This is a genomic window from Lentzea sp. NPDC058436 (assembly GCF_042721515.1).
In the GTDB taxonomy this organism is placed as follows: domain Bacteria; phylum Actinomycetota; class Actinomycetes; order Mycobacteriales; family Pseudonocardiaceae; genus Lentzea.
Window position 1 is genome coordinate 846,419 of the sequence record NZ_JBHXLF010000003.1, and the last position, 110,988, is coordinate 957,406.

Consider the following 110,988-nt stretch of genomic DNA (forward strand, 5'->3'; position numbering starts at 1 on the left):
CGTAGCAGGGATGCTGCAGGAACCCACTCGGACTATTGGCGGCGTAATAGTCCCGAGATCTGAACCTGCCGAGTTCGCAAGCCGGACAAAACCGCCGATCGGCTGTACCGCGTTCCCTTTGCTGCCGATAGCCTTCCGATCTTGACTCCGTGAAACGGAGGAGCGATGCTCACGATTTACCCACCTCGCGAGGAGCTCGCCGACCTTCTGGTGACGGGTCCGTTCGCGGACGCGCTGCGGGTCGCGATCCAGGTGCGGGGACTGAGCCTGGAACGGCTGCAGCACCGCCTGAAGGTGCGGGGCGCGCCGATCAGCGTGACGGCGCTGAGCTACTGGCAGTCGGGCCGGCGCAGACCCGAGCGGCCGGAGTCGCTGATGGCCCTCGCGCACCTGGAGAACGTGCTCGGGCTGCCGGAGACCGCACTGAGCCGCCTGCTGGGGCCACCCAGACCCAGAGGCCGTTCACGCAGGCGGGAGCAGCCGGCGCGGTCGGCCTGGGACGGTTCGGGACTCGTGGTGACGGCCCAGCACGACAGGGTCGACGTCGCGCCCTGCGGCGGTGTGCGCGGCGTCCGGTCCCGTCAGGTCATGCAGGCGAGCACCGCCGACGTGGACCGCTGGATCCTCTGCCAGGAAACGGGTTCCGCGCAGCCCGCGGTCACGGCCGTGCGTTCCTGCCGGGTCGGCCGGATCGCCAGGGAACGCACGAACGGCGTGCTCGTCGCGGAGATGTTGTTCGACGAGCCGCTCTCCGCGGGAGAGTCGATCGCGATCGAGTACGAATTGATCTATCCACATCCGACTGCGGAGCACACGCATTTCCGGCGGTTCGGAGAGCGCGTCCACGACTACGTGCTGGAGATCAAATTCCAGGACTCCCCCGCGTCCTGCGAGCAATTCGCGTCGGGCCCGGCGGGAACGGAGACGTCCGGCGGCGCCCGCCCGGCCCCGGTGGACGAAGGGGGCTACGCGCACGCCGCCGCGCTCGACTTCGGTCCCGGCCTCTACGGCATGCGCTGGACCGTCGCCGCGAACGCCCCGGGGTCGTCCACCCAGGGGAAGTGACCGGCGCCGGGCTGCACGACCAGCGTCGCGCGGGGGAACAACGCCGCGTACTCCCGCGCACGGCTCGGCGGCAACGACACGTCGTGCTCACCGGCGACGAGAAGCGTTGGCACGTCGAGCTTCTGGAGCCTCTCGCGCACCCGCGCCGGGTCGAACGCGCCGTCGGCGTAGAACTCCATGGCGGCGTGCTGGTTGCGCGGGTGGTCGTCGAGCGCACGCGCCGCGTCGTCCCACCGGCCGTGGAAGAACGGGCTGATCTTCGCGAACGCCTCCGGCGTCATCCTGCCCGCCCAGATCTCCTCGAACCCCTTGATCGCCTCGGCGTACCAGGGTTCACCGCCGCGCCGCAGCGCGACCTCCCGGCGGTCGTCGTCGGTGACGTCGATGCCGACCACGCGCGGGCTCGGCGCGACGAGCACGAGTTCCTTGACGCGCTCCGGAAACCGGACGGCGTAGAGGATCGCGAGCGTGCCGCCGGCGGAGTGGCCGAGCAACCGCATCCGCTGCAGGCCCAGGTGCCGCCGCAGCGCCTCCACGTCGTGGATCTGGCGGTCCACGCGGTAGTAGCCGGCCTTCTCCGACTCGCCCGTGCCGCGCAGGTCGAGCCGGATCACGTCGCGCAACGGCAGGCCGCCCAGGTACGACGACGCCTGCATCGGCCCGCCGGGCAGGCAGATCACCGGGTCCGCGGCCTCGCCGTGGTAGGCGAGGCCGAGGCCGTCCGAGTTCGTGAAAGTCCCCATGCTCCGGAGTGTGTCAGTACGAACGCGGCAGCTTGAGCGAGTTTTGAGCGACGAAGTTGAGCACCATCTCCCGCGACACGGGCGCGATGCGCGACAGGCGGGACGACGCGAGCATCGACGCGAGGCCGTACTCGCGGCTCAGCCCGTTGCCGCCGTGGATCTGGATCGCCTGGTCGACGGCGGCCGCGATCGCCTCGCCCGCCGCGTACTTGGCCATGTTCGCGGCCTCGCCCGCCTCCTTGTCACGACCGGAGTCGTAGAGCGCGGCGGCCTTCTGCGTCATCAGCCGGGCGAGCTCGACCTCGACGTGGACCTTCGCCAGCGGGTGCGCGAGCCCCTGGTGGGCGCCGATCGGGGTGTCCCACACCGTGCGCTGCTGGGCGTAGGAGACGGCCTTGGCGATCGCGAGGCGCGCCGACCCGGTCCCCATGCTCGCGCCCATGATCCGTTCGGGGTTGAGCCCGGCGAAGATCTGCATCAGCCCCTGGTCCGGCGAGCCGACAACGGCGTCGGACGGCAGCCTGACGTCGTCGAAGAACAGCGTGAACTGCTTCTCCGGCATGAAGAGATCCATGTCGATCTCCTGCCAGGTGAAGCCCTCGGCGTCCGTCGGCACGACCACCAGCACCGGCCCGGTCTTCTGGATCGCGACCACCAGCACAGCGTCGACCTCGTCGACACCGGAGATGTAGGTCTTGCCGCCCTTCAGCACCCAGTCGTCACCGTCGCGGCGGACGTTCGTCCTGAGCTTGTGCGAGTTCGACCCCGCGTCGGGCTCAGTGATCGCGAACGCCATCTTCAGCGTGCCGTCCGCGAAACCGGGCAGCCACTTGGACTTCTGCTCGTCCGTGCCGAACCGCGCGATCACCGTGGCGCAGATCGCCGGCGACACCACCATGAGCAGCAACGGGCATCCCGCCGCCGCCAGTTCCTCGCACACCGCCGCGAGGTCGCCGATGCCGCCGCCACCGCCGCCGTACTCCTCCGGCACCGCGACGCCGAGGTAGCCGAGCTTGCCGGCCTCCTCCCACAGCTCGGTCGTCTTCTCCCCCGCACGGGCCTTGGCCGTGAAGTACTCGTGGCCGTACTTGGCACCGAACTCGGCGACCGCCCTGCGCAGCGCGATCCGCTCTTCGGACTCGACGAAGCTCACGATTCCTCCACTACGGCCAGTACATCTCCGGCGTTGACCTGCTGCGCCTGCTCGACGAGAAGTTCGGTGACCGTGCCCGCGTTGGTCGCGAGCACGCGGTGTTCCATCTTCATCGCTTCCAGCACCAGGAGCTCGGCACCGGCCTCGACGACATCACCCTGCTGAACGCTGACCCTCACGACCGTGCCCGGCATCGGGGCGATGGTGGCACCCGGCGCGAGCTTCGTCTCCGGCTCGGGGAAGCGCGGCACGACCTTCAACGACAGCGACCCGCGCGGCGAGTCCACCTCGACCACGTCGCCGTACCTGCTGACGTGGAACGGAACCCGCACGCCGTCCAGGTCCAGCACCACGGTGTCCGCGGTGGCCTGCGCCGGGTCGTACTCGACCTCGACCAGCTCCTCACCGTGCAGGAACCTCGCCTTCGGCCGCTGCGACCGCACGTTGCGCCAGCCCAGCGGCAGCGTGCCGATCCGGCGGGTCGCGGCCTGGGCGAGCGCCGCCGCGAGCGCAAACGGTTGCGGGTCAACGGTCCGGGTGAGGTCGTGCTCGGTGAGGAACCCGGTGTGCGTGTCCCCGTTGAGGAACGCCTCGTTCCCGAGGATGTCCACGAGCAGCTGGCGGTTCGTGACCAGACCGTGGATCTTCGCGCTCTCCAACGCCGTCGCGAGCTTGCGGGCGGCCGCACGGCGGGTCGGCGCATACGCGATCACCTTGGCCAGCATGGGGTCGTAGTGCACCGAGACCACGGAGCCGTCCTCGACACCGCTGTCCAGCCGGACGTCACCGGGCACCTCGAACCGGTGCAGCACACCGCTCGCCGGCCGCCAGTCGTTCGCCGGGTCCTCGGCGTAGAGCCGCACCTCGATCGCGTGCCCGCGCGGTTGCGGCACCTCCAGGGGAAGCCGCGCGCCCTCGGCGATCCGCAGCTGCCACTCGACCAGGTCCACGCCGTGCACGAGCTCCGTGACCGGGTGCTCGACCTGCAGGCGCGTGTTGACCTCCAGGAAGTGGAAGTCCTCGCCCTTCAGCATGAACTCCACGGTGCCCGCGCCGACGTACCCGATCGACTCGGCCGCCACCGTGGCCGCCGTGAACAGGCGCTTGCGCACCTCGTCGCCCACCGCAGGGCTCGGTGACTCCTCGACGATCTTCTGGTGCCGCCGCTGGATCGAGCACTCGCGTTCCCCGAGCGCCCACACCGTGCCGTGCGCGTCGGCGAGGATCTGCACCTCGACGTGCCGCGCCTGCTCCAGCAACGGCTCGCAGAACACCGTCGGGTCACCGAACGCCGACTCGGCCTCGCGCCGCGCACTCGCCAGCGCGTCCGCGAACTCACCCTTCTCCCGCACGATCCGCATGCCGCGCCCGCCACCACCGGCGGACGCCTTGATCAGCACCGGGAACTCGGTGACGGTCTCCGGGTCCAGTTCCGGCAACGTCGGCACACCCGCTGCGGCCATCCGCTTCTTCGCGGCGACCTTGGAGCCCATCGCCTCGATCGAGTCGGGCTCCGGCCCGACCCACGTCAGCCCCGCGTCCTGCACCTTCCGCGCGAAGTCGGCGTTCTCACTCAGAAATCCGTAGCCCGGGTGCACGGCGTCCGCTCCCGCTCGCACGGCCGCCTCGACGAGCAGGTCGGCGCGCAGGTAGGTCTCGGACGGCGACGCGCCCGGCAACCGGACCGCGAAGTCCGCCTCGCGGACGTGCGGCGACTCGGCGTCCGGGTCGGAGAACACCGCGACCGTCCGGATCCCGTCGTCCCGGCAGGTGCGGATGATCCGGCGGGCGATCTCCCCGCGGTTGGCGATCAGCAGAGTCTTGATCACTGTGGTCATCACATCCGGAAGACGCCGAAGCCGTCGGCGCCCTTGATCGGTCCGCTGTGGACAGCGGAGAGGCAGAGGGCGAGCACGGTCCTGGTGTCGCGCGGGTCGATCACGCCGTCGTCGTAGAGCTTCCCCGACAGGAACGGCGCGAGCGACTGCTCCTCGATCTGCGCCTCCACCATCTTGCGCATGGCGGCGTCGTGCTCCTCGTTGTACTCCTGCCCCTTGGCCATCGCCGCCTGCCGTCCGACGATCGACAGCACACCGGCGAGCTGCGCGGGCCCCATCACGGCCGACTTGGCGTTGGGCCAGGTGAACAGGAAGCGGGGGTCGTAGGCCCTGCCGCACATGCCGTAGTTGCCGGCGCCGTACGACGCGCCCATCGTGATCGTCAGGTGCGGCACGCGGCTGTTCGACACGGCGTTGATCATCATCGAGCCGTGCTTGACGATGCCGCCCTGCTCGTACTGCGCGCCGACCATGTACCCGGTGGTGTTCTGCAGGAACACCAGTGGCGTGTCGCTCTGGTTCGCCAGCTGGATGAACTGCGTGGCCTTCTGCGACTCCTCGCTGAACAGCACACCGCGCGCGTTCGCGAGGATGCCGACCGGGTAGCCGTGGATCCGCGCCCACCCGGTGACGAGGCTGTTGCCGTACAACGGCTTGAACTCGTCGAACCGCGACCCGTCGACCAGCCGCGCGATGACGTCGCGCGGGTCGAACGGCACGCGCTGGTCCTCGGAGACGACGTCGAGGATGCTCTCGGCGTCGAACGCCGGCTCCTCGACGACCGCCGGTTCCGGCCCGAGCTTGCGCCAGTTCAGCCGGGCGACGACCCGGCGTGCCAGCCTGATCGCGTCGGTCTCGTCCTCCGCCACGAAGTCCGCGAGCCCGGACGTGGCGCCGTGCATGGTCGCGCCGCCCAGCGACTCGTCGTCCGCGTCCTCACCGGTCGCCATCTTGACCAGCGGCGGACCGCCCAGGAACACCTTCGAGCGGTCCTTGATCATGATCACGTAGTCGGACATGCCCGGCACGTACGCGCCACCGGCCGTCGCGTTGCCGAACACGGCGGTGACCGTGGGGATCCCCGCCGCGCTCAACCGCGTCAGGTCGCGGAACGCCCGCCCGCCGGGGATGAAGATCTCGCTCTGCGTCGGCAGGTCGGCACCACCCGACTCGACCAGGCTGACCAGCGGCAGCCGGTTCTGCAGCGCGATGTCGTTGGCCCGCAACGACTTGCGCAGCGTGTACGGGTTCGACGAGCCACCGCGCACCGTCGGGTCGTTCGCGACGATCACGCACTCGACGCCCTCGATCCGCCCGATGCCCGTGACGCACGAAGCCCCGACCGGGAAGTCGGTGCCCCAGGCCGCGAGCGGGGACAGCTCCAGGAACGGGCTGTCCTCGTCGATCAGCAGCTCGACCCGTTCGCGGGCGAGGAGCTTGCCGCGTTTGTGGTGCCGTTCGACGTACTTCGGCCCACCCCCGGCGAGCGCTTTGGCGTGCTCGGCGTCCAGTCCCGCGATCTTCGCGAGCAGCGCCTCCCTGTTGCCCATCAGGCGAACCCCAATCGTCGTGCCGCGAGCTCGGTCATCACTTCACTCGCCCCGCCCCCGATGCCGAGGATGCGGGCATCCCGGTAATGACGCTCCACTTCGGACTCCCGCATGTACCCCATGCCTCCGTGCAGCTGCACGGCCTCGTCGACCACCTCGGAGCAGGCGTCGACCGCCGCGTTCTTCGCGAAGCAGACCTCGGTGACGCAGTCGTCGCCGCGGTTGATCCGCGCGGCGACCTCCCGCGTGTACGTCCGTGCCAGGTCGATCCTCTGCGCCATCGCGGCGAGCTTGTGGCTGACCACCTGACGTTTGATCAGCGGCTTGCCGAACGTCTCCCGGTTCCGCACCCACTCGACCGTCAGGTCCAGCGCACGCTGCGCCGTCGCGTAGGCCTCGACCGCCATGGTGATCCGCTCGACCTGGAACTGCCGCATGATCTGCACGAAGCCCTGGTTCTCCTCGCCCACCAGGTTCGCGGCCGGCACGCGCACGTCGTCGAAGTGCAGTTCGGCGGTGTCGCTGCAGTGCCAGCCCATCTTGTCGAGCTTGCGCCGCGTGAACCCGTCCTCGACCACCAGCAGCGAGATGCCCTGGTAGCCCTTCTCCCCGGTCCGCACCGCGGTCGTGACGAAGTCCGCGCGGCACCCCGAGGTGATGAACGTCTTCTCGCCGTTGACGACGTAGTGGTCGCCGTCCCGAACAGCGGTCGTCCTGATCGCGGCCACGTCGGACCCGGCACCGGGCTCGGTGACGGCGAGGCTGCCGATCTTCTCGCCCCGGATCGCGGGCTTCGCGAACCGCTCGACCAGGTCGGCGTTCCCGCTCTGCCAGATGTGCGGGATCGCGATGCCGTGCGTGAACAGCGCCGCGACCAGCCCCGACGACCCGCCGTTCTGGATGATCTCCTCGGTCAGCGCGACCGAGTCCAGCAGGTCACCGTGTTCGAACCCGATGCCGAGCAGGTCGAGCGCCGCGGCCTTCTCGTGCAGCTCACGCGGAACCTCGCCGTCGCGTTCCCACTGGCCCAGGTGCGGCGCGATCTCCTTGCGCGTGAAGTCGCGGACGAGCTCCCTGAGCTCCTTGCGCTCGTACAGGTCCTTCGTGATCACAGGAGCTCCTCGGGGATCTCTACTTCCCTGCCGCGCAACCACTCGCCCAAGGCCTTGGCCTGCGGGTCGAACCGCGTGCTGCTCGCCACCCCGTCGCCGAGCAGGCCGTGCAGCACGAAGTTGAGCGCCCGGAGGTTCGGCAGCTCGTACCTGCTCACCTCCTGAGCCTCCGGCAGCAGCTCCTTGAGCTTCTCGGTGGTGAGAAACTCGTTGAGCCACGCGAAAGCCTCGTCCGACCGCACCCACACACCGAGGTTCGCGTCCCCGCCCTTGTCGCCACTGCGCGCGCCGGCGATCGTTCCCAGCGGCCTCTTCACAGCATCACCGCCTTGGCGCTGACCTCGTCGCGGTTCACGTACGCCGCCCGGTAGACCCCGAACGGCGTCCCGTCACCGGGCGGCGCCGTCACGTGGAACCCGGGATAGCTCGCCAGGGCCAGCTCGATCGCCGCACGGCTGAACCCCTTGGCCCGCTTCGGATCCGCCGTCTTGATCGTGACGTGCAGCAACGCGCTCGCCTGTTCCTCGGTGGCCGCGTCCACCTGATCGGTCCGCGCGAGCGTCCACGTCAGCCCGTCGTCTCCGATGGCGTCCCGCAGCTGCCGCTTCACCAGCTCCGCCTTGGCCTCGACGGCGAGCCCGGTGAGGACGAACGTCGTGGAGTTCCTGAACCCGCCCAACGTGTTCAGGCACACCTTGAGCGTGTCCGGCGGCGGAGAGCCCTTCACCCCGCTGATCCTGACTCCGCGCTCGTGGTCCTGAAGCCGGATCGTGTCGAAGTGCGTCGTGACGTCGGGCCCCAGGTACTCCGGCGCCCCGATCTCGTACAGCAGTTGTGCCGTCACGGTGTCGACGGTGACCGCGCCACCCGTGCCGTCGTGCTTGGTGATCAACGACGACCCGTCCTCGTTGATCTCGGCGATCGGGAACCCGGGCCGGGTCACGTCGATCTCGGTGAAGAACGAGTAGTTGCCGCCCGTGGCCTGCGTGCCGCACTCCAGCACGTGCCCCGCGACCGTGGCACCGGCCAACCGGTCCCAGTCGTCGCGCGCCCACCCGAAGTGCGCCGCCGCGGGCCCGACCACCAGGCTGGCGTCCGTGACGCGCCCGGTGACCACGACCTGCGCGCCCTGGTTCAGGCAGTCCGCGATCTCCCACGCGCCGAGATAGGCGTTGGCGGTCAAGGCTTCCGGGAACCGCGCCTTCAGGTCGTCGCCGGTGACGTAGCCGACCTTGGCATCGAGCTTGCGCGCGAGCCCCTCGGGGTTCAGCCCACCGGCGTTCACGACGATCTTGACGCCCTTGTCCAGCGCGAGCGCCAGGCAGTCCTCCATCTGCCGCAGGAACGTCTTCGCGTACCCCAGCGACAAGTCCTTCATCCGGTCGCGCCCGAGGATCAGCATGGTCAGCTCGGCGAGGTAGTCCCCGGTCAGGACGTCGAGGTGCCCGCCCTCCAGCTGCTCGCGCATCGCGGACAGTCGATCGCCGTAGAAGCCCGACGCGTTGCCGATCCTGATCACCGGCCACCTCCGGGCGGCCCCGCGAACGCCTGCGCGATCGGCACCCACTCCTGCGCCACCGGCCCGGACGCCTCGATCGCGAGCTCCTTGCGGTTGCGCCGCTGCGTCACCAGCCACGCGAAGTCCAGCGCGGGCCCCGAAACGCGGTTCTCCGCGTCCTCCGGCCCCCACGTCCACGCCTCGCCGCCAGGCCCGGTCAACTCGACCCGCACCTCGGCCTCCGGCGCCGCCAGCCCGTTGAGCAGGAACGCGAACCCCATGGTCCGCACCCCGATGTGGCACACGTGCCTGATCCGCGCGGTCGGCTCGCGCACGACACCCAGGGCGTCCGCCACGTCCTGCCCGTGCGCCCAGGTCTCCATGATCCGCGCGGTCGCCATGGACGCCGGGCTCATCGGCGGCCCGAACCACACGATCTTGCCGGAGGCTGCGGCGAGGTGCTCCCGCAACGCCTTCCTGCTGTCCCGCCACAGTTCCAGCAGGTCCGGCAGAGCGGCCGCCTCCGCCGCGGTCCTGTCCACGATGTCGGCGGTCAGCGGTTGCGCCTGGAACGCGGCGGGGTCGGTGATCGCGAGGATCGCCGCCTTGTCCGTCCACATCAGATGGCCGACCTGGTGCCCGACCGTCCAGCCCTCGGCGGGCGTCGGCACGGTCCAGTCGGCCCCGGCGACGATCCGGTCGAGGTCCCGCGACTCCGCGTCGAGGTCGGCCAGCAGTTCCGTGATCACAGCTGCTCCTCCAGCATCCGCGCCCAGTAGCGCACCACGTGCGCCCGGCGCTTGGTGTCGTCGGCGAGCTGGTTGGCGAGCGCCAGCCCGCGCACGAGATCAAGGGTTGCCTGCACCGCGTCCTTCACACCGGGTTTCGCGTCGTCGACGTCGAGCAGCTCCAACGCCAGCCCGTACACCTCACGCCCCAGCCGCGCCTGCAGCTCCAGCACCTGCTCGCGCAGCTCCGGATCGGTGCGCGCGGCCACCCACAGCTCCAGCGCCGCCGTGAACAGGTCGCTGGCGTGGAAGTCCGCGATCAGCTCCACCACGGCGTGCGTGCTCTTCTCGGCGATCTCCGCGCGCCGCTTGAGCACCTCGACGCTCTCCGCGCCCACGTGCTCCACGGCCGCCGCGACCAGCTCACCGCGCGTGCGGAAGTGGTGCAGCTGAGCACCGCGCGACACCCCGGCGCGTTCCGCCACCTCGGTCGTCGTAGTGCCTGACCAGCCACGTTCCACCAGGCACTCGACGGTCGCCTCCATCAGCTTCCGCTTCGTCTCCCGCGAGCGGTCGGCCTGGCGCTGCCTCGTCTCCACGCCGCCGAGTCTTCCGCCGAACAAACAAACAGTCAAGCCTGCTTGTAAACGCCGCGCGTACCGTCCCCCCTCGATGACCATCGTGGAAAGACTCAGGGCCGCCGGCTGCGTGTTCGCCGAAGAAGAGGCCGCACTGCTCGAAGAGGCCGCCACCAGCCCCGAGCACCTCGAAGACCTGGTGGCACAACGGGTCGGCGGCCTGCCGCTGGAGCACGCCGTCGGCTGGGCGATGTTCTGCGGCCACCGGATCGTGGTCACCAGGGGCGTCTTCGTCCCCCGCCACCGCACCGAACTGCTCGTCGACCTCGCCACGGACCTCAAGCCCGCGACCGCCGTGGACCTCTGCTGCGGATCAGGCGCGGTGGGCGCGGTCCTGCGGCACAGGCTCCCGGACGCCGCGGTCTACGCCGCCGACATCGACCCGGCAGCCGTCGAGTGCGCCCGCCAGAACCTCACCAACGTGTTCGAAGGCGACCTCTTCGACGCCCTGCCGCCGCACCTGCGAGGCACCATCGACGTCGTGGTCGCCAACGTCCCGTACGTGCCGACCGCCGACATCCGGTTCATGCCGCCCGAGGCACGCGACCACGAGGCACGCGTGGCGCTCGACGGCGGCGAGGACGGACTCGACGTCCTGCGCCGCGTGGCCGCCCAGGCCGCGACCTGGCTGAGCCCCGGCGGCACCCTGCTGAGCGAGACCAGCGAGCGCCAGGCACCGGCCGCACTGGCCGCCTTCACCGCCGCCGGCTTGACCGCCAAGCTCGTGACCAGCGAAGACACCAATGCGGTGGTCGGCACCCGCTAGCTTCCGTACAATGTACGGTATGTCGTACGACGAGGTCATGCAGTGGTTCGAGAAGTGGGACGCGCTCGCGATGAAGGGCGACGTCGAGGCGATGGCCGACATGGCCCTGTTCCCGGTCAACACGGTCACCGACGGGTCGGCCACGTCGTGGGACCGCGAGACGTTCATCGAGCAGATGGGGGCCCAGCTGGGCGGTGAGGTGCAGATGGAGTCGAAGAGGACTCCGCACTTCATCAACGACAACCTGGTCTTCGTGATCACGGACGGCACGATCAACGGGATCACGGTGCGCTACGGCGACCTGCTCACGAAGGTCGGCGGCGACTGGAAGTTCCAGACGATGGCCCAGGGCGGGTGGGCCGAGTAGAGCGAGAAGGCGACCCTGGGGAAGAGGGCGCCGACTCGAAGGTTCACAGCAGGGTGAGTTGTTCCTGATCAACGCGCGGCGCCGGCACACCCACCGGCAGGCTGCCGTCGGGCCACACGCCTTCGTCGTCACCGGGCACACCGGTGACGGCGTCGGTGGACCGTCCACGCGGCGCCAGTCCGTGCTTCTCGATCAACGGGATCACGCGCGCAGCGAGCCGGGCGCGGTACCGCTTGTCCACATAGGACCGAGGCCCGTACAGGTACCGGTACGTCTCCACGAGGTCCGGGTGCTCGCGGCGCAGCCAGGCGGCGAACCACTCCTTCGCGCCCGGACGCAGGTGCAGCGGCAGCACGGTCACACCCGTCGCGCCGGCCGCCGCGATCTGCTCCAGCAGGAAGTCCAGCTGCTCCACGGAGTCCGTGAGCTCGGGCAGCACCGGCGCCACGAACACCCCGCACGGCAACCCCGTCTCCCGCACCTTCCGCACCAGCTCCAGCCGTGCGGCGGGCGTCGGCGTGCCGGGCTCCAGCGACTTGTGCAGGTCCCGGTCCATCAGCGCCAGCGACACCGCGATCCCGACCGGCACGACCTCCGAGGCCGCTGTCAGCAGCGGCAGGTCCCGTGCCAGCAGCGTGCCCTTCGTGAGGATCGAGAAGGGCGTGCGGGAGGCGGTCAACGCCTCGATGATCCCTGGCATCAAGGCGTACCGCCCCTCCGCCCGCTGGTACGGATCGGTGTTCGTGCCGAGCGCCACGTGCTCCTGCTTCCAGCGCGCGGACCGCAGCTGGCGCGACAGCACCTCCCCGGCGTTGACCTTGACGATCAGCTGGTTGTCGAAGTCCTTGCCGGTGTCGAGGTCCAGGTAGGAGTGGGTCTTGCGGGCGAAGCAGTTGTGCGACACCACGCCGTTGGCGATGAAGTCCGCCGTCCCGGTCGAGATGTCGTAGAGGGCCGTCTCGCCCAGCGGTTCCACCGACACGACGCCGAGCGGCCGCTGCGACTTGATCGCCACGCCGTCGATGTCGCGCTTGCGGGTGATCGCCGGGTCGACGGTGTGGAAGAACCGCAGGTTCTCCCGCAGCCCGCCGCGCAGCCGCACGACCCGCACGCCACGACGGCGGCGCAGCTCCTCGATCGCGAAGTCGAAGTCGAAGTGCTTGAGCGCCAGGCAGATCGCTTCCAGAACGGTGGCGTTGCGCGTCGAGAGCCGCAGGATGCTGCGCGAGCAGGTCCCGAGGTAGTCGAACGCGCCGGCCAGGAATCCCTTGAGCCAGTCGGGGTTCGGGGCTATCTGCCAGTGCGCGAGTACGCGCACCTGGTGCAGAAATCCCTCGCCTTCTCGCACTCCGAAGTAGTCGAGGTACTCCTGAGTGCGGTCCATGGCCTCGATGTCGGCCAGGGGGATGTGGAACTCGGTCTCGTCGTCCACCATGCCGCGCAGGTAGCCGCGGCGGTAGTCGTCGGTCACGGCGGGCTGCTCGACGAAAGCCCCCGTGCCCATGAGTTTGTTGCCGGTCGTGAGGTGCGGCCTGCGTCCGACGCCCGCCGTCTCGCCCGTCACGTGCTTCCAGCCGCGGTCGGTCAGGAACCGGTGGTCACCGGACGCGACCACGGTCGTGCCGTCCTCCAGCGTCAGCCGGTACGCCTCCTTGCGCGTCTCCCAGTGCGCGAAAACGGTCGTGAGCTTGTACCGCCGGTAGTTGCCGACGAGCTCGGTGCCGTAGATCTCGTCACCTTCGCGCACCTCGGACAGCGGCTTCGTGCGACCGTTGCCCATGAGGATCGGTGTGTCGCCCGCCATGCAGTACGTGCAGGCGTGTGAACAGCCGCGATACGGGTTCACCGTCCACGCGAACGGCAGCGACGAACCCGGTACCCCGTTGAGCACGGATTTGGCGCGGACCTCGTGGAACACCACGTCCGCGAACTCAGGAGTTCGTACGCTGCGCACCAGTCCCGGTAGCCCCGGTAGTGCCTGTTGCGGCTCTGCCTCGGATTTCTGCCCGTCCCATCGCACATCATCGATTCGAACACATGTTCGAACAGCGGTCAAGGAGTGCCCTTGTCACCCGTTGAGGTAGCAGGCTTCGTCACCGGCGCACTGTGCGTGTGGCTGGTCGCCCGGCAGAACCCCTGGAACTGGCCCATCGGCATCGCGAACAACATCGCGTTCCTCGTGCTGTTCTGGAGCAGCGGCCTGTACGCCGACTCCGGCCTGCAGATCGTCTACATGGCACTCGCGGTCTACGGCTGGTGGGCGTGGGTGCGCGGCGGCGAGCAGCACAGCACGCTGCACGTCAGCCGGACCACGACACCGCAGTGGGTGTGGCTCGCGGTGGCCGGCGTGCTCGGAACCGGTCTGCTGCACTGGGTCCTGGTCACCTTCACCGAGTCCACGGTGCCGTTCTGGGACGCGGTCACGACCGTGTTGTCACTGCTCGCCACCTGGGGCCAGGCGCGCAAGAAGGTCGAGTGCTGGTGGCTGTGGATCGCCGCGGACGTGATCTACGTGCCGCTCTACGCGTACAAGGAGCTGTACCTGACAGCGGTGTTGTACGTGGGGTTCATGGTGCTGTGCGTGATCGGCCTGCGGAACTGGACGAAGGACCTCAGGAGCGACGAGGTGCCCGCGTGAAGGAGTTCGCCCACGCCCTCGTGCTCGGCAAGTTCTACCCGCCGCACAACGGCCACCACCACCTCATCGAGACGGCGGCCTCCCGCAGCGAGCGCACGACCGTCACGGTGCTGGCGGCGTCGTCCGAGACCATCCCGCTCGAACACCGCGTGCGCTGGCTGACCGAGACCCACACCGATCCGGGCATCCGGATCGTCGGCGACCTCGACGACCACCCGATGGACTTCGACTCCGACGAGATCTGGAACCTGCACGTCGCGCTGACCCGCGCCGTCCTCGCCAGGCGCGCCATCGCGGACGGCGACCCGTCGCAGGCCCCGGTCGACGTGGTGTTCTCCAGCGAGAAGTACGGCGACGAACTGGCCCGCAGGCTCGGCGCCCGGCACGTGCTCGTCGACCTCGACCGCTTCACCCACCAGGTCTCCGGCACGGCGGTGCGCACCGATCCCGTCGCGAACTGGCACCACCTGGCGCCCGCGACCCAGCGCGGCCTGGGCCGGAAGGTGGTGGTCCTCGGCGCGGAGAGCACCGGCACCACCACGCTCTCGAAGCAACTCGCCGGCCACTTCGGAGCGCCCTGGATCGCCGAGTACGGCCGCGAGCACACCGAGCACAAGCTCACCGCCGCACAGGCGTTCGACCCGGACGCCACCGTGGACGGTCTGGTGTGGACCCTCGGCGACTTCGAGGACGTTGCGCGCGAACAGGAACGCCGCATCCAGGCCGAGACCGCCCCGCTGGTCGTCGCGGACAACGACGCGTTCGCCGCGACCGTCTGGGGAGAGCGCTATCTCGGTTTCCGGCCGGAGATCTTCCCCGGCACCGAACCGGACCTCTACCTGCTCACCGACCACGTGGGCGTCCCGTTCGAACAGGACGGCTGGCGTGACGGCGAACACCTGCGCGAGTGGATGACCGGTCTGTTCGAACGCGAGCTCACGCGGCGGGGCGTGCCGTGGCTGAAGCTCACGCAGGACAGGTTCCACGCGGGCGTGACCGCCATCGAACATCTCATGCGGCAGGATGTCGCGCGTGGGTCACGGTCACGGGCATAGCCATGCGCTGAACGAGGAACCGGCATCACAGCGCGTGCGCACGTTGCTGCTGTGGCTGCTGGTGCCGTTCGCGCTGGCCACCCTCGTCGGCGCGGCGCTGCTCTACCCGTTCGGGTACGAGCAGAAGACCGGCGCGGAGATCGGGCTGCACCAGACGCCGGTCGAGGCCGTCGTCACCGGCGTGGCCGAGAACTGCGGCGAGAAGTGCGTCGCGGTGACCGTGAAGATGACCGACGGCGCGGCGAGCGGCCAGAGCGTCACGATCCCGAGCGTGAAGGGCGCCGGAGCGCCGAGTTTCCAGCTCGGCGACGAGGTGGTGCTGTCCTACGCGGGCAGCCAGCCGCAGGCCGCCGAGTCGTACCAGATCGTCGACTACCAGCGCGGGTGGTCGCTGGGGATCCTCGCGCTGCTGTTCGCGGCCGCCGTGCTGCTGCTCGGGAGGTGGCAGGGGCTCGCGGCGCTCGGCGCGTTGCTGCTGAGCTTCGTGGTGCTGGTGCTGTTCGTCATGCCGTCGATCCTGGCGGGCCAGAACCCGCTGCTGGTGGCGGTCGTCGGCGCCGGAATGATCATGTTCGCGGTGCTCTACCTGACCCACGGCGTGTCCGCGCGCACGTCAACAGCCGTGCTCGGGACGTTGGTGAGCCTCGCGCTGATCGGCGCGCTGGGCGCGATCTTCTCGGCGGCCGCGCAGCTGACCGGCCTCGACGAGGACACGACGAACCTCGTCACGTTGCTCGGCACGAACATCGACACGCGCGGCCTGCTGCTCGCGGGCACGCTGATCGGCGCTCTGGGCGTGCTCGACGACGTGACGGTCACGCAGACCAGCGCGGTCTGGGAGCTGCGCCGGGCCAACGACAAGCTGACGTGGCGCGAGCTGTTCGCGGCGGGCTCGCGGATCGGACGCGACCACATGTCGTCCGTCGTGAACACGCTGATGATGGCCTACGCGGGCGCGGCACTGCCCCTGCTGCTGGCGATCTCGCTGGCCGGGCGGTCGATGGGCGAGATCCTGACCGCCCAGCAGATCGCGCAGGAGATCGTCCGCACCCTGGTCGGCAGCATCGGCCTGGTGGCGGCGATCCCGGTGACCACCGCCCTGGCCGCCCTCGTCGCGGTGCGCCAGGAGGTCGCCCCCCTCAGGACCCCGGAACCCGAGCCGGAGCCCGAACCCGAACCGAAGACCGTCAAACGCGCCGCGAAGCCCGCGCCGAAACCGCGGCCCGCGCGCATCGAGGGCGACCTCTACACCGGCTACGACCCCGACAAGGGGCCGTGGGAACGGCCTAGTGAGCCAGGAGCACGAAGAGCAGCGCCAGCACGCCCGGCACCACCTGCACGAAGAAGATCTTCCGGCTCGCCGTGAACGTGCCGTAGATGCCGGCGACGATCACGAACACCGTGAAGAGCACCGAAGCGCCGAAGTCCTGGCGGACGATCGCGTAGATCAGGCCGGCGGCGAGGAAGCCGTTGTACAGGCCCTGGTTCGCGGCGAGAGCCTTGGTCTCCTGCGCGAACTCGGGCGTGAGACCGAACGCCTTGTACCCGCGCGGCGTTGTCCAGAGGACCATCTCCAGCACGACGATGTAGATGTGGATCAACGCCACGAGGGCGAGCAGAACGTTGGCGATGACCTGCACTTGGGTTCCTCCTCAGACCTGACACACGCGGTGAGACAATAGAGCAGTGGGAAGACAACGGCCCGACACAGAGGCGATCACCGAGTCGATCGACTCCGGCGTCGCCGAGCTGGTCCCCGACCTCGGTGGACGGAACTCCTGGACGTTGCGGGTCAACGGAACCCCACAGTCGCATGTGGACCTGGACGACCCGACCTACCTGGAGTTCGAGTACGTCCGCCGGCTGGGTCACATCGTTGATCTCACCGCGCCTTCGCGTGTGCTCCACCTGGGTGGTGGCGCTCTCACGCTAGCGCGCTACGTGGCCGATCTACTCCCCCGCGCGTCTCAGCAGGTGGCCGAGATCGACGCGGGCCTGATCGCGTTCATCCGCCGCGAGCTGCCGCCGCCCTCCCGCGTGCGGATCACGACCGGCGACGCGCGTGCGGTGCTCGTCAAGGCACGCCCCGGCTCGTTCGACCTGATCGTGTCCGACTGCTTCGCCGGAGCCCGCACGCCCGCCCACCTGACGTCGGTGGAGTTCGTGCGCCAGGCGTCCGCGGCGCTGGCCGAGGACGGCATCTACACGGCGAACATCGGCGACGGCAACGGCCTGCAGTTCGCCCGCTCCCAGTGCGCGACCGTGCGCGCGGTGTTCGAACACGTCTGCGTGCTCGCCGAACCGGGCGTCTTCCGCGGCCGCCGCTTCGGCAACTTCGTGATCATGGCCTCGCACCACGGCCTGCCGATGCAGCAGCTGACCCGCGCGACGGCCGGCGACCCGTTCCAGGGCCGCGTCGAGCACGGCACGGGCCTCACGAAGTTCATCGGCGGCGCACCCGTCACCACGGACGCGACCGCAACGCTGTCCCCCGCACCGCCCTCGGGCCTCTGGGGAACGTGAAGAACGCCGCCCCCGAAGGGACGGCGTCCGGTTCTCAGTCCAGTGAGGTCACGAACTTCGAGACCGCGTCCGGATGAAGCTTCTGCGCCATCCGACCGGCCGGTGCCAGCGACCCCAGCCGGTACAGCGGCCGTTCCGCCGCCGCCAGCCCGCGCGCCTCGGCCCGCAGCTGCGCGACGAGCAGCTCCGAGAACACCAGGCCCGGCGTGTCCCCGCGCGCCGCCACCGCGTCGGCGAGGCGGCGCAGCTGGTAGACGCCCAGCTCACGACCGCCCGTTCCCGCGTACATCGACAGGGCGACGTTGATCGCCTTCTTGTTCCCCCGCACGAACAGCCCGACCGTCCGGGCGCCGCGCAGGTCGGTGACCAGCAGGTCGAGGCCGTCGGCCGTGGCGAGGTTCACCTTGCGCGTGCCGAACGCCCGCACGTGGACCGTCGTGCCCTCCAGCCACACCGTGCGACGCGCCTCGGACAGCGCCAGCAGGATCACCGGCACCGCCACGATCGCCCCGGCGATGACACCGGGCCACCGGCCGCCGATCAGGCCCACGATCGCGCCGAAGGCGAGGGCGACCATGACGCCGCCGATCGCCACCATGCGCGCCCGCTTGCGGACCGTCGCCTTGTCGAGCAGGTCGAGAACGAGCTTGTCGTCGCTCACAGCGCCTTCCGCACCTCTTCGACCACGTCGGCCAGCGCCACCGTCACCTGCTCGCCGGTCGCCAGCGTCTTGACACCGATGTTGCCGGCCTCCAGGTCGCGCTCACCGAGCACGAGCGCCAGCTTCGCGCCGGACTTGTCGGCGGCCTTGAAGCCCGCCTTCATCGACCGCCCGCCGTAGACCAGGTCCGTGCGCACCCCGGCCGCCCGCAGCTCACCGGCGATCGCCACCAGGCGCGCCCGCGCGGCCTCGCCCAGCGGCACGCCGATCACGTCGACGCGGGAGAACTCCGGCAGCACGCCCTCGGCCTGCGCCGCGAGCAGCGCGCGGTCGACGCCGAGACCGAAACCGACGCCGGACAGCTCCTGGCCGCCCAGCTGCGCCATCAGGCCGTCGTAACGGCCACCGCCGCCGATGCCGGACTGCGCGCCGAGACCGTCGTGGACGAACTCGAACGTCGTCTTCGTGTAGTAGTCGAGGCCGCGGACCATGCGCGGGTTCTCGACGAACTTCACGCCCAGCTCGGTCAGGTAGCCCTTGACCAGCTCGTAGTGCTCGCGGCACGCGTCGCACAGGTTGTCGACCATCAGCGGCGCGTCGGCGACCAGCTCGCGCACCTCGGGGCGCTTGTCGTCGAGCACGCGCAGCGGGTTCAGCTCGGCGCGCTGGCGGGTCGCCTCGTCCAGCGGCAGCGTCGCGAGGAACGCCTGCAGCTTCTCGCGGTAGGCGGGGCGGCAGTTCGCGTCGCCCAGCGAGGTGAGCTCCAGGCGGTACCCGGTGAGACCGATCGCGCGGAACCCGGCGTCACCGACCGCGATGACCTCGGCGTCGAGCGCCGGGTCGTCGATGCCGATCGCCTCGATGCCGACCTGGTGGAACTGCCGGTACCGACCCGCCTGCGGCGCCTCGGCGCGGAAGAACTGGCCCGCGTAGTAGAGCTTCGCCGGCAGCGAGCCGCGGTCGAGGCTGTGCTCGATCACGGCCCGCATCACGCCCGCGGTGCCCTCGGGGCGCAGGGTGATCGAGCGCTCGCCGCGGTCGAGGAAGGTGTACATCTCCTTCGTCACGACGTCGGTCGACTCGCCGACACCGCGCGAGAACAGCGCCGTGTCCTCGAAGACCGGCAGCTCGACGTAGCCGTAGCCCGCGAGCTCGGCGGCACGCGTCAGAGTCGACCGAACGTGCACAAAAGCGGCAGACGTCGGCGGGATGTAGTCGGGAACGCCCTTGGGTGCGGAAAACACGTCTCTCAGAGTCCTCGGTGAGGGGCGGCCGCGCCCTTGGTACGAACAGCGTCCTGCAACTGGAGCAGGTAGGGATTCGTCGCGCGCTCGCGGCCTATGGTCGTCGTCGGGCCGTGGCCGGGCAGCACCACCGTGTCGTCGGGCAAGGTCATGACCTTGCTCTGCAGGGACGACAGCATCGCGGAGTGGTCGCCGCCGGGCAGGTCGGTGCGTCCGATCGAACCGGCGAAGAGCGTGTCACCCGAGATCACCAGGCGACCCCCTTCCTGCGCGCCGGAGCGGAACATCACCGACCCGCCGGTATGGCCCGGCGTGTGGTCGACGGTGATCTGCAACCCGGCGAGGTCGAGCGCGAGACCGTCGGTCAGCTCGCAGACCTCCGAGGGCTCGCGCATCTCGAGCTTGCCGCCGAAGAACGCGGCCGTCTCGGCGCTGATGCCCTTCAACGGGTCGGAGAGCATCGCTACGTCATCCGGGTGGATGTACGCGGGAACGTCGTTGCCGTCGCAGACCGGGGTGACGGAGAAGGTGTGGTCGAAGTGCCCGTGCGTGAGCAGCACGGCGACAGGCGCGAGACGGTGCTTGCGCAAGGCCTGCTCGATCGGTTCGACCGCGTCCTGACCGGGGTCGACGATCACGCAGGGCTCGCCCTCACCGGCCGCCAGGACGAAGCAGTTCGCCTGGAGCGCCCCGGTGGGGAACCCGATCACGAGCACGAAAATGACCTCCCTGTTCAAGGACAGCCTAACCACCACACAAAGCTCATATGCCCAGGCCCTAGACTGCCGAGCCGACCGCCCTATTCGCATGAGTCCCTGGGGAGGGAGCACGTGCCCACCAACGAGCAGCGACGCGCGAACGCCAAGCGCAAGCTTGAGCGTCAGATGGTCTACCGCCAGGAGCGGGCCAAGAAGCGTCGCATCATCGCCGTCGTGTCGACGGTCGTCGTTGTTGCGCTCGTTGGAGGTGGTGTGTGGTTCCTCGCGACCAGCAACGTCTTCGGCAACGGTGACGCCGCCGCGTCGGAGACTCCTACCCAGGAGTCGGTGGACAAGGCGGAGAACATCCCCACCGCGCTGCACCAGATCCCGAAGCGCCCGCAGGCGCTGCCGGAAAAGGTGAACTGTGAATACACGAAGGGCCAGGAGCCGGCGGCCAAGGAGACCACGCCGCCCGCGAACGGCGAGCAGTCCGCCACCGGCACGGTCGGCGTCACGCTCGGCACCTCGATCGGTGACCTGAAGTTCAACCTGGACCGCGCGCTCGCGCCGTGCACGGTGAACAACTTCGTCGAGCTCGCGAAGCAGAAGTACTTCGACAACACGACGTGCCACCGCCTCGTGGTGACCGGCATCCAGGTCCTGCAGTGCGGCGACCCCGGCGGCAACGGCATGGGCGGCCCCGGCTACTCGTTCAAGGACGAGGTCTACCCCGAGCTCACCTACGGCCGCGGCGTGCTCGCCATGGCGAACTCGGGCCCCGACACGAACGGCTCGCAGTTCTTCATCGTCTACGGCGACGGCGCGAACCTGCAGGCGAAGTACACGATCTTCGGCACGGTCGACGAGGACTCGCTGAAGAAGATCGACGAGGTCGCGAAGACCGGCACGATCTCCCAGCAGCCCGGCCAGGGCGACGGCAAGCCGAAGACCCCGGTCGACATCAAGTCGGCGCTGGTCGCGAACTAAGCGCCTCCCGGCAGCTCGAACACGACGGAGCCCCCGCCCTCTTCAGGACGGGGGCTCCTCTCGTCTCACGCCCCAGTTGCTGTGCTCTCGTTACGACGCCGACGTCACGCGGTACACGTCGTAGACGCCCTCAATGCCGCGCACGGCCTTCAGAACGTGGCCGAGGTGCTTCGGGTCGCCCATCTCGAACGAGAACCGGCTGACGGCCACCCTGTCGCGTGACGTCGTCACCGACGCCGACAGGATGTTCACGCGCTCGTCGGCCAGCACCTTCGTGACGTCCGAGAGCAGCCGGTGCCGGTCGAGCGCCTCCACCTGGATCGCGACCAGGAACACGCTGGAGGCCGACGGCGCCCACTCGACGTCGAGCAGCCGCTCCGGCGACTTCAGCAGTTCCTCCGCGTTCGTGCAGTCGGTGCGGTGCACGGACACGCCGCCACCACGCGTCACGAAGCCGAGGATGTCGTCGCCCGGCACCGGGGTGCAGCAGCGGGCGAGCTTCACCCACACGTCGCCCGCGTCCTTGACGATCACGCCCGCGTCGCCGGTGGGGCGGCGCCGGGTGACGGTGGACGGGGTGGCGCGGTCGGCCAGTTCCTCCTCGGCGTGGTCGACACCGCCGAGCTGCGCGACGAGCCGTTGCACGACGTGGCGGGCGCTCGTGTGCCCCTCGCCGACCGCGGCGTACAGCGCGCTCATGTCCGGGTAGTGCAGTTCCTTGGCGAGGGCCTGCATGGAGTCGACCGAGACCAGGCGCTGGATCGGAAGCCCGACGCGCCGGACCTCCTTGGTGATCGCGTCCTTGCCCTGCTCGATCGCCTCTTCCTTGCGCTCCTTGGCGAACCACTGCTTGATCTTCGCCTTGGCGCGCGGGGACGCCACGAAGCTCAGCCAGTCGCGGGACGGACCCGCGCCCTCCGCCTTGGAGGTGAAGATCTCAACGACCTCGCCGTTCTCGAGCTTGCGCTCCAGAGCGACCAGGCGACCGTTCACGCGGGCACCGATGCAGCGGTGACCCACCTCGGTGTGCACGGAGTAGGCGAAGTCGACCGGCGTGGAGCCCGTCGGCAACGTCTCCACGTCCCCCTTGGGCGTGAACACGAAGATCTCGCGCGCGGCGAGGTCCCAGCGCAGGCCCTCCAGGAACTCACCGGGGTCCGCGGCTTCCCGCTGCCAGTCGAGGAGCTGGCGCATCCACGCCATCTCGTCGATCTCGACGGACTTGCCGTTGTGCGTGCCCTTGGTCTCCTTGTAGCGCCAGTGCGCGGCGATGCCGTACTCGGCCCGCTGGTGCATCTCGGACGTGCGGATCTGCACTTCCAGAGGCTTGCCGTCGGGACCGATCACGGTCGTGTGCAGCGACTGGTACACGCCGAACCGCGGCTGCGCGATGTAGTCCTTGAACCGGCCCGGCATGGGCTGCCAGGCGGCGTGGACGACACCCATGGCGGCGTAGCAGTCCCGCACCTCGTCCACGAGGATCCGGACGCCCACGAGGTCGTGGATGTCGTCGAAGTCCCGGCCGCGGACGATCATCTTCTGGTTGATCGAGTAGTAGTGCTTCGGCCGGCCCTCGACCTTCGCGACGATCCGCGCGCTTTCGAGCTGGCTGTTCAGCTCGCTGACCACGGACCTCAGGTACGTGTCGCGACTCGGCGCGCGCTTCGCGACCAGGCGGACGATCTCGTCGTACTTCTTCGGCTGCAGGATGGCGAACGCCAGATCCTCCAGCTCCCACTTGACCGTCGCCATGCCCAGCCGGTGGGCCAGCGGCGCGAGGACCTCAAGCGTCTCGCGCGCCTTGCGGGCCTGCTTCTCCGGCGGCAGGAACCGCATGGTGCGCATGTTGTGCAGCCGGTCGGCGAGCTTGATGACCAGGACCCGCGGGTCCTTCGCCATCGCGATGACCATCTTGCGAATGGTCTCCGCCTCGGCGGCCGCCCCCAGCTTGACCTTGTCGAGCTTCGTGACGCCGTCGACCAGCCGGGCGACTTCCTCACCGAAGTCTTCCTTGAGCTGGTTGAGCGAGTAGTCGGTGTCTTCCACGGTGTCGTGCAGCAGCGCGGCCACCAGCGTCGTGGTGTCCATGCCCAGCTCGGCGAGGATCGTCGCCACGGCGAGCGGGTGGGTGATGTACGGGTCGCCGGACTTGCGGCGCTGCGGGCGGTGCTTCTCCTCGGCAACGTCGTACGCGTGCTGCAGAAGCGCCAGATCGGCCTTGGGATGGAGGTCACGGTGCACGGCGGCGAGAGGTTCGAGGACCTGCTTCACCGGGGCCGCACGTTGGGCGGTGATGCGCCGCGCAAGGCGGGCGCGCACACGCCGGGTAGCCGACGGTTGAACAACCGTCGCAGCGGGTTCGGTGTCTTGACTCAACCCCACGCTCCTCGGGTCTCGCGAGTACCGAGGATAACGCGTTTACCGTGATGAAACTTCCGATGGCGCGGTGAGCGGCACAGCTCACACGGTGAACGCCGCACAAACTTCCCCTGCGCCGATCACTGGGCCGATCAGGCGACGGCCTTCACGAACGCCCGCCAGGCGGAGGCGGAGAACGCCAGAACCTCACCGCGAGTGGCCTTCGAATCACGCACGAGAGCGTCCTGGGCGAGCGACACCTCAACACATGTGCCGCTGTCAGTGCTGCCGCTGTAGGTGCTCTTACGCCAGCTCCGGTCGAGCGTCATGAAGGTCCTCTCGGAGTCCGCTGACGTAGTCCGCCAGCATGCTCCGCGATTGTCCCTCATCCAGCGCGAGGGAATCCAACCACTTGAAGAACTCCCGGCTGCTCGCGATGGCTTTGCCGTCATGCGCGAACACCTGCGCCACGTCGGTTTCGCTGTAGGCGACCGGCACGAGCTTCTCGAAGCTGAACAACCTCCGGGCAGACCTCATCGCGATGGCGATGCCAGCCGAAATGGGGATGATGCGCAGGCTGTGAGTCTCGAACAACAGGCGCAGGTACTGCTCCTCCATCACCTGAGCGCTGCCCACACGCATCCTGAGCGCGAGCTCGTGCACGTAAAAGGTGCATTCCGGCCTATTCGGGCGACGCATGATCGCCTGACGGTCGACGCGCAGTTGAACGAACTTCTCGATGTTCTCCGGCGCCTCGTTGCCGCCTTCGGTGAGCAGCGCCCGCGCGTACTCCGGCGTCTGGGCGAGGCCGGGCATGGTCAAGCCGTCGAAACTGGTGATCTTTTCCGCTTGCGCCTCCGCCAGGGCGAGCGTGCGCAGGTTGTCGGGGACCGTCACCACATACGGGTCGAAGGCGTGGCGGTAGCGGTCGCGGAACGCCTCGAAGTAGCCCGTGTCGCGGCCGCACGTGAGCAGGTACTGCACGAGGTCGATCTCGCTCGCGCGCGCCTTGCCCTTCTCGATGTTGGAGACCTTGCTCGGGTCCCAGCCGAGTTGTTCCGCGAAGGCGTGGCCGGTGAGCCCCGTGAACTTCTCGCGGAGGCGGCGCAACTCGTCGCCCAGGTCGCGGCTGTAGGCGGTGGAGGTGATCGCGGTCATTGATCCGACGGTAGGCATTGACCCTCCTCCATGAACCAGCTCCTTCGGGTGAAAACGGGCGCGCCACTAGGCGGCGTGGCGGCCGGCGCGGTGGGTCTCGTTGGTTCTGGGTGTCCGGTCGGGGTCGAGCCAGGCAGGTGGGACGAACGTCGGGATTCCATTGTGGAGCTTCACCTCCCAATCGCTTCGGTGGATCAACGTGTGGTGGTGGCGGCACAGCAGGGCCGCGTTGGTGACGGAGGTTTCGCCGCCCTCCGACCAGAACTTCACGTGGTGGGCGTCGCAGTGCTTCGGTGGGCGGTCGCACCCCGGGAAGGTGCAGCCCTGATCTCTCGCCACCAGCAGGCGGCGGATGGAGGCGGGGAACGTTCTGGCCTTGCGGCCTATGTCCATCGCCTCGGACCGGCCGCCCAGCACCACCGGGATCACCCCGGCATTGCAGGCGAGGCGGCGGACCAGCGCGGCCGGGACGCGGACGTGGTTGTCGAGCGTCGCGAAGCCCGTCCGGGACGTCAGCGCCTCGTACGGCATCGTCAGGGTGAGGGTGACCGGCTCGCCGCCGTGCTCGGGCAGGCGGTCGGCGCGCAACATCAGGTCGATCAGGTCGGCGAACGCGTCGCCCTCGCGCTCGGCACGCGAGCGGGGGTCCACGCCTTCCTCCGGAGTGGTCGGGCGGGGCTTGGCCAGCGGGTCGATCATCGCCTCGAACTTGGCGCCGGTGACCTTGTCCAGCTTCGCCGACACCTCCAGTTGGTCGCCCTTCCACTCCATGCGCAGCCGGTTGACCGGCGGCGCCGGCTCCACTGGCTCGCTCGGCTCCGCGTCCTCCTGGTAGAGCCGGTACGCCAGCTCCTTGCCGAAGGAGCGCACCGCGCTGGGTTCGTGCGCCTGGGCGAACTCGACCACCGGCTGTTCCGCTGCGGGCGGCAGGTCCTTCATCACCTCGGCCACCGCCGAGATGTGCTCGCCGGACAACGAACCCTCGGCCACCGCGACGGCGGTGGCGGGAAGCTCGGGCTCCAGCAGCGCGCCGGTCGGTGTGAGCGCGCGAGCCAGCACCTCGGCCCGGTCGACCCACTGCCGCGCGGTCCTCAGATCCCACCGCACGGCGTGCCGCAGAACCTGAGCCACATTCCGATAACCCAGCTCGGCCGCCGCTCCGCGCTGTGAGAGTTCGGCGATCTTCTGCATCATCGCATTCTCACGAACGCGAATTTCCACCACGTCTCCGACGACTGCGGCAAGCAGTTCGTCGGTGGCCAGGAGGCGGAAGTCCGGTTCGCTCATGCGTTCGACAGTACCGCAGGATTTGAGCGAAAACCCACGTCAGAGCAGCCACGTTCGGGTGAACTGACTGGACAAACGCTATAGGCGCCGTTAGTGCGCATCTCTCTAGAAGCAACGTGACCACGCACGCGAATAAAACGCTATGCACGCGCACGGAACGCACGGCGTGGCCACGCATGAAATGGAGAACAGGAATTCGGCCCAGCGCACGCCTGGCGAAGGTGAGCACGTGCCGGGGAGGCGCGACCGGAGCACCTGACAGACTCGGCCCGTGAGGACTCTGCTCTGGTGCGCCGCGATGACGTTCGTGTGGCTGGGCACGATGGCGTACCTGGCCCTCGACGACCCGAGCTACGTCGATCCGCGGTCGATCATCGGCTCGTCGGTCGGCTGGGCAGTCGCGACCACCCTGAGCTGGCTGGTGCTGCGCCGCGCGAAGTCCCCGAAGCTGTGGGAGATCGCGGTCGTGACGGCCCCGGCCTCACTCGTGACACTGGTCTTCGTCAGCGTCGGCGCCGCCTTCGTGGCCCCGCCGCCGGTGGCGTGAGGAAGGCACCATGCACTCGCACAGGCCGATCTCGCACTGCCTGGCGTTCGCCGGCGTCTGGTACGCGGCGATCGTCCTGCTCAACCTGGTCACGAACGGCGCCGGCGAGGCGCTTCGGGTGGTCGCCCTCGGGGTGGTGCCGTGGCTCGGCGCGGCGGCCGCGTTGATGCGGGTCGGGCACGGCGACATGAAGGCCTGGCGGCTGGTCCTGCTGGGGTTGCCGATCTTCTACTTCCTGTGGGCCATCACCGTGGTGGTCGCCTACCGGTTCGTCGCGATGCCGGTCACGGGCTGACATGCGAAAGGGCCGGCGAAGCGTCGCCGGCCCCTTCCAAGCCACAACCGCTAGACGGTCATCAGCGCCTGGACGTCACGGCCCGCGAGCCGTGAGCGGCCCTCCAGCGCCGCGATCTCCAGCACCACCGACACACCCGTCACGACACCTCCCGCGCGCTCCACGAGCGCGCAGGCGGCCTCCGCGGTGCCTCCGGTGGCCAGCACGTCGTCGATCACGACCACGCGCTGTCCCGGCTGGATGGCGTCGGCGGGGAGCTCCAGGGACGCGGAACCGTACTCCAGCGCGTACGACTGCGAGTCGGCGACGACCGGGAGCTTGCCCGGCTTGCGCAGCGGCACGACGCCGTAGCGCCAGCCGTAACCCAGAGCAGCACCCAGGAGGAAGCCGCGCGACTCGATGGCGGCGATCACCTGGGTGCTGTCGTCGATCTTGTCCTGGAGGGCGTCGACCACGGCGCGCAGGGCGTCGGGGTCGGTGAGAACCGGCGTGAAGTCCCGGAAGACGACCCCCGGCTGGGGGAAGTCCGGGACCTCACGCATCAGTCCCAGTGCACGATCCAGTTTCAACGCTGGCGCTTTCCGGTCGGGCGGCGGCGGGCGTCGCCTGCCTTGGCGGTGCGGTGGGGCACCGACGCGGCGGCGGCGTACGCCTCCTCCTTGCGCAGGTCGGCGGCGAGCGCGTCGTCGTCGACCGACTCGATGCCCTCGGCGACCTGCGGGCCCGTCGCCTTGGAGCGGCGGGCGGCCACGCGCTTGGCCTGCGCGATGTACTTCGGGTCGCGCATCTTCAGGTCCACCAGCACCGGGGTGGCGATGAAGATCGAGGACAGCGCGCCGATGAACATGCCGACGAGCTGCACGAGCGCCAGGTCCTGCAGGGTGCCGACGCCCAGGATGCCGACGCCGACGACCAGCAGGCCGATGACCGGGAGGAGCGCGATCAGCGAGGTGTTGATCGAGCGCATCAGGGTCTGGTTCAGCGCCAGGTTCGACGCCTCGGCGTACGTGCGGCGGGTCAGGCCCAGCAGGCCTCGGGTGTTCTCCTTGACCTTGTCGAACACGACGACCGTGTCGTACAGGGAGAAGCCGAGGATCGTGAGCAGACCGATCACCGTCGCCGGCGTCACCTCGAAGCCGACGAGCGAGTACACGCCCGCGGTGATGATGACGTCGTGGAACACGGCGACGAGCGCGCCGACGGCCATCTGCCACTCGAAGTAGAACACCAGGAAGATCGTCACCGCGATGAAGAACCAGAACAGGGCCCACAGGGCCTTGCCGCTGATCTCACCGCCCCAGGACGCGGAGACGGCGCTGTCGGAGATCGCCGACTGGCCGCCCTGCGGCTGGAGGTCCTGCGCGAGGCCCGTCTTGAGCGCCGCGACCTCCGCGACGTTCAGCGCGGGCGACTTGAGCTGGATCGACGCGCTGGCACCGGAACCGACGGCCTGCACGGCGGTCGGCCTCTTGCCGGGCACGGCCTTGGCGTAGGCGTCCTCGACCGCGGTCGTCGAGATCGTCTGGCCGCTGGTCGCGACCGACGGCATCGAGATCTTGGTGCCGCCCTTGAAGTCGATGCCGAGGTTGAAGCCGCTGAACACCATCGAACCGATGCAGACCAGCAGGATGATGCCGGACACGATGTACCAGCGGGTGCGCTTGCCGACGATGTCGAAGGCGCCGTTGCCCACGTAGAGGCGTGAGAACACGCTCATGTCAGGCCTCCTTCACGGCGGTCGTCTTGCCGGTCGTGGCGGCGCGATGTGCGGCACCCTCGCGGGCGGCACCGCCCAGGCCGGACAGGCTCGGGTTGGACAGGAACTTGGACTTGGACGCCATCGCGACGAGCGGGTGCGTCACGAGGAACACGACGACGAGGTCGAGGACCGTCGACATGCCCAGGGTGAACGCGAAGCCCTTCACCTGGCCGACCGCGATCACGTACAGCACGGCGGCGGCGATGAAGCTGACCGCGTCGGCCGAGAGGATCGTGCGGCGCGAACGGACCCATGCGCGTGGCACGGCCGAGCGGAACGAACGGCCTTCACGCACTTCGTCTTTCAGACGTTCGAAGAAGACGATGAACGAGTCCGCGGTGATACCGATGGCGACGATGAAGCCCGCGATGCCCGCCAGGTCCAGCGTGAAGCCGATGACGCGGCCCAGCAGCACCAGGAACGCGTAGATGATCACGGCGGAGAGCACCAGCGACAGGATCGTCAGGATGCCCAGGAGCCGGTAGTAGAACATGCAGTAGACGAAGACCAGCGCGAGGCCGATGCCGCCCGCGATGAGGCCGGCCTTGAGCGACTGCAGGCCGAGCGTCGGGGAGACCGTCTGCGCCTCGGACGCGTCGAAGGACAGCGGCAGCGCGCCGTACTTCAGCGTGTTCGCGAGGTTCGTGGCCTCGTTCAGCGTGAACTTGCCGCTGATCTCGGTGGAACCACCGGAGATCGCCGCCTGGATGGTCGGCGCGGACATGACCTCGCCGTCGAGCACGACCGCGACGGCCTGCTGGACGTTGGCCGCGGTGAACGAGCCCCACTTCGTGCCGCCCTCGGACTTGAAGTCCAGGTTGACGACGTAGCCGGTGCCGTTCGGGTTGGCGTTCGCGGCGGCGTTGCTGATGTCCTCACCGGTCAGGCGGGAGTAGTTCGAGTAGTCGTCCGCCTTGGTCTCGGTGTCCTCCTTGGGAGGGTTGACCGGGGCCAGCGTGTACTTGAACTCGCCCTTCTCGTCACAGGTGACGAGGGGCTTGTCGAGGTCGTCGTTGCCGCGCAACGGGTCGGCCTTCGCGCAGTCGAGCATGAGCGCGGCCTGCTGCAGGACCTGCGGGTCCGTGGACTGGCGCAGCGCCTTCGCCTCCTGGATCTCCTTCGCGACCTTCGGGTCGACGTTGGAGGGAGCGGACGGCGTGCTGGGCGCGGTGCTGGACGGCGCGGTGCTGCTCGACGGCGGCGTGCTGGAGGGCTGCGCGGCCAGGTTCGGCGCGGGGCGGCCCTGGGGCGCTCCGCTCGACGGCGGCGGGCTGCCGGCGCTCTGGCTCGGCGGCGCCGACGGCGGCGTGCTCGCGTCGCCGGACGGCGGAGTGCTCGTCTGCGGCACGGCGCCGGCGGGGACCGGCTGGCCGATGACCTTGCGGAACGCGAGGCGGGCGGTCTGGCCGAGGCCCTTCGCGCCTTCGCTGTCCGCGCCCGGGACCGTGATCACCAGGTTGTTGCCGTCTCGCACGACCTCGGCACCGGAGACGCCGAGACCGTTCACGCGGACCTCGATGAGGTCACGTGCGCGGCTGAGCGCCTCCTCGCTGGGTTGGGCTCCGTCTTCCTGACGCGCGGTCAGCGTGACGAGCGTGCCACCCTGCAGGTCGATTCCGAGCTTGGGTTTGGCCGAACCGTTCCCGGTCAAAAAGACCAGGGCGTAGAGCGCGACCACGATGAGGACAAAACTCGCCAGATACTTCGCAGGGCGAATTTGCCCGGCCGGAGGTGCCACGATCCGTCCGTCTCCTAGTAGCGATGGTTTCCGAGCGCGCAGCGTAACGCGCGCCAGGTGAGCTGCGCGTCACTACCTGGAGTTGGCGGTGTTCACAGTTGCCAACTCCAGGTGTCACGACTTTGTTGTTACTTCTTGGCGTTGTGGTCCAACGGTTCCGCGACCTGTGCGGTGGTCGCCGGCTCCTCGTCCTCGTCCGCCTTGTCCTCGACGACGGTCTCCTCGGTCTCCGCGACCTTCTCGCGGATCGCGGCGCGCAGCCACCGGGTGACGACGCCCTCGGAGATCTCGATGTCGATGGTGGTCTCGTGGCTGGCGTCGGCGACCGTGCCGTAGAGGCCGGAGGTCGTCATCACCTTGTCGCCGGGCGCGAGCGAGTTCTGCAACGACTGCTGCTCGGCCATCGCACGCTTCTGCTTGCGCGCGCTGAGGAACAGCGGCACCGCGAGCAGAACCAGGAGCAACGGGAAAAGCAAACTGCCTAGGTCCATCATTCTCCGATCAAGTGGACATGCCTCGACGCACGCCCGATATGTCCAGGTGCTTTCGCCGATTGTGCCAGGTCACCACAGTTGATCACCGGCGGGCGGTTCCAGCCCCAGGTGGTACCACGCGGCGGGCGTCGCCACTCGGCCGCGCGGTGTCCTGGCCAGCATGCCAGCCCGCACCAGGTAGGGCTCGCACACCTCTTCGACGGTGGTCGGCTCCTCACCGACGGCGACCGCGAGGGTGGCGACGCCGACAGGGCCACCGTTGAAGCTCTTGACCAGGGCGTTGAGCACCGCGCGGTCGAGCCGGTCGAGGCCGAGGTCGTCGACGTCGTAGACGACGAGGGCCTGCTTCGCGATCTCCTCCGTGACCCGGCCGTCGGCCCTGACCTCGGCGAAGTCGCGGACGCGGCGCAGCAGGCGGTTCGCGATGCGGGGGGTGCCGCGGGAGCGTCCGGCGATCTCGATGGCGGCGTCCTCGGCGATGTCGACGCCGAGGATCTTGGCGCTGCGCTTGACGATGAGGTCGAGCTCGGCGGCGCTGTAGAACTCCATGTGCCCGGTGAAGCCGAAGCGGTCGCGCAGCGGGCCGGTCAGCTGGCCCGACCTCGTCGTGGCTCCTACCAGCGTGAACGGTGCGATGTCGAGCGGGATGCTGGTCGCGCCGGGGCCCTTGCCGACCATCACGTCGACGCGGAAGTCCTCCATCGCGAGGTACAGCATCTCCTCCGCCGGCCTCGCCATGCGGTGGATCTCGTCGATGAAGAGCACGTCGCCCTCGACCAGGTTCGACAACATCGAAGCGAGGTCGCCCGCACGTTCGAGGGCGGGGCCGCTGGTGATGCGGATGGCGGCGTTGAGCTCCTTGGCGATGATCATCGCCAAGGACGTCTTGCCCAGCCCCGGCGGGCCGCTGAGCAGGACGTGGTCCGGGGCCGCGCCCCGCCGCATCGCGCCGTGCAGGACTAGTTCGAGCTGCTCGCGGACGCGCTGCTGGCCGACGAACTCGTGCAGGTCGGCGGGACGCAGGCTGGTCTCGACGTCGCGCTCGGCGGGCGCGACGTACGGGCTGAGCTCGTCCTCGGTCACTTGCGCCCCAGGGTCGCGAGCGCACGGCGCAGGACGGCCGGGGTGGACTGGTCGGGGTTGTCGGAGAGGACCTTGTCGACGGTGGCCTCGGCGGCCTTGGCCGGGAAGCCGAGGCCGAGGAGCGCCTCCACGACGTGGTCACGCGTCTGGCTGTGCGCGGGCGTCGTGAGCGTGGGGAGCTGACCGACCTTGTCGCGCAGCTCGATGATGAGGCGTTCCGCGCCCTTCTTGCCGATGCCCGGGACCTGCGTGAGCACGGTGATGTTGCCCTCGGCGAGGGCGTGGCGGAGCTTGTCGGGCTCCAGCACGGCGAGCGTGGCCAGTGCGATGCGCGGGCCGATGCCGCTCACGGTCTGGAGCAGGCCGAACAGCTCGCGGGCCTCGGCGTCGGCGAACCCGAAGAGGGTGAGGCTGTCCTCGCGGACGATCAGGGTGGTGGCGAGCGTGGTCTCCTCGCCGCGGCGCAGGCTCGCGAGGGTGGTGGGGGTGGCCTGCACGGCGAACCCGACGCCGCCCACCTCGACGACGGCGTGGTCGAGGCCGACGTGCTGCACCTGGCCGCGCAGTGACGAGATCACCTGGTTCCTCCGGACTTCACGAGCTGGACGTTAGTGGGTGCGCCTGGCCGCTTCGGCCAGCTTCGCCTTGTGCACGCGGGCCAGTTCCGCGGCGCGGGCCTGCGCCTCTTCCAGGCGCGACCGCATCGGCGCGCGCCAGTGGTGGCAGATGGCCAGCGCCAGCGCGTCCGCCGCGTCCGCGGGCTTCGGGGCGACCTTCAGGCCGAGCAGCTTGGTCACCATCGCGGTCACCTGCGCCTTGTCCGCGCGGCCGGAGCCCGTGACGGCGGCCTTCACCTCGGACGGCGTGTGGAACTCGACCGGCAGGTTCCGCTGCGCGGCGGCCAGTGCGACGACGCCCGACGCCTGCGCGACCCCCATCGCGGTGCGGACGTTGTGCTGCGCGAAGACGCGTTCGATGGCCACGACCTGAGGTTCGTAACGGTCGAGCCACACGCAGACGCCGTCGTACAGCTCATGCAGGCGCACGGACAGCGGAGCGTCCACGGGCGTGCGCAGGACGTCGACGGCCACGGCGCGCACGACCCGGCCCGGCCCGCCGTCGACCACGCCGAAGCCGCACCTGGTCAGACCGGGGTCGACCCCGAACACCCGCACAACAGCTCCCCGGATCGCCGAACGAACAACAGTTCGAACCATATCCGGTGCACCCATAGGGGACTCGCACCGACACGGACTGACGCGGTTCGACAAGTCCACGCCGCCGTTACTACGGTGGTCGGGTTTCGATCACAGGAGTCACGGTGAAGAGGTTCTGGGTCGTCGCCACGTGCGTCGGCACCTTCATGGCGATCGCCATCCTCACCGCCCTGGCCGCGCCCCGCGATATCGGTATCGCAATCGACAAGGTCGTGCAGCTCGTCTTCGCCATCGCGGCGTTGGTCGTCTACGCGCGCGCCCGCGACAAGTGGATGACGGCGGCGATGATCAGCCTCTCCGTCGGGTTGTCCGCGTGGATCTGGGGCCAGCAGATCATGGGCGTGCAGCTGCCGTCGTCCACGATCGCGCCGCTCGGGTTCACGATGGTGCCGGTGCTCTGCCTGGCCGCGGTCGTCGTGAAGGCGCAGAAGCGCACGGCCGACGACCTGCTGCCGAACTACCGCAGTCGCACGGTGCTGATCCTCGACGGGCTGATCGTCATCGGGTCGCTGTTCGTGCTGACGTGGGTGTCGGCGCTCGAGTCGCTGACCCGCGCGTGGGCCACCGAGGGGCCGGGGTTCGCCACGGTCATCGCGCATCCCGCCGCCTATCTCGTACTGCTCGTGGCGATCGTGGTGATGTCGTGGACGCATCAGTCCCTGCGTCAGTGGCCGATGCTGTTCGTCGCGCTGGCCGGTATCGCGCAGTCGTCGTCGGGCTGGGTGTTCGCGTTCCACATCGCGCAGGGCAACACGGCGATCCCGGCGACCGCGGACATCGGGTTCATGCTGTGCCCGGCGTTCTTCCTGCTGAGCGCACTGGCTCCGGCGCGCACCCTCGACCCCACGCCCGGACGCCTGCGCACGGCCGACTTCCTGCATCTGTCGGTGCCGTACCTGCCGCTCGCGGTCACCGGTCTGTTCATCAGCTGGAACACCGCGACGGGTGGCCGCCTGAACCCGGTCGAGATCTACGTCGGAATCCTGGTCGTGTGTCTCGTGATCGTGCGTCAGCTGCTCACGATGATGGACAACCTCCGGCTGATGGACCAGCTGCGAGTCTCTCGCGAACAGCTACGGCACGAGGCGACGCACGACCCGTTGACCGGCGTCGCGAACCGCTCGCTCTTCCGCGAACGGCTGGAGCGCGCTCTCGCGGTGCGTGACCGCGCGAAGCCGTTGATCCTGCTGTTCATCGACGTGGACGGCTTCAAGGCCGTGAACGACAACAACGGGCACGCCGAGGGTGACGTCGTTCTGCGCAACGTCGCCGCACGACTGGAGAACAGCGTCCGGCCGGAGGACACCGTGGCGCGGCTCGGCGGCGACGAGTTCGGCGTGCTGGTCGACGGCGGCGACGCGGACGAGATCGGCGCGCGGCTGCTCACCTCGTTGGGACATCCGCACGAGGTGCTGGGCCGGGTGCACCGGGTGCACGCCAGCATCGGTGTGGCGCAACGGTTCTCGTACGACCCCTCGATCACCGCCGACGACGTGCTCGGAGCCGCGGACGCCGCGATGTACACGGCGAAGCGGCTCGGCAAGGGCATGGTCGTCGTGCACGGTTCACCGCTACCGGAGATGACGTGACCCCTGAGCAGTTGATTTCCGCGCTGGGCATGCAGGAGCTGCCCGTCGAGGGCGGGTACTTCGCGCAGACGCACCGTTCGGACGAGGCGTCCGCGATCGCGTACCTGTTGCGCAGCCCCGACTTCTCCGGCATGCACGTGCTGAAGCACCTGGAGATCTACCACTTCCACGCGGGGTCGCCGTTGCGGATGCTGCTGCTGCACCCGGACGGCGCGGTGACGTCGCCGGTGCTGAGCGCGTCGAACCCGCAGGTCGTGGTGCCGGCGGGCGTGTGGCAGGGCAGCACTCCGGCCGGTGACTGGTCGTTGGTGGGCACGGTGGTGGTGCCGCCGTACACCGACGACGTCGTGGAGTTCGGGCACGCGGACGACCTGTGCGCGCGTTATCCCTCACACGCTGCCCTGATTCGGCCCCTGTGCAGGTTCTAGCTCTCTAGGATCTTCGGAATGGCGCTCGTCCAGCTCAACGGCATCGACCTGAACGTCCAGACCGAGGGTTCCGGCGACCTCGTCGTGCTCGTCATGGGCACAGGCAGTCCCGGCCGCGTCTGGCGCACCTACCAGGTGCCCGCGCTGGTCAAGGCCGGCTACCGGGTGGCGTACTTCGACAACCGCGGCATCAGGCCGTCGTCCGAGTGCGCCGGCGGCTTCACGATCGACGACATGGTCGCCGACACCGCCGCCCTCATCACGCACCTGGGCGGGCCCGCGCACGTGATCGGCACGTCGCTGGGCGGCCGCATCGTCCAGGAGCTGGCGCTGACCCGCCCGGAGCTGGTGCGGTCGGCGGTGATGATGGCGACCTCCGGCCGTCCCGAGCCGGTGCAGCAGGCGTGGACGCAGGCCCTGTGCGACCTGCACGACAAGGGAGTCGAGATCCCGCTGTCGTTCTACTCGGTGGCGTCGGTGATCAGGAACCTGTCGCAGACGACGCTGGCCGACCCGGTCGTCGCCCGCGACTGGCTGCAGATGTACGAGTTCGCCGGCAACACGATGAGCGCGGGCGAACGCATCCAGCTCGGCCTCGGCGAGTACGACACGCGCCTGGCCGCCTACCGCGCCGTCACCGTCCGGTCGCTGGTCGTCGGGTTCGCCGACGACGTCGTGCTGCCGCCCCGGTTGTCGCGCGAGGTGGCGGACGCGATCCCGGGCGCCCGGTACGCGGAGGTGGCGGGCGCGGGGCACGTGGGGTACCTGGAGCGGCCCGACGAGGTCAACCGGCTGCTGGTGGAGTTCCTGGGCGGAGCGTGAACCCCCAGGAGCACCCGGAACTCGACGCGTTCCTGTCCCGGCTGCGGCGTGGTGACGTGCTGTCCGGCACGGTCGCGGCGATCGAGCGGTTCGGGGTGTTCGTGCGGCTCGACGACGGTCCCGCGCACCCGCTCTTCCCCGGCGTCGGCTTCGTGACGGCTCCCGAACTGACTTGGCGCCACGTCTTCGACATGTCCGACGTCGTGGCGGTCGGCGAACGCGTCACCGGTGAGTTCCTGCAGTACGACACGTGGAACATGGAAGCCCGGCTGTCGCTGAAGGCGCTGCAGCCGGACCCTCTCCGCTCGTTCGCCGCAGGGCAGGAGTTCCGCGGCACGGTGAGCAAAGTGGTCCCGTTCGGAGTCTTCGTCCGGATCGCCGACGGCGTGGAAGGCTTGATCGCCGACCCCGATCTGGCCCTGGTCGGCGAGGAGGTCGACGTAGTGATCACGGACGTCGACCTGCCGCGGCGCCGGCTGGTCCTCAGCGTGCGGTGACGAACTCCGCCGTCTCGGCGGCCAGGTCGTCCAGGAAACGTACGCGGTCGAACGCGGGATCCTCCTGCACGCCCGGTGGGAGCGTGTTCATGAAGCTGAAGTGGCCCGCGCCCGGCACGACCCGCAGGTCGACGGGGCCGGGGGCGGTGCGCAGGACCTCGATCTGAGCGAGCGGGGTGACGGTGTCCGCCGTGCCCGCATAGACGCGCATCGGCACCTGCACGCCGGCCAACGCGCCGGGGCCGGCGAACCAGCCCGCGGCGGGCGCCAGCAGCACGAGGCGGGTCACCCTCGGCTCGCGCGGGACGTCGAACGGTCTGCCGTCGCGGCCCCACGGGGTCGCGCCCGCCAGGCACAGGGCGGCCCAGCCGCCGATCGAGTGGCCGACCACCGTCACGTCGCCCTCGGTGCCGCGCAACGCCTCGATCAGCCCGTTCGGGCGTGCCAGCAGGTCTTGCGGGCGGGCCTCGCCCGGCATCAGGCGGTCGAACGACGGTGCGATCACCTGGCAGCCTGCGGCTTCGAGGTGGTCCAGCAGGGGGCGGTGCCGTTGCGGGTCACCGCCGCCGCCCGCGGCGAAGAGCACGATCAAGGCGAACCTCCGTCAGCGGTGTGCTGCCTGGCCGGTGGGCCGCAGCAGGATCTCGTTCACGTCCACAGTGGACGGCTGGGACACGGCGTAGAGGACCGCCCTGCCCACGTCCTCCGGTTCCAGCTTCGGGTCGTCCACACGCGACGGCGGGATGGCGTCGGTGTCGGTCAGGCCCGGCTGGACGATCGTCACCCTGACGCCGGTGCCGACCGCTTCGGCGCGGATCGCCTGTGCCAGGCCGGTGATCGCCCACTTCGTCGCCGAGTACAGGTTGCCCGGTCGCACTCCCCTGCCCGCGGCGGAGCCGGTCAGCACCAGGTGGCCGCCCGCTCGCATCAGGGCGGGCATCGCGGCGCGGGCCGTGAAGGCAGGGCCGCACACGTTCGTGACGACCATGTCCGTCCATTCGGAAGGCTCGGCACCCGACGAGGAGACGAACGACGTGTCCACCGAAACGCCCGCATTGGCGAACACCACATCGATTCGTCCCCAACGTGATTCCACTCGGGACATGAGATCTTGCACGGAATCCCACGAAGAAACGTCGCATCGGGCGTCCCAGCCTCGATCACCGACAGATTCTTCCGCCGAACGCGAGGCCCTGACCACCCGGTACCCCGCCTGAGCTGCCAAGGAGGCCGTTGCCGCCCCGATACCGCGGGAGGCGCCGGTCACCACGAAGACGTTTTCCATGATCGGGAACCCTAGTGGCGCCACTGCGGACGGTGCCGCGCGAAACCGCGCCCGGACGGGTGCATCGGGATGTCGGCCCGAGTCAGGGAAACGTCAGTGGCGCCTGTTTGGATACCGCGCATGACATTGAACCGCAGGTCCGTGTTCGGACTGGGAACCGTCGCGGCCGCGACGGCCGTGCTCGGCTCCAACGGTGCGGCACAGGCGCAGGAAGACGCGGAGGCAGAGATCGAACGCTCCCCCGCGACCGCCGACCGGTCGCGCAAGCGCGTGGCCCAGGTTTATCGCCGGCAGGCCCGCAAGGCCAGAGGCACGTGGTCCTCGCTGATCACGGTCGCCGATCTCGACGGGACCACGAGGTCCGCCGTGGACGAGGACGCCGACAAGGTCGTGGAGGCCTACAGCGTCAACAAGGTGGCCGTCGCGGTCGCCGTGCTGGACAAGGTGGACCGCGGGCTGATCAGGCTCGACCAGACGGTCACCGTGTCGTCCGCCATCGTCATCCAGGACACCGACGGCATCTTCGCGCTCGACGGCGCGTACCCGAGCGAGGTCACCGTCGGCCACGCGCTGGCGAACCTGCTCACCGTCTCCGACAACACCGCTGTGCGACTGTGCGGCCTGGTCGTGCCGGCGCTGGAGCTCAACGAGATCCTGCGCTCCAAGGGTTTCGTGCACACGCAGGTCGTGCCGGTCGCGAACCCGAACCGCTTCTTCCTCGGCACCACGACGGCGCGCGAGACGCACACGTTGCTGCAGAAGCTGGTCGACGGCCAGCTGCTGTCCGCCGCGTCGACCGCCTACCTGCTCAACATCCTGCGCGCGACGGCGAGCTTCACCGACGGCGTGCGGCTCAACCTCACGACGAACGAGCGCCTGCGCGTCGCGACGAAGGCCGGCTGGTTCGCCGACGGCCGCAACGAGGCCGGGATCATGTTCAGCGCGGACGACCGGGCGATCCTGGTCTACTCGCTGTTCGCGTCGGGCGAGTTCTCCGGTGACAAGGCCGTCAACGAGGAGGACTTCAGCACCACGCACCCGGCCGTGGCGGCCCGCGCGGAGCTCGGACGGTCCATGTTCGACGCGGTCATCAAGATCACCACGACGCGTCCGAGGCACCGCGCGAAGGTCTACCGGTTCTTCAACGGCGGCTGATTTCCTGAGATTTCTCTGAATTCAGGACCACGAAGCCCTGACTTTCGGCTATACAGGCTCCAACGCCGGGGTCGGTCGTCGCCGCCGTCGACGACCGGCTTCCCGCGTGACTAGTGCAGCGCCGGTTCCACAACGTCGTGGTACCCGCGTTTCACCTGCTCGATCACCTCGTCGAAGTCCGCCGCCCAGATGTCGGCGTTGAAGATCTCGACCTCGACGTCGCCCGCGTATCCCGTCGCCGCGACGTGCCTGGTGAGGCGGTCCAGGTCGATGTCGCCGTCCCCCGGATAACCGCGGCCCAGCAACACGTCCGCGGGCACGGGCGTGAGCCAGTCGCACACCTGGTACGACGCGATGTGCGGTCCCGCGCGCACGATCTGCGCGTCCAGGTCGGGGTCCCACCACACGTGCAGCGCGTCGACAACGACGCCGACAGAGGTGTTCTGCTCGGCCAGGTCGAGTGCCTGGGACAACGTCGACAGCACGCCGCGGTCCGCGCAGAACACCGGGTGCATGGGTTCGAGTGCCAGCGTCACGCCCGCTTCCCCCGCGTACACCGACAGTTCGGCGATGGCGTCGGCGACGCGCTGACGTGCGCCGACGAGGTCCTTGTCGGGCTGCACTCCCCCGACGACCATGACGAGCACGTCGGTGCGCAGCGCCGCCGCCTCGTCGATCGCGCGGCGGTTGTCGTCCAGGGCGGCGCGGTTGTCGGTGGCCGTGAGGAACCCTCCGCGGCACAACGACGACACGCGCAGCCCGGCGTCCGCGACGAGTTTCGCGGTGCGGTCGAGGCCGTGGTCGGCGACCGGTTCGCGCCAGAGGCCGATGGACTCGATGCCGTGCCGCGCACAGCCTTCGACGGCCTCGGCGACGGTCGCGCGTTTGATCGTGGCCTGGTTCAGCGAGAGGCGAGCCACTGCTGCCACCGCCGTTCCGCGAACTCCGGTTCGATCACGCCGGCGATCTCGGCGAGGCGTTTCGCCTCGGCCAGGTGTTCCACGGTGCGCGCGGATTCCAGGCCACCGAGAAGTTGGAACCGTTCCTGGTGTCCCGCGAGCCACGCCAGGAACACGACACCCGTTTTGTAGTAGTACGTCGGCGTGCTGAACAGATGGCGCGACAACGGAACCGTCGGCGCCATGATCCGGTGGAACTCGTCGGTGTCACCCTCCGCCAGCTTGGCCAGAGCGCGCGCCGCGACCGGTGCGATCGGGTCGAAGATGCCGAGCAGCGCGTGGCTGAAGCCCTCGGAGTCGCCCGCGATCAGCTCCGGGTAGTTGAAGTCGTCGCCGGTGTAGCAGCGGACGCCCTCGGGAAGGGCGCGGCGCAGCCCGATCTCGTGGCCGGCGTCGAGCAGCGAGACCTTGACGCCGTCGACCTTGTCCGGCCGCGAGCGGATGATCTCCAGGAAGTTCGCGGTGGCCTGGGGAACGTCCGCGGAACCCCAGTAGCCCTCCAGCTTGGGGTCGAACGCGGTGCCGAGCCAGTGCAGCACCACCGGTTCGCTGACGCGGTCGAGCAGCGTGCCGTAGACCTTCTCGTAGTCCTCGGGACCACGCGCCGCGGCGGCGAGCTGGCGCGAGCACATCAGCACGGGCTGCGCGCCTGCCTCCTGGACGACGTCGAGCTGCTCCAGGTAGGCGTTCAGCACGTCGTCGAGGTCCGCGTCGCCTTCGAGGTGGTCGGTCGCGACGCCCGCGCAGATCCGTCCGGCCTTCTCGGCGGCGCTGCGGCGGATGAGCTCGGCGGCCGTCGGCCAGTCCAGGCCCATGCCGCGTTGCGCGGTGTCCATGGCCTCCGCGACGCCCAGGCCGTGCGACCACAGGTGGTGCCGGAACGCGAGAGTCGCGTCCCAGTCCACTGTGCGCTCATCTTCGGCCACCACGTGCGCGGCGGCGAACACGATGCGGCTAGACACCTTCGATCTCCACCCGTCGACCCTCCGAAGAGGACTGGAGCCCGGCCGCGGCCAGAGCGACACCGCGTGCGCCGGCGCGGAAGTCGTGCGGGAACGGCGCGCCCTCGTAGACGTGGCGCAGGAACTCGGCCCACTGCACCTTGAAGCCGTTGTCGAAGTCCTCGTTGTCCGGCACCTGCTGCCACTGGTCGCGGAACGGGTGCGTGACCGGCAGGTCCGGGTTCCAGACCGGCTTCGGCGTGACGGCGCGGGGCTGCACGAAGCACTCGCGCAGCCCCGCGACCGCACTCCCCTCGGTGCCGTCCACTTGGAACTCGACGAGCTCGTCGCGGCGCACGCGCACGCACCACGACGAGTTGATCTGGGCGATGACGCCGTTCGCGATCTCGAAGATCCCGTACGCGGCGTCGTCCGCGGTGGCCTCGTAGGCGTTGTTCTGCTCGTCCCAGCGCGTCGGGACGTGCGTGACGGCCTTCGCGGTCACCGCCTCGACGCGGCCGAACAGGTCGTGCAGCAGGTAGCTCCAGTGGCAGAACATGTCCGCGACGATGCCGCCGCCGTCCTCCGCCCGGTAGTTCCAGCTCGGGCGCTGCGCGGTCTGCCAGTCGCCCTCGAAGACCCAGTAGCCGAACTCACCGCGCACGCTGAGGATCCGGCCGAAGAAGCCGCCGTCGATCAGCCGCTTGAGCTTGCGGATGCCCGGCAGGTACAGCTTGTCCGCCACGACACCGTGCTTCACGCCCTTCTCCTCGGCCAGGCGCGCGAGCTGCAGCGCCTCCTCGACCGTTTCCGAGACCGGTTTCTCGGTGTAGACGTGCTTGCCGGCCTCCAAGGCCTTCGTGATCGACTCGACGTGCCGCGACGTGACCTGCGAGTCGAAGTAGATCTCCACGGACGGGTCGGCGAGCGCCCCGTCGAGGTCCGTCGTCCAGTGCGCCAGGTCGTGGCGCTCGGCGATCTCCTTGAGCTTGTCGGCGTTGCGGCCCACGAGGACCGGTTCCACCTTCAGCACGGTCCCGTCCTGCAACCGCACGCCCTCTTCGCGCAACGGCAGCAGGGACCGGACCAGGTGCTGGCGATAGCCCATCCGCCCCGTGACGCCGTTGACCGCCACTCCGATGGTCCGAACCGCCATCACACCTCCCTGGTAGCAGCGCTGGAAAGCGCTTTCCCGCCACGCTAATCGCGGTGCTTCGCGGACGTCAACCTCCTCGCGAGTTAGTCTCAGCGCTCACATGCGTGTTGACGGAGGTGGTCGTGTCCGCCCGACAGGTGACGCTCGCCGAGGTGGCGAGGCAGGCGGGTGTGTCGTTGGCGACCGCTTCTCGCGTGCTCAACGGCAGCACCCGGCAGGTGAGCGGGGACCTGAGCGAACGCGTCCTGCGCACCGCCGAGGAGCTCGGCTACGTGCCGAACGCGTCGGCCCAGGCGCTCGCCCGCAACTCCAGCTCGCTGGTGGGGCTGGTGGTCCACGACATCACCGACCCGTACTTCTCGTGCATCGCGGCGGGGGTGACGCGGGTGGCCGAGGAGGCAGGGCTCGTCGTCGTCCTCGGCACGACCGGGCGCCGTCCCGAACGTGAGGCGGAGCTGCTCTCCACCCTGCGCGCGCATCGGGCGCGTGCGGTGGTGCTGGCCGGTTCGCGCACCACGGACCGTGCGGCGCAGTCACGGCTCGCGGCCGAGATCGACGCGTTCACCGAGCAGGGCGGGCGTGTCGCGTGCGTGTCGCAGGCGAAGCTCGGCACCGACACGGTCGTGCCCGGCAATCGTGCGGGAGGGCGCGCGCTCGCCCGTGCGCTCGCGGAGCTCGGGCACAAGAAGTTCGCCGTATTGGGTGGTCCCTCCGAACTCGTGGTGGCCCGCGACCGGCTCGCCGGGTTCAAGGCGGGGCTGAACGACGCCGGCGTCGCGCCTCCCGTGGTGATCAACGGCGCCTTCACCCGCGACGGCGGGTACGCGGCCGCGATGGAGCTGCTGGGCTCGAAGTCCCGCGCCACCTGCGTGTTCGCCGTGACCGACGTCATGGCGATGGGCGCGATGGCCGCGCTGCGCGAACGTGGCGTGCGGGTGCCCGAGGACATGTCGATCGCCGGGTTCGACGACATCCCGACGCTGCGGGACACCGTGCCCGCTTTGTCCACTGTGCGACTTCCGTTGGAGGAGATGGGCGAGATCGCCGCAGGTCTCGTGCTCGACGGCGGAGGTGACGAGGCCCGCACCGTCCGTGTGGCGGGTGAGGTGGTGCTCAGGGCGTCGACTGCCCACAATTAGACTCGTCTGGCTATTCACGTACTTAGTCACGAGGAGTTGAGCCGTCCCCATGGGGTCTGGCCCTGACTGGCATATAAACCCGGTCCCACGTTCCTGCTGCTCAGGAGCACGTAGGTGACCGGAATCCTGTTGAGCGTGCTCGGTCTGGTCGCCGTCGTGGCGCTCACCGCGGGCACCTTCATCGCCGTGGCGGCGGAGTTCTCACTCACCGCGCTGGAACGGAGCACCGTCGAACGCCACGTCGCCGAAGTCGGTGACGCGAAGGCGAGAACCATCGACCGCGCCCATCGCACCCTCTCGTTCCAGCTCTCCGGCGCGCAGCTCGCCATCACGCTGACCACGCTGATCACCGGTTACATCGCGGAGCCCGCGATCGCGAACCTGATCGAGCCCGGTCTCACCGCGGTCGGCGTGTCCGAACCGGTGGCCGACTGGCTGTCGCTGGCGCTCGCGCTGGCGATCGCCACGGCGTTGTCGATGGTGTTCGGCGAGCTGGTGCCCAAGAACCTGGCGATCGCGAAGCCGCTGGAGACCGCGCGGGGCGTGGTCAGCCTGCAGGCCGGGTTCTCGACGGTCTTCCGCTGGCTGATCAACGCGATGAACAACTCGGCGAACTGGCTGGTCCGGCGCTTCGGCGTCGAACCGGTCGAGGAGCTGGCGTCCGCGCGGTCGCCGGAGGAGCTGGGCGCGCTGGTCCGCACGTCGGCCGAGCACGGCACCCTCGACGAGGGCACGGCCGCGCTGCTGGACCGGTCGCTGCGCTTCGGCGACCGGACGGCGGGCGAGCTGATGACGCCGCGCGTGCGGGTGGAGGCGCTCCGGGCGGACGCGACGGTGGCGGACCTCGTGCTGAAGGCCCGCGAGACGGGTTTCTCGCGGTTCCCGGTGCACAACGGGTCGTTGGACGAGGTCAGCGGCATCGTGCACGTCAAGCAGGCGTTCGCCGTGCCGTCCGCCCTGCGCGGGTCCACGCCGTTGTCGGCAGTGGAGCGGCCCGTGTACTCGGTGCCGGAGACGCTGGAGGGCGACGCGCTGCTCGACCGGCTGCGCGCGTCCGGGCTGCAGACCGCACTCGTCGTGGACGAGTACGGCGGCACTGCCGGGATGGTGACGCTGGAGGACGTGGTCGAGGAGATCGTCGGCGACGTGCGCGACGAGCACGACCGAGGTGAGGCCGCACCGGTGCGGTCGCTGGGCAAGGACAGCTGGATCGTGTCCGGGCTGCTGCGCGACGACGAGGTGGCCGACGCGACCGGGTTCCAGATGCCGGAGGGCGACTACGAGACGCTGGCCGGACTGGTGCTGGCGCGGCTCGGGCGGATCCCGGACGTCGGTGACGAGATCCGCGTCGACGGGTGGAGGGTGACCGTCATGAGGATGGACAAGCACCGCGTGGCCGAGCTGCGGGTGGTGTCCTCGTGAACTTCCTCGTCATCGCTTTGCTGCTGGCAGGCAACGCCTTCTTCGTCGGTGCCGAGTTCGCGGTGATCACCGCGCGCCGGGACCGGCTGGAAGCGTTGGCGGACAAGGGTTCCGCGCGGGCCCGCACCGCGATCAAGGCGTCGCAGGAGCTGCCGTTGCTGATCGCGGGCGCGCAGCTGGGCATCACGCTGTGCTCGCTGGGGCTCGGTGCGATCGCCGAACCCGCTCTGGCTTCCGTGCTGGAGGGGCCCCTCGGCGCCGTAGGGCTGCCGGTGGCCGTGGTGCACGGTGTGGCGTTCGCGGTGGCGTTGGTCATCGTTGTCGCGCTGCACACGATCCTCGGCGAGATGGTGCCGAAGAACCTCGCGATCGCCGGTCCCGAACGGGCCGCGGTGTGGCTCGTGCCCGTGCACTACGGGTTCTCGCGGATGATCGCGCCGGTGCTGGCGATGTTCACCGCCGTGGGCCGGTGGGTGCTGCGCCGGTTCGACGTCGAGCCGGTCGACGAGCTGGAGTCGGCCTACACGCCGGACGAGCTCGCGCTGCTGATCGGTCAGTCGCGGTCCGAGGGTCTGCTGGAGGACTCGGAGCACCGGCGGCTCGCGCAGACGTTGTCGTCGGCCGAGCGCACGGTGGCCGACGTCCTGGTGCCGCTGGAGAAGCTCACGACGGTGCCCGCGTTCCCGACCGTCGGGGACATGGAGGCCGCCATCGCCGCGACCGGGTTCTCGCGCTTCCCCGTGCTCGCCGACACCGGCCTGGTCGGGTATCTGCACGTCAAGGACGTGCTGGACTTGGAGGGTCAGACCACCTCGGTGCCGCGTGATCGTGTGCGCGGTCTGCCGGAGGTGCCGGTGGACGCCCGGCTGGACGAGGCGCTGGCCGCGTTGCGCCGGGCGCAGTCGCACCTGGCGCGCGCGGTGAACGCCGACGGCACCGTGCTCGGCGTGGTGGCTTTGGAGGACCTGCTGGAGGAGTACGTGGGCACCGTGCGCGACGGCACCCACGTGCGGCGCGGCTAAGGCGCGGTGCGGATCTCCAGCATCGTGCAGCCGTGGTCCGTCCGGTAGGGACCGTGGGGCATTCCGGGGCGGCGGCTCGTGAAGTCGCCGGCCCGGAACGTGCTTCCCAGGGTCAGGTCGGTGAGGTCGCCCTCCAGCAGGTAGACCTCCTCGTGGTAGTCGTGGCGGATCACGTCGTGGGTCACGAGGCCCGGTTCCCAGTGCGCGATCCTCGTGAGGGTCGACGTGTCCGGGTCGCGACTCAGGACCCGTTCGGTGACGCCCTGTCCCGCCGGGCGCCACTCGACCGAGGCTGCGGGGAAGAACTCGTGCTCCTCGCGCATCAGAGCCTCCGGTTCGCGAGCACGGGCAGCTTCGCGCGGACTTCCTCGACGAGGTCCACGTCCACATCGGACAGGATCGTGCCGGGGGCGCCTTCGAGGCGCTCGCGGACGGTGCCGATCGGGTCGACCACGGCGCTGCGGCCGATTCCCGTGGGGGCGGAGCCGTGGTCGGCGTCCGGGTCCGCCTGGCCGCAGGCGAGGACCCACGAGGTGGCGTCCAGGGCGCGGGCCTGGACCAGCAGGTCCCACTGGGCGGCCTTGCCGGGGCCCGCTCCCCAGGAGGCGCCGAGCAGGATGACCGGTGCGGTGGTGGCGAGGCCGCGGAAGAGTTCGGGGAACCTGACGTCGTAGCAGGTGGCGAGGCCGATCGTGGTGCCGTCGACGTCGAACGTCACCGGCTTCTCGCCGGGGGTCACGCCGTCGGACTCGCGGAAGCCGAACGCGTCGAACAGGTGGATCTTGTCGTAGCCGAGGTGCAGGCCGCCGCCCGTGACGAGCGTGGTGTTGGCGACCCTCTCCCCCTCGCCCGGGGTGAACATTCCGGCCACCACCACGACGTCGTGCTCGTCGGCGATCTCGCGGACCGCGGTCGCCCACGGGCCGTCGAGGGGTTCGGCGACCGGACCCAGTGGCACGCCGAAGCGGCACTGAGTGGCCTCCGGGAACTGCACGACGCGTGCACCTTGTTGTGCGGCGCTGGCCACGTGGGCGCGCACGGTGGCAAGGTTCTCCTGCGGATCAGCGGTGGAGCTGATCTGGCAAAGCGCGAAGCGCATGATCCTCCTCTGGTATACATGTTGTATGCAGGCTGCAGACTCGTTGTCCGGCAGGGAAAAGGCTTACGAGTTCCTCAAGGACACCATCCTCGCCGACCCCGAGATGCAGGGGCGGTTCATCAGCGAGCAGGACGTCGCCAACCAGATCGGCGTCTCCCGCACGCCGATCCGCGAGGCCCTGCTGCTGCTCGCCGCCGAGGACCTGGTGCAGCTCGTGCCGAAGAAGGGCGCGTACGTCGCGCCGTTGTCCTCGCGGCAGATCGGCGAGCTGATGGAGCTGCGCGGCATCGTCGAGCGGTACGCGGCCGAGCGCACGATGGCCGAGGGCACCGTGCCGTTGCGGAAGATGCAGGAGCTCGTCGAGCAGCAGCGGTTCCTGGTCGAGGACGCGCGGCAGTTCATCGACGTCGACCGCCAGTTCCACGCGTTGCTGGTCGCGGCGACGGGCAACGAGCTGCTGACGAAGACGTACGAGGGGTTGCGCGCCCGGCAGGTGCGCGCGGGTGTCGTCGCGTTGTACCGGGCGCACGGCAGGCAGCAGGCCGTGATCGACGAGCACAACGTGATCGTGGCCGCGCTCGAGTCCGGGGACGTCGAGGCGGCCACGGCGGCGATCACCGCTCACTTGGACACGACGTTGAAGGTGCTGCTCAACGGTTGATCGGGGAGCTCGGACCCGATCTCCTCCTCCGGCTGCGGATCGCGGCCGAGCCACAGGCCGACCAGGGTCACCACGCAGGCCACGGTCACGTAGAGGCCGACGACGACCCACGTGCCGAACCCGGCCAGCAGCGCCGTGAAGAGCAACGGGGCGATGGCGCCGCCGATCACGCCGGCGAGGGTGTAGGCGAGCGAGCTGCCGGTGTAGCGCAGGCGTTCGGTGAACTGCTCGGCGATGAACGCGGCCTGCGGCCCGTACATGAACGCGTGGAAGGCCAGGCCCACCACGACACCGAGCACGATCAGCGGCCACGACTTCGTGTCGATGAGCGGGAACAGCACGAACGGCCACACGGCGCCGAGCACCGCGGCGGTCGCGTACAGGCCGCGGCGGTTGACCTTGTCGGACAGCCAGCCGGCGAGCGGCATCAGGAACAGCTGGAAACCCGAGGCGATCAGCACGGCGAGGAGGCCGACGTTGCGCGGCAGCTTCAGCTGGGTCGTGAGGTAGGTCAGCACGAACACGGTGTGCAGCGCGTAGAGGACGTCCGGGCCGACGCGGCACAGCACGGCGGCGACCAGCGGACGGGTCTGCGTGCGGAACACCTCGCTGATCGGCGCGGACGGGCGGTCGCCGCGCGCCTCGATCGCCTTGAAGACCGGAGTCTCCTCCAGCTTCACGCGGATCCACAGGCCGAAGATCACGAGCACCGCGGACAGCAGGAACGCCACGCGCCAGCCCCACGACATGAACGCCGCGTCCGACAGCGCCACACCGAGCAGCGCGAGCACGCCGTTGGCCATCAGGTTGCCGGCGGGCGGCCCGATCTGGGCGGCTGAGGCCCAGAAGCCGCGCTGTTTCGGGTTGCCGTACTCGCTGGACAGCAGCACGGCGCCGCCCCACTCGCCGCCGAGGCCGACGCCCTGCGCGAACCGCAGCAGCACCAGCAGCACACCGGCCGCCGGGCCGATCGCGGCGTGCGTCGGCAGCAGGCCGATGAGCAGCGTCGCGATACCGGTGATCAGCAACGTCGTGACGAGCACGCGTTTGCGGCCGATCTTGTCGCCGAGCCGGCCGAACAGGAACCCGCCGAGCGGCCGGGACAGGTAGCCGACGGCGTAGGTCGAGAACGCGAGCAGCGTCGCGGTGAGCGGCTCTTCGCTCGGGAAGAACAGCGGGCCGAGCACAACGGCCGCGGCGACGTTGTAGATCGCGAAGTCGTACCACTCCAGGGCGGTACCGGAGAGCGAGGCGACGAACGCCCGTACGAGCGCGCTGCGGGGTACGTCCGGTGTGCCCGGCTGTGGCGTTGCTGTCGTTGCTGAGTCAGGCGGCATGCGGTAATACTGCCTGTATACAACTCGTATGCGCAAGGAGTACCGCATGTCTACCGCTCGTACACAGGCTGTGACCCACCTCGGCACGCTGGCTTTCGACCTGCCTGACGGCACTGTCGCCGAGGTCGCCGTGACGACCCTGCTCAACGGCGGCTACGCGGGGCGCAGCCAGGACGACGTGGCCGCTCACGTGCGCGAACTCGCCGAGCTGGGCGTGCCGGCGCCGTCCGTGACGCCGAGCCTCTACCCCGTCTCGCCGTACCTCGCGCAGCAGACTTCTTCGGTCCCCGCGCAGCACGGCCGGACCTCGGGCGAGGCCGAGTGGGCGTTGGTCGTCCCGAACGATTTCAAAGCAGGTTCAGATGTCCTTCTGACGGTCGCATGCGACCACACGGACCGCGCGCTGGAAGTCCACGGCGTGGCCTGGAGCAAGAACGCGGGGCCCGACGTGCTGGGGCGCAAGGCGTGGCGTCTCGCCGACGTGGCGGACCGGATCGACTCGATCGAGCTCACGGCGTGGGCGGACGGCGTGGAGATCCAGCGCGGCACGCTCGCCGAGCTGCTGACCCCGCAGTACTGGGTGGACCGGCTGAAGGAGCTGGACCTGCTCGCCCCCGGCACCGTGCTGCTGTCCGGCACGATCCCGATGCACCACGGCGTGGACCAGTTCGCGTCGAAGTGGCGCGTGGAACTGCGCGACCCGGCCACCGGTGACGTCATCGACTGCGAGTACGAGGTGGCGAAGCTGCCCGAGCCCATCGGCTGAACCCGTAATCGAGTCGAGGTCCGTCACGCACCTGCGCTACAAAGTCGGGCATGGAGCTCCGGAAGCTGAGTGAGGCCGACGGCGAGGAGCTGGTCCGGGCCGTCACGGAGTCGCTCGACCACTTGAAGCCGTGGTCACCGTGGGCGGCCAACGGCTACAGCTCGGAGATCGCCGCCGCGTTCCTCCGCAAGGCCGCTGAGGAGTGGGAGGGCGGAACTGCGTTCGCCCACGCCATCACCGTCGGCGGCGCGATCGTCGGTGTGGTGACGGCGATGCGCCGCGCGCGGGACCTCGTGGAGATCGGGTACTGGCTCCACGCCGGGCACACCGGACGTGGCCACGCCACCGCCGCGACCGCGGAGCTCGTCGAGTTCGCGTTCGCGCTGGACGGCGTGCGCAGGGTCCAGATCTGGCACGACGAGGCCAACGTGGCGAGCAGCGGTGTGCCGAGGCGGCTCGGGTTCACCGAGGTCGAACGCCGCACACCGGCGCGCGAGCCCGCGATCGGCAGGCGCGTCGGGGTGGACGTGGTGTGGGAGCTGCGGCGGGAGGACGCGCGCTCACGAGGCCAGTGAGGCCTTCACCGCGCGGGTGCGGTCGTCGGCGAGGACCTCGTCGTCGCCGTTCTCGACGGCCTGGAGCACCTGCTCGACGAGGTCCTCGGTGGTGATCTTGGGGCCGTCCTGGCCCGCCGCCATGTCGGTGTCGATGAAGCCGGAGTGCACCGCGACGACCCTGGTTCCCTGGTCCCGCAACGCTTCCCTGGTCGACTTCGTCAGCGACCACGCCGCCGCCTTGGTCGCCGCGTAGCCGCGCCAGGCCGGACGGCCGACGAACGACAGGATGCTCAGCACGTTGACGATCGTGCCGCCGCCGTTGGTCTTCAGGATCGGCGCGAACGCGTCCGTCGTGCGGACGATCCCGTAGAAGTTGACGTCGAACTCCGCCTTGATGCCGTCGACGCCGGCGTCGGGCACGAGCACGCCCGCGTTGTTCACGACGATCGTGACGTCACCGAGCTCCTTCGCCGCGGCGGCGACGTCCGCGTCGTCGGTCACGTCCAGCCGCACCGGGATCACGCCCTCGTCCACCACGGACGCCGTGTTCCGCGCGCCGCCGTAGACCTTCGCGCCGCGCTTCACGAACTCCTGCGCGAACGCCCTGCCGAGCCCGCGGTTGGCCCCGGTCACCAGCACCACAGCACCGTTGAATCCCATGACTACCTCCTGAGTTGGACTTCCCAACTCACGTTAGCGAGGTTAGTTGGATTTGCCAACTCACTGCTAGGATGGTCACATGGCACCCCGAAGCTGCTCCGTCGCGAACGCACTGGAGGTCGTGGGCGAGCGCTGGTCACTGCTGGCGTTGCGCGAGGTCTTCTTCGGCAACACGCGGTTCGACCAGATCGTGGCGAACACCGGCGCGTCCCGTGACGTGCTGACCGCGCGCCTGAAGAAGCTGGTCGCCGCCGGTCTGCTGGAGAAGCGCCAGTACTCCGAGCACCCGCCGCGGCACGAGTACCACCTGACCGACACTGGCCGGGCGCTGCACAACGTGTTCCTGATGCTCAAGGAGTGGGGCGACGACTACGTGACGCAGGGCCCCCTCCCGCTCGTGTACCGACACTCGTGCGGCCACGTGCTGGAGCCGCGCGTCGTGTGCGCGCACTGCGGCGAGGAGGCGACCGCCGAGTCGCTCAGCGGTGCGGGAGAGCCGGTCCACTAGGTTGGGCGGCATGAGTGACGACGACGAGGACGAGTTCGCCGAGGACGACGAGTTCGAGGACGAGGAAGACCCGGACGATCTCTTCGCCGTCACGCCCGAACCGCGCACGGTGTGCCACCTGTGCGGGGGCGCGAGCTACATCGCGGCACCGACGCTCGCGATCATCGGCGGCGCGCCGCGGACCGTCGACAACGGGCGGGAGTGCCCGCACTGCAACGGCGCGCGGACGTTCACCGGGCTCGTGCCGCCGCTTTAGCCCTGTTCTCGGCGTGCCAGTCGACGAACCGCGGCACCGACAGGCGCGCGACCTCGTCGGCGACGACGTCGAGGGCCAGGTCGGAGGACCGCTTGAAGCGCACGCAGGCCTTGCCCATGTCGAGCTTCTTGCCGGTCTCCGCCCACCTGGCCCTGAACGACTCCTCGAACTCCTCCATCACCGTGGTCAGGTAGAGGGAGTAGTAGCGCTTCTGGGCGGCGAGGGCGACGTAGAGCAGCGGCTTGCCGTTGTAGGTCGGGCCGCTCACCTCCAGCGGGACGCCGTAGGTGATCAGGCCCCAGTCCATCGCCTCGACGTAGCCGTCGGGGAGGTTGGCGAGGACCACGTCGCGCACGGCCTCGACCTCGGCACGCTGCTCATCAGGCAGTTCGGCGAGGTACTGGGCCACCGTGGAGGCGTTGCTCTTCACCATTCGCGTACGGTAATCGCCCGTGGAAGTCCTGACCCGAGCCCAATGGCACCAATCGCGCGATGCGCACGTCGCGCGCATGCGCCGGTTCACGGGTCCGCACCAGGAACGGAAGCTTCGCAAGGAGAAGCACCCGGTGATGGACTTCCTCTTCACGTACTACAGCCATCGGCCCGTGCGGCTCGAACGGTGGCATCCCGGGCCCGGTGTCGTTCTTGAGGACGCGGACGAGTACCTGGAGTTCCCGCACTACAAGCGGATCGATGAGGGCGTCACGCTCGACGTCGACAGCTTCCTCGGGCAGCGGGCCAAGACGCTGGAGTTCGTCCAGGCGCTGCTCACGGCGACGCTCAGCCGTCCCGCACGGCTCGGCTGCTTCGGGCTGCACGAGTGGGCCATGGTCTACCGGCAGCAGCCGGAGGAGGTCCGGCACAACGCGTGGCCGCTGCGGCTCGGCAGCGACGGCACCGACGAGGTGGTCGAGGCGAGCCGGATCCAGTGCGGGCACTTCGACGCGTTCCGCTTCTTCACTCCACCCGCTCGGCCGCGCAACGCTCTGCAGCCCACGCGTGACGACCAGTTGTCGAACGAACAGCCGGGTTGTTTGCACGCGAACATGGATTTGTTCAAGTGGGGCTATAAAATGGAACCCGCGACACCCTCCGAGTTGGTGGCCGACTGCTTCGAACTGGCCGCTGACGTGCGCGAACTCGACATGCGGGCATCGCCCTACGACCTGGAGCAGCTCGGGTACGGGCCGGTGCGGATCGAGACGCCGGAGGGACGCGCTGAGTACGTCCGGCGGCAGGCGGAGTTCGCCGATCGGGCGCGACCGTTGCGAGAACGGCTCATCTTCGTTTGCCAGTCGATACTTACAGTGACTTCACTCTGCTGAACGAGTTCACCTGTTAGCGTGATTGGCGGTCGTCGGGGGCCGCTGAGTAGTTGTGAGGGATCGATGTCTCGACACCGCGCTCTGCGGGCGAAGGTGAAGCGCGGAATCGCCAAGTGGCCCGTGCTCATCGTCGTGCTCGTGGTGCTGATTGGTCTCAGCTGGCTCGCGCTGTCCTGGGCCGGTGGGGTGCTCGACAAGCGCTCGCAGGCGCTGGCCCAGAACTGCAGCGAGGGCGACTCGGTGCTGCGGGTGGCCGTGACGCCCAGCGTCGCCGAGGCCGTGCGGGACGTCGCGCAGGCCTACAGCGCGACCCGGCCCGTCGTGTACGACCACTGCATCGCGATCGAAGTGACGTCCGCGGACTCCTCCGCGGTGCTCGAAGGCCTGACGACCACCTGGGACGAGGAGAAGCTCGGCAAGCGGCCCCACGCGTGGCTGCCCGACTCGACCCTCTGGGCCAACCGCCTCTCCGCGCTGAACGCGAAGCTGGTCGGCTCGGCACCCAAGTCCGTCGGCACCTCCCCGGTGCTGCTCGCCGCCCCCGAGGCCGCCGCGCCGGTGCTGAAGGACTTCCGCTGGTCGGACATGCCCGAGGTGACGGACTGGGAGAAGTACGGCCAGTCCTGGGGCCGGTTCAGCGTCGCGATGCCCGACCCGGCAGCGAACACCGCGTCCGCGCTCGCGATCCAGTCGGCGCTCGCCGGCGGCGCGGGCCCCGTGACGGCGGAGTCGCTCGGATCGGACGCCTCGAAGTCCGCGCTGTCCAAGCTCGCGGCCGCGGTGCCGCCGGAGGTTCCCCCGACGACGCGGGACGCGCTGCGGCGCCTGGGTGACAGCGCCACGGTCAACGCGGCGGGCTTCTCCGTCACGCCGGTGTCCGAAGTGGACCTGTTCCGACACAACACGGGCAAGGAGGCCCCGTCGAAGCCGCTGGTCGGCGTGCTGCCGGCCGGACCGGCTCCGGTGGCGGACTTCCCGTACGTCGCACTGGGCGGCACGGAGGTCGGCGAAGCGGAAGTCCGTGCGGCGCAGGCGTTCCGCGACTTCATGACCGAACCGTCGCAGCAGGCGATCCTCGCGAAGGGCGGGCTGCGCGTGGAGTCCACTCAGGACCGTCCGTCGCCGTCGCCGGGTGTCTCGTGGTCTCCCGTCACGGAGAACCTCGTCGCGGCCGACGCCACGACCACGCAGCAGATCTCGTCGGCCTGGCAGTCCGCCGACCGCGGCGGGCAGGTCGTCACGGTGCTCACGGACGTCTCGACGTCGATGAAAACCCGGCTGGACAAGGTGAAAGCCGCTCTGCGCGGCCAGGTCGACCGGTCGGTCTCCGGCTCGTTCGGCCTGTGGGAGTTCGCGCGCGACCTCGACGGGTCCAAGCCGTACAAGCAACTGGCCGCCACCGCCGCCGTCAGCGAGAAGCGCGACGCGTTGCGCAGGGCGGTCGACGCGCTCAAGACCGCCGAGGGCTCGCAGCTCTACAGCTCGCTGGCGGCCTGCTACGAGACCGCGCACGACGGGTTCGTGGCCGGGCGGGTCAACCGGGTCGTGGTGATCACCGACGGCAAGTCCGACGGCGGCATCGACCTGGAGAACCTCAAGTCGCAGCTGCACGGGACGGACCTGCCGGTCAGCTTCATCGCGATCGGCGGTGACGTGGACAAGGACGCGCTGACGGACATCGCGCAGACGACCGGCGGTTCGGTGTCGGTGGTGGAGAACGAGAACGGCGTGGAGGCCGCGCTCGGTCAGGTCCTGTCGACCAAGGCCTGACCGGGGCGCGGCTCAGCCCCCGTTGAAGCGGTCCGGGTCGGGGCCGGTGCGGGTGCCGTTGTCGAGCTCGGTGATCACCAGCATGTCGTCGGGTGCCAGTTCGAAGTCGAAGATGTCGATGTTCTCCTTGACCCGGTAGGGCGTGACGGACTTCGGGATCACGACGCTGCCGAGCTGGACGTGCCAGCGCAGCACGATCTGCGCCGGCGTCTTGCCGTACTTGTCGGCCAGGCCGACGAGGTCGGGCTCGCGCAGCAACCTGCCCTGGGCGAGCGGTGACCACGCCTCGGTGACGATGCGGTGCGTGACGTGCACCTTGCGCATCTCTTCCTGCTGCAGCAACGGATGCAGCTCGATCTGGTTCACCGCCGGAGTGGTCGGGAACTCGTCGAACAGGCGCTGCAGGTGCGGGGTGTGGAAGTTCGAGACGCCGATCGCGCGCACCCGGCCGTCGGCGTACAGCTGCTCCAACGCGCGCCAGCTCTCGGCGTAGAGGTCGCGCTTCGGGGTCGGCCAGTGGATGAGGTAGAGGTCGAGCACGTCGAGACGCAGGCGGCGCATGCTCTCGTCGAACGCCCGCAGCGCCGAGTCGTAGCCCTGGTCGGCGTTGCGCAGCTTGGTGGTGACGAACAGGCCGGGGACGCCGGCGATCGCGTCGCCGACACCGGACTCGTTGCCGTAGGCCGCGGCCGTGTCGATGCTGCGGTAACCGGCCTCGATCGCCGTCGTGACCGCACCGGCCACCTGGTCCTCCGGCACCTGGTAGACGCCGAAGCCGAGTTGAGGGATCCGTACTCCGTTGTTCAACGAGATCAGCGGAACCATGCGGGTAGCTTCGCACCGTTGTAGACGTCCTGCATCGCCTTGATGATGTCGGCCAGTTCACGCCGGAACTCGTTTGGTGCCAGGACTTCCACGTCCGCACCGAATTTGAGCAGGTCAGCCGTGGCGTGCCTGGTCGACTCGGTGGGGAAGCCGAACTCCTCACCGGGTTCGGGCGCCAGCTCCCGGATCACGCGTGCCTGGTAGCCGCTGAGCAGGTACTGGGTCTTGTCCAGCCCGGACCGCGTCATGCGCACGGTGACGCGTTCGCCGTACATGCGCGCCTCGAACCGCTCCGACCAGTCGGCCCAGAAGCGCGCGAGGTCGAAGTCCTCCGGACGGTCGAACGTCTCGGGCAGGGCCTGCAGCGTCAGCACGCGGGACACGCGGTAGGTGCGGCCGCTGCCGACGAAGTACCAGGTGCCCGCCTTCAGCACGAGCCCGTACGGGTCGACCTCGCGTTCGACGACCTCGTTGCCCCACCGCTGGTAGGTCATCCGCACGCGGCGCTGCTCCCAGACGGCGTCGGCGATCGTGGCGAGGTGCTCGGTGGGTTCGTCGCCGCGGAACCACGTCGGGGTGTCGAGGTGGAACCGCCTGCGGATCTGCTCGGCGCGGGAACGCAGTTCGGTCGGCAGCGCGGCGAGGAGCTTGAGCTGGGCGGCGGCCGCGAACTCCCCCAGCCCCAGTGCCTCCGCCGGTCCGGGGAGGCCCGCGAGGAACAGCGACCGCGCCTCGCCGGTGGTGAGGCCGGTGAGCCGGGTGCGGTAGCCGTCGACCAGCTGGTACCCGCCGGCCGGGCCGCGGTCGGCGTAGACGGGGACGCCGGACGCTGAGAGGGACTCGATGTCGCGGTAGATGGTGCGGGGCGAGACCTCCAGCTCCTCGGCCAGTTCGTCGGCCGTCATCCGGCCCCTGGACTGCAGGAGCAGGAGGACCTGGAGGAGCCTGCCGGATTTCATGGAGCAAACCTGACACGATCTGTCAGGAATTGCCAGCAGAGTGACGGTCATGAAGGCAACCGGAACCATCGAAGTGAAGAGCTGGGACGAGAAGACCTGGGACGGCCGGTCCTACAAGGAGGTCGAGGGGCGCAAGCTCACCGAGGCGCACGTCCAGTTCTCGTACACGGGTGACGTGAGCGGCGTCGGCAGCTGCCGGTACCTCATGTACTACGGCGACGACGTGGCGTGGACGACCGCGATCGAGGAGGTCGTGACCGACGAGGGCACGCTGGTACTGCGGCACGTCGGCGCCTACCGGTCCGCTGTGGAGGGTTCCACCGAGGTCGTCGACGGCACCGGCAGGTACCTGAACGCGCGAGGTGCGGTGACGATCGACTGGGCGGAGGATGGCAGCGGCACCTACACCCTGGAGTACGAGGTCTGACCATGACCAACGCCCCCATCTACGACGCGGCCAAGCAGCGGATCACCTCGCTCGTCGAGGGCCGTGACCCGCAGACGCCCGTGGCGGCGACGCCCGGCTGGTCGGTCAAGGACGTGGTGGCGCACCTCGCCGGCGGTCTGCGCGACTTCGTGGACCGCCGGTTCGACGGTGTCGAGTCCGGCGAGTGGGGCGAACGGCAGGTGCGCGACCGCCGCGACAACTCGCTGTCCGACGCCTTCGCCGAGTGGGACGCGAACCTGGACCTGGCCCGGCCGTTGTTCGACACGCCGATGGGGCCGGTGCTGGTGTCCGAGGTGGTGGCGCACGAGCACGATCTCCGTGCGGCACTGGGGGTTCCTGGTCACCGGGACGGCGTCGAAGTGCGGGCGGCGCTGGTGCGGCCGTTGCAGGAGCTCGACAAGCGCATGCGGGAGAACGACGTGCCTGCGCTGCGGATCACGCTGGAGCACGGCGACCGCGTGCTCGGCCACGGCGACCCGGCGGGGACGTTGCGGACGACGTCGTTCGAGCTGGTGCGGGCCATCGGCGGGCGGCGGTCCGCGGACCAGATCAAGGCGATGGACTGGGACGGGGATCCGGACGTGTGGATCTCCGCGCTGGCGTTGTTCGGACGGCACCGCCCGGAGCCGTTCGAGGAGTAGCTTTCCCGCGTGACCGAGTGGCTCGCCGACACCCGCGACTCCTACGACACCGTTGCCGCCAGCTATGCCGAACTCACTCGTGACCTGCTGGCCGGTCTGCCCCACCTGCGGGCGGCGCTGCGCTTGTTCGCCGAGGAGGTGAGCGGGCCGGTCCTCGACGTCGGTTGCGGGCCCGGTGACATCACCGCGCGGCTGAACGACCTCGGGGCCGACGCGTCCGGGATCGACCTCTCCCCCGCGATGATCGCGCTCGCCCGGCGCAACCACCCCGAGCTGCGGTTCGAGGTGGGGTCGATGACGGACCCGCTGCCCGGACCGGTCGGCGGGATCCTCGCCTGGTGGTCGCTGATCCACGTGCCGGACGAGCTCGTGCCCGTCGTGCTCGGGCACTTCCACGACGCGTTGCGGCCGGACGGGTTGCTGCAGCTGGGTTTCCACGTCGGTGACCGCACGAACCTCAAGACGCAGGGCTACGGCGGGCACCCGATGCAGGTGAACGTGCACCTGCGCCCTCCGGACCGGGTGGCGCAGTGGCTGCGGGACGCCGGGTTCACCGTCGAGGCGCGGTGGCTGCTCGGAGAGGACGGCGCGATCCTGTTCGCCCGGCGCGGGTGAGACGATCTGCACCGTGTCGGACGAACAGACGTGCCAGCGTTGTGGTGAGACGGTCGAGCTGGAGGCCGAGGACTTCGCGCTGTTCGAGCGGATGCACCCGGACTGCTTCCACTTCGCGTTCGAGCACGACCTGGCGAAGCCGGGCCTGAGCCCCGACGAGAACTGCGGCGACGACGCCTGTCCCGTCGGGGCCTGAAAGCCCTCGATCAGCTGCTGTACGCCTCAAGCGGCGGGCAGGAGCAGACCAGGTTGCGGTCGCCCTTCGCGCCGTCGATGCGGCGGACCGGCGGCCAGATCTTCGGGGTCGCGCTCTGGCCGGCGGGGAAGACGGCCTCCTCGCGGGTGTACGGGTGGTTCCACTCGCCGACGGTCACGCAGGCCGCGGTGTGCGGGGCGTTGCGCAGCGGGTTGTCCTCGACGGGCCACTCGCCGGCGCCGACGCGGTCGATCTCGTGCTTGATGGCGATCATGGCGTTGATGAACCTGTCGATCTCGCCCAGGTCCTCGGACTCGGTCGGCTCGACCATCAGCGTGCCGGCGACCGGAAACGACATGGTCGGGGCGTGCAGGCCGTAGTCGGCGAGGCGCTTCGCGACGTCGTCCACCGTCACGCCGGTGGCCTTGGTGATCGGGCGCAGGTCGAGGATGCACTCGTGGGCCACGAAGCCGCCCTCGCCGGTGTAGAGGACCGGGTAGTGCTCGTCCAGGCGCCGTGCCACGTAGTTCGCGGCGGCCACGGCCGTCAGGGTCGCGCGGCGCAGGCCGTCGCCGCCCATCATGCGCACGTACGCCCACGAGATCGGCAGGATCGACGCGGAACCCCACGGGGCCGCGGAGATCGGGCCGACGCCGGTGGCCGGGCCCGCGGTGGGCTGCAGCGGGTGGTTCGGCAGGAACGGCGCGAGGTGCTCGCGGACGCCGATCGGGCCGACGCCGGGGCCGCCGCCGCCGTGCGGGATGCAGAACGTCTTGTGCAGGTTCAGGTGCGAGACGTCCGAGCCGAACTTGCCGTACCTCGCCAACCCGATGAGGGCGTTGAGGTTCGCGCCGTCGACGTACACCTGGCCGCCCGCGTCGTGGACCAGGCCGCAGACCTCGCGGACGGTGTCCTCGTACACGCCGTGGGTCGACGGGTAGGTGATCATGATCGCGGCCAGGTCGTCGGCGTGCTCGGCGACCGTGGTGCGCAGGTGGCCCATGTCGATGTTGCCCTTGTCGTCGCACTTCACGACGACGACGCGCATGCCGGCCATGACGGCGGACGCGGCGTTGGTGCCGTGGGCGGACGACGGGATCAGGCAGACGTCGCGGGCGGCGTTGCCGTTGGCGCGGTGGTACGCGCGGATGGCGAGCAGACCGGCGAACTCACCCTGCGAACCGGCGTTGGGCTGCAGCGAGACGGCGTCGTAGCCGGTGACCTCGGCGAGCCAGGCCTCCAGGTCCGACACGATCTTCAGCATGCCGCGCGCGTCCTCGACGGGCGCGAACGGGTGCAGGCCCGAGAACTCCGGCCACGTGATGGACTCCATCTCCGCGGTGGCGTTCAGCTTCATCGTGCAGGAGCCGAGCGGGATCATGCTGCGGTCCAGGGCGACGTCCTTGTCGGACAACGCGCGCAGGTAGCGCAGCAGGGCCGTCTCGGAGCGGTGCGCGTGGAAGACCGGGTGGGTCAGGTAGTCCGAGGTGCGGCGCAGGTCGGCCGGGATGCCGTCGGCGGTGTCGGCGTCGATGGCGTCCACGTCGGCCTTGGTGACGCCGAACGCCTCCCACACGGCGATGATGTGCGCGCGCGTGGTCTTCTCGTCGCACGCGATGGCGACGACGTCGGCGTCGACGAGACGCAGGTTGATGCCGGCCGCGCGGGCCTTCTCGACGACGGCGGCGGCCTCACCGGGAACGCGGACCTCGACGGTGTCGAAGAACTCGCCGTGCACGACGTCCAGACCGGCCTCGCACAGGCCCGTGGCGAGCACGGTGGCCAGGCGGTGCACGCGGGTCGCGATGGCGCGCAGGCCCTCGGGGCCGTGGTAGACGGCGTACATGGACGCGATCACGGCCAGCAGCACCTGAGCGGTGCAGATGTTGGACGTGGCCTTCTCGCGGCGGATGTGCTGCTCGCGCGTCTGCAACGCGAGGCGGTAGGCCAGCGAGCCGTCCGCGTCGACGGAGACACCGACGAGACGGCCGGGCAGCTGACGCTCCAGACCGGACCGGACGGCCATGTACCCGGCGTGCGGGCCGCCGAAGCCGATCGGCACGCCGAAGCGCTGCGTGGTGCCGACGACGACGTCCGCGCCGATCTCACCCGGAGCGCGCAGCAGGGTCAGCGCGAGAAGGTCGGCGACGACCACGGCCTGCGCGCCCGCGGCGTGGATCTCCTCGATCAGACCGGCCTGGTCGCGCACCACACCGGACGCGCCGGGGTAGGACAGCAGCACGCCGTAGAAGTCGCCACCGAGGCCCAGGCCCTCGATGCCCTGCGACAGGTCGGCGACGACGATCTCGATGCCGAGCGGCTCGGCGCGCGTCTCGATCACGGCCAGCGTCTGCGGCAGCGTGTCGGCGTCGACGACGAACTTGTTCGACTTGGACTTGCCGGCGCGGCGCACGAGCGTCATCGCCTCGGCGGCGGCGGTCGACTCGTCCAGCATGGACGCGTTCGCGGTCGGCAGGCCCGTCAGGTCGCCCACCATCGTCTGGAAGTTCAGCAGCGCTTCGAGGCGGCCCTGCGAGATCTCCGGCTGGTACGGCGTGTAGGCCGTGTACCAGGCGGGGCTTTCGAGCACGTTGCGCAGGATCACGCCCGGCGTCACGGTGTCGTAGTAGCCGAGGCCGATCATCTGCGTCATCGGGCGGTTCTGCGACGCGAGCTCACGCAGCTCCGCGAGCGCCTCGGTCTCGGTGGCCGGCGCGGGCAGGTCCAGCACGAGGTCGCGTTCGTGGATGGACGACGGAACCGCGTGCTGCGCCAGTTCCTCCAGCGATCCGACGCCGATGACGTCGAGGATGCGCGCGAGTTCGGCGGGGCGCGGACCGACGTGGCGGTCGGCGAACGGGGTGCCGTGCTCGAGAGCGGCGAGCGGAATGCGGTCCTGCGTCATCTAACGCCTCCGGGGGTGGCTGCGGGCACACTGGTCCTGTGCCCTCCCCGCTCTGTCCGTACCCCGGCTGGGGCGCCTGAGAGGTTCACCCGTTGCGAGAACGGGCTTTCACCGTCGGCGGGATTCCCTTGCGGGAGTCCACTTTCCAGAGGCGTCTCGCTCTGGCGGTCCTGGATGCCTGAGAGGTTCCCGGGGAGGGACTTGCTCCTTCGGCGCCGGGCTCGTGACCCGGTCTCTCCCGCCTGAGTTCAGCGACTACCCGAGAAGAATACCCGCAGGCAGCCCGGGTAGTCGCTAGGGACGCGACCTACGTCTCAGTGGCGAGACCGGCGAGCGCTCCCGCGACGGGGTCCGCCGGGTCGTCGCGCACCGCCGCGAGCAGGTGCCGGGTGCTCACGATGGCGTCACCGCGCCGGGCCGCGACGAGCTTCGCGCGTTCCACCGCGCGGTCGACCGAACCGCCTTCCGGCAACGCCGCCGGGTCCACTCCGGCCTCGCGCAACGCCGCCGCGCCGTCCGACTCGAACTCCGGCTTGAGCCTGCGGCCCGCGACCTTCAGGTGGTGGTCGACCGTCAGCACCGCCTCCACGAGGTCGCGGGACGAGAAGTCGCGCTTCGCGGCCACGGCGAGGAGCTGGGCCTCGGCGCGCACGACGGTCAGCAGCGGGCCGCCCAGTCCCTGACCCTTCGCGACCAGGCGCATCAGCCAGCGCACGTACCCGCCGCCGGCGTCCCCTTCGAGCGCGCCCGCCTTGCGCAGCAACCGGACGGCCCTCGCCTCCTCGACCTCGGCGTGGGGTCGCGCGGCATCGGCTCGTACGGCGGCGGCCGTCGCCTCGACGTCCACTCCGCGCAGCAGGAACAGGTCGGCGGCACGTCCGGAACGCTGCTTCAGCAACGCGAGCGAGAGGTGGGTCGTGGTCAGCACGCCGTCGCCGGCCTGGGCGAACGCCGCGAGCAGGCACTCGTGCAGCGCACGGCTGACGGGCGGCACGGTCTCCAGGGCGAGGCGGTCGCAGGAGACGTTCAGCAACGCCGTGACGTCCGGATGAGCCTCGGGAACGACACCGCCGTCGTCGTCGGCCCAGGTCTCGGTCCCCCGCGCCATCGCCTGGGCCCGCAGCGACTTCACGCCGAGCTTGCGGCCGGGCCCGGTGGTGTCGATCAGCGAGATCAGCAGGTTCTCGGTGCCGACGAAGCCGAACTCCAGCCGCACCGCGCGCTGCGCCGCCGCTTCCAGCACCTTCACGACCTGATAGGAGGGGGTGTGCGTCATGCGGAGAACGCTAGGGGCGCAGCGGTTCCGCTCGCTTCTGCCGACCGGCCATCCCACGGCGCCAGTCGGCCACGGTCGTCGGGCCGGTCAGCCGGTGGCGCGCTCGCGACGGCGGCGGGTCAGCTCGTCCTCGGTCATCGGGGCGATCTCGACGCCGTCCGCTCGTTCGGCCGGGAACTCGTGGATCGTGCCGGAGATCTCGCGCATCGCACCGCTCACCGCGATGCCGAACACGCCCTGACCGCCCTGCAGCAGATCAACGACCTCTTCCGGTGAGGTGCACTCGTAGACGGTGGTGCCGTCGGAGAACAGGGTGATCTTCGCCAGGTCCTGCACGCCGCGTCGGCGCAGGTGGTCGACCGCCACCCTGATGTTCTGCAACGAGACACCGGTGTCCAGCAGCCGCTTCACGACCTTGAGGACCAGGATGTCCTTGAAGGAGTACAGCCTCTGGCTGCCGGAGCCGTGCGCCATCCGCACCGTCGGCGCGACCAGCCCGGTCCGTGCCCAGTAGTCGAGCTGCCGGTACGTGATGCCCGCGACCTGACACGCCGCGGGTCCTCGGTAACCGACGAGCTCGTCCGGCAGCGAGGAGTCCGGGAACAGTTCACCCTGCAGCCCGGATTCGGCCCTCAAGGGCGCTTCCTCGACCACGCCTGCCTCCCCTCGGAACGGCCACGAAACTCATGACCGTCAAGCCGCCGCGTCCGCTTTCACGGCGCGGCGACGTCCACTCGAGTTCGACGGTAGGACCGGTCCGAGGGCAGGTCAACGCGACGCGCGGGGAGTGTCGACCCTCAACCTCAGGTGGAGAGTCACACCGTCACCCGAACTAGCACGTTCAGGTGACGTTTAGTGATCGTTTAGCGGTCAAAACGACCGTAAGTAGTCCGATGGAGGGACGTCCAAACGAACTGCCTCGTGCCCTAACGAGACGCAGTGCGACACACCCGGAAACTCAGGTGTCCGCGCCCCTGAAGTCCTCGGGGGAGACCGAGTCGAGGAACTCGCGGAACTTCTCCACCTCGTCCTCCTGCTCGTCCGGGATGATCAGGCCGGCCTCGGCGAGCACGGCCTCCTCGGCGTGGATCGGCACGCCGACCCGCAACGCCAGCGCCACCGAGTCGGACGGCCGCGCGGACACCCGCACGTCGCCGTCGAACACGAGCTCCGCGAAGAACGTGCCCTCCTGCAGGTCGGTGATCCGCACCTGCTCCAGGTTGCGTCCCAGCGCCCCGATGACGTCCTTCAACAGGTCGTGGGTGAGCGGACGCGCGGGACGCACGCCCTGCTGCTCGAGCGCGATCGCCGTGGCCTCGACGGATCCGATCCAGATCGGCAGGTACCGCTCGCCCTCGGTTTCCCGCAGCAGGAGGATCGGCTGGTTCTGGGGCAGCTCCACCCGGACGCCCACGACGCGCATCTCACTCATCGGGTCTCGCCTCCCTCTGACTCGTTGGGGAGTACCCGGTTCGTCTCCGAGCATCCCCCGGCGTATGCGTTCGACGCTACCCGCCAAGCGGGCCGTGTGCTCAATCGTTGCGGGCAGAACGTGATCAAGATGATTGCCGCAACCCTGCTCTCACCAACAACGTGTGCAACGAGGTGAAGAGGTCAGCCAATTCCCGCACCGTCTCAGGATCTGAGAACGAGTTCAGCACGACGACCTCGTGATCCGCTGCCGCGCGGACCGCGCGCAGGTGTTCGCGCTCGACGCCGAGACCGGTCATCAGCCGGATCGTGCGGAGCGCTGTGATGTCGTCGGTGGTGAACCGGCCACCGGGGCCGGGACGCAGCAGACCGTCGCGCTCCAGCTGGGACAGCTGGTCGGCGCTGGTTCCGGTCTGGGTCAGCAGTTCGATCCGGGAGACCGACGCCGCGTCCTCCGGGACGGCGGCGAGCTGCTCGCGGATCACCTTGAGCGGTAAGTACCTGTCCCGTTGTGCGGACAGCACGAACCGCAACCTCTCGACGTCCGCCACGCTGAACTGGCGGTAGCCGGAGGCGGTGCGTGCCGGGCGGACCAGCCCCTCCGCTTCCAGGAAGCGGATCTTGGAGATGGTGACGTCGGGGAACTCGGGACGAAGCTGTGCGAGCACAGCTCCGATGCTCGAGTCCCCGCGTTGTGGCCGCCCGGCCGTCACGCGTCAGGCTCCCGCGGAGCCAGGACCCGTCAGGAAGACGAGGCGGAACTTGCCGATCTGGACCTCGTCACCGTTCGCGAGGACGGCCTGGTCGACCGGCTCGCGGTTGACGTAGGTGCCGTTGAGGCTGCCCACGTCGATGACGACGAACTCGCCGCTCTCCCGGCGGAACTCGGCGTGCCGGCGCGAGACCGTCACGTCGTCCAGGAAGATGTCGCTGTCGGGGTGGCGCCCGGCGCTCGTCGTGTCTCGGTCCAGCAGGAACCGGGAACCGGCGTTCGGACCGCGCTTGACCACGAGCAGCGCGGAACCGGCGGGAAGGGCGTCAACACCGGCAACGGCCGGCTCCTGTGCGGGCGCCTCGGCGCCGCCTTCCATCTCCTGGAGGAAGTCCGCCCGGAAGACGGAGGTCCGCTCCGGGGACTGCTCCGGCGGAACGCCTGGGCCGTCGTTCGTGCTCACCTGAGCTCTCCTCCTGCTGCTGGATCCGTCACTTCCGGTAAAACCTATCGCGTTGGGGTCACCGCCTTCAGCGCGGCTCCCCTTCCGGCCGAAGATCCGGCGAAAGATCGACGTCACTCCTTCTCCACCAACGCCTTGTACGCGTCCGCGTCCAGCAGGCCTTCCAGCGCCTCGGGGTCGTTCAGCCTGATCTCGACCATCCAGCCCTCGCCGTACGGGTCGGTGTTCACCGAGTCCGGGGCCTGGACCAACGCGTCGTTGATGGCGACGACCTCACCGTCGAGCGGCGAGTAGAGGTCGGAGACGCTCTTGGTCGACTCGACCTCGCCGAACGTGTCACCCGCCGCCACGGTGTGACCGACCTCGGGCAGCTGGACGAAGACGACGTCACCGAGCTGTTCCTGGGCGTAGTCGGTGATGCCGACGCGCACTGTGCTCTCGCCACTGCTGGCGATCCACTCGTGCTCCTCGGTGTAGCGAAGCTCCTCGGGAATCAACTGACTGCGCTCCTCGTGCTGAACCTGTATGGGGTGATCTTTTCACGCGACCGTGCGAGGTGTGGTCCTCAGGGCCAGGAAGAACTGGTAGACGTACAGCAGCGCCGACCACAGGTAGAGCGCCCCGCCCCAGGCCGTGAACGCGTAGGCGAACGGCAGGGCGACCTGCGCCCACCCGGAGTCGCCCTGCGCGAGGAGCAGCAGGGGGAAGGCGTACAGCAGGTTGAACGTCGCGGCCTTGCCCAGGTAGGTCACCTCGAAGGTGCCCCAGCCCCGTTGCCGCAGCACCAGCAGGCAGATGCCGACGACGACCTCTCGCCCCACGAGCACGAGGGCGACCCAGAGCGGCACGATGTCCCTGATGACGAACGCCAGCAGCGTGCAGAACACGTAGAGGCGGTCGGCGGCGGGATCGAGCAGCGCGCCGAGGTTGCTCATCTGGTTGAGCCAGCGCGCGAGCTTGCCGTCGAGCCAGTCGGAGAGCCCCGCGAAGACGAGGACGAGCAGCGCCCAGCCGTCCGCGCGGGGTCCGAGCAACAGGTACAGGAAGAGCGGAACACCGGCCAGCCGCAACACGCTGAGCAGGTTCGGAATCGTCAGCAGGCGATCAGCCGGATCACGCACACCCGCACTCTAAACGAGTGACTGCGCAGGGGCTGCCGGATGGCGTCACGGCACGCGGTGCGACTGGTTGCGGGTGTGGCGGTCGTTCTGCGTACTTCGTTCAGTTTGCGAGGTTCAGGCGGTGCGTGTGTGCGTCCAGCCCCGGCGCTGCATCTCGGCGCCGGTGATGGCGTGCGGGCGACCGCGGTCGTCACGACCGACCCAGCGGGCGCGGAAACCCTCGAGCACGTAGGCGTGGCCGCGGCTCCAGACCACGCTGCACGGCGTGGTCGGCAGTGCCGAGTCGCACTCCGCGTCCTGCTGCGGCTGGGTTTCCATGGCGGTTCTCATTTCTGTCCCTCCGTGACATCAGGGATGTCGCGTGCCGGGGGTCCGGCGTTATCCCTGCAAACGAATTCTGGCGGACTGTGGTTCAGAACACGTGACGTGTTCGGATCCAAAGCGTTAACTGGATCGATCGGCGCGCCGAGCTGTCCGGGCCCGAAGCGGAACGGATCTCCGGGTCCTTGCCTGCGCAACCGTTCGTCGTACGCCGATGACCGCACAACGCCCGCCTGACATCGGCCGGGGCTAACCTCCACGGGTGGACCAGGTGAAATTCGGTGCTGAGCTGCTCAACAGGTTGATGACCCACCTGTGCGAGCAGATGGACGGATGCCCCGGCGTGGGTCTGAGCGTCTGGCCGGGTGCCCAGCAGCTGCGGTCCGTGGGCGTCGCCGGGGAGCTGGACCAGGCCCAGCTCGACGCCGGGGAGGGGCCACTCGTCGTCGCCTCCCGCGACGAACGGCAGACGTCCGGGCCGATCGGTGACCTGCACGTGGTGGCGGTGCCGGGCAGCTGGGGCGACAGCGGTCCGGTGGTGCTGACCGTCTACCTGGACCACGCTCCGCAGCTCGCGGACTTCAAGGCGATCGAGGAGATGGAACCGCTCGTCGCGCACGCCGCGTCGGTCGTGGAGTTCTGCGCCGGCGAGACCCTGCGCGCGGACCAGATGGTCAAGATGGTCCAGCACCGCAGGTACATCGAACAGGCGAAGGGCCTGGTGATGGGGGCCAGGCCGAGCGCGCCCGGCGAGGCGTTCGAACTGCTGGTCCGCGCGAGCCAGCACGCCAACGTGAAGCTGCGCGACGTGGCCACGGCACTGGTCCTGACCGTGGGCGGGACGCTGGAGGACAGCGCCGAGGAGGTGGTCACTCCGCCGTCCGCCGCGCACGAGGTCGCGAAGCGGCTCTGGTCCGCCCTGAAGAGTTGAGATCGCGGTTTGAACCGACCATTGTCCGGGTACGGACAGCAGGACCTGTCCTGTTGTGCGGGCTCTCCCGTACGGTTGAGTCCGCAGCGGTTGAGCCAGCAGCCGCATCGGGGCCGCTGCGTGGCGGCTCCCTGTATGTGAGAGGGAGTACTTCGGTGACTGTGCAGGATCCACGTGCGGAGCAGATCGAGCTGAAGGTGCGGCAGCCGGCGCCCGGAGTCACCGTCCTCGCCGTGTCCGGTGAGGTCGACATGGTGTCGGCGCCCTCGTTGCGGGAAGCGCTCGTCAACGGGCTGGGCGACGGCGGCACCTTCGTGGTGGACATGACCGGTGTGACGTTCCTCGGCTCGGCCGGGCTCGCGGTGCTCGTCGAGGCCGCGAAGCTGGCTCAGCAGCAGGACGCCACCCTCAAGGTCGTGGCGACCGCTCGGGCCGTGACGCGCCCGCTGGAGGCCACCGGCCTCGGTGAGGTCTTCAACCTCCACCAGTCGGTCGACTCCGCCCTGAGCTAGAGCGTCCGCACGGTGAGCCGGTTACCGGCCGCCCTGAGCGCCTCAGCGACGTCGTGAAGAGCACGGTCCACACCGCTCTTCTCCACGCCGAGCCCGCTGAGGTCGACGGTCAGCGGCACGGTGCCTCCGCGGGCGGCCGTGGTCAGCGTGCGGCGCAACGACGGCCCCGCCTCGGCGGGCACGTCCCCGCACACGACCGCCACAACGCCGGAGGAGGTCTCGTGGACCTGCACGTCGCACTCGGGTGCGCCTCGGGTCACGGGCTGCACCGGCGTGCGCGCCCGGCGCAGGCTGACGGTCGTTCCGCTCGCCCTGCGGACGATGTCGACCTCGTCCACGCTCTCCCGCATGAGCAGAAGCCCTCGTCCGCGCATCGTCAGAGCCGGTGGCGGCACCCGCCACTGGCCGTGGTCGGTGACGTCGACCTGGGTGGCCCCGTCCGCACCGAAGTGGGCACGCACCTCGACGGTGCCGTGCGCGGGGCCGGGGTAGGCGTGCTCGACGGAGTTGTTGATCGCTTCGCTCACCGCGAGCACGAGGTCGTTCGCCTCGTCCTCGTCGAACCCGCCGGCCCGCAGCCACTCGCGGAGCCGGTGCCGCACAGGCCCGACCTCGTGCGGGTCAGCTGGGAAGCGGAGAGCCAGGTAGTCCTCGTGCACCAGCACAGCGCTCCCTTCCGATGGTTGCCTCTGCCAGGTGATTTCCCGGCGGGACCGGCCACTACACGTGCCAATGCGCGTGTGAAATGAGATCGATTCGGGTACGGCAGGACCTGCCGGCCTTCAGCAGAACGGACTACGAGGTGGCTGTGACTCAATTGTCAGGCGTCGAGCTCCGGATGGCGGCGGACCCCACGCAGCTGTCCATCGTGCGTGCGGTCGCCGCGGACATCGCGATGCGTCAGGACTTCGACCTCGACTCGATCGAGGACCTGAAGCTCGCCGTTGACGAGACGTGCTCGACGTTGATCACGCTGGCGGCACAGGACGCCGTGCTCAGCGCTCATTTCGCGGTGGACGACAGAGGTGCCGTCCACGTCTCGGCGAAGGTCTCCGCGAAGTCGGCGGCGGGCCCCGACGAGGCCAGCTTCGGCTGGCGCGTGCTCACCGCGCTCGTCGACTCGGTGCAGACCAGAGTCGAGGAGACCGAAGGGTTCGTGGTGCACATCGCCCTCGTGAAGTCCACGGCAGGGGCGGTGGATGCGTGACCGGGGCGGACGTGACCGGGGCCGAAGAGGTCACCAAGACCGAGGACGCCAAGGTCGACGAGGCCAAGCCGGAGGTCGCGACCAAGTCGCGTTCCGGTGACTACGACCACCTGGCTCCGCTGTTCGCCGAGCTCGCGGCCACGCCGGAGGGCCCCAAGCGCGAGACGCTGCGGGACAGGCTCGTGACGGAGCACCTCCCTGTCGCGCAGCACATCGCGCGCAGGTTCGGCCACCGCGGCGAACCGCACGAGGACCTGGTGCAGGTCGCGACGGTCGGACTGATCAACGCGGTCGACCGCTTCGACCCGGAGCGGGGCAGCGACTTCCTGTCGTTCGCGGTGCCGACGATCATGGGCGAGGTCCGGAAGTACTTCCGGGACTCCAGCTGGTCGGTGCGCATGCCGAGGCGGCTCAAGGAGCTGCACCTGGCGATCAACGCGGGCACGTCGCGCCTGTCGCAGTCACTGGGCCGCGCGCCCACGCCGTCGGAACTGGCCGAGCACCTGGGCCTGTCCCGCGAGGAGATCCACGAAGGACTCGCGGCGGGCAACGCGTACCAGAGCGCGTCGCTGGACGACATGCTGATGTCGGAGGACTCGTCGATCTCGCTCGGCTCGACCATCGGCGAGGAAGACCCCGAGATCGCCATGATCGAGCAACGCGAGGCGCTGCACCCGTTGCTGGAGAAGCTGCCGGAGCGCGAGCGCAAGATCGTGATCATGCGCTTCTTCGGCAACATGACCCAGACGCAAATCGCGCAGAAGGTCGGCATCTCCCAGATGCACGTCTCGCGTCTGCTCGCGAAGACGTTGCGTCAGCTGCGGGACGTGCTGGAGGAGTAGGCGCGGACACGGCGCCGGGCCGCGTTCACGATCTGGCGCCGTTCGTCCTCTCCCATGCCGCCCCACACGCCGTACGGCTCCTGAGCCTCCAGCGCGTGGGCGCGGCATTGCGCGAGAACCGGGCAGTGCCCGCAGATCGCCTTGGCCTTCTCCTCCCGAGCCGCCCGCGCGTACCCGCGCTCGTTGTCCGGGTGGAAGAACACCGCGCTGTTCTGGCCGCGGCACAGTCCGTCCATCTGCCAGTCCCACACGTCGGTGACCGGCCTGGGCAAACGAGTGGTGCAGGTCATCGCGACTCCCTGAGGGGCTGAGGGGAAAGAGTTGCGATCTCTGCGTACCTCTGCCTGACCAGGGATAAACCTGTTTACAGCCTTTCGGGTGCCCCGATGCCCAGCAGCGACAGTCCCAGCGTGAGCACGCGTGAGGTCAGCGTGAGCAGGTGCAGCCGCGAGTCCTGCAACTCCTGCGTCTCGGCCTTCGCGACCGGACAGTTGTCGTAGAACGTGGAGAACGCCGTCGCCGTCTCGAACAGGTAGTTCGTGAGCTTGTGCGGTGCGAGCTCGTCGATGGCCGCGTTGATGGCGGTGGGCAGCTGCAGCAGCTTCAACGCCAGAGCCTGCTCCGCCGGTTCCTGGAGCACGAGCGGCGCGTCCCCGGCGGGGACACGCCCGACCTTGCGTCCGATGGAGATGGTGCGCGCGTTCGCGTACTGGATGTAGACGGACGTGTCGCCGGTCTTGGCGAGCATCTTCTCCCAGGTGAAGACGTAGTCCTTCTCCCGGTCGCTGGAGAGGTCCGCGTACTTCACCGCGCCCAGTCCGAGCGTGCGGGCGAGCGCGTCCTTCTCCTCACCCTCCACTTCGGACGTGTCGGGCATGACCCCGTACGAGTTCTCGACGGCCTCGTTGAGGAGGTCGATCAGCTTGATCGTGCCGCCGGCCCGCGTCCGGATCGTCTTGCCGTCGGAACCGAGGATCGTGCCGAACCCGGTGTGCACGGCGGTGTGCGCGTCGTCCAGCCAGCCGGCCTGCTTCGACGTCGCGAAGATCATCTGGAAGTGCTGCGCCTGCGGCGTGCCGACGACGTAGATCAGCTCGTCGACCTTCCGGTCCCGCACCCAGTACCGCACGGTCGCGAAGTCGGTGGTGGCATAGCCGTAGCCGCCGTCGGACTTCCGCACGATCAGCGGCAGCCGGTCGCCCTCGCGGTTGGTGAACCCCGGCGGGAACACGCACAGCGCGCCGTCACTGGTCTCGATGAGACCCTTCTGCTGCAGCTCGGTGATCGTGTCCGCGAGATACGGGTTGTAGAAGCTCTCGCCGTAGTTGTCGCCGGCGGACAACCCGATCTCCAGCATCTCGTAGACCTGGTTGAAGTGCCGCTGCGACTCCCCCACCAGCTCGTGCCACAGCTTGAGCGTCGTCTCGTCGCCGCCCTGCAGCAGCACCACCCGCCGCCGCGCCCTGTCGGCGAACCCCGGCTCGTTGTCGAACTTCTGCCGGGCCTGCTGGTAGAACGCGTTGAGGTCGCTGATCTCGTGGTCGGTGCCGTGGCCCTCGTCCGTCATGTGCTCGATGAGCATGCCGAACGGCGTGCCCCAGTCACCGAGGTGGTTGTGCGGGATGACCTCGTGCCCGGCGAACGTCAGCAGCCGGCAGAACGCGTCACCGATGATCGTCGAGCGCAGGTGCCCGACGTGCATCTCCTTGGCCACGTTGGGGCTGCTGTAGTCGATGGCGATCCGGCGCGGCTCGTCCGTCGTCGGCACACCGAGCCGGTCGTCGCTCAGGAGCGCGGCGGTCTGCGCCTCCAGCCACTCCCTGCGCAGCTTCAGGTTGATGAAGCCGGGCCCGGCGATCTCCGCCGACTCGACCGCGTCCGCGGCGTCGAGGTGCTCGACGATCAGCGCGGCGACCTCGCGCGGGTTCTTCCCGATCTTCTTGGCCAGGCTCATCGCGACGTTGCACTGGTAGTCGGCACCGTCTCGGTTGGACGGTCGGATCAGCGCTTCCTCGGCGGTGATGTCCACGTCCAGGGCGACGCGCAACGCCCGCGCGACCCGCTGGCCCAGTTCAAGCCCGACATCCCCACGCAGCACTGAACCCACCTCTCACCCGCTGGCTTGTTCGCTCGAGTATTTCACCCGGACCAAACCGGATTCACCACCGGCCGAGCAACAGCGCCCCGCCACCCACCAGGGCGGCCAGGCTGACCACGCCGAAGAACGTCACCCACCCCAGCGCGGGCACCCCGGTGAGCCAGGCCAGCTGGTCGGCGTCGGACCGGGGCGCCTGCCGCCGCCACCGCTTGACCTGCAACTCCCACACGGGCCGGACCCCGCCGAGCAACAGGAACCAGGCGAACACGTACGCGGCCGCGTCCCGCACCTCCAGCGAGGCGTAGAAGGACACGAACAGGAACACCCCGCCGGTGACGATGATCGACAGGACGCCGAAGACGTTCCGGATCATCACGAGCATCGCGGCGAGGAACCCGATGCTGATCCACAGCATCAGCTGGATCTGCTCGTTGGTGATCAGCACCGCCGAGCCGAACCCGAGCAGCGAGGGCGCGACGTACCCGGCCAGCGCCGTCAGCACCATGCCGGGCCCGCGCGGCTTTCCCCGCGACACGGTGAGCCCGGACGTGTCCGAGTGCAGCTTGATCCCGCTCAGGCGGCGCCCGGTCAGCACGGCGAGCAGCGCGTGCCCGCCCTCGTGGGCGATGGTGATGACGTTGCGGGTGACCCGCCAGATCCCGTGCAGCGCGACGGCCAGGAACGCGGCGAGCGCGGTTCCCCACGTGATCAGCACTTCGCCGGTCAGCAACTCGGAAGGCATCGCGCCATGGAAACAGACGCCACGTCAGTCCTGCGTAGGGGCCCGGACACCGCAGGGCCCGGAAACGAGACAGATGCGCCGCGGGAGGCCCGAGGGCCTGACGCGACGCATCTGTGCCGGACAGGGGACGTCCGGGTGACCGGGGCAGGGGGACTGCCCTGGTGTCAGTGCTTGATCTTGTCCTTGCTCACCCGCTCCGTGTTCGGGTCGACCACCGCCTGTTCCTGGGTGATCGGCTCCCTGCGTGCCGCGGGAAGCGGCTCGGTGATCGGCGTGCCGTCCCGTTCGTCGCGGAACGCCTCCGAACGCGGCTCCGGCACGACGGGCTCCTCGTCCTCGACCAGCTTGCGGCGCGCGGGCATGACCGCGAGCAGCAGGCCGAAGACGGCGAGGCCGAGGTGCAGCCAGTTGTCGTTCGTGTTGACGGCCAGCGGGTTGCCGTACTCGTCCGCCGGGTTCTGGGCGAGGATCCCCGTGATCATGAGGTCCCAGACGAAGAGCGCGGCGAAACCGGCGAACAGCAGCCAGCCGTACAGCCGGGCGAGGCCCGAACCGAGGGCCATGAGCAGGCCGAGCACGCCGACGGCCACGAGCACCGTGTTGTGCAGCGGGTTCACCGAGAACCCGAGGACGTACGACTGGGCGGCCCAGTCGCCGACCCCGGTGCGGGTGAAGCCCACGACGCCGAACACGATGAACGCGATGCCGGCCAGTCCGGCCAGCAACTGCACCGGCTGCAGACCGGCGACCTTGATGCGGTGGGTCATGTCGCCCTCCAGGCTCCGTTTCTGTCGCTCGCCGGTTTACCCCGCCTTCACGTTTGTCAAACCGTTCACCGAAACGTCGGGCATGCCGTTGCGCGGTACGACGACGTTCCGCTTGGCCACGTGCACCACACGCGCGCGTGCGGGGTTCACCAGAACGGTGACCTCCGCGTTCAGTTCCGTGTACGCGCGAACTTCGAGCTGAGTGCCGCGCGCGGCCGCGTTGCGCAACGCGGCGGTGAGCGTGTCGAGGTTCCACGGCTTGACGAGGCGGAACTCGAACTCGTCGACGTGCAGCACGGCCCAGAGCTCGGTGTTGGTGGGTGGATCGGTCGGGTTCATCAAGACGTTCCCCCTCGGGGTGGTGGGCTCCGGGACGCCGCGCCCACCGCTCGGCGCCCCGGAATTCTGTTGCCGACGGCGGTGTCGCCGGTGGGTCGTCAGCACCGCGTCGCAGGTTTCTGTTGTTGCTCAAGGAAAACGCACGTGCACCGGCCGGCACATCCAGAGCAATACCTAGGTTTGGTCGCGGGCTATGCGCGCCGCCTCGGACCTGTTGCCCGCGCCGAGCTTGGCCAGCACGTGCGACACGTGCAGCCCCACGGTCCGGACGCTGAGCACCAGTTCGTGCGCGATCTCCTTGTTCGTGCGACCCCAGCCCAAGAGCTCCAGGACCTCGCGCTCACGCGGGGTCAACGTGCCTAGTTTCGGTGTGGCCTTGTGCAGCAACGGAATGCGCTGCCTGCGCGCCTGCCGTGAGACCATCGCGGCCAACGGCAGCGCGCCGAGCCGTTCGGCGGCGCGGTCGGCGTGACGCAGCGCTTCCGGTTCACCACAACGGGTTCGCGCGTACGCGGCCTGGTACGGCATCCTCAGCCGGTCCCACGCCGCCGCGATCCCGGCCCACGAGTCCTGGCCCGTCTCGGCCAGCGCGACCCGGCGCCACACCTCGTCCTCCGGTCCGCACGGCTCGGGCAGCCGGGCGAGCAGCTCCCGTTCCACGGCGGCGGGATCGTCGAGCTTGGTCACCCTGCCGCCCGCCGCCTGCAGGTCGCGCGCGGCACCGAGACCTTCGGCGCACAGCCGCAGCACCTCACCGCCGGTCAACGCGTCCGGCAGGTCCGCGACGGTCTCGCGGCACAGCTCCACGGCGACGCGGAACCGTCCGCGGGCCCGTGCGGCGACGGCTCTGGTGTACGCGCACTGGGCAGCGAACAACGCGTCCGGGCCGTCGATCGCCTTCTCCGCCTCCTCGATCAGGTCGTCGGGATCCTCGCCGCGCAGGGCGACCGCCTCCGCCTGGCAGAGCAGGATCCGCGCGGCCTTGTTGCCGGGGATGGCGTCCGGGACCTCCAGCTCGTCCAGCTCCCGCCACCGCCCGAGGGCCAGCAGGCTGGTCGACAGGTTGTAGCGGATGACGGCGCTGAACGTCGGCGCGAGGCCCTGAACCTCCAGCCGTGTCAACGCTTCCTTGCCGATGCGCGCGCTGCGCTCGTGCTGCCCGGAGCTGCCGAGCACGTACGTCAGGTTGCCGACGGCCCGGCAGAGTTCGCGGACGCTGCCGCTGCGGTGCGCGGCCGTCCGTGCTTCCTCCAGTGACGCCACACCCGCTTGTACGTCACCGAGGAACGCCTCGCACACACCCTGCACGCTCAACGCGTACGCACGAACAGTCTGGTCCTCGATCTCCAACGACGAGAGGAGCCGCACGGCGCGTGCGTGTTCCCCCTCGGACATGAGCCAGCTGGCCTCGGCGACGGCGACGCGCTGCACCATCGGCCCGCGCGCGAGTCCCTTGGCCTCCAGCAGGGTCTCGTGCGCCGCGGCCCGGTCGCCCAGCACGAACTGGCAGTCCCACAACAGGTAGAGCAGCTCACACCGGTCGTCCGCCGTCGTGAGCGCCTTGCGCAACTCCGCAGCGGCGTCCTGCGGCCGGCCAGCCGACCGCAACGCCTTCGCCCGCTCCAGCGCTTCCCGCACGTTGCCTTAGGAGGGGCCGGAAGGCCGTCAGATACTGCCCTTGCGGCCGATCCCCGCGTACGCGCCCGGCACGACGGCGGGCGCCTCGGTCTCCAGGCCTTCCATGAGCTGGTCGACCGGCGTCGAGTGCGACACCACGAGGAACCCTCCCGCGGGCAACGCGTGCCGATAGCGGCGCACGACCCGACCCGGTCCGATCGCGTCGTCGACGTACCTCAGGACGTCGACCATCAGCACCGCGTACGGCTCGCGCAGGTCGAAGTGGGACAGCACGCCGGGATGCCGCAGCACCTGGTCGGGGCGGCGCAGGTCCGCCTCGATCGCGCACGTCCGCGGCTCGCCGCGCAACAGTCCGCGTGAGAACGCGACCGTCACGGCGTCGGAGTCCACGTAGACCACGCGCGCGTCGGGCAGCGTCTGGTGCGTGGCACCGCACGTCGGGATGCCCGAGCCGAGGTCGAGGAACTGGCGCACGCCCGCCGCCCAGCAGTGGCGGACGGCGTCACGCAGGAACGTCCGCTGGGCCCGTGTCACGGCGGGCAGTTCCGGGTCGATCCGGACGGCCTGCTTGGCGAACGCGCGGTCGGCGGCGTAGTTGTGCGCGCCGCCGAGGTAGAAGTCATGGATGCGCGCGGCGTTCGGCCGACGAACGTCGACCTCGTATCGAGCGAAGGCGGGGACCGCAGCCATTCGCAGAGCGTAACTGGCGCCTAGACCATTCGGGCGAAGTTTTCGAAGATTCTTTGGGTCCGTCTGACATGGACACCTGTGCGGGAGGGCCCGGTCCACCCCACTGAGACCGGGCCACGCAGCGCGTACGGGGATCGAACCCGTGTTTCCGGATTGAGAGTCCAGCGTCCTGACCACTAGACGAACACGCCAAGGACGAGCATCGAAAAGAAAATGCTCGCAGAAATAGAAGAAAGTGAACTAGCAGGTCACAGCTTTGAGGGCGCTCCGGCCCATTCATCTGCTCGGATCATGGAACAATGATGACCGAAAGTGCGCACCGGCCGCAAAGCAATTAATCGAGCCACGTCAGCGCGAACCACAGCGAGGCACGCGCGTCGGCCGTTCCAAGATCACGATCGAGCAGCCGTTCGACGTGTGAGATTCGGTGCCGAACGCTGTTCCGGTGCACGCCGAGCACCGCCGCGGCCCGGTCCCAGCCGCCGTGCTGGGCGAGCCAGGCCCGCAGGGTGTCCACGAGCTCGGGGTGTCCGGCGAGCGGTGCGAGCTCGCGGCGGGCGAAGGCGCGGGCGGCCACGGGGTCCACGAGGGACGCCAGGCCGGAGGCGGGGAAGGCGGGCTCGCCGGTGGCCAGGGCGCGGGCGAGCAGGGCGGAGGCTTCGGCCGCGGCGGCGTCCACCGCGGACCTGGGGACAGAGGGTGCGGCGCCGGGACCATCGACTGCGGACGCTGCGGTTTCCGTTGCCGCGGCAACCGGCGACACCCCCACCGGCCCCGACACCTCCACCCCGGCCGCCACCAGCGCGAGAAACCCCTCCCCCTCCTTCGACACCAGCGGCCCGTACCGCGCGGCCAGCACGTCGTAGTCCGCCCGCGACTGTCCCGCCACCACCCGGTGGGGACCGTCCCCCAGCACCGCGGACACCCCGGACACCTGCTGCCTCAACAGCGCCGAGGCCGCCAGCCGCGCGATCTGGCCGCGTTCGCTCTCCAGGTCCCGCCGCAGCAGCCCGAGCAACGCCAGCGCCACCGCGACCACGGCGCGTTCGGCGGGAGACAGCGGTGCCGGCCGGCGCACCACGAGCACCGCGGACTCGACCGGGTCCAGCGTCACCTGGTCCTCACCCACCTGGGCGGAAGCCGAACGAGGTCCCCGACCGGACGACACCCGTCCGACGAGTGACACGACGTCGGGCGGTGCGGAGGCCTCGTCCACGAGGTCGGCACGGCAGTTCAGCACCACGGCGAGGGTCGTCAGCACCGACTCGACGGGACGGACGCGCGTCGCGGCGCGGGTCAGGGCGCGCTGGCTGTCGGCGAGCATCCGCTGCTCGCGCCCCGCGATCTCCGCGAGCAGCGCGCCGAGTGCCTGCGACACGGCGAGGAACGGCGTCGACGGCGGCACCTCCAGCAGCGGCATGCCCTGCGCCGCGCAGACGTCCACCAGCGACGACGGCACCGTCGGGAACTCCGGCTCGACGCCGAACCCGATCGCGGAGACGCCGGACGACACGAGCCCGGACACGTAGGCGGCCACGTCGGACGGGAACCGCACCCCGGCCGTGAGCAGCAGCTCCTCGCCGACCAGGTACGGCGTCGGGTCCTCCAGTTCGGACACGTGCGCCCAGCGGACCGGCCGGTCGAGCGTGCCGGCTCCACACAGGACGGTCAGTCCCAGGTCGACTCGCGCGACCAGGTCTCGCAGTGGGACGGTTTGTACAACCACAAGTCCAGGATTGTGCACAACGACCACTTACCGGCGCCAGCACGCGTTCCTACTGTGACCTGCAACCCAAGGAGGTCGGCAGTGGCTCTCGACTACGCGGTGATCGCCGCCTACGTGCTCGGCATGATCGGCATGGGCTGGTGGGGCATGCGCCGCGCCACCAGCAAGAGCGAGTACCTGGTCGCCGGGCGCCGGCTCGGTTTCGGCATGTACTCCGGCACCATGTCCGCCGTCGTGCTCGGGGGCGCGTCGACCATCGGCGGTGTCGGGCTCGGCTACAAGTTCGGGATCTCCGGCGCCTGGATGGTGTTCGCCATCGGGCTCGGCATCCTGTTGCTCAGCGCGTTGTTCGCGCGCCGGATCGTCCGGTTGAAGGTCTACACCGTCAGCCAGATGCTCGACCTCAGGTACGGCGGCAACTCGTCGCTCGTGTCGGGCGCGGTCATGTGGGCGTACACGTTGATGCTGACGGTCACGTCGACGATCGCGTACTCGACCATCTTCAACGTCCTCTTCGGACTCCCGAAGACCGTCGGTGTGATCATCGGCGGCAGCATCGTGGTGCTGTACAGCGTTCTCGGTGGCATGTGGTCGATCACGCTGACCGACATCGTCCAGTTCGTCGTCAAGACGATCGGCATCCTGTTCCTGCTGCTCCCGGTCAGCATCATCGCCGCGGGCGGGTTCGACGGCATGCGGCAGCGGCTCGACGACCCGGCGATGTTCGACATCGGCAACATCGGCATCAGCACGATCATCACGTTCCTGTTGATCTACGTGTTCGGCCTGCTGATCGGACAGGACATCTGGCAGCGCGTGTTCACCGCCAAGTCGCCGAAGGTCGCGACGTGGGGCGGCATCACGTCCGGGCTGTACTGCCTGGCCTACGCCGTCGCGGGCGCGTTGATCGGCACGGCCGGCAAGGCGCTGTACCCGGACATCGCCAACAAGGACGAGGCGTTCGCGGTGATGGTCGAGAACCTGCTGCCGACCGGGGTTCGCGGTCTGGTGCTGGCGGCGGCTCTCGCGGCGATGATGTCCACATCATCCGGTGCGTTGATCGCATGTTCGACCGTCGCCGCCAACGACATCTGGCGGCGCAAGACCGATGTCCACTCGAACCGGATGTTCACGCTGGTCCTGGGCGTGATCGCGATCGGCGTCGCGGTGGTGCTGAACGACGTCGTGGCCGCGTTGACGGTCGCCTACAACATCCTCGTCGGCGGTCTGCTGGTGGCGATCATCGGCGGGCTGGTGTGGAAGCGCGGCACGAGGATCGGCGCGATGGTGTCGATGGCCGTCGGCGCGCTCACGTCGATCACTTTCATGATCGTTGACGGTGTGCTCGCCGACTCGCCCGTCTACTACAGCCTCGGCGCGTCGTTCGTGACGTACGTGGCGGTCAGTCTGGCCACGCCCCCGACGGACCCGGCGGTGCTCGCGCGCTGGGAACGGCGGGTGGCGGGGCAGGCGGAGGAAGAGGAACTGGTGAACGCATGATCGGCCCCGTCGACTCCTCGCGGGTCCCGCGCTACGCGGGTCCCGCGACCTTCGCCCGGCTGCCGCGCCTCGACGAGGTGGCGCGCGCGGACGTCGCGGTGGTGGGAGTCCCGTTCGACACGGGCGTCTCGTACCGGCCGGGCGCGCGGTTCGCGCCCTCGGCCGTGCGGGAGGCGTCCCGGCTGCTGCGGCCCTACAACCCCGGGCTGGACGTGGCGCCGTTCGAACGCGTCCAGGTCGTGGACGGCGGGGACGTCGCGGTCAACCCGTTCCACATCGGCGAGGCGATCGAGACGATCGAGGGTGCCGCCACCGACCTGCAGCGTGACGGCACGAAACTGGTCACCATCGGCGGTGACCACACGATCGCGCTGCCGTTGCTGCGGGCCGTGTCGCTGATCCACGGGCCGGTGGCACTGCTGCACTTCGACGCGCACCTCGACACGTGGGACACCTACTTCGGCGAGCCCTACACGCACGGAACCCCGTTCCGGCGCGCGGTCGAGGACGGGATCCTCGACACCGAGGCGATCTCGCACGTCGGCACGCGGGGACCGCTGTACGGCAAGAAGGACCTGGAGGACGACCGGCGGCTCGGGTTCGGCATCGTGACCTCGGCGGACGTGATGCGGCGCGGTGTCGACGAGACCGTGGACGCGTTGCGGCAGCGGATCGGCTCGCGCCCGCTCTACGTGTCGGTCGACATCGACGTGCTGGACCCGGCGCACGCCCCCGGCACCGGAACGCCCGAGGCGGGCGGGATGACCTCGCGCGAACTGCTGGAGATCGTCCGCGGGCTGCGCGGGCTGAACCTGGTGGGCGCGGACGTCGTGGAGGTCGCACCTGCCTACGACCACGCGGACATCACCTCGGTGGCGGCTTCCCACGTGGCGTATGACTTGGTGAGTCTGCTGGCATTGAAGGAGGGCGTGTGACGCGCAACGGTGGCGATGTCGTGGTCGAGACGCTGGAGGCGCTCGGCGCGAGCACCGTCTTCGGCATCCCGGGCCAGCACGCGCTCGGGCTCTTCGACGCGCTGCGGCGCTCGGAGCTGCGGTACGTCGGTTCGCGCACGGAGGTCAACGCCGCGTTCGCCGCCGACGGGCACGCGCGGATCACCGGTTCGGTGACGCCGCTGCTGGTGTCGACCGGGCCCGGCGCGCTGCAGACACTGGCGGGACTGCAGGAGTCGGCCGCCGCGTCGGCACCCGTGCTGGGCATCTCGTCGCAGATACCGTCCGCAGGACTCGGGGGCGTGCGCGGCGGGTACCTGCACGAGCTGACCGACCAGCTGGCGTCGTTCCGGGACGTCGTGAAGCACGCGCGGGTCGTCCGGCACGCATCGCAGATCCCGTCGGCGCTGGCCGAGGCGTGGGAGATCGCGCTGACGGCGCCGTTCGGGCCGGTGTGGGTGGAGATCCCGCAGGACGTGCTGCTCGCGCCCGTCTCCGTGCCGCCGGTGACGTCCGTGTCGTGGTCACCGCGCGAACTGCACCCGCGGGCCGAGCTCGTCGAGGAGGCCGTGCGGTTGCTCGACGGCGCGCGACGGCCGGTGATCCTCGCGGGCGGAGGCGCGGTGCGGGCCTCCGCCGAACTGCTGGAGCTGGCGGAGAAGCTGCGGGCACCGGTCGTGACGACGTTCGGCGGCAAGGGCAACTTCGGGTGGGACCACCCGCTGTCCGCGCAGTCGTGGCTGGAGGACTGGCACACCACGGAGTTCCTGGCCGACGCGGACGTGCTGCTGGTCGTGGGCTCGGGGCTCGGTGAGCTGTCCAGCAACTACCGGACGTTCCGGCCGCGCGGCACCGTGGTCCAGATCGAGGCCGACCTCGGCAAGCTGGAGTCGAACTACCCCGCGCTCGGCATCCACGCCGACGCCCGCCACGCGTTGCGCGCCTTGGCTTCCGGGGTGCGGGAACGGGCGACCGACGGCGTTGCCGAGGAACGGGTGCTGGGGCTGCTGGCGAGCGTTCGGGAGCGGCTGACCGGCCAGGGCCTCGACCTGGAGTGGCAGGTGCTCGCAGCGCTGCGGGCGGCCGTTCCGGACGGCACGCCGACCTGCTGGGACATGACGATCCTCGCCTACTGGGCCTGGTCGGCGTGGGATCCCCGCGGTGGCGCGCAGTTCACGGCCCAGGGCTCCGGCGGACTCGGCTACGGCTTCCCCGCCGCGCTCGGCGTGGCGGCGGCGACGGGCGGGCCGGTGCTCGCGGTGTCCGGTGACGGCGGCGCGATGTACGGGATCTCCGAGCTCGCGACGTCCGCACAGCACGGGTCGCGGGTCGTGTGGCTGATCGTCGACGACGGCGGCTACGGCATCCTGCGCGAGTACATGACCGACGCGTTCGGCCAGGCCACCGGCACCGAACTGGCCCGCCCGGACTTCGTGGCGCTCGCCGGGGCGTTCGGCGTGGCCGCCACCCGCAGCACGCCCGAGTCGCTGGCCGACGACCTCGCCAAGGCGTTCGCCGGGGACGGACCGCACGTGGTGGTCCTGCCCGCGGTGTTGCGCATGTTCGCCCCCACGCACCTGGAGCACACGTGATCGTCGCGAACTTCGTCAACGGCACCTCCGCTGACGCCGAACTGACCTCTCCGCTCGTCGATCCGGCCACCGGCACCGAGTTCGGGCGTGCTGTCGTCTCACGCGAGGCCGAGGTCGACGCCGCCGTCCAGGCCGCCGCAAGCGCTTTCCCCGCCTGGTCGCGCACCACGCCCGGCGAACGTCAGCACGCGTTGCTGAAGCTCGCGGATCTCCTGGAGGCCAACGCTTCCGAGGTGGCCGACGCGGAGGTCCGCGAGACCGGCAAGGTCCGTTCCGTGCTGCTGGACGAGGAGATTCCCCAGTGCGTGGACCAGATCCGGTTCTTCGCCGGTGCCGCCCGCGCTCTGGGCACGGCCGCGGCGGGTGAGTACATCCCCGGCCACACCTCGTACCAGCGGCGCGAGGCCGTCGGCGTGATCGCGCAGATCACGCCGTGGAACTACCCGCTGATGATGGCCGTCTGGAAGATCGCACCCGCGCTCGCGGCCGGCAACACCGTGGTGCTCAAGCCCGCCGACACCACGCCGTCGTCCACGATCTTGCTGGCCGCGCTGGCCTCGGAAGTGTTGCCGCGGGGCGTGTTCAACGTCGTGCTCGGCGACCGCGACACCGGCCGTCTGCTGGTCGAGCACCCCGTGCCCGCGATGGTGTCGCTGACCGGGTCGACCCGCGCCGGGATCGAGGTGGCCCGCAGCGCCGCCGCGACCGTGAAGCGCACGCACCTCGAACTCGGGGGCAACGCGCCGGTCCTGGTGTTCGACGACGTGGACGTCACCGCGGCGGCGGAGGGCATCGTCGGCGCCGCCTTCTACAACGCGGGCCAGGACTGCACGGCCGCTTCTCGTGTGCTGGTCCATGCGGCCGTGCACGACGAGTTCGTCGCGGCACTGGTGAAGGCGGCCTCGGCCCAGGTGCCCGGCATCGACTTCGGGCCGTTGAACAGCCAGGCCCAGCTCGACCGCGTGCTCGGCCTGCTGTCCCGGTCGTCCGCCACCGTCCACTGTGGAGGAAAGCGGCACGGGGACGCCGGCTTCTTCCTGGAACCGACCGTCGTCTCCGGGCTGGGCCAGGACGACGAGCTGGTGCAGGAGGAGGCGTTCGCGCCGCTGATCACCGTGCAGTCGTTCGCGGACGACGACGAGGCGATCGCCCTGGCCAACGGGGTTCCGCAGGGACTCGCGTCCTCGATCTGGACCCGCGACACCGGCAGGGTCGCGTCACTGACGGGACGGCTCGACTTCGGCATCGTCTGGGTCAACACGCACGGCCTCGTCGCCGCCGAGATGCCGCACGGCGGTTTCGGCGCCTCGGGCTACGGCAAGGACCTGTCGCTGCACGGCCTGGAGGACTACACGCGCGTCAAACACGTGATGATCGCGCACTGACCATCGCCCGGTACGGCATCGGGTAGTGCAGCAGGCTGGCCGGGACGAACGCGGACACGAGCCGGATCACGCGGATCCACCGGCGCAGCCTGCGCGCGTCCCGGTCCGTCCACTCCAGACCGAGCTTGTCCCGCAACGCCTCCGGCAGCGTGCCGACGGAGAAGTCCGGCAGCACCCGCGCCGCCACGGGCCGCACCAACGGCCACAGCGCGCTCGGCAGGTGTTCGGAGCCGGGCGCCTTGCCCGTCCGCAGCTCGAACGCCTCCAGCAGGTCCTGCACCCCGTCGGTGTTCTTCAGCTGCGTGGCGACCACGTCGTCGAGGTACGCGCGCAGCTCGGTGAGATCGCCCGGCATCGACCTGATGCCGAGCGTCTCCCCCGTCTCCCGCCACTCGCGGTAGAGCCGTTCCTCGTGGATCGCGGGCATCCGGGGCCGCAGCAACCGGTACGCCGTGAGCAGCGAGTCGAAGCTGGTGGCGTGCACCCAGCGGAACAGCTCCTCGTCCGCGCCGGGAATCCGGGCGTGGGCCCGCAACAGCCGGTCCGCCTCCCGCTCGGCCAGCTCACCGCCGAACAACCGCACCTGCGACGAGGTGATGGTCTTCGTCAGCCGCGCGAACGGGTCCGCGCGGTAGCTGTCGCGCACGGCGGCGGCGATGACCGGGTGCGCGACCTGCATCAGCACCGCGCGCCCCAGCACCACCAGCTCGAACCGGGTGTACCAGCCCAGCCGCCACGTCACCGACTCAGGTCCCAGCGTCACACCATGATCAATACCCGCGCCAGGCGGTGCCGACGATGATCTTTACCCGATCGAGTGCACCCGGTCGCAGCGCATCGGCTGTTGACCTCGAGTTAGGTGGAGCTCCTAGCGTCGGCGGCATGTTCGCGATTCGGCAGTACGAGTTCGGCCCGGCGGAGAACCTGCGCTTCGAGGAGGTTCCCGACCCGGAGCCCGCCGCAGGGCAGGTCCGCGTCACCGTGGCGGCGGCCGGCGTCCACCTCGTCGACACCACGATCCGCAAGGGCGGGTTCGGGCCCGTCGACTTCCCGATGACGCCGGGACGTGAGGTCGCGGGTGTCGTCACGGCACTGGGCGAAGGTGTCTCCGCCGACTGGCTCGGGCGCAGGGTCGTCGCGCACCTCGGGCAGGTCAACGGCGGGTACGCCGAGCTCGCGGTGGCCGGCACGGCCGCGTTGCACGCGTTGCCCGACGACGTGTCGTTCGAGGCGGCCGTCGCGATGATCGGCACCGGGCGGACGGTCGTCGGGGTGCTGGACTCCGCGAGGCTCACGAAGGACGACGTGGTGCTGGTGACGTCGGCGGCCGGGGGCATGGGCTCGTTGTTCGTGCAGGAGGCGCGCAACGTCGGCGCGCAGGTGATCGGGCTCGCGAGCACCGAGAAGCTGGACCTCGTCATGGACAACGGCGCGGACGCCGCCATCGACTACACACGGCCCGGCTGGGCGGACGGGCTCAAGGACATGACCGTCGTGCTCGACGGTGTCGGTGGTGAGGCGGGGGCGCTGGCGTTGAAGACGCTGGGGCCGGGTGGGCGGCAGATCATCTACGGCTGGTCGTCCGGGGCGATGACGCAGATCAGCACGGAGGCGTTGTTCGCCAACAGCCTCACGGCGACCGTCGCGCTGGGACCCGGGCTGATGCGACGAGGTCTGCGCACCCTCGAAGACGAGTCGATGGCGGGGCTGGCGAGCGGGCGGTTCGTGCCGCTGGTCCACCCGCCGTTCGCGCTGAAGGACGCCCCGAAGGCGCACGAGGCGCTCGAATCCCGTGCCACGGCGGGAAAAGTGGTGCTCAAGCCGTGAGAAGAGGGGCCGCTCCCCGACTGCGGAAGCGGCCCCTCGTCCCCTCGGTCACGCCTGTACCGGCACCTCGACGAACTTCTGGCCGTCGAAGTTCTCGACCACCACGGACTTCACGTCCTTGGGGTCGACCAGCGCGGAACCGTCCAGGTTCGTGCCCTCGGCGGCGCCCTTCTTGGACACCACCCAGGAGCCCGCCTCCTGGCGGCTGCCGTCCTTCGCCACGACGAAGATCCGGCACTTCTGGCCTTCGGGAATGCCGTTGATCGCCATGTTCGTGCGGACCCATCCGGCGGCGGGGACGACCTTCACCGTCATCGACGCCTTGGTCACCGGGTCCGTGAACGTGGCCAGCCTGGTACCTGCCGGGTCCGGAGCCACCGTCGGAGTGGGAAGGGCCGTCACATCGGGTGACGTGGCCTTGCCGACGAAGACACCGGCGCCCAGGACCACCGCGGCCACCACGGCCGCCGCGGCACCAAGCGCGAACTGACGACGCCGTGCGACGCCGCCTCGTTCGGAACGCACCTGGCGCAAGGTGCGCTGCAACAACAGATCGCCGCCCTCGGGCGGCCCGTCCAGCATGGCCTCCGGCGGTACCTCACCGAGGAAGGCCTCCATGTCGCGGAGCTCGTCGAGTTCACGCGCGCAGTCAGGGCAGGACGCCAGGTGGTCGTCCATCTCACGCACCTCCTGCTCGTCCAGTGCTCCCAGAACGTAAGCACCGAGCAGTTGCGGGTCGTGCCGCGTGGTCATCCAGCCACCCCCTTCAGTGCGACCTTCTGACCTCCGAAGGTCTCCCTCAAGGCTCGCAACGCGTAATACGATCTCGACTTCACCGTGCCAGGTGGCACCCCTAGGGCCTCTGCCGCCTCCGTCACGCTCCGGCCGCGGAAGTAGATCTCCATCAGCACGTCGCGGTGGTCGGAGGACAGCCTGTCGAGCGCTTCGAGCACCACCACCGAGTCAACCACCTGGTCCGCGTGGTCGCGCTCGATGGGCGGCGTCGCCGGAGACTCCGCCACCTCCTGGGGACGCGCAGCCCTCGCGCGGACCCTGTCCGTGACGATGTTCCGCGCCACGGTGAGCAACCAGCCGCGCACCGATCCCTTGCCGTTCACGAGGGCGTCGGGATGGCGCCACGCTCGGACAAGGGTCTCCTGGACCACGTCCTCGGCAGCCGCCCGATCGCCGGTCAGCCGCGTCGCGTACGCCAGCAGAGCCCGACCGTGCTCCTCGTAGAGCGATCGGATCAGCGCCTCGTCGGCCGCGGTCTCCCGTTTGCGGGAGAACAAAGCCGCCATCCACCCACTCCTCCCCGCCCGCGAACACCTCTTGCGGGCGTCCTGTTCAAGACCTCAGCCGTCACACGAGCGGCGGAGAGCTTCGGTTCAACGGGTTTCAACTAAAAAGGAACGCCGGATGTTAGCGGGAGCGGTTGAGCTGCCCGACCAGCTCCGCCATCCGGGCGTCCGGCATGACGTTGATGTACATGCCGTGGTCGGTCGCCGGATCGCGCAGCTCCTCCTTGAAGCTGTCGATCGCGAACGGATGACCTGCGGGAACGTCGTACCCCACGGTGACGCGCAGCCGCGGGATCGGGAAGGTCTTCGCCGGGCACATGCCGCCGGCGAGCGGGAACACCACGTGCGAGCGGTGCGAGGCGCTGTCGGTGTTGTTGCCGTCCCAGCAGCTGCCGAAGTCGTAGCTGCGCAGGGTCGTCGCGGCGCCGCACAGCGGATACTTCACCGAGTAGCGGCCCGGCTGGTCCGAGCAGCCCCACCGGGCGCGCGTGTTCGGGCCGTAGTCGTTGGTGAACGCCGCCGGATCGCCGGTGATCAGCCGCAGGAACCGCGGCATCGGCAGCACCGGGCTCACCGGGCTGCCGTCGTAGCGGATCTCCACGCTCTTCGGCCTGAGCACCTCACCGGTGTTGCCGTGCAGGCCGCCGCCGTCCGCGTGCAGGTCGTGCCCGGTGCGGTCGGTCAGGCGCAGCACCGGCCAGTAGTACGTCGAACGGTCTTCGTCCTCGCACGTGGTGGGCGCGGCCGCCAGAGAGTCGTCGGTCGACTTGGCGTCGGCCGACTTGTTGCCGACGTACTCGTGCGTGTGGTGAGCGCCGAAGGGGATGCCCGGTGAGACGACCGGGTTGTCGGCGTTGAGGTGACGGTCCTCGTTCGCCCCGCACCGGATGACGACGCTCGCCGTCTCCGGCTCGGTGATCACCTGGTCGAGTTCGCTGACGTACTGCTCAGCGGATGGCGCGCCGTTCGACGTGCCGCGCAGCAGGACCGCCGAGCCCACGATGACGAGGAGCGCGACCACCGCGACCGCGAGGGTCGCCGGTTTGTTCCGGGCCACGGCTACAGCCTGCCGGTCCGTTCGGGCAAACCAAAGCGTTCTGTCTCAATTGGTTCGGTGAACGCCGCCGACGTGACGGCGCCCACCGGCGAGCCCCAGGTCGTTCCTGCTCATGCCTGCCGCGCGGTGACCAGCGGTGTGCGGTCGTGGTTCACCACGCTCACCCCGGCCACGTCCCCCGCCCGCACCATCGCGGACCCGGCCAGGGTCACCTCACCCTCGTGGGCCATCCACGAGCCCGCGGTGAAGGTGCGTCCGTCCTTCGTGTGGACGACGAGCCAGCAGGCTTCCCCGTCCTGCATCCCGTCGACCGTCGCGACCAGCTTCAGGCCGCCCTCGGTGTCCGTGACCTGCACGGCCATGTGCGCACCCGCCGACGAGGTCCCCTGCAAGACCACGTCTGCGGTGCCACCGACCCCCATTCCCTGGCCCAGCCAGACGCCGCCGGCCAGCACGCCGGCGACCACGAGGGTCGACGACAGGGCCATGACGCGGCCTCGGCGGCGCACGGCCTGATGTCTTTCCTCACGGACCGTGCCCAGCGTGCGCTGGAGCAGGTGGTCCAGATTCGGCGGAGGCCCGTCGAGCGCGGCCTCCGGTGGCAGTTCTTCCATCAGCATGTCGTTCTCGTTCAACTCGTTGGGAGACACGGTCACGCGGAACGATGCGCTCAAATCTCTCCTTCTCCAGTCCCGCGCACAGCGGTGACCAACACCCTCAGAACGAGCCTGCGAGGAAGTTGGTTCAACGCAGATACAAGGACGTTGTGCAGACCACACGAGAAGGTTGACCGGGCCTCTACCTGCTTCTACGCTCTCATATATGATGTATGACCGGATGGGAACACTTCCGGCGTCACGAACGGACTTCGTTCTGGAATCGATCAAAGAAGCGATTCTTTCCGGAAAACTGAAACCCGGTCAGGCCCTTGTCGAAACGGATCTCGCCGCGACGCTCACCGTCTCGAAGACGCCCGTGCGCGAGGCGCTCAAGACGCTCGCCGGGTCGGGGCTCGTCGTGATGAGCCCGTACAAGGGGGCCACGGTCCGCGCGGTCGACGCCGAGCTGGCCCGGTCCGTCTACGACGTGCGGCTGCTGCTGGAACCCGAGGCGCTGCGCCGGTCGGTCGAGCTAGGAGCCGGCTTCGCCGAGGCCAGGTCGGCGCTGGACGACACCGAGGACCTGGCCCGGCGCAGCCTCGCGAACCGGAGGTTCCACCGCGGGCTGTACGCGGGCTGCGGCAACCCGTTGATGATCCAGATCCTGGACGGGCTGCGCGACCAGACCGCGCTGATCACCGTGGCCGGCTGGGGCGTCAGCCCGACCTGGGAGGCCGAGGACGCCGAGCACAGGGCGATCCTCGTGGCCGCGGAGGAGGGCTTCGCCGACGAGGCCGCCGACCTGCTGCGCCGGCACGTCCGCACGTTCGCCGACCGAGTGGCCGAGGAGCTTCCCGATGTCGTTCGATGACCTCACCGAGCAGCTGGCGTCCGTCGTGGCGATCACCGTCACGCCGTTCGACGCGGACGGGGCGATCGACGAGAAGAGCTACGCCGCCGTGGTGGACCGGATGGTCGAAGGCGGCATCTCGGTCGTGACGCCGAACGGCAACACGAGCGAGTTCTACACGCTGTCCTCCGACGAGACCGAGCGCGCGCTGCGGATCACCGTGGACGCGGTCGCCGACCGGGCCGCCGTCGTCGCCGGGGTCGGGCACGACGTGGCCTCGGCCGTGGCGGCGGCGCGGTTCGCGGACCGGGCAGGCGCGCGCGGGATCATGATCCACCAGCCGGTGCACCCGTACGTCTCGCTCGACGGGTGGGTGGACTACCACCGGGCGATCGCGTCGGCGGTGCCCGAGCTGAGCGTCGTGCTGTACGTGCGGAACCCTCGGATCGGCGGCGCGCAGATCGCCGCCCTGGCCGACGCGTGCCCGAACGTCGTGGGCGTGAAGTACGCGGTGCCGGACCCGGTGCGGTTCGCCTCGGTCGCGCGCGACGCCGGGCTGGAGCGGCTGACGTGGGTCGCGGGCCTGGCCGAGCTGTCCGCGCCGGGGTACTTCGCCGTCGGGGCCTCGGGGTTCACGTCCGGGCTCGCGAACGTGGCACCGGAGCTGTCGGTGCAGATGTTCCGGTGCCTGCGGGCGGGTGAGTTCGGTGCGGCGATGGAGTTCTGGGAGTTCGTGCGCGGCTTCGAGGAGCTGCGGGCGGCGGGCGAGTCTGCGAACAACGTGTCCGTGGTGAAGGAAGCGTTGGCACAGCTCGGTTTGTGCCGCCGGGACGTGCGCCCGCCCGCCTCGGCGTTGTCCGAGGCGGGCCGTTCGGCGGTGGGCGTGCTGCTGAACTCGTGGAACCTGCTGTGAGGCTGAGGTCCGCCGAGTGGTTCGAGGGCGAGGGGCTCAGGGCGTTCTCGCACAACGCCCGCGCGCGCCAGCTCGGCCTGAACCCCGGCGAGCACCTGGGGAAGCCGGTCATCGCGATCCTGAACACGTGGAGCGGCATCAACCCGTGCCACATGCACCTGCGCGAACGGGCCCAGCAGGTGGAGCGCGGGGTGTGGCAGGCGGGCGGTTTTCCCTTGGAGTTCCCGGTTTCCACGTTGTCGGAGACCTACCAGAAGCCGACTCCGATGCTGTACCGGAACCTGCTGTCGATGGAGACGGAGGAGATCCTGCGCTCCTACCCCGTCGACGGGTGCGTGCTGATGGGCGGCTGCGACAAGACCACGCCCGCGTTGCTGATGGGCGCGGCCTCCGCCGGACTGCCCGCGATCTTCGTGCCGGCCGGGCCGATGCTGCGCGGGCACTGGCGCGGCGAGAACCTGGCCTCCGGCACGGACATGTGGCGGTTCTGGGACGAGAAGCGCGCGGGCACGATCTCGTCCGGCGACTGGGCGGAGATCCAGTCCGGCCTCGCCCGCTCCCCCGGCACGTGCATGACGATGGGCACGGCCTCGACCATGACGGCCGCGGCGGAGGCGTTGGGACTGACGCTGCCCGGCGCGTCGTCGATCCCGGCAGTCGACTCGGCGCACCACCGGATGGCGGCCGCGTCGGGCATGCGCGCGGTCGAGATGGTGCGCGAGGGCTTGACGATCGGCGACGTGCTGTCGGCGGAGGCGTACGAGGACGCGATCCGGACCGTGCTGGCGCTCGGCGGTTCGACGAACTCGTACATCCACCTGATCGCGATGGCAGGGCGGTCGCGGATCCCGTTGTCGCTGAACGACTTCGACCGGTTGTCGCGCGAGGTTCCCGTGCTGGCCTCTGTCCAGCCCGCCGGGTCGGGGTTGATGGAGGACTTCTACTACGCGGGCGGGCTGCGCGGGTTGCTGTCGCGGTTGCGGGAGTCGTTGCACCTCCAGCGGATCACGGTGACGGGGCGGACGTTCGGCGAGGACCTCGACGGCGCCGAGGTGCACGACCCGTCGGTGATCCGCCCGCTGGACGACCCGATCTCGGCCGAGGGCGGACTGGCCGTGCTGCGGGGCAATCTGGCCCCGGACGGTGCGGTGATCAAGTACGTGGCGGCCGATCCCGCGTTGTGGAAGCACACCGGGCCCGCCGTGGTCTTCCACGGCTACCAGGACCTTCAGGCACGGATCAACTCGCCGGAGCTGGACGTGACGAGGGATTCGGTGATCGTGCTGGCCGGTGGAGGCCCGAAGGGCGGGCCCGGCATGCCGGAGTACGGGATGCTGCCGATCCCGGACAAGCTGCTGCGCGAAGGCGTCCGGGACGTCGTGCGCGTCTCGGACGCGCGGATGAGCGGAACTTCTTATGGCGCCTGCGTTCTGCACGTGGCACCGGAAGCGCACGTCGGCGGCCCGCTCGCGTTGGTGCGGGACGGCGACCTCGTGACGCTGGACGTCGAGGCGCGGGTGTTGCGCGTGGAGATCTCCGACGAGGAGATGGCGCGCCGCAAAGCCGCGTGGGTCGCGCCGCCGCCGAAGTTCGAACGCGGGTACGGCGCCCTGTACTACGAGCACATCACGCAGGCCGACGAGGGCTGCGACTTCGAGTTCCTGTCACGGCCAGGGGTGAATCCCGAGCCGAACGCCCACTAGCTCTTGGACTCGACGCGGCCGTCAGTGATCTGGACTTCCTGCCAGTCGTTGGTGCCGAGCAGCTGGCTGCGCAGGTAGGCCGTGGTGAGACGCAGCACCGTCGCGACCCGTTCCGGGCTCTCGTCCGTGGTCTCGGCGACGTCGTACCCGGAGACGCCGCCGAACCCGTGCTCGGCGCCGAACAACGTGAGCAGGTCCTTCTGGCCGGGCGCCAGGTGGTACGGGTCGGCGTGCCAGTCCGGTCCGGCGGTGGTGAGGTGCTCGGAGGCGTCCGCGTCACCGGCGACGACGAGCGCGGGCGTGGACATCTCGCTGAAGTCCGTGGTCAGCATGAACGGGTAGTGCTCGCGGACGTAGTCGCTCACCGCGTCACCGCGACCGGTCGCCCCGAGCAGGACGCCCGCCCTGATCCGCTCGTCCTTCAGGCTCACGCCCTCGGTCCGCATGCCCAGCAGCAGGCTCGCGGTGTGGCCGCCCATCGAGTGGCCGACGACCGCGATCTTCGTGCGGTCCCAGCGGTTCTGGAGCTGCGGCACGGCCTTCTCGATCTCGTCGAGGCGGTCGAGGACGTGCGACACGTCCTCGGCGCGGGACCGCCAGAACAGCGGCGCGCCGGGGGTGTCCTCCGGCAGCTTCAGGCTGCGGCTGCTCAGGTGCGTGGGCTGCAGGACGACGAAGCCCTGCTCGGCCCAGTGGTTCGCGAGCGGCGCGTAGCCGTTCAGCGACGACAGGTGGTTCGAGTAGCCCTGCCCGTGCGAGAGCAGCAGGATCGGCAGGCCGGTGCCCTCGGTCGGCGCGGAGACCTTCAGCTGCAGGTCGACGGGCCGGCCGGGGACGTCGAGCACGACGGGGCTCACCGTGAAAACGGTCATTGCGGAATTCCCTTCGAGTGCGGTTCACTCAAGCGGAGCGACGTTCCGGAACGATACGGAGCACTGTTCCGCTTTGTCAACCGCACTCGTGGGAAGCCGCTACCCGGCCGTCAGCAGGAAGCGCGCCGCCCGCTCCGCTCCGTCCGCGCGGATCTCCCCCGCCACGGCCGCGGCACGAACCCGCGTCTCCGGGGCCAGCGCCGTCCTGAGCGCCGCGGACAGCGACTCGAACGTCGGCACCGGCCCGTCGTGCGCGGCGCCGATGCCCAGCTCGGCGACCCTGCGGGCCCAGAACGGCTGGTCCACGATCTGCGGCACCACCACCTGCGGTGCGCCGGCACGGGCAGCGGTCGTCGTCGTTCCCCCGCCGCCGTGGTGCACGACGGCGGCGACGCGGCGGAACAGCGCCTGCTGGTTGACCTCGCCGACGACGAGGCAGTCGTCGCTGTCGTCGACCTTCGCGAGGCCCGCCCAGCCGCTGGCCAGGAGCACGCGCCTGCCCTGCGCGCGGACCGCGTCGACCGCGATCTGGGCGACGTCCTTCGAGGCGTGCATGGCCATGCTGCCGAAGCCGACGTACACCGGCGGCTCACCGGCCTCCAGGAACGCCTCCACCTCGGTTGCGAGCGGGCGTTCGTCGGGCAGGATCCACGCCCCGGTCTGCTCGACGACGAGGTTCGTCAGCTCCGACTGCGGCCAGAGCAGCGGGTCGGCCGCCAGCAGCAGCGCGCCCGTGTAGACGTGGTCGCGGACGTTGCCGACCGGCGGCATGCCGAGCGCCGCGCGGTGGGTGTTCAACGCCGGGCCGTACATCGCGTTCACGTTCTCCGCGTCGATCCGCCACAGGACCTCGTTGTCGGTCTCGTCCGGCGGCAGCGGCTTGCCCGGCCGTTGCGACGGCCTGCGGTGCGGCGACGGCAGCGAGACGTCGTGGAACATCGCGAGCACGTACCGCAGGCCCAGGTGCTCGGCCACGGACCGCGCGCCCGCCGGCATCAGGCCGGTCGCCACCAATACGTCGGCACCGTCGGCCGCGGCGGCGACCGGGCCGAACCACTCGCCCACCAGTGCGGCCGCGACGGCGGGCGGGTCCGGCCGCGTGCTCGTCGCCAGCTCCCGGACGGACTGTCCGAACGGGACCAACGGCACGCCGAACTCGGCAAGCCTCGCAACGAACTCCTCGTCCGGCGGCACGCACACCCGCACGTCCGCGCCCTGTTCCCGCAACGCCACCGCCAGTGCGATCAGAGGTTCGACGTCTCCCCGCGACCCGAACCCCGCCAGCACAACACGCATCTTCGACGACTCCCCAGGTTGCCCGATTCCCCGTTACGGCGGGAGATTCTGCGCCGGGGACGGGGTCTTGCCGCAAGACCCCCTGTGCGCTATATGTTGAAGTGGGAAGACCCCCGGACGACGTGTCCGGGGGTCTTCCGTTTCCCGGGACGTTCCCGCTGGCCCTCACTTCACACCTGACCCGTCATGATTGGGTCGACCGCAGGCGAGGGTGAGGTACCAGTGGCAGTCACGATCCGCGACGTGGCACGCAGGGCGCATGTTTCCGTCGCCACCGTGTCGCGCGCGCTGACCTCACCCGAGCTGGTGCGGCCGGAGACGCGGTCCCGCGTGCTGGCCGCGGCGACGGAGCTCGGCTACCAGCCCAACCGGGCGGCGCGCGGGCTGATCACCGGCAAGACGGGCAACATCGGCATCGTCGTGCCGGACCTCGACAACCCGTTCTTCACGGGCGTGCTGAAAGCCGTGCAGGCGCGGGCGATGCAGGCCGACTACGCGGTGTTCGTGGCGGACAGCGACGAGGACCCCGTCGTCGAGGCGAAGCTCGTGCACGCCATGGCCAAGCAGGTCGACGGCGTCTTGCTGTGCGCGCCCGGCCTGGAGGACTCCCAGGTCCACGAGGCAGCGGCGGCGACGTCGCTGGTGCTGCTGAACCGGCGCCTGCCCGGTGTGCCCGCCGCGTTGATGGACTCGGCGGGCGGCATGCACGCCGTCGTCGACCACCTCGTCGCGTTGGGACACCGCCGGATCGCTTACCTGAACGGGCCTCGCACGTCGTGGTCCAACCAGGAGCGTCGCCGCGGGCTCATGAAGGCGGTGGCACGGCACGGGGTCGACCTGGTCGACCTCGGCCCGTTCGCGCCGCGCTACGAGGGCGGCCTGCAGGCGGCGGACCTGGCGGTGGCCGCGGACGTGTCGGCGATCGTGGCCTACAACGACATCATGGCGCTGGGCGTGCTGGCACGGCTGCGCGACCGCGGCATCTCGGTGCCGGACGACGTGTCGGTGACGGGGTTCGACGACCTGACGTACGCGTCGCTGTGCTCGCCTGCGCTCACGACGGTGGCGATGCCGGTGGCGCAGGCGGGGCGCACGGCCGTGAACCTGTTGCTCGACTGGCTCGACTCGGACCAGACCGACGTGCCGCAGGTGGTGGCGGAGACCCAGCTGATCGTGCGGGGAACGACGGCGCCGCCTCGAAGCTAAGTGAGGTAGACGCAAGGCGGCCCCGGCTGGGCGTCTGGGGGGAGTACGCCTTGAGCCGGGGCCGCGAAGCGGCTGGGCCCGAGGGGGGAGGGGGCCTGGCGCCGCTTGATGTCCCACTCTGCCCTGAGCGGAAGGAAACCGCCAGGGTGGATGTACCTGTTTTTGGATTTCTCGTACGTACGGGTTACTCGTAGAGCCCTTCGTACAACGCAGAGTGAACTCGGTGCACCACCGCCCTCTTGACCTTCAAGGTCGGGGTGAGCTCACCTTCCTCCTGGGACAGATCCCTGGTGAGCAGCACGAACTTCTTCACTTGGGAAACACTGGCGAAGTGCGAGTTCGCTTCGTCGACAACTTCCCGCACGAGCGTGCGCACATCCGGGTGACCCACCAATGATTCGACGTCGGACGGCAATCCGCGTGCCGTCGCCCACGGCACGATCTCGTCGGCGTCCAGTGTGAGCAGCGCCACGCAGTACGGTTTGCGGTCGCCGAACAGCACGGCGTGCGAGATCCAGCGGGACTGGCGCAGCACGTTCTCCACGTTCGCCGGCGCGATGTTCTTGCCGCCCGCGGTGATGATGATGTCCTTCTTGCGCCCCGTGATCGTCACGAAACCGTCCGCGTCGATCTCGCCGAGGTCGCCGGTGTGCAGCCAGCCGTCCCGCAACGTCTGCGCGGTGGCCTCCTCGTTGCGCCAGTAGCCCGCGAAGACGTGCGGGCCGCGCATCAGCAGTTCGCCGTCCTCGCCGACCTTCATCTCCAGGCCCGCCACTCCGGCCGCGCCGATCGAACCGAGCTTGAAGCGGTCCAGCGTGTTGATCGTGCCCACCGCCGTGGACTCGGTCATGCCGTAGCCCTCCAGCACCGGCACACCGGCCGCGTGGAAGAACCGCAGCACCTCCTGTGAGATCGGCGCGGCACCGGACAACGCCTGCACGAGCCGCCCGCCGAACGCCCCGCGCACGTTGGCGAACAGCGCGTCGACCTGGTCGAACGCGGCCGCCATCTCCGGCGGAACAGGTTCTCCCGCGGCACGCCTGCGCCGGACTTCTAGACCGAGCGCGACGGCCTGTGCGAGCTGGTCGGCGGGCACGTTCGAGGTGACGAAGGTGTAGATCTTCTCGAAGATGCGCGGCACGGACGGCAGGAACGTCGGCCGCACCTCGGCCAGTTCCGGCACGATCGCCTTCATGTCACCGCCGAAGTACGCCAGCGCGCCGCCGCGGTACATGGTGCCGAACATGATGATCTGCGCGAAGACGTGCGCCAGCGGCAGGAACAGGTAGACGACACCGGTCATCGCGTCGATGCGCGCCTCTTCCGCGACCCTGCACAGTGCGACCCAGTTCGCGTTCGTGAGGACGCATCCCTTGGGAGGGCCGGTGGTTCCCGAGGTGTAGATGATCAGGCTCGGGTCCTCCGGCCTGATCGCGGCCCTGCGGGCGTCCAGCACGTCGGCCAGCGGCGAGGTGCGGCCGGAGTCCTCCAGCTCGGCGACGCGCGGGCGGTCACCGGCCGGGTCGATCGAGAAGACCGCGTGCAGCTCGGGAAGTTCGGCGCGGACGGCCTCGACCTTGGCGCACTGCTCGTCGTTCTCCGCCACCACGATCGCCGCGCCGGAGTCGCCGACCACCCAGGCGATCTCCTCCGGCGTGCTCGACGGGTAGATCGGCACGACGATGCCGCCCGCCGCGAGCACCGCGAGCTCGACCGCCGTCCACTCCGGACGGGTGTTCGCGAGCACGCAGACCCGGTCGCCCGCCTTCAGTCCGGCGTGGACGAACCCGGACGCGAGGTCCAGCACCAGTTCCGACACCTCGGCATAGGTCCGCTCACGCCACTGCCCGTCCTGCTTGAACCGCCACGCCACCGCGTCGCCGTACGCCTGCTCCGCGAGGAACGGCAGGTCGGCTATGCGACGGACGGCTCGCACCGCGTTCGGGCTGGTGACTCCGGCGGTCATGGGAACTCCAATGCACCTCGGGGAGGACGGGTCAGGCGGGCACGACCCGCACTCGGGTGCCGTTCAGCACGGCGGTGCCCGAGAGCGGGTCGATGCGGAGGTCGTCGGTGAGGAGGTTGACGTTCACGCCGGCGTGCTCGCTGGCGACGGTGAGCCGCGTGCCCGGCTGGTCGTGGCCCCAGCCGTGCGGCAGGGAGACGACGCCCGGCGCGATGTCGGCGGTGACCTCGACCAGCACCTCGACCTCGCCCACGCGCGAGGTGACCTGGGCCGAGCCGCCGTCGCGCAGGCCGAGCCGTCCGGCGTCGCCGGGGTTGACGAGCAGCGTGCACAACGGCTTGCCCTTCACCAGCGCGGGCACGTTGTGCATCCAGGAGTTGTTGGTGCGCAGGTGCCTGCGGCCGACGAGGACCATCTCGGTCTCGGACGTCTCCAGCGCGGCCCGCACGCGCGGCAGGTCGTCCACGATCGGCCTCGGGGTGAGCTCGACCTTGCCGGACGGCGTGCGCAGGATCTCCGGCAGGCGCGGGGTGAGCGGGCCGAGGTCGATGCCGTGCGGGTGGTCGAGCACCTGCTTGAGCGACAGCCCGTACGCGCCGATGCGGAGTTTCAGGTCCAGCAGGCGTTCCTCGCGGGTCTCGCCCTCTGGTTCGAAGTCGGCGCCCGCCTTCTTCTTCAGGTCCGCGAGCTGGAACGCGGCGATGGCGTCCAGGTCGGCCGCGGGGCCGAGGCCGCTGAAGATCGTGGCGAGTCGGAAGAAGATGTCCGTCTCGTCGACCCTGCCCTCCTCCAACGGGATCACGGCGCGCGAGTACTTCACGTAGTTGCGCACCGAGTGGTTGAGGAACGCGATGTCGTAGTGGTCGCGGCGGGACGGCGGCGGCGTCGGCAGGATGACGTCGGCGTGCCGGGTGGTCTCGTTGAGGTACGGGTCGACGCTGACCATGAAGTCCAATGAGGACAGAGCGGCGTGCACGCGCGCCGAGTTCGGCAGCGACAGCGCGGGGTTGCCGCCGATCGTGAACAGCGCCCGCACCTGGCCCTCGCCGGGCGTCTCGATCTCGTCGACCATCGTGACGGCCGGGAACTCCCCCATGACCTCGGGGTGTCCCTTGACCCGGCTGTGCCAGCGGCCGACCTCGAAGCCCTTGCCGCTGCCCGATCCGCGCCGGTTGTGCGCGGGCAACGGCCACATCGCGCCGCCGGGCCTGTCCAGGTTGCCGGTGAGGACGTTGAGCGTGTCGACCGCCCAGGACGCGACCGTGCCGAACTCGACCGTGGTCGTTCCGATCCGCCCGTAGACCACCGCCCGTTCCGCTGCGGCCAGCTGTGCCGCCAGCGAACGGATCGTGCCCGCGTCGACGCCCGTGCGCTCCTCGACGGCCTCGGGGCCGAACGCCTCGACGTGCGAGCGGATCACCTCGTGGTCGGTGACGTGATCGGCGAGGTCGCGGAGGTTCACCAGGTCCTGCGCGAACAGCTCGTGGATCAGCGCCAGCAGCAGGAACACGTCCGTGCCGGGGCGGATCACGACGTGCTGGTCGGCGGCCGCGGCGGTCCGGCTGCGACGCGGGTCGACCACGACGAACCGGCCCCCGCGCTTCTGCAGGTCCCGGAACCGGCCCGGCGCGTCGGGGACCGTCCACAGGCTGCCGTTGGACGAGAACGGGTCCGCGCCGAGCACCAGCATGAAGTCGGTGCGGTCGATGTCAGGCACGGGGATCGAGAAGATGCTGCCGAACACGTGCCCGACCTGGACGTGCTTGGGCATCTGGTCGACGGTGCTGGCGGTGAAGAGGTTGCGGCTGCCCAGCGCCTTGCGCAGCGGCCCGGCGTAGAGGCCACCGGCGAGCGAGTGGGCGACCGGGTTGCCGAGGTACATCGCGACCGCGTTGCGATCGGGGAAGTCCTTGAGCCGTTCGTCGATGTGGCGGAAGGCCTCGTCCCAGGTGACCTCGTGGAACTCGCCGTCGCGCTTGACCATCGGCGCGCGCAGCCGGTCGGGGTCGGCGTCGAGCGTGCCGAGCGAGGCGCCCTTGGGGCAGAGGAAGCCCTTGCTGAACTCGTCCTCCCGGTCGCCGCGCACCTTGGTGATGCGGTCCCCCTCGACCGTCAGCTCCAGCCCGCACGTCGCTTCGCAGAGCGGGCAGGTCGTGAACACGGTCTTCATCGGGTCCCCTCACACAGCTTGTTACCAACGGGTACAGCCGCCTGCCGTCCAGCGCAACCACCCGGCCGAGGTCTGACCCGAACAGCCCAGCGCCCCGGTTGGGAGTGGCCGAGCATACCAGCCGGTATGTCGATTTGCACTGGTCAAAGCCCGGTCGACCTCCGCCATGCTTCGGAAACTGATCGTTACCTACCTACGGGGTGAGTCCAGGTGGGTACGCCGGGTCGCGAGGTCTGGTCATCACGTCCGCACGGGTGCAGCATGTTGCGGTGAACGCCGCATTCCGGACCGCCGCCACGATCGTCGCGGTCGCGCTCGCGTACTACGCGACCGCTCAGGTGGGCCTGGTCCTGGCTCTCGTCGAGGGTCAGGTCACCCCGCTGTGGCTGCCGACCGGGATCTCCGTGGCGGCGCTGCTGATGTCGGGGCGCGGGATCTGGCCGGGCATCACGCTCGGGGCGTTCGCCGCCAACATCAGCCTGGGCGCGCCGCTGTTCTCCGCCCTGATGATCACCGCAGGCAACACGGCGGCGCCCCTGCTCGCCCTGTACCTGCTGACCCGCTTCGGTTTCCGCACGGCGGTCGACCGGCTCAAGGACGCGCTGCTGCTCGTGTTCGCGGGCGCGCTGGGCGCGATGCTCGTCAGCGCGGTGGTCGGCACGGCGGCGTTGAAGATCGGCGGCGTGATCCCGTGGCGCGACGTGCCGGCCGTGGCGTCGGTGTGGTGGACCGGCGACGCGATGGGCGTCCTGGTGTTCACGCCGCTGCTGCTCACCCTGCCGCGTCAGTGGAACGTCGCACCGCGCCGCCTGGTCGAGGCGCTGGTGCTGCTGGTCGCCACGGGGATGCTCGCGTCGTTCGTGACGACGTCGGGATCGCGGTTGCTGTTCCTGGTGTTCCCCATGCTGATCTGGGCCGCGCTCCGCTTCCAGCACGCGATCGCCGCGCCCTGCGCCGCGATCATCTCCGTGGCGGCCGTGATGTCCGCGGCGGGCGGCCACTTCGCCGCCAAGGACCTGCTGACGACGATGATCGTGCTGCAGGCGTTCAACGGCTCGGTCGCGCTGACCGGGCTGATCCTCAGCGCCGTCACCAGCGAGCGCAACGAGGCCAAACAGGCCATCGAACGGGCCTGCGTGCAGCTGGCCGAGACCGTCGCGCGCTACCAGGAGGACGGTGCGCGCAAACGGCTCGGCCGCATCGTGCCGCCTGGCTAGAAGGGCTTCGTCTCCACGGCGATCTCACCCAGGATGTCGCTCAACGGCCGCGCGGACTGCGCACCGAGCGACGCCGCCGCACCCGGAGGCACCGTCTCCGCGATGTCCGTGCCGGCGCAGGTGACCCTGGACGCCGGCAGGATGCCCGACACCAGGTACTTGTTGACGATCGTGTCGACGCAGGCGTTGCGGCGCAACGCGTAGTGGCCGTGCTGGCCGTCGTTCGCCACGCTGATCAACGGCTGGGCGAGGTGCTCCGCCATGACCCTGCCGTTGGCGAGCGGGGTCTGGGTGTCGCCGTCGGAGTTCACGACCAGGCCAGCCGGGTACTTGCGGGTGATGGCCGGGATCTTCTCCGGGCGCTGGAAGGCGCGGAACGTGCAGTTGGTCGGCGCCATGTAGTCGACGGTGCCGCCGTACGGGTTGGTGTCGCGCCAGCGCTTCATGTCGTTGTAGTAGGTGTTGACGTCGGTGAACCAGTCCCACTCGCAGACGACGGCCTGGAACGTGCCGGGCGAGGTCGGTTCGATGTCGCCCTTCTTCAGCGCCGCGACGATCGCGGAGGCCTCGGCGGGGTCCGCCACGCCGGCCTTGATCGAGGCGATGTGGCGGGAGAACGCGGCCCAGGAGCGGCGGTAGCGGGTGGCGCCGACGGCGTAGTCGAACGAGGTCACGTCCGCGTAGCCGCCGTGCGGGCCGGTCTTCAGCTTCGCGGCGATCGCGTCCAGTTCGGCGCGGACGGCGGCGGGCGTGGTGCCGAGGCCGTAGGTGCCGTTGCGGGCGGCGGTCCACTCCGTCCACTTCTTCAGGTTGTCGGTGATGGCGTCCACCACGTCGACGTCCTGCTCGTGCCACGTCTTGAGCGGGTCCAGGGCCGAGTCGAGCACGCTGCGGTCGAGGAACTTCGGGAACAGCGAGCCGTAGACGGCGCCGAGCTGCGTGCCGTAGGAGTAGCCGACGTAGGAGATCTTCTTCTCCCCCATGGCGCCGCGGATGACGTCCATGTCGCGTGCGGTGTTCATGGTGGAGATGTGCCTGCGCATCTCACCGCCGCCGCGCTGGCAGTTCTCCTCGACCGCGCGGGCGTAGTCCGACCAGTTCGCGAGCTGCGCGTCCGTCGGGCGCGAGGGGAACTCGTCGTCGGTCGGCGTCGAGATGCAGCGGATGTTCGTCGACCGGCCGACACCGCGCGGGTCCATGCCGATGACGTCGTAGATCTTCAGCACGTCGGTCTGGGCGTTGAACCAGTGCACGGCGCCGAGGCCGGATCCACCGGGGCCGCCGGGGTTGGTCATCAGCACGCCTCTGCGGCGCGCCGGCTCTGTCGCCTTCTTGCGCGAGAGGGCGATCTCCAGGTTGCCGTTGCCGGGGTTCTTGTAGTCGAGCGGCACGATCGCCGTGGCGCACTCGACCCCCGTCGAGGGCGTGACCCAGCCGGCCGGGCACTCGGCCCACGCGATGGTCTGGGTGTAGTACTCGTCCAACGGTCCAGGCGCCGCCTGGGACGTTCCCACCAGGGACATGAACAGCGGGGCGACCAAAGCCGCCGCGCCCCAACGCTTCCTCACCGCGTACCCCTCCGTAGTCGGTCAGCGACCGAACGCTTCCGCAGTCGCCGGTCCGCCCGACACCCCCGAAGGTCGGGTGAAATTCACCGCGGTGGGGTAGGAAGAGACATGGATCCGGTCAGGGCGTTGAAGCAGGTGGCCTTCCAGCTCGAACGCGCGGGCGAGCCGACCTACCGCGTCCAGGCGTTCCGCAACGCGGCCGCGGTCCTCGCCGACCTCGACCCCTCCGACGTGGAGAAACGGGCGAGGCTCGGCACGCTCACCGACCTCAAGGGCGTCGGCAAGTCGACGGCCGGCGTCGTCGTGGACGCGCTCGCGAACCGTGAACCGTCTTATCTGGCAAAGCTCCGGCACGTCGACATCACCGGCGGCGAGGAGATGCGGGCGAAGCTCAAGGGCGACTGCCACGTCCACTCCGACTGGTCCGACGGCGGCAGCCCGATCCGCGACATGGCGGAGGCGGCCCGCGACCTCGGCCACAAGTTCATGGTGCTGACGGACCACTCCCCGCGCCTGACCGTCGCGAACGGACTGTCCCGCGACCGGCTGGAGAAGCAGCTGGAGGTCGTCGCCGCGCTGAACGCCGAGCTGGCGCCGTTCACGGTCCTCACCGGCATCGAGGTCGACATCCTCGACGACGGCTCGCTCGACCAGGACGAGGACCTGCTGGCACGGCTGGACGTCGTGGTCGCGAGCGTCCACTCGAAACTGAAGATGCCGCGCGCCGAGATGACCCGGCGGATGGTCAACGCGGTCAGGAACCCGCACGTCGACATCCTCGGCCACTGCACCGGCCGGCTCGTCGTCGGCAAGGGCCGCCCGGAGTCCCAGTTCGACGCGGTGAAGGTCTTCGAGGCCTGCGCCGAGCACGGCACCGCCGTCGAGATCAACTCACGGCCGGAACGCCTCGACCCTCCACGCAGGTTGCTCAGCCTGGCCGTCGACGCCGGGTGCTCGTTCTCGATCGACAGCGACGCGCACGCGCCCGGCCAGCTGGACTGGCTGAACTACGGCTGCGCGCGGGCGGAGGAGTGCGGTGTCACGCCGGACCAGGTGATCAACACGCGGAGCGCATCTCGGCTGCTGTCCGGATGAGGTGCTCGTACCAGGACACCAGCGGCCCGGTGTCGGCCAGCGCGCGGGTCAGCGCCACCCGGCACAGGTCCCGCACGGGTTCGGGGTCGTAGGAGGCCACCAGGTCGTCGAACGACCCCAGCGTGCCGAGCGCGTACTCCTCCAGGCCGGCGCAGATCGGCACGACCGTCCCGTCCGCCGTCACCACCAGCGGGTCCACCCGCACGAACGCCGCCGGATCGGCGCGCAGCAACGCGGCGGACGTGACGTCGAACTGCACCTCGACGGCGTCGTCCTCGGCGACCCTGCCCAGCTCCACGGCCGCGTAGACCAGGTCGACCCGGTCGACGCCGTGCGGTCTGACCCGCACCTTGCGGGCACCCTCCCCCACGGCCTCGGCCGCCAGACCGCGCAGCACGGACACGTTGTCCGGCACGAGGTCGATCAGCACCGTCACCCGGTGCCCGTCGGCGGCGTGCTCTCCCACCTCGTCCAGCGCGACCACGAGCTCGGCCTCCGGCACCGCCGTGAGCCAGCGAGGGTCGTGGACCTCGACTCCCATACCCCTACGGAGTGCTCGTCCGGCGCGGAAATACCTTCGGGCCGCAGCCACCCCTGAGGGGGATTTTCCGGCCGTTCACCCAGTAGCCGCCGAACGATCATCGTGCGCGACTCATTTGAGCCCTATCCTTCGCGACGGCCCATGTCCGCCCACCACCACGAGGACAGGCATGTCACGTCGCAGGGCTCCCCTAGCCGTGCTCTCCACGATCATCGTCACGGCGGCCACTCTCACCGCCTCCACCTCGGCGCACGCCGCCACCGCCACGTTCACCCCGACCGCCGACACCTACGTCGACAACGGGTCCACCGGCACGAACTACGGCACGTCCGGTCAGCTCGGCATCGACAACTCGCCGGTCAAGCGGACGTTCCTCAAGTTCACGGTCAGCGGTGTCAGCGGCGTCTCCAACGCCAAGCTGCGCCTGCACACCGACGACGTCTCCGGCTCGGAAAGCCCGAACGGCGGCACGTTCCGGGCGATGTCCAACGTCAGCTGGACCGAGACCGCGGTGACCTGGAACAACCAGCCCGCGATCGACGGCGCCACCCTCGGCTCCCTCGGTTCGGTCGTGCGCAACGCCTGGTACGAGGTCGACGTCACCAGCCTCGTCACGGGCAACGGCACGTACAGCATCGGCATCACGTCGAGCAGCACGGACGGCGCCGACTACGACTCGCGCGAGAGCGGGTCGACGGCGCCGCAGCTCGTCGTCACCGACGGCACGACGCCGCCTCCCGGCGACCCGGTCTGGGTCGGCGCGGGCGACATCGCCGACTCCGGTTCCGGTGACACGGCCACGGCGGCGTTGCTCGACAACATCCAGGGCACCGTCTGGACCACGGGCGACAACGTCTACCCGGACGGCACCGCGTCGCAGTTCAGCACCTACTACGAGCCCACCTGGGGCCGGCACAAGGCGCGCACGAAGCCGTCGCCCGGCAACCACGACTACAACACCAGTGGCGCCACCGGGTACTACAACTACTTCGGCGCGCAGGCCGGGCCGTCCGGTCTCGGCTACTACTCCTACGACGTCGGCAACTGGCACATCGTGTCGTTGAACTCGAACATCACGATGTCCGCGGGCAGCGCGCAGGAGCAGTGGCTGCGGCAGGACCTGGCGGCGAGCACGAAGCCGTGCACCGCGGCGTACTGGCACCACCCGCTGTTCACCAGCGGTGCCAACCACGCGCCCTCGGCGGCGACCAGGCCGTTGTTCCAGGCGCTGTACGACAACAACGCGGACCTCGTGGTCTTCGGGCACAACCACCAGTACGAGCGGTTCGCCCCGCAGAACCCCGGCGGTTCGCTGGACAACTCGCGCGGCATCCGGACGTTCGTCGCGGGCATGGGCGGCGCCGGGGCGTACGGGTTCGGCACGATCAGGCCGAACAGCGAGGCCCGCAACACCGGTACGCGTGGCGTCCTGAAGTTCACGTTGCACAGCAACAGCTTCGACTGGCAGTTCGTCCCCGAGGCGGGCAAGACCTACACCGACAGCGGCACGACCAACTGTCACTGACGGGCTGCTGGAGGCCGACGATGTACCTGTCCACTCTCGACAAACCCAGGACGACGAACTGGAAGGGGCTGAGCGGCAACGTCTTCGCGCTCGGCTCGGTCAGCCTCATCACCGACGTCTCGTCGGAGATGGTCGCAGCGATCCTCCCGTTGTACCTGGTCATCGGCCTCCAGCTCAGTCCGGCCGCGTACGGGCTGATCGACGGCGTCTACACCGGCGCCACCACCCTGCTCAGACTCGCCGGCGGCTACCTCGCCGACAGGACCAGCAGGCGCAAGACCGTGGCGGGCTTCGGCTACGGGCTGTCCGCCGTGGCCAAGCTCGGGCTCCTCGCCGCCGGGAACTCCCTGACGGCACTGGGCTTCGTGATCACCGCCGACCGGGCGGGCAAGGGTCTGCGGACCGCGCCCCGTGACGCGTTGATCACCCTCTCCACCCCCAGCGGTGACCTGGGCCGGGCGTTCGGCGTGCACCGGGCGATGGACGGCATCGGCGCGTTCGCCGGGCCGCTGGTCGCGATGGCCGTGCTCGCCGCGTCCGCCCAGTCGTTCGACGCGGTGTTCGTGGTGAGCTTCTGCATCGCCGCGTTCGGCGTGCTGGTCCTCGTGCTCTACGTGCGGGACCGGCCGGAGCCGTTGCAGCGCAACGAACCGCTCAAGCTCGCCCTGCTCAAGGACCCGGCCGTCCGGAAGATCGTGTTCGCCGCGTCGCTGCTCGGCCTGGTCACCATCGGCGACGGGTTCGTGTACCTGTTGCTGCAGAAGCGCGAGGGGCTGGCGTTCGGCTGGTTCCCGTTGCTCGCCGTGGGCACGAGCCTCGTCTACCTGCTGCTCGCCGCACCGCTGGGCGCGCTCGCCGACCGCGTCGGCCGGCTCAAGGTCATGCTGGCCGGGTACGGCGCGCTGACCGCCGTGTACCTGCTGCTCTTCGGGCCGTTGGGCGGCTGGCCGTTGCTCGTGCTGGTCGTGCTGCTGTACGGCGTCTTCTACGCCTGCACCGACGGCGTGCTGATGGCGCTCGCGGGCCCGGTCCTGCCGGAACGCCTGCGCACCACCGGCATCGCGCTGATCCAAAGTGGACAGGCGCTCGCCTACCTCGGTTCGTCCGTGCTCTTCGGCCTGGCCTGGCAGTTCTGGAGCCCCGAGGCCGCCACCCGGATCGCCGCCGTCGCGGTGGTCTGCGCCCTGGTCACCACCGCCGCACTGCTGGGACGACGCTCATGAACAAGCGCCTGCTGATCACGCTGACCGCCGCCGTCCTGCTCGGCGGCGTCGCCGTGGGCTACACGGCGCTGTCCGGTGCCGCGCCGGAGAACGCCGCGCGGTCCGTCGCGACCGGCGCCGGGCCGCGGTTGATGGTGCTGAGCAACGGAAAGCTCTCCACGGTGTCGCTCGCCGACCCGGCCGGTTCGCGGGAGGTCACCGCGCAGAGCTGCGACCGCGCGTACTCCGCCGCGGGCACCATCTCCTGCCTGCGCCCGGTCGGCGCGTTGAAGGCGGGCGAACTGGCCGTGCTCGACAGCGACCTGAAGGAGCTGAGGACCGTTCCGCTGACCGGTTTCCCGAACCGCACGCGGGTGTCCGCGAGCGGCCGGATGGTGGCGTGGACCCTCTTCGTCGACGGGCACTCCTACGCCGCCAACGGGTTCTCCACCAGCACCGGCATCCTGGACACGAAGACCGGCGCGCTGGTCACGTCGCTGGAGGAGTTCGAGGTCGAGGGCATGCCCCAGCGGCCGGTCGACACGAACTACTGGGGCGTCACGTTCACCGCCGACGACAACCGCTTCTACGCCACCATGTCCACGGGCGGCCACCGCTACCTGCTCGAAGGCGACTTCGCGGCCAGGAAGATCAAGCCGCTCACGGACACCGACAACGTCGAGTGCCCGTCGCTGTCCCCGGACGGCACCCGCATCGCCTACAAGAAGGCCGTCGGCGGCGACCCGCAGAAGGGCTGGCGCGTCTCGGTGCTCGACCTGGCCACGCGCCGGATCACCGAGCTCGCCGAGACCCGCAGCGTCGACGACCAGCCGGCGTGGGTCGACAACAACACCGTGGCGTACGGCATCCAGCGCGACGACGGCCTGAACGACGTGTGGTCCGTACCGGCGGACGGCACCGGAACGCCCGCGGTCCTGGTCCCGGAGGCCAACTCCCCCGCTCCGGTCAACTGAGAGGATCGGGCAAGAGCTCGGCAGCATCGATCTGCCGAACCCCCTGTTCCAGCTGATCTGATGAGTGCAGCGCCAGAACGGCGCCACCACGGAGAGGCAGGAACAGATGAGTGTCGGACACGGCTTCCACGCCACCCTGACCGCACGGCCGGGCAAGCGCGACGAGGTGATCGAGTTCCTGCTCGACGCGCCCTCGCTGACCAACGACGACTGCGTGGTGTTCCTGGTCGGCCGTTCGACCACGGACCCGGACGTCGTCTACGTGACCGAGGGCTGGACCACGGCCGAGGCGCACAGCGCGTTCTTCGCCGGCGAGGAGGCGCAGCGGCTCGTCGCGAAGCTCCAGACGCTGCTCGACGGCGAGTCCACGTACCTCGACGAGCTGCCCGTCGGCGGCAAGGCGGCGTTCTGATGCGCCGCCCCGAGATCGACCCCGAACTGCGCGCACTCCTCGCCGACATGCCGCTGTCGGCCGAACTGACCCCCGAGATGCTCCAGATGATCCGGCAGATGCCGTCGCCGCCGTTCAAGACCGACGCCGAACGGCACGACGTCACCCTCGACGAGATCACGCTGACCGTGTTCCGCCCCAGAGGACTCGACGGACCCGTGCCGTGCGTCTACTGGATCCACGGCGGCGGCATGGTGATGAGCGACCGCTTCTCGCAGATCGACATCCCGTTGCAGTGGCTGGAAGAACTCGGCGTCGTCGTGGTCACCGTCGAGCACCGGCTCGCCCCCGAGGCGACCGGGACCACCCTCGTCGAGGACTGCTACCGCGGCCTGCGGTGGACGGCCGAGCACGCCGCCGAACTCGGCATCGGCACCATCGTCGTGGCCGGCATCAGCGCGGGCGGCGGACTGGCCGCCGGAGTCACGCTGATGGCCCGCGACCTCGACGGCCCGCGGATCGCCGCGCAGGTGCTGATCTGCCCGATGCTGGACCACCGCAACGACTCCACGTCCAGCGGGCAGTACTCCGGCGAGCCCGGGGTCTGGACGCGCGAGATGAACGAGTTCGGCTGGCGATCCGTCCTCGGCGACGCGACGGACGTTTCCCCTTACGTGTCACCGGCTCTGGCCGAGGACCTAGCGGGACTGCCACCCACGTACGTCGACACCGGCACGGCCGAGGTGTTCCGGGACGAGGACGTCGCCTACGCGTCCCGCCTCTGGGCGGCCGGCGTGGACGCAGAACTGCACACGTGGGCGGGCGGGTTCCACGGCTTCGACGCGATCTTCCCCGACGCGGCGCTGTCCCGCCGGGCGCGGCGCACGCGCACGGAATGGCTTGCCCGCGAGCTAAGCCGGTAGCGGCCTCATCCGGTCGGGCATGTGGGCGCGCAACGTGTCGTGCAACGCGGACACCTCGTCGGCGTCCAGCAGAACGGACCCCGTCTCGCACGCCAGCACCGCCTCACCGGTGCGCTGGTCGGGCACGTACCGCAGTTCCACATCAGGCACGGTGCACGACTCCGACTGACGAATCGCGACGATCAGCTCCGAGATCCGTTCGTACCCCAGCCGCGCGCTCCAGCGTGACGCGGCCAGGGGACGGACGAATAACCGGAGACCTCCGGCGGATCGGCGAACCTCGACGCACGGCAACACCTTCACTACCTCCTACCCAGACTCAACCTTCGAGACTAGTCAGAGATGTCCGGTTTCACCGTCGAGTGTCACCCGTTCGGATCATTGATAGCAGGGCTTCTCGAACTTGAAGTCCTTGGCCGTGGAACCGGTGAAGAAGTCCTCCACCAGCGTGACTCCGGTCGGGGAGGCGTCGTCCGGCTTGTAGAGGGTGCTCTGGCGGAACAGGGCTTCCTGGGGCGAAGCGGAGAAATTACCTGCACCCGAAGGGAGCATGCCCTCGTAGTCCACGGACGTGAGTTGCTTCACAGCGGCGAGCACTCCGGCACGCGTCAGGTCCTTGTTCGCCGCAGCCTTCTCCAGAGCGGCCTTCAACGGGTACGCCCACACCCAGCCGGCGGTGTAGCCGTCGTTCGGCGTCACGCCGGGCAGCGCGGCGCGCAGTGCGGTGTGGCCGACGGACTCGGTGCTCCACGACTTCCACGGCGCCGACTGCATGTACAGCGCCTTGATCGCGGGAGCGGCGGGCGACTTCAGCAGACCGGGGTTCCAGGTCGGTGAGGTGCCGATGAACTTGCCCGTGAAGCCACGGGCGGCGGCCTGGCCGATGATCACGGCCGCGTCGGTCGGGCCGGTCGTCAGGATCACGAGGTCCGGCTTCTTCGACACCACCGCGTCGATCGCGCCGCCCTGGTTGTCCTGACCTGCCGTGGTGGTCACGTTCTCGAACGTGAGCCCGCGCTTCTCGGCCGCGATCTTCGCGCCGGCCGCCGCGTCGTCGCCGTAGTCACCGGCGTTGTGCACGGCCATCACGGACTTCACGCCCATCTTCTCGGCGCCGTGGTCGACCGCGTTCATGGACTCGACGCAGTAGTTCGCGCCGGACTCCAGCACGCCGTCCTCGAAGCCCCACAACGAGGTCCAGGACGCCGGCACCGCGACCATCTTCGTGTTCTTCATGTCCGGCAGGATCGCCGCGGTCGTGGGCGAGCCCAGGGTCTGGGTCAGCGCCAGGACGTTGCCCTTGATCTCCTGGTAGACCTGGTTGTGGATCTGCGGGTTGTACTTGTTGTCCTTGACGTACTTGGAGACGTCGACCTCGTAGCCGCCGATGCCGCCCTTGTCGTTGACGCGCTTCCAGAACGCCTTCTGCGCGTCCGTGATCGGCACGGCGAGCGTCTTGAACGGGCCCTCGGTGAGGTCCGAGATGGTGCCCAGGTAGATGCAGCCCTTGGACTTGTCCACGGCTTCGGGGCACGCCTCGGACGTGACGCCGGCGTCGACCTTGATGCCGCCCGCGCCCTCCTGCGGTGCGGCGGAGTCCCCACCGCGACAGGAGGCGAGGAGCAAGGCCCCGACGAATATCAACGCGATTCTCTTACCAGACATGGAGATTCTCTCCTCAGTACGAGAACGGCCAGGTGCGCCAGTAGTTGCGGACGCGGACCCAGATGCCGAACAACCCGCGTGGCTCGACGATGAGGAACACGATGATGAGCACGCCGTAGAGCACGGCCTCCACCTGGAAGACCGTGATGACTCCGGTCGCGTCACCACTGATGAACGGCAGCACCGCGGGCAGTTCCCTGGTGATGCGTGGCAGCAGAGTGATGAAGAGCGCGCCCATGATCGCTCCGGAGATGGTGCCCGCGCCGCCGATGAGCACCATCGCGATGTACTGCACTGACAACAGCAGGCTGAACGAGCCCGGATCGAAGAACCCGTTCACCACGAACAACAACGCGCCCGCGACCCCCGCGTAGAACGAGGACACCGCGAACGCCAGGACCTTGTACCTCGTCAGGTCGACGCCGATCACCGACGCGGCCAGGTCCCTGTCCCGCACCGCCGCGAACGCCCGCCCGACCCGCGAGCGGACGAGGTTGCGCGCCAGCACACCGAAGATCACGAGCAGCACGAACATCAGCAGGTAGAGCTGTTGTGCCGCCGTGAACACGGCGTTGTCCTGGTCCAGCCGCACCCCGAACAGCTCGGGCACGGCAGCGGGACGCCCGACGCCGGGCCCGCCGGTCAGCGACGTCCACTCCCGGAACACGTGCTCTCCCAGGAAGACCAGTCCGAGCGTCACGATCGCGAGGTAGAGCCCCCGCAACCGCACCGCCA

At 69.7% G+C, this 110,988-nt stretch carries 116 protein-coding genes, 1 tRNA gene, 1 pseudogene and 1 riboswitch (1 of these 119 running past the window's edge); of the genes and pseudogenes, 49 read left to right on the forward strand and 69 right to left on the reverse strand.

Going from position 1 to position 110,988, the window contains the following annotated elements; genetic code table 11:
- Positions 1-165 precede the first annotated feature (165 nt).
- On the forward strand, positions 166-1,065 hold the full coding sequence (locus tag ACFWN2_RS17665) for a hypothetical protein (RefSeq protein WP_382428550.1): 900 nt from the start codon (positions 166-168) through the stop codon (positions 1,063-1,065).
- On the opposite strand, the gene ACFWN2_RS17670 is transcribed toward ACFWN2_RS17665, so the two are convergent.
- From ACFWN2_RS17670 to ACFWN2_RS17705, 8 genes and pseudogenes are all read right to left on the reverse strand, one after another.
- Positions 1,005-1,808 carry an alpha/beta fold hydrolase gene (locus tag ACFWN2_RS17670; protein WP_382428551.1) on the reverse strand — a complete coding sequence of 268 codons (804 nt, stop codon included), beginning with the start codon at positions 1,806-1,808 and terminating at the stop codon, positions 1,005-1,007. The genes ACFWN2_RS17665 and ACFWN2_RS17670 overlap by 61 nt on opposite strands.
- Positions 1,809-1,821: 13 nt before the next feature.
- Positions 1,822-2,961: an acyl-CoA dehydrogenase family protein gene (locus ACFWN2_RS17675; protein WP_382428552.1), complete on the reverse strand. Its 1,140-nt coding sequence runs from the start codon at positions 2,959-2,961 to the stop codon at positions 1,822-1,824.
- Positions 2,958-4,790, reverse strand: a complete 1,833-nt coding sequence (locus ACFWN2_RS17680) for a biotin carboxylase N-terminal domain-containing protein (protein ID WP_382428553.1) — start codon at positions 4,788-4,790, stop codon at positions 2,958-2,960. Before ACFWN2_RS17680 ends, ACFWN2_RS17675 begins: the two co-directional genes overlap by 4 nt.
- An 8-nt stretch (positions 4,791-4,798) precedes the next feature.
- A complete protein-coding gene (locus tag ACFWN2_RS17685; protein WP_382428554.1) occupies positions 4,799-6,349 on the reverse strand; it encodes an acyl-CoA carboxylase subunit beta in 1,551 nt (516 codons plus the stop codon).
- Positions 6,349-7,461, reverse strand: a complete 1,113-nt coding sequence (locus ACFWN2_RS17690) for an acyl-CoA dehydrogenase family protein (protein WP_382428555.1) — start codon at positions 7,459-7,461, stop codon at positions 6,349-6,351. The genes ACFWN2_RS17685 and ACFWN2_RS17690 overlap by 1 nt, the downstream gene beginning before the upstream one ends.
- A pseudogene (locus ACFWN2_RS17695) lies at positions 7,458-8,929 on the reverse strand (acyclic terpene utilization AtuA family protein). The gene ACFWN2_RS17690 and the pseudogene ACFWN2_RS17695 overlap by 4 nt, the downstream one beginning before the upstream one ends.
- A 47-nt stretch (positions 8,930-8,976) precedes the next feature.
- Entirely contained in the window at positions 8,977-9,708 is a 732-nt protein-coding gene (locus ACFWN2_RS17700; protein ID WP_382428556.1) for a TIGR03084 family metal-binding protein, read from the reverse strand.
- Positions 9,705-10,232, reverse strand: coding sequence for a TetR/AcrR family transcriptional regulator (locus ACFWN2_RS17705; RefSeq protein ID WP_382428743.1), 528 nt, complete (start codon positions 10,230-10,232; stop codon positions 9,705-9,707). The genes ACFWN2_RS17700 and ACFWN2_RS17705 overlap by 4 nt, the downstream gene beginning before the upstream one ends.
- 127 nt (positions 10,233-10,359) lie before the next feature.
- Here ACFWN2_RS17705 and ACFWN2_RS17710 point away from each other — a divergent pair, with 127 nt between their 5' ends.
- Both ACFWN2_RS17710 and ACFWN2_RS17715 read left to right on the forward strand, forming a co-directional pair.
- Positions 10,360-11,091 carry a putative protein N(5)-glutamine methyltransferase gene (locus tag ACFWN2_RS17710; RefSeq protein ID WP_382428557.1) on the forward strand — a complete coding sequence of 244 codons (732 nt, stop codon included), beginning with the start codon at positions 10,360-10,362 and terminating at the stop codon, positions 11,089-11,091.
- A 19-nt stretch (positions 11,092-11,110) separates the two neighbouring features.
- Entirely contained in the window at positions 11,111-11,458 is a 348-nt protein-coding gene (locus ACFWN2_RS17715; protein ID WP_382428558.1) for a nuclear transport factor 2 family protein, read from the forward strand.
- Between the two features lie 43 nt (positions 11,459-11,501).
- Here ACFWN2_RS17715 and ACFWN2_RS17720 read toward each other — a convergent pair whose 3' ends face one another.
- Positions 11,502-13,478 (reverse strand): intein-containing Rv2578c family radical SAM protein, encoded by a 1,977-nt coding sequence (locus tag ACFWN2_RS17720; protein WP_382428559.1) that lies wholly within the window; start codon positions 13,476-13,478, stop codon positions 11,502-11,504.
- A 39-nt stretch (positions 13,479-13,517) separates the two neighbouring features.
- Between ACFWN2_RS17720 and pnuC the strand changes: the two genes are divergently transcribed.
- Genes pnuC through ACFWN2_RS17735 form a run of 3 tightly spaced genes read left to right on the forward strand, consistent with a single transcriptional unit; the run spans position 13,518 to position 16,517 of the window.
- Positions 13,518-14,096: a nicotinamide riboside transporter PnuC gene (gene pnuC, locus ACFWN2_RS17725; protein ID WP_382428560.1), complete on the forward strand. Its 579-nt coding sequence runs from the start codon at positions 13,518-13,520 to the stop codon at positions 14,094-14,096.
- Entirely contained in the window at positions 14,093-15,151 is a 1,059-nt protein-coding gene (locus ACFWN2_RS17730; protein WP_382428561.1) for an AAA family ATPase, read from the forward strand. The genes pnuC and ACFWN2_RS17730 overlap by 4 nt, the downstream gene beginning before the upstream one ends.
- A gap of 34 nt (positions 15,152-15,185) precedes the next feature.
- Positions 15,186-16,517: a YibE/F family protein gene (locus tag ACFWN2_RS17735; protein ID WP_382428562.1), complete on the forward strand. Its 1,332-nt coding sequence runs from the start codon at positions 15,186-15,188 to the stop codon at positions 16,515-16,517.
- On the opposite strand, the gene ACFWN2_RS17740 is transcribed toward ACFWN2_RS17735, so the two are convergent.
- Complete coding sequence (locus tag ACFWN2_RS17740; protein WP_382428563.1) at positions 16,438-16,791, reverse strand: DUF1304 domain-containing protein; 354 nt, start codon at positions 16,789-16,791, stop codon at positions 16,438-16,440. The two genes, ACFWN2_RS17735 and ACFWN2_RS17740, sit on opposite strands and share 80 nt — an antisense overlap.
- 46 nt (positions 16,792-16,837) lie before the next feature.
- Between ACFWN2_RS17740 and ACFWN2_RS17745 the strand changes: the two genes are divergently transcribed.
- Positions 16,838-17,674 carry a spermidine synthase gene (locus ACFWN2_RS17745; RefSeq protein WP_382428564.1) on the forward strand — a complete coding sequence of 279 codons (837 nt, stop codon included), beginning with the start codon at positions 16,838-16,840 and terminating at the stop codon, positions 17,672-17,674.
- Between the two features lie 34 nt (positions 17,675-17,708).
- On the opposite strand, the gene ACFWN2_RS17750 is transcribed toward ACFWN2_RS17745, so the two are convergent.
- Genes ACFWN2_RS17750 through ACFWN2_RS17760 form a run of 3 tightly spaced genes read right to left on the reverse strand, consistent with a single transcriptional unit; the run spans position 17,709 to position 20,295 of the window.
- Positions 17,709-18,335, reverse strand: coding sequence for a hypothetical protein (locus tag ACFWN2_RS17750; protein ID WP_382428565.1), 627 nt, complete (start codon positions 18,333-18,335; stop codon positions 17,709-17,711).
- Positions 18,332-19,579: a histidine--tRNA ligase gene (hisS, locus tag ACFWN2_RS17755; protein ID WP_382428566.1), complete on the reverse strand. Its 1,248-nt coding sequence runs from the start codon at positions 19,577-19,579 to the stop codon at positions 18,332-18,334. Before hisS ends, ACFWN2_RS17750 begins: the two co-directional genes overlap by 4 nt.
- A 5-nt stretch (positions 19,580-19,584) precedes the next feature.
- Complete coding sequence (locus ACFWN2_RS17760; protein WP_382428567.1) at positions 19,585-20,295, reverse strand: MBL fold metallo-hydrolase; 711 nt, start codon at positions 20,293-20,295, stop codon at positions 19,585-19,587.
- 114 nt (positions 20,296-20,409) lie between these two features.
- On the opposite strand from ACFWN2_RS17760, the gene ACFWN2_RS17765 reads away from it, so the two are divergent.
- On the forward strand, positions 20,410-21,267 hold the full coding sequence (locus ACFWN2_RS17765) for a peptidylprolyl isomerase (protein WP_382428568.1): 858 nt from the start codon (positions 20,410-20,412) through the stop codon (positions 21,265-21,267).
- 90 nt (positions 21,268-21,357) lie between these two features.
- Here the strand turns inward: ACFWN2_RS17765 and ACFWN2_RS17770 are convergent, their stop codons facing one another.
- The 4 genes from ACFWN2_RS17770 to ACFWN2_RS17785 all read right to left on the reverse strand — a co-directional run bounded on the left by ACFWN2_RS17770 (position 21,358) and on the right by ACFWN2_RS17785 (position 26,070).
- Complete coding sequence (locus ACFWN2_RS17770; protein ID WP_382428569.1) at positions 21,358-23,643, reverse strand: RelA/SpoT family protein; 2,286 nt, start codon at positions 23,641-23,643, stop codon at positions 21,358-21,360.
- A gap of 134 nt (positions 23,644-23,777) precedes the next feature.
- Entirely contained in the window at positions 23,778-23,954 is a 177-nt protein-coding gene (locus ACFWN2_RS17775) for a DUF397 domain-containing protein (protein ID WP_382428570.1), read from the reverse strand.
- The gene (locus ACFWN2_RS17780; RefSeq protein ID WP_382428571.1) at positions 23,929-24,783 is read right to left on the reverse strand and encodes a helix-turn-helix domain-containing protein; all 855 of its coding nucleotides are present in this window, start codon (positions 24,781-24,783) and stop codon (positions 23,929-23,931) included. The genes ACFWN2_RS17775 and ACFWN2_RS17780 overlap by 26 nt, the downstream gene beginning before the upstream one ends.
- Positions 24,784-24,849: 66 nt before the next feature.
- Positions 24,850-26,070, reverse strand: a complete 1,221-nt coding sequence (locus ACFWN2_RS17785) for a DUF222 domain-containing protein (protein ID WP_382428572.1) — start codon at positions 26,068-26,070, stop codon at positions 24,850-24,852.
- Positions 26,071-26,341: 271 nt separating this feature from the next.
- Here ACFWN2_RS17785 and ACFWN2_RS17790 point away from each other — a divergent pair, with 271 nt between their 5' ends.
- Positions 26,342-26,617, forward strand: coding sequence for a hypothetical protein (locus tag ACFWN2_RS17790; protein WP_382428573.1), 276 nt, complete (start codon positions 26,342-26,344; stop codon positions 26,615-26,617).
- A 10-nt stretch (positions 26,618-26,627) separates the two neighbouring features.
- Positions 26,628-26,912, forward strand: a complete 285-nt coding sequence (locus ACFWN2_RS17795; protein WP_382428574.1) for a hypothetical protein — start codon at positions 26,628-26,630, stop codon at positions 26,910-26,912.
- 50 nt (positions 26,913-26,962) lie between these two features.
- Here the strand turns inward: ACFWN2_RS17795 and ACFWN2_RS17800 are convergent, their stop codons facing one another.
- From ACFWN2_RS17800 to ruvC, 7 genes are all read right to left on the reverse strand, one after another.
- Positions 26,963-27,454 (reverse strand): adenine phosphoribosyltransferase, encoded by a 492-nt coding sequence (locus ACFWN2_RS17800; RefSeq protein WP_382428575.1) that lies wholly within the window; start codon positions 27,452-27,454, stop codon positions 26,963-26,965.
- A 23-nt stretch (positions 27,455-27,477) separates the two neighbouring features.
- Positions 27,478-28,629, reverse strand: coding sequence for a protein translocase subunit SecF (secF, locus tag ACFWN2_RS17805; protein WP_382428576.1), 1,152 nt, complete (start codon positions 28,627-28,629; stop codon positions 27,478-27,480).
- A 1-nt stretch (position 28,630) separates the two neighbouring features.
- Entirely contained in the window at positions 28,631-30,409 is a 1,779-nt protein-coding gene (gene secD / locus ACFWN2_RS17810) for a protein translocase subunit SecD (RefSeq protein WP_382428577.1), read from the reverse strand.
- A gap of 128 nt (positions 30,410-30,537) precedes the next feature.
- Entirely contained in the window at positions 30,538-30,900 is a 363-nt protein-coding gene (gene yajC, locus ACFWN2_RS17815; protein WP_382428744.1) for a preprotein translocase subunit YajC, read from the reverse strand.
- 72 nt (positions 30,901-30,972) lie between these two features.
- A complete protein-coding gene (gene ruvB, locus ACFWN2_RS17820; protein ID WP_382428578.1) occupies positions 30,973-31,986 on the reverse strand; it encodes a Holliday junction branch migration DNA helicase RuvB in 1,014 nt (337 codons plus the stop codon).
- The gene (gene ruvA, locus ACFWN2_RS17825; RefSeq protein WP_382428579.1) at positions 31,983-32,564 is read right to left on the reverse strand and encodes a Holliday junction branch migration protein RuvA; all 582 of its coding nucleotides are present in this window, start codon (positions 32,562-32,564) and stop codon (positions 31,983-31,985) included. The genes ruvB and ruvA overlap by 4 nt, the downstream gene beginning before the upstream one ends.
- A gap of 30 nt (positions 32,565-32,594) precedes the next feature.
- Positions 32,595-33,161: a crossover junction endodeoxyribonuclease RuvC gene (gene ruvC, locus ACFWN2_RS17830; protein ID WP_382428580.1), complete on the reverse strand. Its 567-nt coding sequence runs from the start codon at positions 33,159-33,161 to the stop codon at positions 32,595-32,597.
- A 146-nt stretch (positions 33,162-33,307) separates the two neighbouring features.
- Here ruvC and ACFWN2_RS17835 point away from each other — a divergent pair, with 146 nt between their 5' ends.
- Genes ACFWN2_RS17835 through ACFWN2_RS17850 form a run of 4 tightly spaced genes read left to right on the forward strand, consistent with a single transcriptional unit; the run spans position 33,308 to position 36,539 of the window.
- Positions 33,308-34,792 carry a diguanylate cyclase domain-containing protein gene (locus tag ACFWN2_RS17835; RefSeq protein ID WP_382428581.1) on the forward strand — a complete coding sequence of 495 codons (1,485 nt, stop codon included), beginning with the start codon at positions 33,308-33,310 and terminating at the stop codon, positions 34,790-34,792.
- The gene (locus ACFWN2_RS17840) at positions 34,789-35,220 is read left to right on the forward strand and encodes a cupin domain-containing protein (protein ID WP_382428582.1); all 432 of its coding nucleotides are present in this window, start codon (positions 34,789-34,791) and stop codon (positions 35,218-35,220) included. Before ACFWN2_RS17835 ends, ACFWN2_RS17840 begins: the two co-directional genes overlap by 4 nt.
- 18 nt (positions 35,221-35,238) lie before the next feature.
- The gene (locus ACFWN2_RS17845) at positions 35,239-36,042 is read left to right on the forward strand and encodes an alpha/beta fold hydrolase (protein WP_382428583.1); all 804 of its coding nucleotides are present in this window, start codon (positions 35,239-35,241) and stop codon (positions 36,040-36,042) included.
- Entirely contained in the window at positions 36,039-36,539 is a 501-nt protein-coding gene (locus tag ACFWN2_RS17850) for a S1 RNA-binding domain-containing protein (protein WP_382428584.1), read from the forward strand. The genes ACFWN2_RS17845 and ACFWN2_RS17850 overlap by 4 nt, the downstream gene beginning before the upstream one ends.
- Here ACFWN2_RS17850 and ACFWN2_RS17855 read toward each other — a convergent pair.
- Together ACFWN2_RS17855 and ACFWN2_RS17860 are read right to left on the reverse strand one after the other, a co-directional pair.
- Positions 36,526-37,125: an alpha/beta hydrolase family protein gene (locus tag ACFWN2_RS17855; RefSeq protein WP_382428745.1), complete on the reverse strand. Its 600-nt coding sequence runs from the start codon at positions 37,123-37,125 to the stop codon at positions 36,526-36,528. The two genes, ACFWN2_RS17850 and ACFWN2_RS17855, sit on opposite strands and share 14 nt — an antisense overlap.
- An 18-nt stretch (positions 37,126-37,143) precedes the next feature.
- A complete protein-coding gene (locus ACFWN2_RS17860; protein ID WP_382428585.1) occupies positions 37,144-37,824 on the reverse strand; it encodes an SDR family oxidoreductase in 681 nt (226 codons plus the stop codon).
- A 120-nt stretch (positions 37,825-37,944) separates the two neighbouring features.
- Here ACFWN2_RS17860 and ACFWN2_RS17865 point away from each other — a divergent pair, with 120 nt between their 5' ends.
- Entirely contained in the window at positions 37,945-38,979 is a 1,035-nt protein-coding gene (locus ACFWN2_RS17865) for a serine hydrolase (protein ID WP_382428586.1), read from the forward strand.
- A 110-nt stretch (positions 38,980-39,089) separates the two neighbouring features.
- On the opposite strand, the gene ACFWN2_RS17870 is transcribed toward ACFWN2_RS17865, so the two are convergent.
- From ACFWN2_RS17870 to ACFWN2_RS17880, 3 genes are read right to left on the reverse strand one after another with little or no spacing between them, the layout of a single operon-like run.
- Positions 39,090-39,899 (reverse strand): sugar phosphate isomerase/epimerase family protein, encoded by an 810-nt coding sequence (locus ACFWN2_RS17870; protein ID WP_382428746.1) that lies wholly within the window; start codon positions 39,897-39,899, stop codon positions 39,090-39,092.
- Positions 39,881-40,900 carry a dihydrodipicolinate synthase family protein gene (locus ACFWN2_RS17875; protein WP_382428587.1) on the reverse strand — a complete coding sequence of 340 codons (1,020 nt, stop codon included), beginning with the start codon at positions 40,898-40,900 and terminating at the stop codon, positions 39,881-39,883. The genes ACFWN2_RS17870 and ACFWN2_RS17875 overlap by 19 nt, the downstream gene beginning before the upstream one ends.
- Entirely contained in the window at positions 40,893-42,035 is a 1,143-nt protein-coding gene (locus ACFWN2_RS17880; RefSeq protein ID WP_382428588.1) for a Gfo/Idh/MocA family protein, read from the reverse strand. Before ACFWN2_RS17880 ends, ACFWN2_RS17875 begins: the two co-directional genes overlap by 8 nt.
- Before the next feature lie 122 nt (positions 42,036-42,157).
- Here ACFWN2_RS17880 and ACFWN2_RS17885 point away from each other — a divergent pair, with 122 nt between their 5' ends.
- The 3 genes from ACFWN2_RS17885 to ACFWN2_RS17895 all read left to right on the forward strand — a co-directional run bounded on the left by ACFWN2_RS17885 (position 42,158) and on the right by ACFWN2_RS17895 (position 45,618).
- Complete coding sequence (locus tag ACFWN2_RS17885; RefSeq protein ID WP_382428589.1) at positions 42,158-43,174, forward strand: LacI family DNA-binding transcriptional regulator; 1,017 nt, start codon at positions 42,158-42,160, stop codon at positions 43,172-43,174.
- A 114-nt stretch (positions 43,175-43,288) separates the two neighbouring features.
- Complete coding sequence (locus ACFWN2_RS17890) at positions 43,289-44,596, forward strand: hemolysin family protein (RefSeq protein WP_382428590.1); 1,308 nt, start codon at positions 43,289-43,291, stop codon at positions 44,594-44,596.
- The gene (locus ACFWN2_RS17895) at positions 44,593-45,618 is read left to right on the forward strand and encodes a hemolysin family protein (RefSeq protein ID WP_382428591.1); all 1,026 of its coding nucleotides are present in this window, start codon (positions 44,593-44,595) and stop codon (positions 45,616-45,618) included. The genes ACFWN2_RS17890 and ACFWN2_RS17895 overlap by 4 nt, the downstream gene beginning before the upstream one ends.
- On the opposite strand, the gene ACFWN2_RS17900 is transcribed toward ACFWN2_RS17895, so the two are convergent.
- Both ACFWN2_RS17900 and ACFWN2_RS17905 read right to left on the reverse strand, forming a co-directional pair.
- Positions 45,615-45,941 carry a cupin domain-containing protein gene (locus ACFWN2_RS17900; protein ID WP_382428592.1) on the reverse strand — a complete coding sequence of 109 codons (327 nt, stop codon included), beginning with the start codon at positions 45,939-45,941 and terminating at the stop codon, positions 45,615-45,617. The two genes, ACFWN2_RS17895 and ACFWN2_RS17900, sit on opposite strands and share 4 nt — an antisense overlap.
- On the reverse strand, positions 45,941-46,717 hold the full coding sequence (locus ACFWN2_RS17905; RefSeq protein ID WP_382428593.1) for a carbon-nitrogen hydrolase family protein: 777 nt from the start codon (positions 46,715-46,717) through the stop codon (positions 45,941-45,943). Before ACFWN2_RS17905 ends, ACFWN2_RS17900 begins: the two co-directional genes overlap by 1 nt.
- Before the next feature lie 25 nt (positions 46,718-46,742).
- Between ACFWN2_RS17905 and ACFWN2_RS17910 the strand changes: the two genes are divergently transcribed.
- Entirely contained in the window at positions 46,743-47,378 is a 636-nt protein-coding gene (locus ACFWN2_RS17910) for a GntR family transcriptional regulator (RefSeq protein WP_382428594.1), read from the forward strand.
- Here the strand turns inward: ACFWN2_RS17910 and ACFWN2_RS17915 are convergent.
- Positions 47,339-48,715, reverse strand: a complete 1,377-nt coding sequence (locus tag ACFWN2_RS17915; RefSeq protein ID WP_382428595.1) for an MFS transporter — start codon at positions 48,713-48,715, stop codon at positions 47,339-47,341. The genes ACFWN2_RS17910 and ACFWN2_RS17915 overlap by 40 nt on opposite strands.
- Positions 48,716-48,761: 46 nt before the next feature.
- On the opposite strand from ACFWN2_RS17915, the gene ACFWN2_RS17920 reads away from it, so the two are divergent.
- Together ACFWN2_RS17920 and ACFWN2_RS17925 are read left to right on the forward strand one after the other, a co-directional pair.
- Positions 48,762-49,481 (forward strand): DUF2848 domain-containing protein, encoded by a 720-nt coding sequence (locus ACFWN2_RS17920; RefSeq protein ID WP_382428596.1) that lies wholly within the window; start codon positions 48,762-48,764, stop codon positions 49,479-49,481.
- A 50-nt stretch (positions 49,482-49,531) separates the two neighbouring features.
- Positions 49,532-50,056, forward strand: coding sequence for a GNAT family N-acetyltransferase (locus ACFWN2_RS17925; protein WP_382428597.1), 525 nt, complete (start codon positions 49,532-49,534; stop codon positions 50,054-50,056).
- On the opposite strand, the gene ACFWN2_RS17930 is transcribed toward ACFWN2_RS17925, so the two are convergent.
- Positions 50,042-50,698 carry an SDR family oxidoreductase gene (locus tag ACFWN2_RS17930; protein ID WP_382428598.1) on the reverse strand — a complete coding sequence of 219 codons (657 nt, stop codon included), beginning with the start codon at positions 50,696-50,698 and terminating at the stop codon, positions 50,042-50,044. The genes ACFWN2_RS17925 and ACFWN2_RS17930 overlap by 15 nt on opposite strands.
- A 79-nt stretch (positions 50,699-50,777) precedes the next feature.
- Here ACFWN2_RS17930 and ACFWN2_RS17935 point away from each other — a divergent pair, with 79 nt between their 5' ends.
- Positions 50,778-51,206, forward strand: a complete 429-nt coding sequence (locus ACFWN2_RS17935) for a winged helix-turn-helix transcriptional regulator (protein WP_382428599.1) — start codon at positions 50,778-50,780, stop codon at positions 51,204-51,206.
- 10 nt (positions 51,207-51,216) lie between these two features.
- Entirely contained in the window at positions 51,217-51,462 is a 246-nt protein-coding gene (locus tag ACFWN2_RS17940) for a hypothetical protein (protein ID WP_382428600.1), read from the forward strand.
- On the opposite strand, the gene ACFWN2_RS17945 is transcribed toward ACFWN2_RS17940, so the two are convergent.
- A complete protein-coding gene (locus ACFWN2_RS17945; RefSeq protein WP_382428601.1) occupies positions 51,437-51,895 on the reverse strand; it encodes an iron chaperone in 459 nt (152 codons plus the stop codon). The two genes, ACFWN2_RS17940 and ACFWN2_RS17945, sit on opposite strands and share 26 nt — an antisense overlap.
- A gap of 76 nt (positions 51,896-51,971) precedes the next feature.
- On the opposite strand from ACFWN2_RS17945, the gene ACFWN2_RS17950 reads away from it, so the two are divergent.
- Together ACFWN2_RS17950 and ACFWN2_RS17955 are read left to right on the forward strand one after the other, a co-directional pair.
- On the forward strand, positions 51,972-52,787 hold the full coding sequence (locus ACFWN2_RS17950) for a 3-methyladenine DNA glycosylase (protein WP_382428747.1): 816 nt from the start codon (positions 51,972-51,974) through the stop codon (positions 52,785-52,787).
- A 63-nt stretch (positions 52,788-52,850) separates the two neighbouring features.
- Entirely contained in the window at positions 52,851-54,557 is a 1,707-nt protein-coding gene (locus tag ACFWN2_RS17955; protein ID WP_382428602.1) for a substrate-binding domain-containing protein, read from the forward strand.
- A 12-nt stretch (positions 54,558-54,569) separates the two neighbouring features.
- On the opposite strand, the gene ACFWN2_RS17960 is transcribed toward ACFWN2_RS17955, so the two are convergent.
- Both ACFWN2_RS17960 and ACFWN2_RS17965 read right to left on the reverse strand, forming a co-directional pair.
- The gene (locus tag ACFWN2_RS17960) at positions 54,570-55,382 is read right to left on the reverse strand and encodes an aldo/keto reductase (RefSeq protein ID WP_382428603.1); all 813 of its coding nucleotides are present in this window, start codon (positions 55,380-55,382) and stop codon (positions 54,570-54,572) included.
- A complete protein-coding gene (locus tag ACFWN2_RS17965) occupies positions 55,370-56,341 on the reverse strand; it encodes a helix-turn-helix transcriptional regulator (protein ID WP_382428604.1) in 972 nt (323 codons plus the stop codon). Before ACFWN2_RS17965 ends, ACFWN2_RS17960 begins: the two co-directional genes overlap by 13 nt.
- 49 nt (positions 56,342-56,390) lie before the next feature.
- Between ACFWN2_RS17965 and ACFWN2_RS17970 the strand changes: the two genes are divergently transcribed.
- From ACFWN2_RS17970 to ACFWN2_RS17985, 4 genes are read left to right on the forward strand one after another with little or no spacing between them, the layout of a single operon-like run.
- Positions 56,391-56,768 (forward strand): DUF3224 domain-containing protein, encoded by a 378-nt coding sequence (locus tag ACFWN2_RS17970; RefSeq protein WP_382428605.1) that lies wholly within the window; start codon positions 56,391-56,393, stop codon positions 56,766-56,768.
- Positions 56,769-56,770: 2 nt separating this feature from the next.
- Complete coding sequence (locus ACFWN2_RS17975) at positions 56,771-57,430, forward strand: maleylpyruvate isomerase family mycothiol-dependent enzyme (protein WP_382428606.1); 660 nt, start codon at positions 56,771-56,773, stop codon at positions 57,428-57,430.
- A 9-nt stretch (positions 57,431-57,439) separates the two neighbouring features.
- Positions 57,440-58,045: a class I SAM-dependent DNA methyltransferase gene (locus ACFWN2_RS17980; protein ID WP_382428607.1), complete on the forward strand. Its 606-nt coding sequence runs from the start codon at positions 57,440-57,442 to the stop codon at positions 58,043-58,045.
- A gap of 13 nt (positions 58,046-58,058) precedes the next feature.
- The gene (locus tag ACFWN2_RS17985) at positions 58,059-58,241 is read left to right on the forward strand and encodes a hypothetical protein (RefSeq protein ID WP_382428608.1); all 183 of its coding nucleotides are present in this window, start codon (positions 58,059-58,061) and stop codon (positions 58,239-58,241) included.
- A 10-nt stretch (positions 58,242-58,251) separates the two neighbouring features.
- Here ACFWN2_RS17985 and gcvP read toward each other — a convergent pair whose 3' ends face one another.
- The 9 genes from gcvP to ACFWN2_RS18030 form a co-directional block, all read right to left on the reverse strand.
- Complete coding sequence (gene gcvP, locus ACFWN2_RS17990; protein ID WP_382428609.1) at positions 58,252-61,146, reverse strand: aminomethyl-transferring glycine dehydrogenase; 2,895 nt, start codon at positions 61,144-61,146, stop codon at positions 58,252-58,254.
- 155 nt (positions 61,147-61,301) lie between these two features.
- Positions 61,302-61,397: riboswitch (glycine riboswitch) on the reverse strand.
- Between the two features lie 56 nt (positions 61,398-61,453).
- A complete protein-coding gene (locus ACFWN2_RS17995; protein WP_382428610.1) occupies positions 61,454-62,422 on the reverse strand; it encodes a Clp protease N-terminal domain-containing protein in 969 nt (322 codons plus the stop codon).
- 87 nt (positions 62,423-62,509) lie between these two features.
- On the reverse strand, positions 62,510-63,076 hold the full coding sequence (locus ACFWN2_RS18000) for a MerR family transcriptional regulator (protein WP_382428611.1): 567 nt from the start codon (positions 63,074-63,076) through the stop codon (positions 62,510-62,512).
- 304 nt (positions 63,077-63,380) lie between these two features.
- A complete protein-coding gene (locus ACFWN2_RS18005; protein WP_089913871.1) occupies positions 63,381-63,854 on the reverse strand; it encodes a bifunctional nuclease family protein in 474 nt (157 codons plus the stop codon).
- 124 nt (positions 63,855-63,978) lie between these two features.
- Positions 63,979-64,521 carry a MerR family transcriptional regulator gene (locus tag ACFWN2_RS18010; RefSeq protein WP_382428612.1) on the reverse strand — a complete coding sequence of 181 codons (543 nt, stop codon included), beginning with the start codon at positions 64,519-64,521 and terminating at the stop codon, positions 63,979-63,981.
- A 48-nt stretch (positions 64,522-64,569) separates the two neighbouring features.
- Positions 64,570-65,028 (reverse strand): glycogen accumulation regulator GarA, encoded by a 459-nt coding sequence (gene garA / locus ACFWN2_RS18015; protein ID WP_030476302.1) that lies wholly within the window; start codon positions 65,026-65,028, stop codon positions 64,570-64,572.
- A gap of 113 nt (positions 65,029-65,141) precedes the next feature.
- On the reverse strand, positions 65,142-65,525 hold the full coding sequence (gcvH, locus tag ACFWN2_RS18020; protein ID WP_382428613.1) for a glycine cleavage system protein GcvH: 384 nt from the start codon (positions 65,523-65,525) through the stop codon (positions 65,142-65,144).
- A 42-nt stretch (positions 65,526-65,567) separates the two neighbouring features.
- Positions 65,568-66,149, reverse strand: a complete 582-nt coding sequence (locus tag ACFWN2_RS18025; protein ID WP_382428614.1) for a CDP-alcohol phosphatidyltransferase family protein — start codon at positions 66,147-66,149, stop codon at positions 65,568-65,570.
- Between the two features lie 114 nt (positions 66,150-66,263).
- A complete protein-coding gene (locus tag ACFWN2_RS18030; RefSeq protein ID WP_382428615.1) occupies positions 66,264-66,479 on the reverse strand; it encodes a hypothetical protein in 216 nt (71 codons plus the stop codon).
- Between the two features lie 253 nt (positions 66,480-66,732).
- On the opposite strand from ACFWN2_RS18030, the gene ACFWN2_RS18035 reads away from it, so the two are divergent.
- Positions 66,733-67,401 carry an ANTAR domain-containing protein gene (locus ACFWN2_RS18035; RefSeq protein ID WP_382428616.1) on the forward strand — a complete coding sequence of 223 codons (669 nt, stop codon included), beginning with the start codon at positions 66,733-66,735 and terminating at the stop codon, positions 67,399-67,401.
- Between the two features lie 155 nt (positions 67,402-67,556).
- Entirely contained in the window at positions 67,557-67,913 is a 357-nt protein-coding gene (locus ACFWN2_RS18040; protein WP_382428617.1) for an STAS domain-containing protein, read from the forward strand.
- Here the strand turns inward: ACFWN2_RS18040 and ACFWN2_RS18045 are convergent.
- Complete coding sequence (locus tag ACFWN2_RS18045) at positions 67,910-68,578, reverse strand: ATP-binding protein (RefSeq protein WP_382428618.1); 669 nt, start codon at positions 68,576-68,578, stop codon at positions 67,910-67,912. The genes ACFWN2_RS18040 and ACFWN2_RS18045 overlap by 4 nt on opposite strands.
- A gap of 143 nt (positions 68,579-68,721) precedes the next feature.
- On the opposite strand from ACFWN2_RS18045, the gene ACFWN2_RS18050 reads away from it, so the two are divergent.
- Both ACFWN2_RS18050 and ACFWN2_RS18055 read left to right on the forward strand, forming a co-directional pair.
- Positions 68,722-69,120, forward strand: coding sequence for an ATP-binding protein (locus ACFWN2_RS18050; protein ID WP_382428619.1), 399 nt, complete (start codon positions 68,722-68,724; stop codon positions 69,118-69,120).
- Positions 69,121-69,230: 110 nt separating this feature from the next.
- Positions 69,231-69,962, forward strand: a complete 732-nt coding sequence (locus tag ACFWN2_RS18055; RefSeq protein WP_382428748.1) for a SigB/SigF/SigG family RNA polymerase sigma factor — start codon at positions 69,231-69,233, stop codon at positions 69,960-69,962.
- Here ACFWN2_RS18055 and ACFWN2_RS18060 read toward each other — a convergent pair.
- The 9 genes from ACFWN2_RS18060 to ACFWN2_RS18100 form a co-directional block, all read right to left on the reverse strand.
- On the reverse strand, positions 69,935-70,252 hold the full coding sequence (locus ACFWN2_RS18060; protein ID WP_382428620.1) for a WhiB family transcriptional regulator: 318 nt from the start codon (positions 70,250-70,252) through the stop codon (positions 69,935-69,937). The genes ACFWN2_RS18055 and ACFWN2_RS18060 overlap by 28 nt on opposite strands.
- 74 nt (positions 70,253-70,326) lie before the next feature.
- Positions 70,327-72,060: an arginine--tRNA ligase gene (argS, locus tag ACFWN2_RS18065; protein WP_382428621.1), complete on the reverse strand. Its 1,734-nt coding sequence runs from the start codon at positions 72,058-72,060 to the stop codon at positions 70,327-70,329.
- 61 nt (positions 72,061-72,121) lie between these two features.
- Positions 72,122-72,802 carry a M50 family metallopeptidase gene (locus ACFWN2_RS18070; RefSeq protein ID WP_382428622.1) on the reverse strand — a complete coding sequence of 227 codons (681 nt, stop codon included), beginning with the start codon at positions 72,800-72,802 and terminating at the stop codon, positions 72,122-72,124.
- Positions 72,803-72,966: 164 nt separating this feature from the next.
- A complete protein-coding gene (locus ACFWN2_RS18075) occupies positions 72,967-73,569 on the reverse strand; it encodes a DUF4383 domain-containing protein (protein ID WP_382428623.1) in 603 nt (200 codons plus the stop codon).
- A gap of 36 nt (positions 73,570-73,605) precedes the next feature.
- Positions 73,606-73,908, reverse strand: coding sequence for a hypothetical protein (locus ACFWN2_RS18080; protein WP_382428624.1), 303 nt, complete (start codon positions 73,906-73,908; stop codon positions 73,606-73,608).
- A gap of 174 nt (positions 73,909-74,082) precedes the next feature.
- The gene (locus tag ACFWN2_RS18085) at positions 74,083-75,546 is read right to left on the reverse strand and encodes a LuxR C-terminal-related transcriptional regulator (RefSeq protein ID WP_382428625.1); all 1,464 of its coding nucleotides are present in this window, start codon (positions 75,544-75,546) and stop codon (positions 74,083-74,085) included.
- 27 nt (positions 75,547-75,573) lie between these two features.
- Entirely contained in the window at positions 75,574-76,236 is a 663-nt protein-coding gene (locus ACFWN2_RS18090; RefSeq protein WP_382428626.1) for an SAM-dependent methyltransferase, read from the reverse strand.
- 119 nt (positions 76,237-76,355) lie between these two features.
- Positions 76,356-76,427, reverse strand: a tRNA-Glu gene (locus tag ACFWN2_RS18095).
- 143 nt (positions 76,428-76,570) lie between these two features.
- Positions 76,571-77,962 carry a PucR family transcriptional regulator gene (locus ACFWN2_RS18100; RefSeq protein ID WP_382428627.1) on the reverse strand — a complete coding sequence of 464 codons (1,392 nt, stop codon included), beginning with the start codon at positions 77,960-77,962 and terminating at the stop codon, positions 76,571-76,573.
- A gap of 81 nt (positions 77,963-78,043) precedes the next feature.
- Between ACFWN2_RS18100 and ACFWN2_RS18105 the strand changes: the two genes are divergently transcribed.
- From ACFWN2_RS18105 to ACFWN2_RS18120, 4 genes are read left to right on the forward strand one after another with little or no spacing between them, the layout of a single operon-like run.
- Positions 78,044-79,462, forward strand: a complete 1,419-nt coding sequence (locus ACFWN2_RS18105; RefSeq protein ID WP_382428628.1) for a sodium:solute symporter — start codon at positions 78,044-78,046, stop codon at positions 79,460-79,462.
- Positions 79,459-80,397 (forward strand): agmatinase, encoded by a 939-nt coding sequence (speB, locus tag ACFWN2_RS18110; RefSeq protein ID WP_382428629.1) that lies wholly within the window; start codon positions 79,459-79,461, stop codon positions 80,395-80,397. The genes ACFWN2_RS18105 and speB overlap by 4 nt, the downstream gene beginning before the upstream one ends.
- Positions 80,394-82,007 carry a thiamine pyrophosphate-binding protein gene (locus ACFWN2_RS18115; RefSeq protein WP_382428630.1) on the forward strand — a complete coding sequence of 538 codons (1,614 nt, stop codon included), beginning with the start codon at positions 80,394-80,396 and terminating at the stop codon, positions 82,005-82,007. Before speB ends, ACFWN2_RS18115 begins: the two co-directional genes overlap by 4 nt.
- Positions 82,004-83,392 carry an aminobutyraldehyde dehydrogenase gene (locus ACFWN2_RS18120; RefSeq protein ID WP_382428631.1) on the forward strand — a complete coding sequence of 463 codons (1,389 nt, stop codon included), beginning with the start codon at positions 82,004-82,006 and terminating at the stop codon, positions 83,390-83,392. The genes ACFWN2_RS18115 and ACFWN2_RS18120 overlap by 4 nt, the downstream gene beginning before the upstream one ends.
- On the opposite strand, the gene ACFWN2_RS18125 is transcribed toward ACFWN2_RS18120, so the two are convergent.
- Complete coding sequence (locus tag ACFWN2_RS18125) at positions 83,367-84,155, reverse strand: oxygenase MpaB family protein (protein WP_382428632.1); 789 nt, start codon at positions 84,153-84,155, stop codon at positions 83,367-83,369. The two genes, ACFWN2_RS18120 and ACFWN2_RS18125, sit on opposite strands and share 26 nt — an antisense overlap.
- Positions 84,156-84,274: 119 nt before the next feature.
- Here ACFWN2_RS18125 and ACFWN2_RS18130 point away from each other — a divergent pair, with 119 nt between their 5' ends.
- Complete coding sequence (locus ACFWN2_RS18130) at positions 84,275-85,219, forward strand: zinc-binding dehydrogenase (RefSeq protein WP_382428633.1); 945 nt, start codon at positions 84,275-84,277, stop codon at positions 85,217-85,219.
- Positions 85,220-85,267: 48 nt separating this feature from the next.
- Here ACFWN2_RS18130 and ACFWN2_RS18135 read toward each other — a convergent pair whose 3' ends face one another.
- The 4 genes from ACFWN2_RS18135 to ACFWN2_RS18150 form a co-directional block, all read right to left on the reverse strand.
- Complete coding sequence (locus ACFWN2_RS18135) at positions 85,268-85,972, reverse strand: anti-sigma factor family protein (protein WP_382428634.1); 705 nt, start codon at positions 85,970-85,972, stop codon at positions 85,268-85,270.
- The gene (locus tag ACFWN2_RS18140) at positions 85,969-86,520 is read right to left on the reverse strand and encodes a sigma-70 family RNA polymerase sigma factor (RefSeq protein ID WP_382428635.1); all 552 of its coding nucleotides are present in this window, start codon (positions 86,518-86,520) and stop codon (positions 85,969-85,971) included. The genes ACFWN2_RS18135 and ACFWN2_RS18140 overlap by 4 nt, the downstream gene beginning before the upstream one ends.
- Positions 86,521-86,641: 121 nt before the next feature.
- Positions 86,642-87,577: a DUF1996 domain-containing protein gene (locus ACFWN2_RS18145; protein WP_382428636.1), complete on the reverse strand. Its 936-nt coding sequence runs from the start codon at positions 87,575-87,577 to the stop codon at positions 86,642-86,644.
- Positions 87,578-87,687: 110 nt separating this feature from the next.
- Entirely contained in the window at positions 87,688-88,251 is a 564-nt protein-coding gene (locus ACFWN2_RS18150) for an anti-sigma factor (RefSeq protein WP_382428637.1), read from the reverse strand.
- 163 nt (positions 88,252-88,414) lie between these two features.
- Here ACFWN2_RS18150 and ACFWN2_RS18155 point away from each other — a divergent pair, with 163 nt between their 5' ends.
- The 3 genes from ACFWN2_RS18155 to araD are packed head-to-tail and all read left to right on the forward strand — an operon-like array spanning position 88,415 to position 91,642.
- On the forward strand, positions 88,415-89,047 hold the full coding sequence (locus ACFWN2_RS18155) for a GntR family transcriptional regulator (protein ID WP_382428638.1): 633 nt from the start codon (positions 88,415-88,417) through the stop codon (positions 89,045-89,047).
- Positions 89,034-89,939 carry a dihydrodipicolinate synthase family protein gene (locus tag ACFWN2_RS18160; protein WP_382428639.1) on the forward strand — a complete coding sequence of 302 codons (906 nt, stop codon included), beginning with the start codon at positions 89,034-89,036 and terminating at the stop codon, positions 89,937-89,939. Before ACFWN2_RS18155 ends, ACFWN2_RS18160 begins: the two co-directional genes overlap by 14 nt.
- The gene (gene araD / locus ACFWN2_RS18165; protein ID WP_382428640.1) at positions 89,936-91,642 is read left to right on the forward strand and encodes an L-arabinonate dehydratase; all 1,707 of its coding nucleotides are present in this window, start codon (positions 89,936-89,938) and stop codon (positions 91,640-91,642) included. The genes ACFWN2_RS18160 and araD overlap by 4 nt, the downstream gene beginning before the upstream one ends.
- On the opposite strand, the gene ACFWN2_RS18170 is transcribed toward araD, so the two are convergent.
- Both ACFWN2_RS18170 and ACFWN2_RS18175 read right to left on the reverse strand, forming a co-directional pair.
- Positions 91,639-92,514 (reverse strand): alpha/beta hydrolase family protein, encoded by an 876-nt coding sequence (locus ACFWN2_RS18170; RefSeq protein WP_382428641.1) that lies wholly within the window; start codon positions 92,512-92,514, stop codon positions 91,639-91,641. The genes araD and ACFWN2_RS18170 overlap by 4 nt on opposite strands.
- Before the next feature lie 99 nt (positions 92,515-92,613).
- A complete protein-coding gene (locus tag ACFWN2_RS18175; RefSeq protein WP_382428642.1) occupies positions 92,614-93,810 on the reverse strand; it encodes a glycosyltransferase in 1,197 nt (398 codons plus the stop codon).
- Positions 93,811-94,032: 222 nt separating this feature from the next.
- Here ACFWN2_RS18175 and ACFWN2_RS18180 point away from each other — a divergent pair, with 222 nt between their 5' ends.
- Positions 94,033-95,016, forward strand: a complete 984-nt coding sequence (locus tag ACFWN2_RS18180) for a LacI family DNA-binding transcriptional regulator (protein ID WP_382428643.1) — start codon at positions 94,033-94,035, stop codon at positions 95,014-95,016.
- 184 nt (positions 95,017-95,200) lie between these two features.
- On the opposite strand, the gene ACFWN2_RS18185 is transcribed toward ACFWN2_RS18180, so the two are convergent.
- Positions 95,201-96,982, reverse strand: coding sequence for an AMP-dependent synthetase/ligase (locus ACFWN2_RS18185; RefSeq protein WP_382428644.1), 1,782 nt, complete (start codon positions 96,980-96,982; stop codon positions 95,201-95,203).
- Between the two features lie 31 nt (positions 96,983-97,013).
- Positions 97,014-99,152: a molybdopterin-dependent oxidoreductase gene (locus ACFWN2_RS18190; RefSeq protein ID WP_382428645.1), complete on the reverse strand. Its 2,139-nt coding sequence runs from the start codon at positions 99,150-99,152 to the stop codon at positions 97,014-97,016.
- Between the two features lie 269 nt (positions 99,153-99,421).
- On the opposite strand from ACFWN2_RS18190, the gene ACFWN2_RS18195 reads away from it, so the two are divergent.
- Positions 99,422-100,369 (forward strand): MASE1 domain-containing protein, encoded by a 948-nt coding sequence (locus ACFWN2_RS18195; RefSeq protein WP_382428646.1) that lies wholly within the window; start codon positions 99,422-99,424, stop codon positions 100,367-100,369.
- On the opposite strand, the gene ACFWN2_RS18200 is transcribed toward ACFWN2_RS18195, so the two are convergent.
- Positions 100,366-101,937, reverse strand: coding sequence for an alpha/beta fold hydrolase (locus tag ACFWN2_RS18200; protein WP_382428647.1), 1,572 nt, complete (start codon positions 101,935-101,937; stop codon positions 100,366-100,368). The genes ACFWN2_RS18195 and ACFWN2_RS18200 overlap by 4 nt on opposite strands.
- A 108-nt stretch (positions 101,938-102,045) precedes the next feature.
- Here ACFWN2_RS18200 and ACFWN2_RS18205 point away from each other — a divergent pair, with 108 nt between their 5' ends.
- On the forward strand, positions 102,046-103,032 hold the full coding sequence (locus ACFWN2_RS18205) for a PHP domain-containing protein (protein ID WP_382428648.1): 987 nt from the start codon (positions 102,046-102,048) through the stop codon (positions 103,030-103,032).
- Here ACFWN2_RS18205 and ACFWN2_RS18210 read toward each other — a convergent pair.
- The gene (locus ACFWN2_RS18210) at positions 102,995-103,573 is read right to left on the reverse strand and encodes a hypothetical protein (protein WP_382428649.1); all 579 of its coding nucleotides are present in this window, start codon (positions 103,571-103,573) and stop codon (positions 102,995-102,997) included. The two genes, ACFWN2_RS18205 and ACFWN2_RS18210, sit on opposite strands and share 38 nt — an antisense overlap.
- A gap of 169 nt (positions 103,574-103,742) precedes the next feature.
- On the opposite strand from ACFWN2_RS18210, the gene ACFWN2_RS18215 reads away from it, so the two are divergent.
- From ACFWN2_RS18215 to ACFWN2_RS18235, 5 genes are all read left to right on the forward strand, one after another.
- Entirely contained in the window at positions 103,743-105,098 is a 1,356-nt protein-coding gene (locus ACFWN2_RS18215) for a DNRLRE domain-containing protein (RefSeq protein ID WP_382428650.1), read from the forward strand.
- A 20-nt stretch (positions 105,099-105,118) separates the two neighbouring features.
- Positions 105,119-106,321, forward strand: coding sequence for an MFS transporter (locus ACFWN2_RS18220; protein WP_382428651.1), 1,203 nt, complete (start codon positions 105,119-105,121; stop codon positions 106,319-106,321).
- Entirely contained in the window at positions 106,318-107,274 is a 957-nt protein-coding gene (locus ACFWN2_RS18225) for a TolB family protein (protein WP_382428652.1), read from the forward strand. Before ACFWN2_RS18220 ends, ACFWN2_RS18225 begins: the two co-directional genes overlap by 4 nt.
- A 106-nt stretch (positions 107,275-107,380) precedes the next feature.
- On the forward strand, positions 107,381-107,686 hold the full coding sequence (locus tag ACFWN2_RS18230; protein ID WP_382428653.1) for a putative quinol monooxygenase: 306 nt from the start codon (positions 107,381-107,383) through the stop codon (positions 107,684-107,686).
- Complete coding sequence (locus tag ACFWN2_RS18235; protein WP_382428654.1) at positions 107,686-108,588, forward strand: alpha/beta hydrolase; 903 nt, start codon at positions 107,686-107,688, stop codon at positions 108,586-108,588. Before ACFWN2_RS18230 ends, ACFWN2_RS18235 begins: the two co-directional genes overlap by 1 nt.
- On the opposite strand, the gene ACFWN2_RS18240 is transcribed toward ACFWN2_RS18235, so the two are convergent.
- The 3 genes from ACFWN2_RS18240 to ACFWN2_RS18250 all read right to left on the reverse strand — a co-directional run.
- On the reverse strand, positions 108,577-108,738 hold the full coding sequence (locus ACFWN2_RS18240) for a hypothetical protein (protein WP_382428655.1): 162 nt from the start codon (positions 108,736-108,738) through the stop codon (positions 108,577-108,579). The genes ACFWN2_RS18235 and ACFWN2_RS18240 overlap by 12 nt on opposite strands.
- Before the next feature lie 228 nt (positions 108,739-108,966).
- The gene (locus ACFWN2_RS18245) at positions 108,967-110,253 is read right to left on the reverse strand and encodes an ABC transporter substrate-binding protein (protein ID WP_382428656.1); all 1,287 of its coding nucleotides are present in this window, start codon (positions 110,251-110,253) and stop codon (positions 108,967-108,969) included.
- 13 nt (positions 110,254-110,266) lie between these two features.
- Positions 110,267-110,988, reverse strand: the 3' portion of a protein-coding gene (locus tag ACFWN2_RS18250) for a branched-chain amino acid ABC transporter permease (protein ID WP_382428657.1). 337 nt of this gene lie beyond the right edge of the window; the window shows 722 of its 1,059 coding nt (coding positions 338-1,059); the start codon falls outside the window, past its right edge — the gene reads right to left on this strand; its stop codon occupies positions 110,267-110,269.

Coding starts and splice junctions, on each gene's coding strand:
- ACFWN2_RS17665 (WP_382428550.1), top strand. CDS start 166: ATGCTCACGATTTACCCACCTCGCGAGGAGCTCGCCGACCTTCTGGTG.
- ACFWN2_RS17670 (WP_382428551.1), bottom strand. CDS start 1,808: ATGGGGACTTTCACGAACTCGGACGGCCTCGGCCTCGCCTACCACGGC.
- ACFWN2_RS17685 (WP_382428554.1), bottom strand. CDS start 6,349: ATGGGCAACAGGGAGGCGCTGCTCGCGAAGATCGCGGGACTGGACGCC.
- ACFWN2_RS17705 (WP_382428743.1), bottom strand. CDS start 10,232: ATGGAGGCGACCGTCGAGTGCCTGGTGGAACGTGGCTGGTCAGGCACT.
- ACFWN2_RS17710 (WP_382428557.1), top strand. CDS start 10,360: ATGACCATCGTGGAAAGACTCAGGGCCGCCGGCTGCGTGTTCGCCGAA.
- ACFWN2_RS17715 (WP_382428558.1), top strand. CDS start 11,111: ATGTCGTACGACGAGGTCATGCAGTGGTTCGAGAAGTGGGACGCGCTC.
- ACFWN2_RS17775 (WP_382428570.1), bottom strand. CDS start 23,954: ATGACGCTCGACCGGAGCTGGCGTAAGAGCACCTACAGCGGCAGCACT.
- ACFWN2_RS17780 (WP_382428571.1), bottom strand. CDS start 24,783: ATGACCGCGATCACCTCCACCGCCTACAGCCGCGACCTGGGCGACGAG.
- ACFWN2_RS17785 (WP_382428572.1), bottom strand. CDS start 26,070: ATGAGCGAACCGGACTTCCGCCTCCTGGCCACCGACGAACTGCTTGCC.
- ACFWN2_RS17795 (WP_382428574.1), top strand. CDS start 26,628: ATGCACTCGCACAGGCCGATCTCGCACTGCCTGGCGTTCGCCGGCGTC.
- ACFWN2_RS17800 (WP_382428575.1), bottom strand. CDS start 27,454: ATGCGTGAGGTCCCGGACTTCCCCCAGCCGGGGGTCGTCTTCCGGGAC.
- secF (WP_382428576.1), bottom strand. CDS start 28,629: ATGAGCGTGTTCTCACGCCTCTACGTGGGCAACGGCGCCTTCGACATC.
- yajC (WP_382428744.1), bottom strand. CDS start 30,900: ATGGACCTAGGCAGTTTGCTTTTCCCGTTGCTCCTGGTTCTGCTCGCG.
- ACFWN2_RS17845 (WP_382428583.1), top strand. CDS start 35,239: ATGGCGCTCGTCCAGCTCAACGGCATCGACCTGAACGTCCAGACCGAG.
- ACFWN2_RS17860 (WP_382428585.1), bottom strand. CDS start 37,824: ATGGAAAACGTCTTCGTGGTGACCGGCGCCTCCCGCGGTATCGGGGCG.
- ACFWN2_RS17865 (WP_382428586.1), top strand. CDS start 37,945: ATGACATTGAACCGCAGGTCCGTGTTCGGACTGGGAACCGTCGCGGCC.
- ACFWN2_RS17880 (WP_382428588.1), bottom strand. CDS start 42,035: ATGGCGGTTCGGACCATCGGAGTGGCGGTCAACGGCGTCACGGGGCGG.
- ACFWN2_RS17900 (WP_382428592.1), bottom strand. CDS start 45,941: ATGCGCGAGGAGCACGAGTTCTTCCCCGCAGCCTCGGTCGAGTGGCGC.
- ACFWN2_RS17905 (WP_382428593.1), bottom strand. CDS start 46,717: ATGCGCTTCGCGCTTTGCCAGATCAGCTCCACCGCTGATCCGCAGGAG.
- ACFWN2_RS17910 (WP_382428594.1), top strand. CDS start 46,743: ATGCAGGCTGCAGACTCGTTGTCCGGCAGGGAAAAGGCTTACGAGTTC.
- ACFWN2_RS17915 (WP_382428595.1), bottom strand. CDS start 48,715: ATGCCGCCTGACTCAGCAACGACAGCAACGCCACAGCCGGGCACACCG.
- ACFWN2_RS17920 (WP_382428596.1), top strand. CDS start 48,762: ATGTCTACCGCTCGTACACAGGCTGTGACCCACCTCGGCACGCTGGCT.
- ACFWN2_RS17925 (WP_382428597.1), top strand. CDS start 49,532: ATGGAGCTCCGGAAGCTGAGTGAGGCCGACGGCGAGGAGCTGGTCCGG.
- ACFWN2_RS17930 (WP_382428598.1), bottom strand. CDS start 50,698: ATGGGATTCAACGGTGCTGTGGTGCTGGTGACCGGGGCCAACCGCGGG.
- ACFWN2_RS17935 (WP_382428599.1), top strand. CDS start 50,778: ATGGCACCCCGAAGCTGCTCCGTCGCGAACGCACTGGAGGTCGTGGGC.
- ACFWN2_RS17940 (WP_382428600.1), top strand. CDS start 51,217: ATGAGTGACGACGACGAGGACGAGTTCGCCGAGGACGACGAGTTCGAG.
- ACFWN2_RS17945 (WP_382428601.1), bottom strand. CDS start 51,895: ATGGTGAAGAGCAACGCCTCCACGGTGGCCCAGTACCTCGCCGAACTG.
- ACFWN2_RS17950 (WP_382428747.1), top strand. CDS start 51,972: ATGCGCCGGTTCACGGGTCCGCACCAGGAACGGAAGCTTCGCAAGGAG.
- ACFWN2_RS17955 (WP_382428602.1), top strand. CDS start 52,851: ATGTCTCGACACCGCGCTCTGCGGGCGAAGGTGAAGCGCGGAATCGCC.
- ACFWN2_RS17960 (WP_382428603.1), bottom strand. CDS start 55,382: ATGGTTCCGCTGATCTCGTTGAACAACGGAGTACGGATCCCTCAACTC.
- ACFWN2_RS17965 (WP_382428604.1), bottom strand. CDS start 56,341: ATGAAATCCGGCAGGCTCCTCCAGGTCCTCCTGCTCCTGCAGTCCAGG.
- ACFWN2_RS17970 (WP_382428605.1), top strand. CDS start 56,391: ATGAAGGCAACCGGAACCATCGAAGTGAAGAGCTGGGACGAGAAGACC.
- ACFWN2_RS17975 (WP_382428606.1), top strand. CDS start 56,771: ATGACCAACGCCCCCATCTACGACGCGGCCAAGCAGCGGATCACCTCG.
- gcvP (WP_382428609.1), bottom strand. CDS start 61,146: ATGACGCAGGACCGCATTCCGCTCGCCGCTCTCGAGCACGGCACCCCG.
- ACFWN2_RS17995 (WP_382428610.1), bottom strand. CDS start 62,422: ATGACGCACACCCCCTCCTATCAGGTCGTGAAGGTGCTGGAAGCGGCG.
- ACFWN2_RS18005 (WP_089913871.1), bottom strand. CDS start 63,854: ATGAGTGAGATGCGCGTCGTGGGCGTCCGGGTGGAGCTGCCCCAGAAC.
- ACFWN2_RS18030 (WP_382428615.1), bottom strand. CDS start 66,479: ATGAGAACCGCCATGGAAACCCAGCCGCAGCAGGACGCGGAGTGCGAC.
- ACFWN2_RS18060 (WP_382428620.1), bottom strand. CDS start 70,252: ATGACCTGCACCACTCGTTTGCCCAGGCCGGTCACCGACGTGTGGGAC.
- ACFWN2_RS18070 (WP_382428622.1), bottom strand. CDS start 72,802: ATGCCTTCCGAGTTGCTGACCGGCGAAGTGCTGATCACGTGGGGAACC.
- ACFWN2_RS18075 (WP_382428623.1), bottom strand. CDS start 73,569: ATGACCCACCGCATCAAGGTCGCCGGTCTGCAGCCGGTGCAGTTGCTG.
- ACFWN2_RS18080 (WP_382428624.1), bottom strand. CDS start 73,908: ATGAACCCGACCGATCCACCCACCAACACCGAGCTCTGGGCCGTGCTG.
- ACFWN2_RS18090 (WP_382428626.1), bottom strand. CDS start 76,236: ATGGCTGCGGTCCCCGCCTTCGCTCGATACGAGGTCGACGTTCGTCGG.
- speB (WP_382428629.1), top strand. CDS start 79,459: ATGATCGGCCCCGTCGACTCCTCGCGGGTCCCGCGCTACGCGGGTCCC.
- ACFWN2_RS18130 (WP_382428633.1), top strand. CDS start 84,275: ATGTTCGCGATTCGGCAGTACGAGTTCGGCCCGGCGGAGAACCTGCGC.
- ACFWN2_RS18135 (WP_382428634.1), bottom strand. CDS start 85,972: ATGACCACGCGGCACGACCCGCAACTGCTCGGTGCTTACGTTCTGGGA.
- ACFWN2_RS18140 (WP_382428635.1), bottom strand. CDS start 86,520: ATGGCGGCTTTGTTCTCCCGCAAACGGGAGACCGCGGCCGACGAGGCG.
- ACFWN2_RS18155 (WP_382428638.1), top strand. CDS start 88,415: ATGGGAACACTTCCGGCGTCACGAACGGACTTCGTTCTGGAATCGATC.
- ACFWN2_RS18160 (WP_382428639.1), top strand. CDS start 89,034: ATGTCGTTCGATGACCTCACCGAGCAGCTGGCGTCCGTCGTGGCGATC.
- ACFWN2_RS18170 (WP_382428641.1), bottom strand. CDS start 92,514: ATGACCGTTTTCACGGTGAGCCCCGTCGTGCTCGACGTCCCCGGCCGG.
- ACFWN2_RS18175 (WP_382428642.1), bottom strand. CDS start 93,810: ATGCGTGTTGTGCTGGCGGGGTTCGGGTCGCGGGGAGACGTCGAACCT.
- ACFWN2_RS18185 (WP_382428644.1), bottom strand. CDS start 96,982: ATGACCGCCGGAGTCACCAGCCCGAACGCGGTGCGAGCCGTCCGTCGC.
- ACFWN2_RS18190 (WP_382428645.1), bottom strand. CDS start 99,152: ATGAAGACCGTGTTCACGACCTGCCCGCTCTGCGAAGCGACGTGCGGG.
- ACFWN2_RS18205 (WP_382428648.1), top strand. CDS start 102,046: ATGGATCCGGTCAGGGCGTTGAAGCAGGTGGCCTTCCAGCTCGAACGC.
- ACFWN2_RS18210 (WP_382428649.1), bottom strand. CDS start 103,573: ATGGGAGTCGAGGTCCACGACCCTCGCTGGCTCACGGCGGTGCCGGAG.
- ACFWN2_RS18215 (WP_382428650.1), top strand. CDS start 103,743: ATGTCACGTCGCAGGGCTCCCCTAGCCGTGCTCTCCACGATCATCGTC.
- ACFWN2_RS18220 (WP_382428651.1), top strand. CDS start 105,119: ATGTACCTGTCCACTCTCGACAAACCCAGGACGACGAACTGGAAGGGG.
- ACFWN2_RS18225 (WP_382428652.1), top strand. CDS start 106,318: ATGAACAAGCGCCTGCTGATCACGCTGACCGCCGCCGTCCTGCTCGGC.
- ACFWN2_RS18230 (WP_382428653.1), top strand. CDS start 107,381: ATGAGTGTCGGACACGGCTTCCACGCCACCCTGACCGCACGGCCGGGC.
- ACFWN2_RS18235 (WP_382428654.1), top strand. CDS start 107,686: ATGCGCCGCCCCGAGATCGACCCCGAACTGCGCGCACTCCTCGCCGAC.
- ACFWN2_RS18245 (WP_382428656.1), bottom strand. CDS start 110,253: ATGTCTGGTAAGAGAATCGCGTTGATATTCGTCGGGGCCTTGCTCCTC.